The organism is Paenisporosarcina quisquiliarum (genome assembly GCF_043641925.1).
Lineage (GTDB): Bacteria > Bacillota > Bacilli > Bacillales_A > Planococcaceae > Paenisporosarcina > Paenisporosarcina quisquiliarum_A.
Genome location: NZ_JBHZRU010000006.1, coordinates 57,672 through 159,288, shown reverse-complemented (window position 1 = coordinate 159,288; position 101,617 = coordinate 57,672). Strand labels below are relative to the sequence as shown.

The 101,617-nt window shown below is 35.2% G+C and carries 72 protein-coding genes, 6 pseudogenes and 1 riboswitch (1 of these 79 running past the window's edge); of the genes and pseudogenes, 65 read left to right on the top strand and 13 right to left on the bottom strand.

Features of this window, described 5'->3' with window-relative positions; translation table 11 throughout:
- Nucleotides 1-202 precede the first annotated feature (202 nt).
- Nucleotides 203-1,444 carry a YflT domain-containing protein gene (locus ACHUE4_RS06670; RefSeq protein WP_394188595.1) on the top strand — a complete coding sequence of 414 codons (1,242 nt, stop codon included), beginning with the start codon at nt 203-205 and terminating at the stop codon, nt 1,442-1,444.
- Nucleotides 1,445-2,016: 572 nt separating this feature from the next.
- Nucleotides 2,017-2,961 (top strand): sensor domain-containing diguanylate cyclase, encoded by a 945-nt coding sequence (locus tag ACHUE4_RS06665; protein WP_394188594.1) that lies wholly within the window; start codon nt 2,017-2,019, stop codon nt 2,959-2,961.
- Nucleotides 2,962-3,025: 64 nt separating this feature from the next.
- Here the strand turns inward: ACHUE4_RS06665 and brnQ are convergent, their stop codons facing one another.
- The gene (gene brnQ, locus ACHUE4_RS06660) at nt 3,026-4,357 is read right to left on the bottom strand and encodes a branched-chain amino acid transport system II carrier protein (RefSeq protein ID WP_394188593.1); all 1,332 of its coding nucleotides are present in this window, start codon (nt 4,355-4,357) and stop codon (nt 3,026-3,028) included.
- Nucleotides 4,358-4,732: 375 nt separating this feature from the next.
- On the opposite strand from brnQ, the gene ACHUE4_RS06655 reads away from it, so the two are divergent.
- The 4 genes from ACHUE4_RS06655 (at nt 4,733) to ACHUE4_RS06640 (ending at nt 7,948) form a co-directional block, all read left to right on the top strand.
- Nucleotides 4,733-5,311, top strand: a complete 579-nt coding sequence (locus ACHUE4_RS06655; protein WP_394188592.1) for a C40 family peptidase — start codon at nt 4,733-4,735, stop codon at nt 5,309-5,311.
- Between the two features lie 186 nt (nt 5,312-5,497).
- Nucleotides 5,498-6,109, top strand: coding sequence for a 3'-5' exonuclease (locus tag ACHUE4_RS06650; RefSeq protein WP_394188591.1), 612 nt, complete (start codon nt 5,498-5,500; stop codon nt 6,107-6,109).
- Nucleotides 6,110-6,823: 714 nt separating this feature from the next.
- Entirely contained in the window at nt 6,824-7,048 is a 225-nt protein-coding gene (locus tag ACHUE4_RS06645; protein WP_394188590.1) for a WGxxGxxG family protein, read from the top strand.
- A gap of 60 nt (nt 7,049-7,108) precedes the next feature.
- On the top strand, nt 7,109-7,948 hold the full coding sequence (locus ACHUE4_RS06640; protein ID WP_394188589.1) for an MBL fold metallo-hydrolase: 840 nt from the start codon (nt 7,109-7,111) through the stop codon (nt 7,946-7,948).
- A gap of 21 nt (nt 7,949-7,969) precedes the next feature.
- On the opposite strand, the pseudogene ACHUE4_RS06635 reads toward ACHUE4_RS06640, so the two are convergent.
- Nucleotides 7,970-8,879: pseudogene (locus ACHUE4_RS06635) on the bottom strand (manganese catalase).
- Between the two features lie 161 nt (nt 8,880-9,040).
- Nucleotides 9,041-9,892, bottom strand: a complete 852-nt coding sequence (locus ACHUE4_RS06630) for a hypothetical protein (protein ID WP_394188588.1) — start codon at nt 9,890-9,892, stop codon at nt 9,041-9,043.
- 142 nt (nt 9,893-10,034) lie between these two features.
- Between ACHUE4_RS06630 and pxpB the strand changes: the two genes are divergently transcribed.
- The 8 genes and pseudogenes from pxpB to ACHUE4_RS06590 all read left to right on the top strand — a co-directional run.
- Nucleotides 10,035-10,724 (top strand): 5-oxoprolinase subunit PxpB, encoded by a 690-nt coding sequence (gene pxpB / locus ACHUE4_RS06625; protein WP_394188587.1) that lies wholly within the window; start codon nt 10,035-10,037, stop codon nt 10,722-10,724.
- A complete protein-coding gene (locus tag ACHUE4_RS06620) occupies nt 10,711-11,478 on the top strand; it encodes a 5-oxoprolinase subunit PxpA (RefSeq protein WP_394188586.1) in 768 nt (255 codons plus the stop codon). The genes pxpB and ACHUE4_RS06620 overlap by 14 nt, the downstream gene beginning before the upstream one ends.
- Nucleotides 11,475-12,317, top strand: coding sequence for a 5-oxoprolinase subunit C family protein (locus ACHUE4_RS06615; protein ID WP_394188585.1), 843 nt, complete (start codon nt 11,475-11,477; stop codon nt 12,315-12,317). The genes ACHUE4_RS06620 and ACHUE4_RS06615 overlap by 4 nt, the downstream gene beginning before the upstream one ends.
- A gap of 81 nt (nt 12,318-12,398) precedes the next feature.
- Nucleotides 12,399-13,325, top strand: a complete 927-nt coding sequence (locus ACHUE4_RS06610; protein ID WP_394188584.1) for a DMT family transporter — start codon at nt 12,399-12,401, stop codon at nt 13,323-13,325.
- A gap of 44 nt (nt 13,326-13,369) precedes the next feature.
- Nucleotides 13,370-13,795, top strand: a complete 426-nt coding sequence (locus tag ACHUE4_RS06605; RefSeq protein WP_394188583.1) for a hypothetical protein — start codon at nt 13,370-13,372, stop codon at nt 13,793-13,795.
- Nucleotides 13,796-13,977: 182 nt separating this feature from the next.
- Nucleotides 13,978-14,496, top strand: a complete 519-nt coding sequence (locus ACHUE4_RS06600; RefSeq protein WP_394188582.1) for a hypothetical protein — start codon at nt 13,978-13,980, stop codon at nt 14,494-14,496.
- Nucleotides 14,497-14,558: 62 nt separating this feature from the next.
- Entirely contained in the window at nt 14,559-14,792 is a 234-nt protein-coding gene (locus ACHUE4_RS06595; protein ID WP_394188581.1) for an ankyrin repeat domain-containing protein, read from the top strand.
- Between the two features lie 10 nt (nt 14,793-14,802).
- Nucleotides 14,803-15,069 (top strand): annotated as a pseudogene (locus tag ACHUE4_RS06590) (ankyrin repeat domain-containing protein); the annotation flags it as partial.
- Between the two features lie 448 nt (nt 15,070-15,517).
- On the opposite strand, the gene ACHUE4_RS06585 reads toward ACHUE4_RS06590, so the two are convergent.
- Entirely contained in the window at nt 15,518-15,736 is a 219-nt protein-coding gene (locus tag ACHUE4_RS06585; protein ID WP_394188580.1) for a hypothetical protein, read from the bottom strand.
- A gap of 198 nt (nt 15,737-15,934) precedes the next feature.
- Here ACHUE4_RS06585 and ACHUE4_RS06580 point away from each other — a divergent pair, with 198 nt between their 5' ends.
- From ACHUE4_RS06580 to ACHUE4_RS06570, 3 genes are all read left to right on the top strand, one after another.
- Nucleotides 15,935-17,098: an aminotransferase class I/II-fold pyridoxal phosphate-dependent enzyme gene (locus tag ACHUE4_RS06580; protein WP_394188579.1), complete on the top strand. Its 1,164-nt coding sequence runs from the start codon at nt 15,935-15,937 to the stop codon at nt 17,096-17,098.
- Between the two features lie 95 nt (nt 17,099-17,193).
- On the top strand, nt 17,194-18,825 hold the full coding sequence (locus ACHUE4_RS06575) for a M20/M25/M40 family metallo-hydrolase (RefSeq protein ID WP_394188578.1): 1,632 nt from the start codon (nt 17,194-17,196) through the stop codon (nt 18,823-18,825).
- 193 nt (nt 18,826-19,018) lie between these two features.
- A riboswitch (cyclic di-GMP riboswitch) is annotated at nt 19,019-19,104 on the top strand.
- 83 nt (nt 19,105-19,187) lie between these two features.
- Nucleotides 19,188-20,573: a DUF5667 domain-containing protein gene (locus tag ACHUE4_RS06570; RefSeq protein ID WP_394188577.1), complete on the top strand. Its 1,386-nt coding sequence runs from the start codon at nt 19,188-19,190 to the stop codon at nt 20,571-20,573.
- Nucleotides 20,574-20,655: 82 nt separating this feature from the next.
- Here ACHUE4_RS06570 and ACHUE4_RS06565 read toward each other — a convergent pair whose 3' ends face one another.
- The gene (locus tag ACHUE4_RS06565; protein ID WP_394188576.1) at nt 20,656-21,237 is read right to left on the bottom strand and encodes a hypothetical protein; all 582 of its coding nucleotides are present in this window, start codon (nt 21,235-21,237) and stop codon (nt 20,656-20,658) included.
- A gap of 560 nt (nt 21,238-21,797) precedes the next feature.
- On the opposite strand from ACHUE4_RS06565, the gene ACHUE4_RS06560 reads away from it, so the two are divergent.
- The 4 genes from ACHUE4_RS06560 to ACHUE4_RS06545 all read left to right on the top strand — a co-directional run bounded on the left by ACHUE4_RS06560 (nt 21,798) and on the right by ACHUE4_RS06545 (nt 26,208).
- The gene (locus tag ACHUE4_RS06560) at nt 21,798-23,486 is read left to right on the top strand and encodes an S-layer homology domain-containing protein (RefSeq protein WP_394188575.1); all 1,689 of its coding nucleotides are present in this window, start codon (nt 21,798-21,800) and stop codon (nt 23,484-23,486) included.
- A gap of 152 nt (nt 23,487-23,638) precedes the next feature.
- Entirely contained in the window at nt 23,639-24,100 is a 462-nt protein-coding gene (locus ACHUE4_RS06555) for a VanZ family protein (RefSeq protein ID WP_394188574.1), read from the top strand.
- A 97-nt stretch (nt 24,101-24,197) separates the two neighbouring features.
- Complete coding sequence (locus ACHUE4_RS06550; RefSeq protein ID WP_394188573.1) at nt 24,198-25,484, top strand: nucleotide sugar dehydrogenase; 1,287 nt, start codon at nt 24,198-24,200, stop codon at nt 25,482-25,484.
- A gap of 16 nt (nt 25,485-25,500) precedes the next feature.
- Nucleotides 25,501-26,208: a WecB/TagA/CpsF family glycosyltransferase gene (locus ACHUE4_RS06545; RefSeq protein WP_394188572.1), complete on the top strand. Its 708-nt coding sequence runs from the start codon at nt 25,501-25,503 to the stop codon at nt 26,206-26,208.
- Nucleotides 26,209-26,380: 172 nt separating this feature from the next.
- On the opposite strand, the gene ACHUE4_RS06540 is transcribed toward ACHUE4_RS06545, so the two are convergent.
- Together ACHUE4_RS06540 and secA2 are read right to left on the bottom strand one after the other, a co-directional pair.
- On the bottom strand, nt 26,381-27,274 hold the full coding sequence (locus tag ACHUE4_RS06540; RefSeq protein WP_394188571.1) for an accessory Sec system S-layer assembly protein: 894 nt from the start codon (nt 27,272-27,274) through the stop codon (nt 26,381-26,383).
- Entirely contained in the window at nt 27,274-29,643 is a 2,370-nt protein-coding gene (gene secA2, locus ACHUE4_RS06535; RefSeq protein ID WP_394188570.1) for an accessory Sec system translocase SecA2, read from the bottom strand. The genes ACHUE4_RS06540 and secA2 overlap by 1 nt, the downstream gene beginning before the upstream one ends.
- A 356-nt stretch (nt 29,644-29,999) precedes the next feature.
- On the opposite strand from secA2, the gene ACHUE4_RS06530 reads away from it, so the two are divergent.
- The 21 genes and pseudogenes from ACHUE4_RS06530 to ACHUE4_RS06430 all read left to right on the top strand — a co-directional run bounded on the left by ACHUE4_RS06530 (nt 30,000) and on the right by ACHUE4_RS06430 (nt 54,243).
- A complete protein-coding gene (locus tag ACHUE4_RS06530; protein WP_394188569.1) occupies nt 30,000-32,906 on the top strand; it encodes an S-layer homology domain-containing protein in 2,907 nt (968 codons plus the stop codon).
- Nucleotides 32,907-33,458: 552 nt separating this feature from the next.
- A complete protein-coding gene (locus ACHUE4_RS06525; protein WP_394188568.1) occupies nt 33,459-33,953 on the top strand; it encodes a tetratricopeptide repeat protein in 495 nt (164 codons plus the stop codon).
- A gap of 18 nt (nt 33,954-33,971) precedes the next feature.
- Nucleotides 33,972-35,552, top strand: a complete 1,581-nt coding sequence (locus tag ACHUE4_RS06520; protein ID WP_394188567.1) for an O-antigen ligase family protein — start codon at nt 33,972-33,974, stop codon at nt 35,550-35,552.
- On the top strand, nt 35,536-36,459 hold the full coding sequence (locus tag ACHUE4_RS06515; protein WP_394188566.1) for a Wzz/FepE/Etk N-terminal domain-containing protein: 924 nt from the start codon (nt 35,536-35,538) through the stop codon (nt 36,457-36,459). The genes ACHUE4_RS06520 and ACHUE4_RS06515 overlap by 17 nt, the downstream gene beginning before the upstream one ends.
- A gap of 15 nt (nt 36,460-36,474) precedes the next feature.
- Nucleotides 36,475-38,322 carry a polysaccharide biosynthesis protein gene (locus tag ACHUE4_RS06510; RefSeq protein ID WP_394188565.1) on the top strand — a complete coding sequence of 616 codons (1,848 nt, stop codon included), beginning with the start codon at nt 36,475-36,477 and terminating at the stop codon, nt 38,320-38,322.
- A 158-nt stretch (nt 38,323-38,480) separates the two neighbouring features.
- Nucleotides 38,481-38,779: pseudogene (locus ACHUE4_RS06505) on the top strand (sugar phosphate nucleotidyltransferase); the annotation flags it as partial.
- A 400-nt stretch (nt 38,780-39,179) separates the two neighbouring features.
- Entirely contained in the window at nt 39,180-39,809 is a 630-nt protein-coding gene (locus tag ACHUE4_RS06500) for a sugar transferase (protein ID WP_394188564.1), read from the top strand.
- Nucleotides 39,806-40,600 (top strand): NAD-dependent epimerase/dehydratase family protein, encoded by a 795-nt coding sequence (locus tag ACHUE4_RS06495; protein ID WP_394188563.1) that lies wholly within the window; start codon nt 39,806-39,808, stop codon nt 40,598-40,600. The genes ACHUE4_RS06500 and ACHUE4_RS06495 overlap by 4 nt, the downstream gene beginning before the upstream one ends.
- Before the next feature lie 20 nt (nt 40,601-40,620).
- Nucleotides 40,621-41,397, top strand: coding sequence for a glycosyltransferase (locus ACHUE4_RS06490; protein ID WP_394188562.1), 777 nt, complete (start codon nt 40,621-40,623; stop codon nt 41,395-41,397).
- Nucleotides 41,398-41,428: 31 nt separating this feature from the next.
- Nucleotides 41,429-42,766 (top strand): O-antigen polymerase, encoded by a 1,338-nt coding sequence (locus tag ACHUE4_RS06485; RefSeq protein WP_394188561.1) that lies wholly within the window; start codon nt 41,429-41,431, stop codon nt 42,764-42,766.
- 87 nt (nt 42,767-42,853) lie between these two features.
- Entirely contained in the window at nt 42,854-43,669 is an 816-nt protein-coding gene (locus ACHUE4_RS06480; RefSeq protein ID WP_394188560.1) for a glycosyltransferase, read from the top strand.
- Nucleotides 43,666-44,385, top strand: a complete 720-nt coding sequence (locus ACHUE4_RS06475) for a glycosyltransferase (RefSeq protein WP_394188559.1) — start codon at nt 43,666-43,668, stop codon at nt 44,383-44,385. The genes ACHUE4_RS06480 and ACHUE4_RS06475 overlap by 4 nt, the downstream gene beginning before the upstream one ends.
- Complete coding sequence (gene rfbA, locus ACHUE4_RS06470) at nt 44,386-45,270, top strand: glucose-1-phosphate thymidylyltransferase RfbA (protein WP_394188558.1); 885 nt, start codon at nt 44,386-44,388, stop codon at nt 45,268-45,270.
- A 15-nt stretch (nt 45,271-45,285) separates the two neighbouring features.
- Nucleotides 45,286-45,837, top strand: coding sequence for a dTDP-4-dehydrorhamnose 3,5-epimerase (gene rfbC, locus ACHUE4_RS06465; RefSeq protein ID WP_394188557.1), 552 nt, complete (start codon nt 45,286-45,288; stop codon nt 45,835-45,837).
- Between the two features lie 18 nt (nt 45,838-45,855).
- Nucleotides 45,856-46,887 (top strand): dTDP-glucose 4,6-dehydratase, encoded by a 1,032-nt coding sequence (rfbB, locus tag ACHUE4_RS06460; protein ID WP_394188556.1) that lies wholly within the window; start codon nt 45,856-45,858, stop codon nt 46,885-46,887.
- Nucleotides 46,887-47,732 carry a dTDP-4-dehydrorhamnose reductase gene (gene rfbD / locus ACHUE4_RS06455; protein ID WP_394188555.1) on the top strand — a complete coding sequence of 282 codons (846 nt, stop codon included), beginning with the start codon at nt 46,887-46,889 and terminating at the stop codon, nt 47,730-47,732. The genes rfbB and rfbD overlap by 1 nt, the downstream gene beginning before the upstream one ends.
- The gene (locus ACHUE4_RS06450; RefSeq protein WP_394188554.1) at nt 47,719-48,705 is read left to right on the top strand and encodes a glycosyltransferase family 2 protein; all 987 of its coding nucleotides are present in this window, start codon (nt 47,719-47,721) and stop codon (nt 48,703-48,705) included. Before rfbD ends, ACHUE4_RS06450 begins: the two co-directional genes overlap by 14 nt.
- Nucleotides 48,706-49,796: 1,091 nt before the next feature.
- Nucleotides 49,797-51,461, top strand: a complete 1,665-nt coding sequence (locus ACHUE4_RS06445) for a glycosyltransferase (RefSeq protein ID WP_394188553.1) — start codon at nt 49,797-49,799, stop codon at nt 51,459-51,461.
- Nucleotides 51,462-51,470: 9 nt separating this feature from the next.
- Nucleotides 51,471-52,982, top strand: coding sequence for an oligosaccharide flippase family protein (locus ACHUE4_RS06440; RefSeq protein WP_394188552.1), 1,512 nt, complete (start codon nt 51,471-51,473; stop codon nt 52,980-52,982).
- A gap of 116 nt (nt 52,983-53,098) precedes the next feature.
- Nucleotides 53,099-53,450 (top strand): annotated as a pseudogene (locus tag ACHUE4_RS06435) (IS4 family transposase); the annotation flags it as partial.
- A 541-nt stretch (nt 53,451-53,991) separates the two neighbouring features.
- The gene (locus ACHUE4_RS06430) at nt 53,992-54,243 is read left to right on the top strand and encodes a transposase (protein ID WP_394188551.1); all 252 of its coding nucleotides are present in this window, start codon (nt 53,992-53,994) and stop codon (nt 54,241-54,243) included.
- 150 nt (nt 54,244-54,393) lie between these two features.
- On the opposite strand, the pseudogene ACHUE4_RS06425 reads toward ACHUE4_RS06430, so the two are convergent.
- The 5 genes and pseudogenes from ACHUE4_RS06425 to ACHUE4_RS06405 all read right to left on the bottom strand — a co-directional run.
- Nucleotides 54,394-55,065: pseudogene (locus ACHUE4_RS06425) on the bottom strand (LCP family glycopolymer transferase); the annotation flags it as partial.
- Between the two features lie 546 nt (nt 55,066-55,611).
- Nucleotides 55,612-56,710 (bottom strand): annotated as a pseudogene (locus ACHUE4_RS06420) (IS256 family transposase).
- Between the two features lie 199 nt (nt 56,711-56,909).
- Nucleotides 56,910-58,358, bottom strand: coding sequence for an S-layer homology domain-containing protein (locus ACHUE4_RS06415; protein ID WP_394188550.1), 1,449 nt, complete (start codon nt 58,356-58,358; stop codon nt 56,910-56,912).
- Nucleotides 58,359-58,729: 371 nt separating this feature from the next.
- Complete coding sequence (locus ACHUE4_RS06410) at nt 58,730-59,656, bottom strand: S-layer homology domain-containing protein (protein WP_394188549.1); 927 nt, start codon at nt 59,654-59,656, stop codon at nt 58,730-58,732.
- Between the two features lie 630 nt (nt 59,657-60,286).
- On the bottom strand, nt 60,287-61,744 hold the full coding sequence (locus ACHUE4_RS06405; RefSeq protein ID WP_394188548.1) for an S-layer homology domain-containing protein: 1,458 nt from the start codon (nt 61,742-61,744) through the stop codon (nt 60,287-60,289).
- Between the two features lie 252 nt (nt 61,745-61,996).
- Between ACHUE4_RS06405 and ACHUE4_RS06400 the strand changes: the two genes are divergently transcribed.
- The 21 genes from ACHUE4_RS06400 (at nt 61,997) to ACHUE4_RS06300 (ending at nt 96,124) form a co-directional block, all read left to right on the top strand.
- Nucleotides 61,997-64,180 carry a S8 family peptidase gene (locus tag ACHUE4_RS06400; protein ID WP_394188547.1) on the top strand — a complete coding sequence of 728 codons (2,184 nt, stop codon included), beginning with the start codon at nt 61,997-61,999 and terminating at the stop codon, nt 64,178-64,180.
- Nucleotides 64,181-64,796: 616 nt separating this feature from the next.
- Nucleotides 64,797-65,879 (top strand): S-layer homology domain-containing protein, encoded by a 1,083-nt coding sequence (locus ACHUE4_RS06395; RefSeq protein ID WP_394188546.1) that lies wholly within the window; start codon nt 64,797-64,799, stop codon nt 65,877-65,879.
- A 574-nt stretch (nt 65,880-66,453) separates the two neighbouring features.
- Complete coding sequence (locus tag ACHUE4_RS06390) at nt 66,454-66,615, top strand: aspartyl-phosphate phosphatase Spo0E family protein (protein ID WP_394188545.1); 162 nt, start codon at nt 66,454-66,456, stop codon at nt 66,613-66,615.
- Nucleotides 66,616-66,684: 69 nt separating this feature from the next.
- The gene (locus tag ACHUE4_RS06385; RefSeq protein WP_394188544.1) at nt 66,685-66,837 is read left to right on the top strand and encodes a hypothetical protein; all 153 of its coding nucleotides are present in this window, start codon (nt 66,685-66,687) and stop codon (nt 66,835-66,837) included.
- A 565-nt stretch (nt 66,838-67,402) separates the two neighbouring features.
- Nucleotides 67,403-71,194 carry a S8 family serine peptidase gene (locus tag ACHUE4_RS06380; protein ID WP_394188543.1) on the top strand — a complete coding sequence of 1,264 codons (3,792 nt, stop codon included), beginning with the start codon at nt 67,403-67,405 and terminating at the stop codon, nt 71,192-71,194.
- Nucleotides 71,195-71,333: 139 nt separating this feature from the next.
- On the top strand, nt 71,334-76,964 hold the full coding sequence (locus ACHUE4_RS06375) for a pullulanase (RefSeq protein WP_394188542.1): 5,631 nt from the start codon (nt 71,334-71,336) through the stop codon (nt 76,962-76,964).
- 43 nt (nt 76,965-77,007) lie between these two features.
- Nucleotides 77,008-77,430, top strand: coding sequence for a VOC family protein (locus ACHUE4_RS06370; RefSeq protein ID WP_394188541.1), 423 nt, complete (start codon nt 77,008-77,010; stop codon nt 77,428-77,430).
- 183 nt (nt 77,431-77,613) lie between these two features.
- On the top strand, nt 77,614-78,270 hold the full coding sequence (locus tag ACHUE4_RS06365) for a reverse transcriptase-like protein (RefSeq protein WP_394188540.1): 657 nt from the start codon (nt 77,614-77,616) through the stop codon (nt 78,268-78,270).
- A 202-nt stretch (nt 78,271-78,472) separates the two neighbouring features.
- Nucleotides 78,473-78,826, top strand: coding sequence for a hydrolase (locus ACHUE4_RS06360; protein ID WP_394188539.1), 354 nt, complete (start codon nt 78,473-78,475; stop codon nt 78,824-78,826).
- Between the two features lie 233 nt (nt 78,827-79,059).
- Nucleotides 79,060-79,335, top strand: a complete 276-nt coding sequence (locus ACHUE4_RS06355; RefSeq protein ID WP_394188538.1) for an AbrB/MazE/SpoVT family DNA-binding domain-containing protein — start codon at nt 79,060-79,062, stop codon at nt 79,333-79,335.
- Nucleotides 79,336-79,495: 160 nt separating this feature from the next.
- The gene (locus ACHUE4_RS06350) at nt 79,496-80,011 is read left to right on the top strand and encodes a divergent PAP2 family protein (protein ID WP_394188537.1); all 516 of its coding nucleotides are present in this window, start codon (nt 79,496-79,498) and stop codon (nt 80,009-80,011) included.
- A 319-nt stretch (nt 80,012-80,330) separates the two neighbouring features.
- Nucleotides 80,331-82,178 (top strand): putative bifunctional diguanylate cyclase/phosphodiesterase, encoded by a 1,848-nt coding sequence (locus ACHUE4_RS06345; protein ID WP_394188536.1) that lies wholly within the window; start codon nt 80,331-80,333, stop codon nt 82,176-82,178.
- A 235-nt stretch (nt 82,179-82,413) separates the two neighbouring features.
- A complete protein-coding gene (locus tag ACHUE4_RS06340) occupies nt 82,414-84,432 on the top strand; it encodes an EAL domain-containing protein (RefSeq protein WP_394188535.1) in 2,019 nt (672 codons plus the stop codon).
- A 4-nt stretch (nt 84,433-84,436) separates the two neighbouring features.
- A complete protein-coding gene (locus tag ACHUE4_RS06335) occupies nt 84,437-86,503 on the top strand; it encodes a flagellar assembly protein A (protein ID WP_394188534.1) in 2,067 nt (688 codons plus the stop codon).
- A gap of 28 nt (nt 86,504-86,531) precedes the next feature.
- Entirely contained in the window at nt 86,532-87,332 is an 801-nt protein-coding gene (locus tag ACHUE4_RS06330; RefSeq protein ID WP_394188533.1) for an alpha/beta fold hydrolase, read from the top strand.
- 12 nt (nt 87,333-87,344) lie between these two features.
- Nucleotides 87,345-87,725, top strand: coding sequence for a PAS domain-containing protein (locus ACHUE4_RS06325; protein WP_394188532.1), 381 nt, complete (start codon nt 87,345-87,347; stop codon nt 87,723-87,725).
- 304 nt (nt 87,726-88,029) lie between these two features.
- Nucleotides 88,030-89,664, top strand: a complete 1,635-nt coding sequence (locus tag ACHUE4_RS06320; RefSeq protein ID WP_394188531.1) for a trypsin-like peptidase domain-containing protein — start codon at nt 88,030-88,032, stop codon at nt 89,662-89,664.
- A gap of 42 nt (nt 89,665-89,706) precedes the next feature.
- Nucleotides 89,707-90,735, top strand: coding sequence for an S-layer homology domain-containing protein (locus ACHUE4_RS06315; protein ID WP_394188530.1), 1,029 nt, complete (start codon nt 89,707-89,709; stop codon nt 90,733-90,735).
- Between the two features lie 152 nt (nt 90,736-90,887).
- Nucleotides 90,888-93,029, top strand: coding sequence for a 5'-nucleotidase C-terminal domain-containing protein (locus ACHUE4_RS06310; RefSeq protein ID WP_394188529.1), 2,142 nt, complete (start codon nt 90,888-90,890; stop codon nt 93,027-93,029).
- A gap of 123 nt (nt 93,030-93,152) precedes the next feature.
- A complete protein-coding gene (locus ACHUE4_RS06305) occupies nt 93,153-94,943 on the top strand; it encodes a M14 family zinc carboxypeptidase (RefSeq protein WP_394188528.1) in 1,791 nt (596 codons plus the stop codon).
- 125 nt (nt 94,944-95,068) lie between these two features.
- Complete coding sequence (locus tag ACHUE4_RS06300; RefSeq protein ID WP_394188527.1) at nt 95,069-96,124, top strand: CAP and S-layer homology domain-containing protein; 1,056 nt, start codon at nt 95,069-95,071, stop codon at nt 96,122-96,124.
- 172 nt (nt 96,125-96,296) lie between these two features.
- On the opposite strand, the gene ACHUE4_RS06295 is transcribed toward ACHUE4_RS06300, so the two are convergent.
- Nucleotides 96,297-98,564, bottom strand: coding sequence for an S-layer homology domain-containing protein (locus tag ACHUE4_RS06295; RefSeq protein ID WP_394188526.1), 2,268 nt, complete (start codon nt 98,562-98,564; stop codon nt 96,297-96,299).
- 192 nt (nt 98,565-98,756) lie between these two features.
- Here ACHUE4_RS06295 and ACHUE4_RS06290 point away from each other — a divergent pair, with 192 nt between their 5' ends.
- Both ACHUE4_RS06290 and ACHUE4_RS06285 read left to right on the top strand, forming a co-directional pair.
- On the top strand, nt 98,757-99,665 hold the full coding sequence (locus tag ACHUE4_RS06290; RefSeq protein WP_394188525.1) for a C40 family peptidase: 909 nt from the start codon (nt 98,757-98,759) through the stop codon (nt 99,663-99,665).
- 192 nt (nt 99,666-99,857) lie between these two features.
- Nucleotides 99,858-101,617 carry the 5' portion of an N-acetylmuramoyl-L-alanine amidase gene (locus ACHUE4_RS06285; protein ID WP_394188524.1) on the top strand. It continues 130 nt past the right edge of the window, so only the first 1,760 of its 1,890 coding nucleotides appear in the window; its start codon is at nt 99,858-99,860; its stop codon lies off the right edge, out of view.

Genomic DNA, 101,617 nt, shown 5'->3' with positions numbered 1-101,617 from the left:
AAGAGAAACCTCTGTTGACAAAGAAATACGTCAACAAGTACGCTCTGTTCCCAAGAATCTCCCACTTCAATCAGACCCTAAGGTCGATTATAAGTGGGGGTAGTTCAATACAAGAACATTAAATATTGGGAATCGTGTTTAAATTTAAATTCACTTGGGGTAGATAGAGTGTACAACAAAAAACACTTAGGAGGTTCCACCAATGAGTCATGAAATGAACCGAAGAATTGAAGTAGCTCGCACAGAAGAAGAATTATATAACAAACTTGAGACGTTAACATCACAAGGATATAAAGAAAGTGATATTCATGTTGTGTCGAAAGATCACGGACATATCCACACGTTAAATAAACACTCAGAAGTTTCGACACACGAAGCGGGAACAGTTATGGACAAATTCAAGTCTTGGTTCACAGGTGAAGATGCGATAACAGAAGGACTTCGTAAATTGAATTTAACCGAAGAAGAAAAAAATCGTTATTCTCACGATGTGGCAAGTGGTGGATTCGTACTTTACACAGACCATGTAGTAACGGATGCGAAGGACCATCAAAACGAATTCGAAGAAGGTTATGACACATTCGGTGCGACTGGTAATAGTTACGAGTCATATCATGGCGAAGAGCGCTCAGTTGTTACAAATGAGCCTGGTTTTGAAGAACGTATTCAAAGCGAAGACCCACAAATGTCATCAACGTCTGGTACAGCTTTTGTGGATACACGTTTCAATGAAACCGAACGAAACGAAACGCCAGTAAATGAAACAACCACATTTGGTGCAGAAGAACCACGTGGCGAATACAAATTTGAATCAAAATACGATGAGCCACAAAGTGAGTATGCAAAGGAACAAGGATTCACGCCGTCTAACAATGAGCTAGTGAATGAAACAGATGGTCGATTTGACGAACCAATGGACCGCTTCGAAAGAGGGGAAACGTTTGCAACTAGTCCTCACTTAGCGAGAGAAACGGATCATATCGGTCATTCGATGCAAGAAGACAAAGTGACGCGTGAACACCGACCAACGATTAATGAAGCAAATGATGGTGCAGAATTTAATTCGAATGAGCGAGCTGAATTTAATACAAACGAACCAATAACTGAAAATCATAAAACAGAAGGATTCCAATCACCAGGAACTGATCCGAATTTAGGACCAGCAGCTTTTGGAGATGTTGAAAACGAAATGCCATCTGGCGAAATGAAACATGATTTTGAAAAAGACCCACGTATCAATGACGAAAAATTTGAGTCTGGCTATGAAACAAATGGAGACGGCAATGCCTTCTCATTCGATACCGACTCAACGAACAATGAAGTCCTTACAGGCGGAGTTGATGACGACGAACAAGAATTGGCTAATGATCAATTTAAAGAAAAAATTGATAAAAACCAATACCGTTCAGATCACAATCCACCACCAACAACAAAACTATTTTAATCTAACTCATATAAGGTGACCCCCACCATATATATTTGAAACGCCCTACAGATGACAGAGTCTGCAGGGCGTTTTTTTCTGCTATTGATTTTAACTCGTTATGCTGACATTCTCCATTTCCCGGGTGGCATTCAAGAATTCACATGTCTCATTCTATATTTGACGAGCAACATTCAAGGATTCGCAAGGTATATTCAAGGATTCAAGGGTCACATTCTAGTATTCACGATTTCCACACAATTTGGACACGTAGAAATGGTGCCAGTTTGAGAATCAAACTGGCACTTTTACTATTGTTTGTCTGCCCGCCTCATAGTGTTCATTCTCCATTTAAGGGGGGGATTCAAGTAATTAAAATTTATACAGGAGTTGCTGATATTAATTAAATTAATTAATCGAAAAATATTATCATACAAATAGTAATCTAAAAGCCTCTTTAATTCGTTTATATTGGTGTACATCATTAGTCCTGCATGGAAGTTTTAAATTATAGGTTAAAGGGAACACATTGAGATAAGTAAGAGAAATACTAATTATAGTATAATTAGCAAAAATAAAAGGGGGTGTTCAGGATGATTACGCAAAAAAGCTCTCATTATTTTAATCAATTGGACAAGGTGGCTGAAGATGTCATCACTTTACTAAGTGAAACGATGGATGTTAACACAATATTTTTAGCAAGTAATGATCGGTATTCCAATTTTATCGTCAAAGCTTTTAACCGAAAAGCAGCCTTATTAAAAGAAGGAGAGAAAACTCCTTTTGAGGATGTTTTGTGTAAACTCGTTGTCGATAATGATTCAGAACCAATCGTTATTACCAATCTAGCTGAAAATGCCTTGACGATTAATCATCCTGTCACCTTGAACGTCGGAAATGGTTGTTTTTTAGGAGCACCTATTTACAAAGGTGATGGAGAAATTTACGGCACAATTTGTGCTTTCGATACAAAACCTTATGATTTTACCGCTTACGATGTTCGCTTAATAAAAACTTTGAGCTCTTTATTAAGCCAAACGATCATTCTTGAAGATCTAATGTTACATGACCATTTAACAGTACTGTACAATAGCTTTTATTTAAAAGAATTCTTTAAACAAGAAAAAGAAGCAGGAAAACAGTACAGTCTACTTTATGTCGATTTAGACCGGTTTAAAGAAGTAAATGATGAGTATGGACATGATATTGGCGATGAATTGCTGAAGAAAGTCGCATCTTTATTCAAAAAGACTGCTCCTAAAGATAGTGTAGTAGCTCGAATTGGCGGCGACGAATTTGTCTTCCTCATTCCTGTTACTTCAGTTGAAATGATAGAAGCAAAAAAAGTCGCAGCGGACCTATTTGATTTATTGACTACACAAACGATTGAAATAGAAGGAAAACAATTGTCGATTTCCGCAAGTATCGGAATGACATACGCATATCCAGGCAAACAATTAAAAGAAATCATGAAAGAGGCTGACATGGCGATGTATACGGCCAAGGGAAATGGTAGAAGTCAGTTGCAAATTCACTAAATTATTGTAGGGATTTTTAAGTGATTATTTGATATTCAAATTTTAAAAAAACTCAGATCCCCGTTTAATGGGAATCTGAGTTTTTAGTTTTATAAATGATAAACCCGATCAAAGCACCTATAATCCCAGGAATTAACCACCCAATCCCTTCATTATAAAGCGGTAAATGTCCTAAAACATTCTCAACAGCTGGGAAGATAATATTTGCTGCTTTTAACCCATCAAAAATACTAATGAAACTTGTGAATATTAAAGCCAATGCATAAACAATTGGTGCACGATTAAAAAATCGATCCACAAAAGACAATAACATCAAAACAATCGCCAATGGATAAATCGCTAACAATACAGGTACAGAGAAATTAATGAGCTGAGTTAATCCCACATTTGCAAATAAAGCACTGAAACCTGAGAAAATGAAAACGAATGAACGATACGAAAGTGATGGAACAAGCTTCTCAAAGAATTGAGATGCAGCAGCAACCAGTCCAATCGAAGTGGTTAAACATGCGGATGCAATCGTCAACGCTAAAATAATGCTACCGAAGCTTCCAAATAATATATTTGAAGATAGAGCTAATATAGAGCCACCATTATCTTGAATACCAATAGCGTCAACGCTTGTTGCGCCAATAAAGCTTAATGAAATATATACAATCGATAACCCAATAGCTGCAATGACGCCCGCTATGATCGTTGCTCGAACCAATAATTTCGAATCCGAAACACCTTTATCTTTAAGTGCATGGATGACGACAATCCCAAATACAAGTGCCGCAAGGACGTCCATTGTTAGATAACCTTGTAAAAAGCTTTCGAAAAATGGTGCTTCTTTATATGCATCAATTGGTGAACCAATTTCACCCATCGGAGTGATAAAACTCTTTATTGCCAATAAACCAATGACTGTTATTAAAATTGGTGTCAAAATTTTACCTATTCGATCAACTAATTTCGTTGGATTCAAGGCGAATAATACGGTGACTGTGAAGAAAAGGATGCTAAATAGTACCAATGGCCATTTTTCAGATGAGATAGAGTCTGTTAAAAATGGCAAAACGCCAATTTCATAAGAAACAGTGGCCGTTCTTGGAATCGCGAACAACGGACCAATTACCAAGTAAATAACAACCGTAAAGATGATTCCAAATAGCGGATGTACACGACTAGCGATTGATTGAAGGTCTCCGCCAGATTTCGCGATGGCAATCACGGCAACCAAAGGCAGTCCGACACCAGTTATCAAGAAGCCAATGATGGAGATGACTAATTGATCTCCGGAAAGTTGACCTAATAATGGAGGGAAGATGATATTTCCTGCTCCCAAGAATAAAGCAAATAGCATTAAACCGACGACAATGTTCTCACCTATCGTCAGAGAATTTTGTGATTTCATTTAATAAAAACTCCTTTGTTGTAGAAGGTGTATCAGTCGCCTATTATACAGTACTGATATAGGTAGAATGCAAGGAATTGTGACAAAAGCGAGAAAATTCACAACTTAAAACACCAAAAATGCACAAGAAGTTCCATCTATGGAACTTGCTGAGGTGAAATACGAGTTGTGATGAGTCTTCCAATAAATTCGGTTAATTATTTCGACAGATTAAGTGGATTTATTTCCCGGGGAATACTTTTGGCCATCTTGACGATATCTGTCCGATATCTTCAACAGAAAATAGCGAAAATTATTATTGACTGAATATTCTTCGTAATCTATGATGAGATTACTAATCATCGAACGGACTTTATTGAATGGGGGAGTCAGAACGTGTTGAAAAAATTCGCTATTATATGTCTCATTGTGTCATTCATTGGGTTAATCGTTACGCCAACAGTAGAAGCAGCAGGTTGGAAAAAAACACATATTTCGTCCATGGCTCAATTGAAAAAGTCAGCGATTTTCTTGAAGAGATCACAGGCTCCAGTGACTGTAACTGAACCGATAGCTCCTCCAGTTTCTGCAAATGGACAAGTTGTCTATGCAGCACTAGCATCCATAGCACCTAATTATATAGGTGTTCCTTATGTTCCTGCTGGTAAACTACCAACTGGATTTGATTGTAGTGGTTTCATTCATTATGTACATAATGAAGCGGGATTAAATATCATCCGAAAAAGTAGTGCAGATTATTACAAAGATTCGATGAAGGTCAATGTACCTCAAATTGGGGATCTAGTATTCTTTAAAGATACGTATATAACGGGAATCTCACATATGGGTGTATACGTTGGCGACAATCAATTCATCCACGCTGCTTCAAGGGGTGTCGAAATTACAAACCTTGACAATAGCTATTGGAAATCCCACTTCGTCGACTTCCGACGTTTTAATGCCGTAACAAATTAAAGGTGCCAGGTACTCAAACAGTCACGTTTGTTTAAACAAACACGATTGTTTCGGGACCTGGCACTTTTGCGTAAATCTACTAAAATAATAATATCTTTAATTTGAGAGTTTAGAGTAGGAAAATTTGGGTATACAGGGCATACTAAGGGAAAAGAAATGGCAACTTAGAGTTCGGAGGGAAGCAATATGGACGATTATAACTTAGATGCATCGGCACTAATAAGAGCGAAATCGCGACAACAGTATTGGTCATCAAACCGGTCCACTACCCCGAAAAAATATCAACCTTCTATGAAAAAAGCAGTTGATTATGTAGTACTTGACTTTGAAACTACCGGCCTTCGCGCAGGTGCAGATCAAATTATTCAAGTGGGAGCGATTAAATACAAGAATCATGAACAAGTAGCTATCATGAACCAATTGATTAATCCTCAACGGGATATCTCATCTCGAATTACATCATTAACTGGGATTTCTAATGATTCGGTAAGAAACAAACCAACCATCAGTACGGTGATTCACCAACTGATTGATTTTATTGGCGACTACCCAATCGTGGCGCACAATGCCTCATTCGATATGGGATTTTTATATGCACTCGAACAATACACAGAAATCCCACGATATGCTGTAATTGATACGCTAAAGCTCGCGCGAAAAGTCATACGTGAAACACCTAACCACAAATTGACGACGCTGGCTCAATTTTTGCGACTTGAACACAACGCACATGATGCAATCGGCGATTGCCTAGCCACAGCTCAAATTTATCAATATTGCCTACGTTACTCCACATAGTCTCATAGACTGAGTGGAGTTTTTTTATGCCAATAAATCGTGGAGTGCATCAGTCGATTTTTGATGCATTCTAGAATTCGCGTGGCATATTCAAGGATTCATCAAGTGTATTCTCCATCTCTTGTTCTACATTCTAGACTTCACCGACCCTATTCAAGGATTCGAACACCACATTCTAAAATTCACGTTTTACACACAATTCGCTTCGCTTGAAATGGTGCCAGTTGGCGCAACCAACAGGCACGTTTACTGTTATTGAAGCAATGTCATAGATTCTCCATTTCGCAGTGTCTATTCAAGGATTCATCGAGTCTATTTTTCATCTCGAGCCCTACATTCTAGACTTCACCGACCACATTCAAGGATTCGACCATTACATTCTAAAATTCACGTTTTCCAAACAATTCGACTTGCTCGTAATGGTGCAAGTTGGCGCATCCAATTGGCACGTTTACAGTGATAGAAGAAATGTCATAGATTCTCCATTTCACAAGGTGTATTCAAGGATTCATCAAGTGTATTCTCCATCTCTTGTACTACATTCTAGACTTCACCGACCCTATTCAAGGATTCGAACACCACATTCTAAAATTCATGTTTTCCATACAATTCGACTTGCTTGTAATGAAGTTCTAGTTAAATCATCTATACATAGTATGATTCCAAAATCTTCACTCATACTACATGTGATATGAAAAGAGGAGGAAGATTTAATTGTTAAAAAAAATCACAGCTTTTTTCTTGGTTATCGTATGTACATTTACCGTACTCGGAACTACAACTTTTGCTTCTCCTGATACAGGAAACGGTAATAATATCAATGAAAATGCCGCGGCAGGAACAGCAGCAGACGATGATGGAATGGACTGGGGATGGATTGGGTTAATTGGGTTGGCTGGACTAATGGGATTGAAGAGAAAAGACGATCGAAGAGATTAAATGATAATGCCTCCACTCTTATGAGAGGAGGCATTAATTTAATTAAAGGAGTGCGAGAACATGGATAAAAGTTCTTCTACAGAAAGATATATCCCTATGACGACCATCTCGAGTGGGAAAGGGATAGAAATTGCGCCAGATATTTATAGTTTCACGATTCAGTTTGTGAATGTTTGTTTTATTGGAACTGCTGAAAAGGGGTGGGTTTTAGTTGATGCAGGTACTCCAAAATCAGCTCGAAAAATTTTCGATGAAGCTGAAAAACGATTCGGTCATAATGCTAAGCCAGAAGCCATTATTTTAACACATGCCCATTTTGATCATATCGGGGCTATTTTTGAATTAATGGAAGAGTGGGACGTGCCGATTTATGGACATTCTCTAGAGCTGCCATATTTGACAGGTCAAAAAAATTATCCCATCCCCGACCGTTCAGTGGATAAAGGATTGATTGCTAAAATATCGCCATTATTCCCAATAGAAGCCATTGACTTAGGACATCGTGTACATGAATTGCCGAGTAATGGAACGGTACCACACATCGAAGGTTGGCGCTGGATCTATACTCCTGGTCATACGGAAGGACATGTGTCTTTATTTAGAGAAATAGATCGAGCATTAATAGTAGGTGATGCCTTTGTGACTGTAAATCAAGAGTCGTTATATGAAGTAATAACTCAAAAGTTAGAAATTCATGGGCCTCCCAAATACTTAACTCCAGATTGGGCAACTTCTTGGCAATCAGTGAAAACATTAGAAAATCTTCATCCCTTGTTAGCTGTTACAGGACATGGTCAACCTGTCTCTGGTGAATGGTTAAAAAATAACTTAGCTTACCTATCAAAAGAATTCGATAAAATAGCTATACCTAAGCAAGGTAATATGTTTAACAATTTATGAGGAAAACTAATTTATACGAATTTAACACAGATTTGGTGGAAGATTCGATGAAATATTTATTTGACCTGCTTTTAGAACCGATGGTGGAGTATCGAAGATATAGGGGGGTGCCGGTTTTAGTTTTGGTACACCGCCATAAGGAACGGGATATTCCACATAATTGAAAGTCCCTAAACAGTCCATACTTGGTCCATGTGCCCATCGCCCTTCTGCACTTTTATTGCCTTGTGAGTAATTGAACAAAGTATAGGCAACTTCTTGTTTTTCTAATTCTCGTGGGAATGTGCTTGGAACAACAACGTTTTCTTGAGCCTCTAGTTCTTTAATGGCTGCAATCCATTGATTCTGATGCATAGTGTCACGTGCAATTAGCCATGAGTGCATATCTTTAACGCTGCGATCATTGGTCATTTCGTATAAACGACAAACTTGTAGTCTTCCTTGTGATTCGGCAGTTAAATTCGACCTGAAATCAGCTAGTAAATATCCACTAGCTATGATAAAGCCAGAATTCCATTTATTTGCCCATACTATCAACTGGCATTGCACCAAGACCTGAAACAATCGCATGCTGGGGATTCATTCCGCCTAATATGGCTCCGATAATGGGGTCTTTTGCGGCTGTTTCCAAATCACCAACAGGTGAGCATTCTAAAAGTCTAGCAATCATAGTGGCCAACATTTCTATATTGGCCAACTCTTCAGCGCCTGTGTCCATTAATAAATCTTTGTATTTCCCATTTTCACGAACATTCCATCCTTGAAAAAGGTATTGAAGGGCAACAGTGATTTCGCCAAACTGTCCATCTAAAACTTCCTGAAGCTGTTTCGCAAATAAAGGATCGGGCCGTTCTGGTTTAGCATGGTATTGTAATTCTTTTACATGAAAAACACTGTATTTCCTCCGGACATTTAAAGTTGGTTTGCACAAATATTGTATTAATGAATCGTGTGGATTGTTACAATTTATTCATGCCTATATGGACACTGGACACTTAAACTATTTCATTTCCTATTCGTACAATGCTAACTTAATAATTTTCAAATTAAAACAGCCATTCCTGTTATGAAAATAGGAAAGCTGTTTGTCAATTATTTATATTTTTCAGGTATATCGTATGCAATTTCGCCAGTCTCAGTAAACCGAGCCAATAATCGACCATCTTTTACGATACGAACGATAATCGCATTAGCCGTTTTAGAAAGACTAAGATCTGATTCACTCGTAATGGTTTCTTCTGCAACAAACTCGATCTCCGAATCTTGTACCATCTGCTCATGAATGATAACTTCTTCTCGAGTTAATTGTAAGGGTTCTTTGTCCACATTTGTGCCTGCATATTCATCGATAACCCATTGACCATTTTCTTCTATCGCTGTGAGGTAAACATTATGGTTACTTTTATAGACAATTTCTTCTACAAGTTGAAAGGTTTTTATCTGTACTTTTTCAGGTGTGTTTTCGATTATTTCCATACGGGCATCCATATTGATATCAGGCAAGAATCCACCCTCGCCGCTAGCTTCATACATTGATTGAAGGAGTTGTGGCAATTGATTGTTCAACATGTTAGTCGATATAAGATCATGAATACTTTCAGGCAAGTTTTCCATCACTTTAGCTGTTTGTAATTCTGGACTATAAAACTCTTCTTCTGTAAATGTCAAAGTCCTGTGTGTATCAATAACCAATTGACGCATTTTCTCGAATTTATCCATAATTGTTCGAATTTCCGATACATCCAACGTTTCTTGAGGTTCTACAACTTCCACTTGTGTTTGATCGACCGTTTCAACATCTTCGATTTCTGTTTGATCCGTTTCAACAATTTCAACTTCTTGATTAACTGGTTCCTCAATTTTGGGCTGTTCTGACGCATTTTCTTCAGCACAGGCTGTTAAACATGCAATAGTAAGTAACAATAAACTAGTTTTCTTTAACATCCAATTCCTCCATATATTTGAAATTTACATTTATCGTAACCTATATACTTGATTAACTGCAATGAATGTCACGTAACTAAAGCGATAATGAAACTGAATGTTCAAATAATTTTCGGTATAATGGTTAAAAGGAGTGATGCGAGTGGAATCGTTTCATGTACATCAAACGGCTGAAAGAACTTTGCGCTATGCATTTGCTCCAAAGATTGATCCTGAAATTCACCGCCAAGTAATTCGTTTACAAAGTCTGGCGCTATTACGTCAAGATGTTCTCGAAGCGGTCCCTGGTTATCACACGCTGACTCTCTACATCAATCATGAACGAAACATTTCATCAGTTCAAAACCAAATCTTACAAGGCTGGAATAAAACCTTGAATCACATAGACTATGAAAGCAAGCTTCACTTAATACCAGTTTGCTATAACGGGGAAGATATAGAACAACTTGCTCACGCAAAAAAATTAACCGTACAACAAGTGATCGAAATTCATACGTCAGTCGAATACACCATCTATATGATTGGCTTTTTGCCTGGATTTCCGTATCTTGGCGGTCTCGATGAACGCTTGCATTTACCGAGACGAGAGGTACCGAGGAAGTCCGTGCCGAAAGGTTCTGTTGGAATCGGTGGTTCTCAAACTGGCATCTATCCGATTGAAAGTCCTGGTGGCTGGCACTTAATTGGACAAACTCCTATCGACATTTTCTCTGCAACATCATTAGAAAATCCATTTTTATTCCAAGCGGGGGACCGTATTCAATTTACCGAAATAACTCAAGATGAATATCGAAATTATTCCGGAGGTGGCGTCATTGATGAAGCGAATTGATTTGAATGCTGATGCTGGAGAAAGTTTTGGTGCGTACAAAATAGGCAATGACGAGGCACTATTTCCATTAATCAGTTCTGTGAACATTGCTTGTGGGTTTCATGGTGGCGATTTCAGTGTGATGCGACGCTCCGTTTTATTGGCAAAAGAACATGGCGTTTCGATTGGTGCGCATCCAAGCTATCCGGATCAACAAGGATTCGGCAGACGAGAAATCGCTTTAACGCCTGACGAAATCTATGACAGTCTCATCTATCAAATCGGTGCGCTACAAGCATTTTGTCACGTGGAAGGTGTCGAATTGTCGCATGTAAAACCTCATGGAGCACTTTATAACCGCGCAACCAAAGACCGCGAAGTGGCGAATGCAATTGCGAACGCTGTAAAAGATTTAGTACCAAATGGCATTCTCTATGGGCTCTCCGGTGGTCAATTAATTGAAGCTGGCCAGGAAGCAGGAATCAGAGTTGCACGCGAAGCTTTTGCAGACCGTGGCTACCAAGTCGATGGCTCATTAATGCCTCGAAACGAGCATTGCTCCGTGTTAAGAGATTCTTCGGTTGTGCTGAATCAAGTCAAACAAATTATTCTAGAAGGCCATGTCAAAACGGTTTCGGGAGAACGAGTTGCGATGGAAGCAGACACAATTTGTTTTCATGGTGACGGAGCGGGTGTCATAGAACTGTTAGGCGCAGTCCGGAATTTATTAACACGAGAAGGTATCTCGGTACAAAAGTTGGATCCAACGATATGAAACTTTTTGAAATTGTGAAACCTGGGATACAGACGACCATTCAAGACCACGGTCGTTTTGGCTACCGGGCGAATGGCGTGCCCATTTCAGGACCGATGGATCGTTTTGCATATACCATGTTGAACGATCTTTTGGGCAATAAACCTTCGAGCGCTGTACTCGAAGTGTGGCTTGGAGGGATTGAACTGACATGTCTGTCCGACTGTGAAATAGCTATTACCGGTGCGAAGGTGAACATACATTTTGATGGAGCGATTCAAGAAATGTGGAAAGTGATTCGAGTAAAAGCTGGTCAGATGGTCAAACTAGGGCAAGCAGAGGAAGGAATTATCGCATATCTAGGTATTCGCGGAGAGCTGGAAGTCGAAAAGTGGCTAGGCTCTGCGAGTGTTTATTCAAAAGGAAGAATGGGACGACCCTTTAAAAAGGGAGATTTTATCGAAGGATTACCTACTAGCGGTACTAATCAAGAACTAATCCAATTGAAACGACCTGTTTATTCACAAAAGCTGACTATAGAAATTTGGCCGAGTGTGCATAGGTTTTTATTCAAAAACGAGAATTTCGAAGGTACTTATAAACTAAAATCCGGTGACCGAATGGGATATTTATTCGAAGGTCCACCAATCGAATTCCATTCATCTGGAGATATTTTGTCTGAAGCTGTAGAACCTGGGACCATTCAAGTAAACAATAAAGGACAACTCATTGTTCTCATGGCGGACGCTCAAACAACCGGGGGCTATGCGACGCTCGGTAAAATTGTCGAGACTGATTTATGGAAAGTTGTACAGCTGCGACCTGGAGGAGAAATTCTGCTGAGGGACAGGCAAAAATAATCATTTACTTTAGTCCGATAAAGGATTAAGATATTCCTATTGTTTTTCGTTTTCCGAAAGAATAGGTGAGGTGCAATCCGGATGAATCAGTGGAAAATTTATGGCATACTCGTTTTTGTCATGTTCATATGGGGGTTCAACTTACCCGCAGTTAAATACTTAGTAGGTGAAGTTCAACCGGTCACGATGACCGCGTTTCGTATATTTGTCGCAAGCTTAACGGTGTTCGCGATTTTAGGCGTATTTAAACTCGTTCGAAAACCAACAACTCAAGAATGGAAATACATTGTGCTCGGAGCTATGCTGAATGTGGTCGGTCACCATTACTTCTTGTCGATTGGGTTAACACAAACAGCTGGATCGACAGCTGGCTTGATTTTAGGAACTGGGCCTGTATTAACGGCGGTCCTCGTTTCTTTATTATTACGTATCTATCCTTCGAAACTTCAGTGGCTCGGATTCGTCCTGGGTCTTGGTGGCGTGAGTGCGACCATTTTAGCAGGTGGAGAAGGGGCGGGTGGATTTTCACTTGGCGACATTTTCGTGTTTTTAGCAATTTTAACGCAAGTGTTCAGTTTTATTGTCATCAGTAAAGCTGCTAAAACGTTAGATCCACGCTTATTAACGGCGTATATGTTCCTGGTTGGATCGGTTGTGTTATTTTTAATCAGCCTTGTGCAGGAACCTGGTGAAATCGTCGAATTCTTTGACGTGCCACCGCTGTTTTGGTTAGCTTTCTTTGGGAGCGGAATGATCGGGACAGCCGTTGGGCACATGTTGTATAACTATTCTGTCGGTCAAGCAGGTCCATCAAAAGCGGCTATCTTTATCAACTTAAACACGCTATTTACACTAGTCGGATCTTCGGTTTTCTTAGGGGAAGACATCACGACACGACATATCTTCGGTTTAGTCCTTATTGTTGCAGGCGTAATTTTCGGATCCGGTGCAGCAGAAGACATGTGGAGAAAACGTAGAAATCGGTCGAAGAAACTCACGGAAGAATAACTTTTTTGAATAAACAGGATTGAAACTGAAAGGAAGGTTTCTAAATGAAGAAGTTTCTAATCGGAACAATCATTACTTTGATGATTTTAGCAGGACTCGGTTATGGTCTTTATATTTTTGGAACGAATACCGCTTCTGAAAAAATCGTCGATGACTACACTGCAAATTTAGAAGACAGCGGGCAAATGAATGAAGTAAGAACTATGATTGAAAGCGACCCAGAACTGTTAGCGATGATGGAGGAAGCAAAAGCCGCTGACCCAAGCACATTGCCATTCACCACAAAAGGTGAAGCCACTCGCGTATTGGTAAACAAACTTGGTGTATCTAAATTAAAAAATCTTCAAACCAAAGCCCAGTCAGGCGAAGCATCGAAGGAAGAAATTCTCCAAGTCTTGCAAGAAAATCTGACTGAAGAAGAAATGCTTGCGCTGCAAAAAATAGCCTATGAAGAAATATATAATCAGTAGCCACTCTTTTGTATAGTGGTTATTTTTTTATATTAAAGTAGGGGTTGGGGTTCAATGTTGTAAAATTTAAGAAAGCTTTTACATTTCTATCAAACTAAAAATAAGATTAGTGGAAGAACTGCTTACAGAACTTTATTTAACTGGGGTCTAATGGATGATTATTAGCGGGAGGAAATAAAAAAGTGGAAATCGAAATTTTAAATATAAGCAAGGACAATGAAGAAGTGAGATTAGGTATTAAAACAAATGAAATTCCTATTAATGTTATAGAGATAAATTTTGAGGATATTGAGGAGTACCGTGACATTTTTAAAGGAGTTATAAACATTCTCAGTGAATATTCAACGAGGTTAATTACAATCATATCTGAACCCGTTCCTTTGAAAATTCCCTTTCATTTTAAACAAACTGTTCTGAAGGGGAAAAAAATGATTCAAACTGATTGTATAGAACCCTCATTCAGTGATTTTCTTGCAAGCTATTTTTCCGAAAATGAGTATCGATTATCTAAAGACTTTCTTTGTATAGGTGAAGTCCAATCATGGGAATCAAGATCCATTTTTGAATTTACACATTTATCTTTTACTGAATTAAAGGGGTTATTTTCCTTTTCTGAAGACCAGAAAATTATTCAAGGCATTATATTTGAAGCTGAATTTAAAGCTAAATTTTTAACGAAATTAAAAGAGCTCAGCTCCTAACTGTCATTGTAAGTATTTTCACTTATGGCAAGAAATTTTATATTAATTAAGGGGACGATAAAATGAAAAAAAGAATAAGAATGAAACTCGCAAAGAGGTATAGAGGGGAATTGGTTTGGGCGATTTATTATGGTCAATTCGAAAAGGTGAAAAGAATAATCCGGTCTGGAATTGACGTAAATGAATCAGATGAAAATGGTGTTACAGCACTTAGATGGGCTACCCAGGAAGGACACCTTAATATCATTCAATTACTACTGTCCTCAGGAGCAAATATAAAATACAACAGACGATGATGGAACTTCGCCGCTATATCAAGCTGCCGCTGATGGAAATAAACAAATCGTGGACTATCTTCTAGATAACGGAGCGAATATTAATATAAAGAATACTGACGGAACCACTCCTTTGATGATTGCGAGTACTTACAACCAATTTGAAATCGTAAAGTTACTTGTTCAGAGATCGGCGGATATTAATGCAAAGGACAACGATGGTAATACTGCGATTTTCTATGCAGAGGAATATGGAAATGAAGAGGTTGTGACTTTTTTAAGAGATCAAGGTGCATAATATTAGTGTTGAGTAAAATAGACTGTTTATTATTTGGGATATTAAAAGATTTAAAATTTAAAACTAGCATACAATCAGTAAATTAATAATTTCGCTATGAGCTATATAAAGAATTTCCTCTGCTGATTGTAATGGAGGCGGCGTAAAAATACTGCTCCTGTATCGCTTCGCTAGCTTCGTCGCAAAGATTAAAGCCAAATTACATTTGGTTCTAATCTTTCCTGGGGGATTAGCAAGAACTTTAGACCCTGGACTGAGCAAAGCGAATGTTTTTGTATTTGCGACGAGTAAACGCAGGAGCAAGGGAAGCGGCTAAAGCTCTTGCCCCCCGGAAAGCGTCCGCAGCAATGAAAATCAGACGATTGTTAGCTTGAATTATTATTGAAATATTCTCCATTCTTGAACCATATAAAAAACCACTCCCCTAAGGAAGTGGCTAATCAACAATCTATCGATTCATACGTTCGGCGACCTTGTATGCATCATACATGCCCCAAATCCATACGATAGGGTAAGTGATGAATCCGATTAATACGAACATCAACGCTGCATTCACCATTTGAACCAGGATTAAAATAATACCTTTCACGATTTCACCATTATATATTTGCCCAACACCTGTCCAGAAAAAGCTTAAGACAGCTGCAATACCAGGGTTTCTTAACATCATAAATTCCTCCTTAAATCTCTCATACTTAGTATACGGATATCTTCAATAAAAGTTTCAATTAAATGATTTCCATATATCAAATTCCACTTAGCAAAACTCTTTATTTCAAATCAAAGACAACACTATACAAACAGTGCGGAAATGTTAACATAGAGTCAAAAGATTTCTTCATTTTATGAGAAGGGCTGAAGCCAGATGCCGATTACGATTAATGAGCGTGTGAAACAGATCTCCGTGTCGGGGATTCGTCAATTTTCCAACCAACTTGTGCATTACCCGGATGCTGTCAATTTAACGATTGGTCAACCCGATTTCCCAACACCAGAAAGTGTCAAGACTGCAGGAATGGCGGCCATTGCAAATGATATGACAGGCTACTCGCATAATGCGGGACTGATTGATTTACGAAATGCCGTCAGTCAATTTTTTTACGATAAATATAACTTTCATTACAATGCGGAAAACGAAATCATTATCACGATTGGTGCGAGTGAAGCAATCGACGCAACGTTCAGAGCCATATTGACTGAAGGCGATGAAGTGATTTTGCCAGCACCTATGTATACAGGGTACGAGCCGATTATTACATTGCTTGGAGCGAAAGTGGTTTATCTCGACACTTCTGACACAGATTTTCAGCCTTCTGCCGAGCGGTTAGCTTCATTAATTAATGAAAAAACGAAAGCGGTACTTTTTAACTTCCCGTCAAATCCAACGGGTGTAACGATTGAACCAGCACAAATGGATGCATTGGTAGACGTATTGAAACAACATGAAATCTTCATCTTAACGGATGAAATATATAGCGAAAACACATTCATTGGCGAACATCGTTCGTTTGCATCTTATAGCGAACTACGCGATCGACTATTTTTGATACACGGCTTGTCGAAATCCCATTCCATGACTGGATGGCGCATTGGTTTCTTACTCGGACCACAAGAATTTATGCAACACGTCATTAAAATTCACCAATACAACACAGTTTGCGCACCTTTGCCAAGTCAATACGGGGCAATTGAAGCTTTAACAAACGGACGCGATGTGCCAGCTGCTATGAATAAAGAATATATCGAACGACGAGAATATTTGTACGGTCGATTAATCGACATGGGCATTGAAGTCGTAAAACCAAATGGCGCCTTTTACATGTTTCCTTCTATTAAAAAGTTCGGCATGAGCTCATTTGACTTTGCCACGAAACTATTAAAAGAAGGCGGTCTAGCGTGCGTTCCTGGAAGTGCCTTCAGCAAATATGGAGAAGGTTATATGCGAATTTCCTACGCCTATTCGATGCCTGTCCTAATCGAAGGAATGAATAGACTCGAAGCGTTCATACAGAATCTGGATAATCAGTAAAATCAATAGATCGGTACCAGGTACACAAACAATCATGAATGTTTAAACAAACACGTTTGTTTGTGTACCTGGCACCAAAAAAAGGAGTCCTAGAAATGACAGAACTACTATGGTCGACACCGGAAGCCTTACGCTCGTTGCTTTGTGAAGTTGTGAGTTGGAAAAGTATGACGCATTCGGATGGAGAGCGGGAATTCCCACTTAAAGTTCAAGCGAAATTACATGGTGTGCCGTATTTTGCAGAAAATCCAGGAAATATCGAACTAACCGAAGCGGATCACGGACGTAAATTATTGACCGCTCTTTATAAACACCCGGATGCAAAAGAAACCGTCGTCTTGATTAGCCATTTCGACACGGTTAATACAGAAGAGTATGGTGACTTAGAAGCTCTTGCTTTTGAACCGGAAATGTTAACAAAAGCACTTCTTGATATTAAGGACGAGCTACCTGACGAGGCACGAGTAGACCTTGAGTCTGGCGATTATTTATTCGGTCGTGGAACGATGGACATGAAAATGGGACTAGTTATGCACATGGGGTTAATTGAAAAGGCAGCTGCAGAAAACTGGCCAATCAACTTAATTTTATTGACGGTACCAGATGAAGAAGTAAACAGTTCAGGTATGCGTGCAGCAGTGTTGAAACTAATCGATTTACGCAATGAACATGATCTAACATACAAATTGTTTTTAAATGGCGAACCTGTTTTCTCTCAAGAACCGGGTGATCCAAATTTCTATATTTACTCGGGAACAATCGGCAAAATCATGCCTTCAGCCCTGTTTTATGGCATGCAAACGCACGTCGGTGAACCTTTAAGTGGCATCACGGCGAACTATATTGCATCTTATTTAACACAACGTATGGAGTTCAATTCTTTATTCCAAGAAACGGTTCTTGGTGAAAAAACACCTTTGCCCGTTTCATTGCAACAACAAGACTTGAAAATGGAATACTCGACCCAAACGCCATATCGTGCGAAAGCACTTTACAATGTTTTTTTAATGAAGCGTAATGCAGCGGAAATCATGGATTTATTCCAGCAAGTAGCACAGGAATCCGCGGATGCTTGTAATAAAGATTATCAACGCATTTGCGAACGTGAAGGCGTTGAACCGGTTGGTGATATCCAAGTACTTCGCTACGAACAATTGATGGATCACGCAGAAAAGAAATTCGGTATGGATTATATCGACAGCGTCAAAGCGTTAGTCGGAGAAAACACAGAGTGGGACGACCGCGAAAAATCATTCCGCATCGTTGACACTCTGATGATCCAGTGCCAAGAACTCGCTCCAGCGATCGTGTTAATGTACACACCGCCATACTACCCAGCAGTGAACACGAGCGAAGATGAAGTAGTCGAAGCATGTGTGAAGTATGTAAAAGAAAAAGGCGACGCTGACTTCAATCTGCCGGTCGAACGCATGCACTATTTCAACGGAATTTCGGATCTTAGCTATGTAAACTACGAAGACATAACAGGCGGCTGGCAAGTGTTTGAAGCCAATACACCAGTATGGGGAGATTCCTATTCAATCCCGTTTGATGGAATGGCTGAACTACAAGCACCAATCCTAAATGTAGGACCGTTTGGCAAAGACGCTCACAAACGAACAGAGCGATTGCATATTCAAAGTGCCTTTGTCGAAGTGCCTGCACTCGTTGAAGGTATGGTTAAAGAAGTACTGGTTAATAGTGTGAAAGTAAAGAGCGATTATTAAATGAGAGTCACATGTCAGTTGGCTAAGCCTACTGACATGTTTTTTATTAATCTATAGAATTAGATTCTATTACCTCTATAAATGAAACTATTCACCTAATCTATTAATAGTCCAATTCACATGTGCAATATGATATCTAAAGTTGTATAATATTGCTAGATAAGAACTAACTTAGTAAAAGTAATTAGTTCTCATTTGAAAAAGGCAAATTCATCGAAAGGTGAAGACGCAAAGTTCCAGACCTAATACCGAAATGGTGATGGTGGCTGAACCGCTGAAGAATGATGAGTGTAAACTTGAATAAGTTTAATTCACAATTCTTCCTTGTTTTTCTATCACAATTAGAAAAGGGGAGTTTTTTTATGTCAATTTTTACTGGTAAAAGTTACAAATCACTACTAAGCGCCATGTTACTTGGAGGATTCGTTGTAAGTGCAGGAGTCAATCCGGCTTATGCAAATACAGACGAAAGCGTAGTTGAAAGCGAAACTGAAGACGTAATCGAAACTGAGGAGCCGTCATTGGTACCTGGAGATTTCTTTTATTTCCTTAAAACAATTCAAGAAAATTTACAATTAGCTTTTACTTTCAGTGATGAAAAAGAAGCTGAATTGTTAAACGCGTTTGTTGAAGAACGTATTTTAGAAGCGACTGCTTTATTTGAAAATGGTGAAGAAGAGTTGGCGAATGAAATTCTTCAACTTGCGATTGATCAACAAGAAGAAGCTATCGCTAAATTTAATGAATTAACAGAAGATGAAGCAACAGAAGATAGTACGACAGAACCAACTCCTAATGAAGAAGAGGGAACAACTGAAGAAGTTCCTACTGAAGAAGAAGGAACTACCGAAGAAGAAAATGCCGAAACCGATGAAACACCGGTGGATGAAGAATCTCCTGAATCTGATGAAGTCATAGTAGATGAACCTGCAACTGAAGAAACAGAAGAAGATTTAGCGCGTGCTGCATTGATCGAAAAATTCTCATCAAATTTATTAGCCCTACAAGCAGCATTAGAAAAAGTAGAAAATCCTAAAGCAAAAGAAGCATTAGCAAAAAATGTGCTAAAAGCGATTGAACGTCTAAACAAAAAAGTGGAGAAAAAATTAGCGAAATTAGCTAAAAAAGCAGCTGAAGAAGCTGAAGAAACTCCAGAAGAACCAGTAGAAGAACCTGCAACGGAAGATGAAGTTGTTAATGAAGAACCAGCTGAAACAGAAGAAGAGGTAGAAACAGAAACTGCTAATGAAGAATTAACAGACACGATAGAAGAAGACTCTGAATCTACCGTAGTACCAACTGTTGCCGCTGTTACTGCAGTTGCAAAAACAGTTGAACAAAAAACAACTGCGACTAAAGCAGAAACTAAAAAAGTAGATGCCGCTAAAAAAGCGGAAGAAGCAAAAGTGAAGGCTGAAGATAAGCGTCAAGAAGCTGCAAAGAAAGCTGAAGTAAAAGCTGCTGAAGCGAAAGAAAAAGCTGCACAAAAAGCAGAACAAGCAAAAGCAAAAGCTGAAGAAAAGCGTCAAAATGAAGCTAAAAAAGCGGAAGAAGCAAAAGCAATGGCTGAAGCGAAACGTCAAGAGACTATAAAGAAAGCTGAAGAGGCGAAAGAAAAAGCAAACCAGAAAGCTGCTGAAGCAAAAGAAAAAGAAGCTAAATCAAAACAAGAAGAAAAATCCGATTCACAAAAAGGCAAGAAAAATGAAGACAAATCTAATAAAGGCAAAAAGGATAAAGATGAGTAAGTTTTAATTTCAGTCTTCACTTATTTAGTTTGGCACCGCAGCAATATCGCGGTGCCAAATTTTTTTGTTTTCTTAAAATTTTTTAGGTTTTTAATTCACAATGATACACACTATTCCGCGTATTCCCCGTCTTAACATATCCAGATCTCTTCATAAAATATCGGATAATACTCGAAGTCGTTATGTTTGTAAATGCTTTTAACTCTCCATTAGTAATACTTGGACCCACAAGAAAGAACCAATCCGTCATAGCATCAGCAAATGGGTTGTCCGGGATATTCATACAATTAGGGCAATAATACATCCGTGAGGATTTTTCTAGTAAATGAAAGTGGCAATCTGAGCAAAACAAGCCCTTTTTTAAATCTTTTGTGCGTATAGAATATTGCTGACATAAGGGTTTGAGAGTAGAGGGGGGATTTTGTGACTGTAGAGTTGAAATTATTTCTTGCATTAAATCATTAGATAAAACCTGAGGTGGCTCTTCGTGTTTTCTCAATAAAATATTTTGAAACACTGCATTTGGATTAGTAAAACAAACACTACGTATTCCTTGATCAACACGTTCTTCTGCTCCAAGACGCATTGAATAGTTGTAAAGATCCTGACATACTTCCACGTATTTTGGATGGTTCTCTGGCAGTCGCTTTTTCAATCGACTCAAAGCATCAATACTGATTGGCCTGTGCCGTCTATAAAATATACAAAACATCTCCTTTTCATGAATCTACCAAATGGTTCACAAGTTTTCAAGCCTCTAAAAATTTTGATATTTACTGATAATCGTAATATATCATCCAGTTAATGGTAGGAAATAACTTTCTTCTAATATATTTTAGTAATAAAGCCATACAAATCAAATATTTAAAAGACATAAAAATACCATAGAGGTATATTGTTCAGTATCTTTAGAACCTATATTTACCCTAAAGAACTAGTTCTTTTAATTCATTGTTATTAATTGGTGTTAAAGATAGCTAAATACACTTTCATTAATTTTATTTCATATTTACCAAGTGTTTGACATCATTAAAACTACTTAATTGATAACGTGGCCTTGATGTTTTATGAATAAATTCATAAAATTCCAACACTATCATTTTCTCGGCTAGTTGGTTACCTATCCATATATTGGCTCATTTATTTCTATTGTAAAAATGTGCTACTATCAGAAAGCAAGATTAATAGGCTAATAAATAGCCGATATACAACGGAGGTTACATGATGACAAGATTTGCGAGTACATATCAAAAAACAATTAAAGCTGCTTTGGCAACAACAGTAGCATTAGGTGCTATGGGTTCAGTTGCACCACTATATACAAAGGCAGAGGCTGTCTCAACGCCATCATTCACAGATGTTAAAAACATTCCTAGTCACCATTTCTATGATGGTGTAATGAATTTAGCTTCTAGAGATGTTATTAAAGGATATGAAGATGGAACATTTAGACCTGGTCAAAACATTAGTCGTGAACATGCGGCAAAAATTATGGCACTTGCTTTAGGATTAGACACTGAAAATGTAGTAGATCCAGGGTTTAAAGATGTAGACGTAAATCATAAGTATTATAAATACATCGCTGCTCTTGTTGAAGCTGAAGTAATTAAAGGATACGAAGACCAAACATTTAGACCAACTGGAAATGTTTCACGTGCACACATGTCTCAAATGATCGTTCTTGGATTTGGATTTGATGAAATTGAACTGTCTAATCTACCATTCTCGGATGTAAATGATAAGCAATGGTTTGCTGATTTCATTCAAACTTTATATTCAAATGAAATTACAACTGGTACAACAACAACTACATTCAATCCTCAACAATTAGTTACTCGTGGCCAATTAGCTTCTTTCATTCACAGAAGTGAAATGGAAATTGGGGGAATTACAGCTGAAGATTTCGCAGCTCAAAGTAAAACGACTTTTACAGCTGGCGCTGCATTAACTGAAGGGAAAACACTTAGTGATGTGGATTCTCTAACAGCTGAGTGGTTTGATAAAGAAGGTAAAGTTATTGGTAAAGGAACGTTGACAGAAAAATTAGCAACTGAATTCCCAGATGCTACACAATTATCAATGCCTTTCAATGCTGAATTTAACTATGTAACAGACGGATATTGGACTGTTGTTGGATCATTTACTGGTGAGCCTACGAAAGTGAAATTCACTGTAACTTATAACAACGGTGAAGTAACTTCAGTTGAAAACACTAGAGCTTTATCTGGCGGGATTGAAGCACAAGATTTTGGACCACTTAACGAAACGGGTTACACAGCTGGAGCAAAATTCACTGAGTACCAAGCATTCAGTGACATAGCTGAGTTAACAGTTGAATGGTTTGACTTAAAGGGGAATTTAATCGGTAAAGGGTCTGCGAAAGATAAACTAATGCAAGACTTCCCGACTGCAACACTAGTGTCAATGCCATTCGATGTGAATTTTAATTATCTTTCTGATGGTTACTGGGCAGTTGAAGGAGATTTCACTGGCGAACCTACAAAAGTTGTGTTTACGACAACATTTGAAAATGGTAAACAAGTATCTGTAGAAAACACGAGAACAGCATCAGGTAATCTTATTGCTCAAGATTTCGGAGTTCAAAGTGAAAATGTATATTCAGCAGGAGCAGAATTAACTGAGGGTAAAACATTCGCTGATTTAGAAGTATTATCTGCAGAGTGGTTTGACAAAGATGGTATTTCTTTAGGTAAAGGTACAGCTACCGATAAATTATTTGAAGACTACCCAGAGGCTACTCAAGTATCAATGCCATTTGACGCTGCATTCGATTACGAAGCAGATGGTTACTGGGCTGTTGAAGGTGAATTTACCGGTGAACCAACTAAAGTGATCTTCTCAGCAACTTTCAAAAACTATAAAGAAGTGTCAGTAGAAAATACAAGAAACTAAATAGTAGCGGGAACAAAATAGAATCCAATTGCCAAGTACTTTATAGGTGGCAATTGGATTCTTTGCTTTTTGAATAAATAAAATGAACTTAAATAATTAAAGAATTGCCTTTCTACTCGAGCATCTCTCAATTTAATGGTAAGGTAAGCTATATGAAAAAATATTATTTATTTATTCTTATTGTAGTGATTCTTTTTATCTCTTCTAGTCAAACATCCGAACAGCAATCCTTAATATTTACTCTAAAAGAATGGTTTCCTGAAGAGCCTTTTAAGAGTTTGCTATCCAAATTATCCATTCCCTACTGGGGAACAACCGTATCGGTTGAAGAAAGAGGATACTATTCATTTGTCGAGTTTTTGATCCGAAAAGCGACTCATGTCATAACTTTTGAAATTCTAGCAGTAGCGACTTATATAATGACCAAAAAATACATTTCAGCATTCCTAATTACATTGCTAATTGCAGTGGTGGATGAGTATCATCAATCGATGACTGCAGGACGTACGGCTACAATACAAGATGTTTTTTTAGATGCATTCGGAGCATTTGTAGCCATCACCTTAATATTTTTAATCAATTATAGAAAGTCTAAAATCAGTCAAGAAAAATAGTCGAATACTAGAAATATTCTGTCATTTATTAAATCTAGGTGTCGAACCGTGCTTTATGCTATAATAAGCAAATGTTAAATTGAAAGGAAGTATCCGAATGGAAAAGAAAATATGTATAGTAGGACTTGGCTACATTGGGCTTCCAACAGCAGTTATGTTCGCTAATCACAATGTGCGTGTACATGGAGTAGACGTAAATGAAAAAGCAATTTCAATGATTCAACAAAAGCAACTACATATAGAAGAGAATGGCCTGCAAGAGCGATTAGAAAATGCGATTGATCAAGGTCTTTTAACAGTTTCTACTGAACCAGTAGAAGCTGACGTATTTATTATTGCTGTTCCTTCTCCGATTAACCCGGATAAAACGGCAAATCTTGAATATGTAAGAAAAGCGACTGCTAGTGTTGTTCCTTACCTACAAGAAGGCAATCTAGTTATTTTAGAATCAACAGTACCTCCAAAAACGGTTGAAGATGTTATGTTACCTGAAATCGTGAAATCAGGATTAATCATTGGAGAACAAGTATATGTCTCTCATTCCCCTGAACGCGTAATTCCAGGACGTATTTTTGAAGAACTGGTAAACAATGATCGTATTGTTGGTGGAGTTAATGAAATCTCAGCAATTAAAACGAAGGAGTTATACGAAGTGTTTGTTAAAGGTGAAATCCATTTAACAGATGCTACAACGGCTGAACTTGTAAAAGTAATGGAGAATACGTATCGCGATGTCAATATTGCCTTTGCAAATGAATTAGCAAAACTTGCTGAAAAAATCGATGTGAACATTTGGGAAGCGATTAAATTTGCGAATTTCCATCCTCGTGTGAATATTCATAGCCCAGGGCCAGGAGTGGGCGGACACTGTATAGCGGTAGACCCTTGGTTCTTAGTTGAATTAAGCCCAGAACATGCAGAGATCATTCACAAGTCACGTATGACGAATGATGGAATGCCAGCTTATACTGCGAAAAAAGCATGGTCTATTCTGGAAGCAAAAGGACAAACCAATGCCAAAGTGGCCGTTTTAGGTTTAGCGTTTAAAGGAAATGTCGATGATATGAGAGAAAGCCCTTCAACAGAAGTAATTCATGAACTTGAAGCCTTGGGATTACATGTAGTTTCTTATGATCCACACATTAAAGAAAATCAACACCCAACGCAAACTCAATATCTACATGAAGCGGCTAGTGAAGCTGATTTATTATTAGTATTAACAGATCATAATGAGTTTAAAGAAATGAATCCAACAAGTGTAATGGATGTAATGCATACAAAACACATTTTAGATACTAAAAACTGTATGAACCGAGAAGAGTGGTCAAAAGCTGGCTTTGCATTTTATGCACTAGGAGACTCGAAAAACAAACCAATGGAATAAGTGGTGATTAGAGATAATGAAAGAAAATATTTTAGGCATACATGTAAACACTGAAGGATACGCGGAATTACTTCCGCGTATTTTCTCGTATATTGAAAATAAAGAAAAAGCAATGATTGTTGCCATTAATCCAGAAAAAGTGATGAAAGCTTCACAGGATCAAGAGCTACACAATTTATTAAATCGTGCAGAATTCCAAATACCTGATGGAGTAGGAATATTAATTGCCTCAAAACTTCAAAAAGGGAAGATTAAACAAAGAGTAACTGGGATCGATTTAATGCTAAAGATTTGCGAGGAAGCGGCAGCACAAAAGAAATCAATCTTTTTATATGGAGCAAAACCTGGCGTTGCGCAAGAATCGAAAGAGGAACTTGAAAAACGTTATCCAAATATTAATATTTCCGGAATCATAGATGGTTATGAAAAAGATCAAATACTTATTCATCAAACCATCAATTCAGCTCAACCTGATATTCTATTTGTTGCAATGGGGTCACCTAGACAAGAGAAATGGATTGAAGCTAATCGAAATGATCTATACCCCTCTGTATATCAAGGGGTGGGGGGATCTTTTGATGTGTTGGCAGGTAATATCGAAAGAGCACCAGAGGCATTTCAAAAGGCAGGTCTTGAGTGGTTTTATCGACTTTTAAAGGAACCATCACGCATAAAGAGACAGATAGAATTACCTAAATTTTTGTGGAAAATTCTTAAAAAATAATTTTTTAACAATAGCATTTAACCGGTTGTTCTTTTAAATTATAAATGGTAAAATATTCTCGAATACATGAATTTCTCTAATTTCTATAGAAGAAACCGGTTGGTAGCCAAAAAAGTCCGAAGCATACGCTTCGGACTTTTTCCGTTGGTCGGAAGTTATCCGCCTACTCAATTTATTGTTGAATTTGTACTTTCCACTTACTTAAATCGATATTTTCTGATACGACCATTTCTCTAGGGAAGATGAAAGTCCAAGGTTTACTCGTGTTCGCTTTTACTGTTAATGGGGGTAATGTGAATCCTCCTCGCGCAACCTCTACTTTACTTGCATCAGTCACAACCAACGGAAGTTGTGATATTTCAATATTTTTCTCTTGTCCGTTACGTATCAAAATTGAAATAATCAGTTTCCCTTCTTCGTCTTGTTTTGCTTCTAGACCCATTAAGTTAATTTCATTTACTTTTGGTGGCGTTAATCCAGCAACCAATTGATGAAGTCGTTCTTTTTGATCCTCTGCTAATGAAGTTTCCCATTCCTCAGAGAGTTCTAATCGGTGAGGTGATGCTAATTTAAAGGCAACCGTCCAATCCGTTGTTTTAATTTGTTCAATAGGGACTTTAAAGGATTGTTGATTAAATGTCACGATCCATGGTCGTGCACTTTCCGCTGGTAATTGACCAACTTCAGCTAAATCAAAAGTTTGAGAAGCTTGTACTTGTCCTGCGCCATTCATAAGCAATAGCTCAGCCGAACCGAGTTGTACTTCTTTTTTAAGGGACTGTCTAAAGAAAACCTGAGCATGAACTTCACTTTCTTCAATTTTCAATTCAATTGGTGAGATGGATATTTGGTTTCTCTTTAATGGCGACAATTCATTTAATAGAAACTGAAAATAGTAACGATCTTCTGGTTGAATGGTTGCTTCAGGGTGAAAGGAAAGAGATGTACTAATAAGAACATCTTCCACCATTTCTGATTCTAAATCGAACTGTTCGACCGAAGCATTCGATTCCTTAGCAGTAGAATTTTGGATTGAATCTTTCTTTTTGAAAAAAGGAATCTTCATTATAAGTCCTCACCTTTCGTTTGATGATTGTAATGTGAAACGAGTTTTCCAATTTCAATTGCAATATCTCGTTCTATTAAATAACTCATTTGTTGAAAGAGAATAAGAGCTTCTCTTTCATATTGACGCATTGGATCTTCTTGAGCATAGCTACGCATGCCAATACCTTCTTTTAATCGTTCCATCGATTCCATGTGACGTAACCAATGAGTATCGACAACTTGAATTAAATACAACCGTAATTGATCTTTTTCCACGGCTTTTGCAAGTAATTCATTCACTTTAGGGAGGTATTCATTAAATATCGGTTGAATTTCTTCAATGATTTGAGCTTCTTCAGTTACGAATTCCCATGTTGGAATCGTCTCAGTAGGCATATATTTTTGTAAATTAATAGATAATAAAGCTAAATCAGTTAGTTGAACTTCAGCGTCTTGGTCAAACAATCTTTCAATTTCATGATAAGGTAAATCTCGTAAGAATCGAATAAATGTCTCTTCTATCTGTTCTCCGAACAATAGTTGATCACGGATCCCATAAATCGTTTGTCTTTGTTCATTGAGAATATTATCAAGTTTTAAATTATATTCACGCATTCCATACATAGACCCTTCACAAATTCGTTGTGTTCGAGAGACAAATTCAGACGCAGATTTTTGAGTAATAATTCCCTTTTTATCAGCTTTAATTTTTTTCTTCAACTTGTCTAATTCTTCTTCGGCAAAACGTTGTAACATATCATCTTCGATGGAAATGTAAAACTGGGTGATACCAGGATCACCTTGACGCCCAGAACGACCTTTTAATTGGTTATCAATTCGTCTAGATTCATGACGTTCCGTTCCTAATACAAATAGTCCGCCTAATTCAGCAACACCCTCACCTAGTAAGATATCCGTTCCACGACCAGCCATATTCGTAGCAACCGTAATCGCGTTCTTTTGGCCGGCTAATGAGATGAGAGAAATTTCTTGTTGAATTGTTTTCGCGTTCAATAATTCGAATTGCAATTTTTCTTTTGAAAGGAAGTCCGCTACTTTTTCAGATTGCAATATAGACGTAGTTCCAATCAATACAGGTTGTCCTGTTGCATGAATCTCTTTTACTTTTTCGGCCACAGCAAAATATTTAGCGTCTACCGTATCAAATATGACATCATCTAAGTCTTTCCGTATAACAGGTTTATTGGTTGGGATCTGTGTTACTTCCATAGAGTACAATTCATTAAATTCTTTTTCTTCGTTTTTAGCAGTTCCTGTCATCCCGCCAATTTTCGGATACATGCGGAAATAATTTTGAATCGTAATTGATGCTTGTGTTTTGTTTTCTTCTGTAACGACTAAGCCTTCTTTCGCTTCGATTGCTTGATGTAATCCGTTACTTAACGTTCTTCCTTCCATCGGTCGACCAGTAAACATGTCAATCAACATCACTTTACCTTCTTTGACGATGTAATCGACATCTTTTATGAACATGACTCTTGCACGTAAGGATTGAATCATATAATGATAAAGTGTTTGATGTTCCAGGTCGTACAGGTTGTCCACAGAGAAGTAACGCTCAATTTTTTCGATTCCTTCTTCTGTATAACTAACGGATTTCGTATGCAAGTCAAACGTATAATCATGATTGCCTTTAAATGATTTAGAAAGTTTTGCACACAAATGACTTAAGTTCGGGTGAACATCCGTTTTACCAGCAATGATTAAAGGGGTTTTTGCTTCATCGATCAATACACTGTCCACTTCATCAACTAAAGCAAAATAAAATGGTCGTTGAACACGCATCGAAGCTTCAAATGCCATGTTATCTCGTAAATAATCAAATCCGAATTCAGCACCTAATCCATACGTTATATCAGCAGCATAAGCAGCTTTTTTATCATTAGGATCCATCATAGGTAAATTCAAACCTACAGACAAACCAAGAAATTCATGAATTTGACCGATTTGTTCTTTATCTCGCTTTGCTAAGTACTCATTAACCGTAATAACATGAACGCCTTTTCCGGTTAAGCCATGTAAATAAGAAGGAAGGGACGCTACTAATGTTTTACCTTCACCAGTAGGCATCTCGGAAATATTTCCTTCAGAGAGAACAAGACCTCCGATTAGTTGAACATCAAAGTGACGCATACCTAGAATTCTTTTAGAAGCCTCTCGTACGAGAGCGAATGCTTCAGTACGAATATTCATTAAGTCTTCGCCTAGTAATAAACGTTCTTTAAATATTGTCGTTTGGTTTTTAAGTTCTTCATTTGAAAGAGATTCATATGAGGATTCTAATTTGTTTATAGCCGAAACTTCTTTATAGAAGTTTCGTAATTTACGAGAGTCAGCAGAAAATATTTTTTTTATAGGAATAGACATCGATTTTTAGCTCCTTAGTAATTACTTATACAACTTAACATTATACCATATATATAAAAGAGGTAATATTAACCTGTTTTATATCAGTGGAAACTTCAAAACGTAAAGCAAATGACATATTTATTATGTAATTGACTAAAAAATGTTGAAATTATTACAATTAGAGTTACAATAGAATAATAATATGGAGAACTAGGTGGAATTAGGATCTATTCACTAATCCCTTCCATTTCCCGTTTGACATATTTTCACAAACAATTTATACTATTCAGTGTAATTGTTTTATCTACATACGTATTTAGAAATATGTTTGTAGTATTACTAAATTTATTCAAATTAGAGGAGGAATTTATTCGATGGCTCACCAACCAACGAAATCTCGCAAGTTTTTAGCGGGAACAGTAACAGCTGCTTTAGTAGCTACAGCAATCGTACCAACAGCAAGTGCAGCGGAGTTTTCAGACACTGCTGGTAATACACATGAAGATGCAATTAATGCATTAGTAGACTTAGGCGTAATTCAAGGTTATGAGGATGGAACTTTCCAACCGAACAAAACGTTATCACGTTCTGACGTAGTTAAAATGATGGGTAAATGGCTTGTATCTTTAGGATATGAAGTTCCAGCTGATTATGCATCAGTTCAACGTTTTGATGATGTTTCATTAACTGGTAACCAAGAGTTACTTAAATATGCTGCACTTGTAAAAGATCAAGGCGTATTTAATGGTAGCGGTGGTAAATTAGATCCAACAGGAGCTATCACACGTGAAAACATGGCATTAGTATTGGTTCGTGCTTATGACGCAATCAATGGTACTGATCTTGTTGCACACGTTGAAGGTCAAGAATTCGATAAAGAAGTAACTGACTTAAATTCAGCTAAAGCTGAAGCTCGTCCGTTTATCGATGTTTTAGATTTCTATGACATCACTTCTGTAGCTAATTTCGATCCAAAATCAACAACAACTCGTGGACAATTCGCAACGTTCTTGTTCAAGACTTCTAAAGTAGAAGCTCCAGTTGATGCTGTTGTAGAATTATCAACTGTTAACCCAACAGGAGTTAAAACCTTACAAGTTACTTTTAACAAACCAGTTGATTCTACTAAAGCAGTATTAGAAGTGAAAAAAGGTTCGGTTAAACAAAATGTTACTGGAATAACTTTCAATGAAGCTAAAACAGTTGCTACTATTGCATTAACTTCTAAAATGACAAAAGGTGACTATACTGTAAACGTTACTGGACTAACTGATGCAGTTCTTTCTAAGACAGTTGCTGTAGAAGATGAGAAAATCACTAAAATTTTATTCCCATCTGATTATGCAGTTATTGAAAATCATGTAGCTTCAGGTGATGTTGCTGGTGTTTCTCCAGAAAAAGATGGATTAAAAGCTTCATTGAAATTTGAAAACCAATATGGAGAAAATGTTACTGATTCTATCACTGGATCTGATGTAACTATTAGCGCATCTAAAGGAACAGTTGCTAGTTTAAACAAAGGTTCATTATCTTTGAAAAACTCTTCTGACTATACTGTAGGGGAAAAAGTTGTAGTTACAGTTGTTCATAATTCAACAGCTACGGTATCAACAGCGACATTGACTGTTGTCCAATCTGCAAATATTGCTAGCATTGCTGCAGGAACAATTACTACTGATGATGCTAAATTAAAAGATAAAACAATTTACGTTTCAACAATGTCTAACAATGCTTCGAAATACTATATTCCACTAACTGTGAAAGATCAGTATGGTAATGATCTTTCAGCATCAGACTTAGCAGGAATTACAGTAATTAGTTCGAATACAAAAATTGTAAAAACAGGTGCTTTTGTTACTAAAAACAACAAACCAGCTCTTGCTCTTGTTACACCTGATGCTACAGCTACTTATGGTACAGCTGTAATTACATTGGTTTCACCTTCTGGAGTTTCTACTAGTCTTCAAGTAGAAGTAAAAGAAAATGGTAAAATTGATGTTCTGACATTAGAACAACCTTCAAAAGAATTAAAACAAGGCGTTAAAGTTGCTGTACCTTTCACTGCTGCTGACCAGTATGGAAATGTATTAGCTTCAAGTTCTGATCTGCCTATCGCATCAGTTGCAGCAAACAAAATCACTTTCGTTGATGGAAGTTCAATCTCTGCAACAAATGGTACTTTATCTACAAAAGTTGACTATGTAAATGACAATAAACTTGTAGTAGAATTGACACCTGCTGGTAATGCAGAAACAGTTATATTAACAACTGTTACAGCAACAGGGAAAGTTCAAAATTTAACTTGGTCAGTATCAAAAGCACCAGTTTCAGTTGGTATATCTGGTCTTGATTCTACATTCTACACGGCTTTACAAGTAGGACAATCATCTGATGTTACTGGACTTGTTGATTTTGTGGATCAGTATGGAGAAGCAGTTAGCAAAACTGCTGGTTACAACTATACAATTACACCTGTTGATGGCGTTGCTGATACAGTAACTTATTCTAATGGAGTATTCACTGCAGCTTCTAAAGGTACAGAAGAATTCAAAGTTACTTTAACAGATGCTTCTAATAAAGTTCTTGATGAATATAACTTCACAATGGAATCTTTGGCACTTAGTGACTTAACAGGATTTGGTGTTGAGGACTTAGAGAAACATTATACTGGTGATAATGCAGGCGCTTCACATGATCAAACTATTGCAATTTTCGGTTTGAAAGGTGAGCAAGAAGTTAAAGTAAACCAGTCATTGATTGCTAATGTATCTATTACAAATGGCTTAACAGTTACAACTTCTGGAGATACTGTAACATTGGAATCTGTAACTAAAAATACTGACGGAGCAGATAAAACTGCAACTTTGACAGTATTAATTGAGGGTGCTAACGCTCCAGTAGCAGTTACTAAAGAAGTAGTTTATAGCAGTGCTGCACCAGTTGCCGCATCTGTTGATATCAAAAAAGGAACTACTAAGATTACTACGCCGGTAGTTGCGCTAAATAAAGCGGATATTACAGATATCTTAACAACAGGTAAAGGTACATTCTATTATGACTTAAAAGATCAATATGCTGTTACATCTGAGGATGTGCATTTCACAGTTACTAATATTGTAGATGCAGACGACCTAGGAACTTTATCAGTTGGAATTAACAATACAACTGGTGCTGTTACAATCGCCGATTCTCAAGGTGGTACTGCAGGAGATTCATTTGTAATTACAGCTACTACTAGCACTGGAATTACAAAAACAATCAAAGTTATCATTAACGATTAATTAATTCAGTAAAATTCAATATATATCCATTTACTGGATAAGTATACTCTGGTTCTTGATATCTTTGAAAAAAGACTCAAGAACCAGAGTTTTTTTAATATCTAGCTAAATTTTTAGGTTCAATAATAAATATTGGAATCAAATTAATGCATAAAAAAATGCACGACTTCATCCATTTTTTTTGCGCTCGAAATGAAGAGAAACAAATAGAGAATGGAGATGCATGCAAATGAATTTTTCATGTTTTTGCCAGATCTTGAAGAAGTTCAAATAACTAAAATGGAAAAGACTGATTTTGGGTTTGCTCTCTCTGTTGTTTTGTAACAATAAAAAAAGAGGGAAAGTATGACCCAGTATTCAAAATGCTTAATATAATTCAATGTTATAAAAATAAATCAATAGTATAAAAGTAAGTATTTAGAATAAAAATAGAATACGTAGTAAAGGTGAGTATTATATAAATCCATTATCACAAAGACTTTTGATAGAAATTGCTGTACAATAACAAGATATGGAAAATTATTAATTGGAAATTGAGAGGTTATAGAAGTTATGATTTTAAAAGATTCTACTAGGCGCAAAATCACATTTGGAATTGGTTTATTTATTTTAATTGGTCTATTCACTGCAAATATTATGGGGAAGAGACAGGACGAAGCTTTTATTAATGATCACCATACTTACAATCAAGCAGTTCAAAAATTGGAAGAAGGAGAATTTGAAGAAGCACTAAAAACAACTAAAGTTTTAGAGGTTAGTCAATCTTCTTCAGAAGCAGTGAACTACATTATTGGGCTTTCTGCAGCAAATTCTGGACAATATAATACAGCTCTACTACATATGCAACGTTTACTAGAAATTAATCCCCATAGAGTGGAAGATCCAATATTTATGATTCAATATGCAGAAATACTCTTAACTTTAGGTAATCAGGTTGCTGCTGAAAAGGTTTTGAATAAATGCTTGGAATTACCTAAACCGACAAATTATCCACAGTACGAAGAAAAAATTATTCAATTACAAGAGCAACTTGCTACTCAGTCATAAATAGGAGGATTAGAATTAATGGCTTCATATTATACTAGAAATACTGAATTTTATAAAGATGAAGAGGAAGATCGTCTATCCCGTAAGCAAGTGGACCGATGGATTTTTGTACTTCTAATGCTTGTAATATCTTTTGTACCGATTCTTATTGTAGGTAGTGTAAGAGACGTTATGAGTCCACATATTACAACAATCGAACAAATTTCATCAGGTGAAAAGGGTGATATTTTCACTCACTATAAATCAATAGCACTTATTGTAATAACAATCGGTGCAGTAATCCTTTTGTTTGCAAAAATATTTTTCATGAGTGGAGAGATTCGGAAGACTAAATTAAATATATTCCTAGGGGTTTTTATTGTTGCAGTAATAATTTCAACATTACTTTCTCCATCCATCTCAATTGCTCTTTGGGGTCAGTACAATCGCTCTGATGGAGCAATATCGTACATATGCTACATGATACTTTTTTTTGTTGCCATGAATATTGAATACTCAACTAGAAGGTTTCATTATGTTAAATACGGATTATATCCTTTTGTTTTTATTAACTTTATATTAATTACGATGAATTTTACTGGACACGATGCTATGACATATCCATTTTTTCAAAAGATGATAAGTATCTTCCTTCCTAAAGGAGCATCATTAAATGAAGGATCTATCATGTTGGGCACACTAAACCAGTGGAATTACATGAGCGGTATGTTCGCCATCATGACAGTCATGTATTTAGCTTGGGCAATTGTTGATTCGAATAAAATTAGAAGTAGTATAAATGTAGTCATGTCTGTTATTTCACTTTCGGTTATGCTAATGGCACTATCGACAAGTGGTTTTTTGACACTTGTGATTATTACACCGTTATTAATAGTCCTTGCAATTAAATCACTAAGTTTGAAAAAAGCGTTAATAGGACTCGCAATTTTCTTAATTCTTGGTGTATCGGCTTTTCATGTACTTGCAGAGAAGAATCCACGTGTATGGGATGAATCATTCGGATTTGTTATTAAAAAAAATCCATATACCGATACCGTAGTACAGACACCAACTATTGATTCCGGTGATTTAGATTTTACATTTGGACGTCATGTATATGCTGCTGAAAATACTTTTGAACTTCCTGTTTTACCTGAAAGAGGATATTCTGCATTATCAAACAGAGAATATATATGGAACAAAACTATTAATTTAACATTAGAAAGACCGTTGTTCGGGTTCGGACTGGATACGCTAATGTACCAATTTCCCCATTATAATATCGATGCACGTAAAGGGATATTGTCTGAAGATTTTATAGTAGACAAACCACATAATATGTATATCGGAGTTCTATATGGAACAGGTATAGTAGGGTTTATTGGCTTCGCAGGACTAGCCATAATAACTATAATTTCTGCACTAAAAGCTATCATTGTCAGGGAATATAGGATAGCAGCAATATTTGGTTTAGCATGGCTAGCATTCCTTACCCAAGCACTTGTCAACGATTCTCTACCTGCAACATCAGGTCCAATGTGGACAATTGCGGGTATGATGATGGCGATATTATTAACAAATAAAGATGTCGAGGAGAATACCGATGGAAGAAACGATTGAATTAAGAGAACTAATTGAAATAGTATGGAAAGGTAAATGGATAATTGCAGGACTAACAGCATTATTTATGTTTGCTGCTGCCATTTTCAGTTGGTTTGTCATTCCTGAAAAATTTGAATCTAAAGCGACTGTCCAAGTTAATAGTGGGGTTCAAGATACTGGGATTTTAACAAGCTTTGTAGCTGTGGAATTCACACCAGAAATTTTTTCGCAACGAATAAAAAATAGCAATCTCTTGAACGAGGCATTATCTGCATCTGGTGTAGAAAGTGAAATGTTCATAGAAGATTTGACCGTTATTGTTCAGGAAAATACAAATCTAATTGATTTAACGTATAAGAGTAATAGTGCTGAAACAGCACACGATCATCTGGAACTCTTTATCAACAAAACGAAAGATCGTATGAATACATCTGTTAAAAAGACGTTAACAGAACTTGAGAAGACATATACTACTGAAGCAAAACATTTATCAACTGAAATAGAAGTACTAATAGAGCAATATAATCAATTAATTGTTTCGAATAATTTACCTGAAATACTAACAATGCAAACGTTAGTCAATTCACAAATTATTATGTCAATTACTGATGAACAAACTCAAGCCCTTAGTAATATTGACGGAGCAATTCATAACGAATTAATGCAAATGCAAGCGCGAATTGAATCGAAATCCACAGAATATGGAAATGTTCTTAACAAGTATCAGTCTGTTAAAACTGGACTTGATAGTTTCAGACCAGATCCTTTTATTCGATTAATTGTTGAACCAACCCTTTCAGAGAAACCTGCTGCACCAAATAAACTATTAAATGTTGTTATTGCAATGATAATTGGGTTATTACTTGGAGTTGGTATTGTATTCTTTAGAAATTATTGGATTGAATCATCATCCAAAGCAAGTTAAGTGAGGTGGAAGATTATGACAATAGGTAAGCGTTATATATTTTTCACTCTTATGGATTCTATAATTGTCTTAACAGGAATTTATATGAGTTATTATTTACTCAATCCGAATTTAAATGTTTTTACTGTGCCAACATTGTTTATTAGTTCTATAACATTACTTTTCTCTCACCATATTGCTGCATCTTATTTTAAGCTATATCAAAAGTTGTGGAGAGCGGCTTCTGTCCAAGAGTTATTATCTATCGTAAATGCTGTTACGATATCAGTAGCTTCTGCAAGTGCTGTTCAATACGTTATTCAAAAAGATATTTACTTTCGGGTGCTAATAGTAACATGGATGTTTCATATTATAGCGATTGGGGGATCACGTTTTTTGTTAAGGATTTACCACTCGCATAATCAAAAGAAAGATCAGTATGAGTATAAACGTACCCTTATTGTGGGAGCTGGAGCTGCAGGAACGATGGTTGCTAGGCAATTATTAAACAATCAAAGTGCGGAGTTAAAGCCAGTAGCTTTTGTTGATGATGATAATTCCAAATACCACCTTGAAGTGTATGGCGTTAAAGTGGTAGGAAAGTTAAAAGAAATACCCAAAATAGTAAAGTCGGATAATATTGAAGTAATTGTCATAGCCATACCGTCAATGTCGAAAAAAGAAATGGCAGAGGTAACAAAACTTTGTGTTGATACAGGAATGAAAACTCAAATCATCCCTCTCATTGAAGATTTAATTACTGGTAAAGTTTCGGTTAATGAAATACGTGATGTGAAAATAGAAGATTTGCTTGGTCGAGAAGAAGTCAAATTAGATATGAAAGTAATATCGGAGAACATTTCAGGTAAAACAATTATGGTTACCGGAGCGGGTGGTTCAATAGGTTCCGAAATTTGCCGACAGGTAATGAGATTCTCGCCTAAGCAATTAATTTTGCTTGGACATGGAGAAAATTCCATTTATTTAATTGATATGGAGTTACATGCTAATTATGTAAATGAAGTAGAAATTATTCCTAAAATAGCTGATGTGCAGGATCGTGCAAGGATTTTTGACATTGTGGAGGAGTATAGACCAGATGTGATTTATCATGCGGCTGCTCATAAGCATGTTCCCTTAATGGAAGGCAATCCGATGGAAGCAGTTAAGAATAACATTTTTGGAACAAAGAATGTGGCTGAAGCTGCGGATACTTTTAGTGTTGGGAATTTTGTGCTTGTATCGACGGATAAGGCTGTTAACCCTCCGAACGTAATGGGAGCTACGAAACGTTTTGCGGAGATGGTTGTGCAAAACTTAGCTATGACTAGTAAAACTAAATTTGCGGCAGTACGATTTGGGAATGTACTAGGATCTCGTGGAAGTGTTGTTCCATTGTTTAAGAACCAGATTGCTTATGGTGGACCTGTAACAATTACTGATATGCGCATGACAAGATATTTTATGACGATTCCTGAAGCTTCGCGGCTTGTGATACAAGCTGGGACTTTAGCTAATGGTGGGGAAGTTTTTGTTCTGGATATGGGTGAACCGGTTAAAATCGTGGATTTGGCGAAGAATTTGATTAGGCTGTCAGGGTATGCAGATGGTGAGATTGAGATTAAAGAGTCAGGGATTCGTCCTGGTGAGAAGTTGTTTGAAGAGTTGATGAATGAGAGCGAAAGACAAAATGAGGTAGTTTTTCCAAAGATTTATATAGGGAAGGCTGTGCCGATAACGAAGCTTGAGCTTGCGTATTTGTTAGAGAAGATACCGTCCCTTTCCGGCATTGAGTTAAAAGAGACTTTAGTTGGGGTTGCTAATCAAAGGAATGTAGAGGTTAAGAGAGAAGGAGTTATGGAATTGGTGACTGGCAGCTTGTGAGTTAAGCTATTGCGAGCTCATTATCTTTAGGCGAAGGCGTCCCTTGCTGGCCGACAATTGGGATAAATTCTTTGTATTTACGGGCGTGTAATACGCCCTATTAATTTGATTATTATCGGTAAAAAATAGATAAACAGATTCTGTGAGGAGGAAATAAAATGAAAAAAGTTAGAAAAGCGATCATTCCTGCTTCAGGTCTTGGAAAAACGTTTCTTGCCTGCTACAAAAGCTATGCCGAAAGAAATATTGCCAATTGTTGATAAACAGACAATTAGAAGCAATTGCTTCAGGTATTGAATATATTATTATTGTAACAGGTAAAGAGAAACCTGCTATTTAAGATCATTTTGATCATGCATTTGACTTGAAAGAAAACTTGATTACAAAAGAAAACTTCGATTTGCTAGAAAAAGTGAGAGAAAGCTCGAAGGTTGAGATCCATTTTATACGTAAAAAATAACCACTTTGGTTGGGACATGCTGTACTTTTTGGAAAGATTTAGAAACTTTGATTTGACGGGCTTTTCAGGGGGAATATTCATAAAAACGTTTAAAACCATTTGAAGAACTGAGTATCGTAATTAGATTGAACGATAGAAACCTTGCGGGATAAAGGTTTGCGGCGTTTCTAGTGAGAATTATAGATTGATTGAATTGTATATATAGTAGGAAGAATCTCGGTTTGCAGTGCTAAAACAGTAAATATCTATTTTGTATTTGTTAAGTAGAATGAATAGATATTACGAGGTGGCTATCAGAAGTAGAAACGTTTTAGTATTTTAGTAGTTTGTTGGAAAGGTGAATGATTTTCAATTAAGTCCTAACTTACTAAATAACTTTTCAAGGAGTGTTATAGGCATGTATTTGGAAATTAAAAGATTGATAGATATTATTTTTTCTTTAATAGGACTTATCGTATTTTCACCCATTTATTTAATTCTAATTATTGCTATTAAGATTGACTCAAGAGGTCCTGTTCTGTTTAAGCAGAAACGTGTTGGAATAAACAAAACACATTTCAACATATTGAAATTCCGTACAATGCGCATAGATACGCCTAAGAATACTCCAACTCATTTATTAGAGAAACCGGAACAATACATTACTAAAATGGGGAAGTTTTTAAGAAAAACATCTCTTGATGAGCTACCTCAGATTTGGAATATCTTTGTTGGGGAGATGAGTATTATTGGTCCGAGACCAGCATTGTGGAACCAGTATAATTTGATTAAAGAAAGAGATAAGTATGGTGCTAATAATATTCTGCCAGGGTTGACTGGTTGGGCCCAGATTAATGGTAGGGATGAACTTCCTATTAAGGTAAAAGCTCAGTTAGATGGAGAGTACGTTGAGAGAATTAGTCTTTGGATGGATATCAAATGTTTTTTCTTGACTATTGTAAGTGTTATAAAGAGTGATGGGGTTGTTGAAGGCTGCACTCGTCATAAGAAGGAAGTTGCTAGTAGCAAGGAGAGCATTTTTAAATGAAAAAAATATTGATAACAGGAAAAAATAGTTATGTAGGGAACAGTCTAGCAAAGTGGCTTGACAGATATCCTGATAGCTATTCAATAGCTTTGATAAGTTTAAGAGATAATTCATGGAAGGAAAAGGATTTTTCTTTTTATGATGTTGTGTTTCATGTGTCTGCTGTCGTTCACCAAAAAGAAAAGCCTGTAATGAAAGAATTGTACTTTAAAGTGAATAGTGATTTGCCAGTTGAAGTAGCTAGCAAGGCAAAAGAAGCTGGCGTCTCACAATTCATCTTTATGAGTACGATGGCTGTTTATGGAGAAGAAGGCAAACTCGGACAAGAAGTGGTTATTAATCGTGATACACTAGTTGATCCAAAAACCTTTTATGGTGTCAGCAAGTTAGAAGCTGAGGCAGAACTTAACAAGTTAAATGATGCTAGTTTTAGAGTTGTTGTATTAAGACCACCAATGGTATACGGTCCAAATTGTCCCGGGAATTATGCTAGGTTAGAAAAGCTGGCAATCAATTTACCGGTATTTCCTTTAATAGATAATAAGCGAAGCATGCTACATATAGACAAGCTTTGTCAGTTTGTTAAGGAGTACATTGATGAAGATGCTGAAGGGTTATATTTCCCACAGGACGATGAGTACGTAAATACGAGCTTAAGGGTAAAAGAGCTGGCGGAGGCGAATGGAAAGACATTACACTTATCAAAAACTATAGGTATAGTCATAAAGCTAATTGGCAAAAGAGTTAATCTTATCAATAAGGTTTTTGGTAATTTGATTTATGAAAAATAGTGAAGATAGGGGTATCAATTATGGGTCAGGTAGATTTAAGTTTAGCAATTGTTACATATAACAATTCAAAGATAATAGAAAATACAGTAAAAAGCGTTGTGAGAAACATACCTAGTGAGTATTTGTATAAATTGTATATTATCGATAATGATTCAAAAGATAATACACTTGATTTAGTTAGAAGAATCAATGGAAATATTGAAATTGTTGAAGTTGGAGTTAATAAAGGATTTGGTTATGGACATAATACAATTCTGAATATCATAAATTCGAAATATCACTTTGTAGTAAACCCTGATATTGAAATAGAAAATTCAGATCAAATAAGAAAAATGGTGGATTATCTTGATAATAATCAAGATGTGGGGATGCTAACACCTCTAATTTTAAGTCCAGATCAATCAATTCAATACTTATGTAAAACTAACCCAACAGTTTTTGATATGTTGATTAGAAGATTATCGCCAAACCTTTTTAAAAAAAGGCAGGACAAATATGTTATGAAAGAAACTGGCTATAACAACATTATGAGACTTGATTACGCAACTGGTTCATTTTTGGTTTTTAGAACTGATGTTTATAAAAAACTAAAAGGTTTTGATGACACTTTTTTTATGTACCTAGAAGATGCTGATATAACAAGAAGAGTAAATCAGATATCAAAAGCAATATTTTATCCTGAAGCAAGAGTCATTCATGCGTGGGAGAGAAGTGGTCATAAGAGTTTTAAGTTTGCTAAAATAACAGTGCAATCCATGATTATTTATTTTAATAAATGGGGATGGAAGCTTTTGTGAATTACTACAAGATAAACTGTGGGAGGAATAAATGAAAACCTCGATCATAAACAAAAATCTTAGTTTTTTACTATTATTTCTTGTGTTCTTTTTAATAATGATTATATTGGCCGTATTATATTCAATAACTAATGATGTCAAATACATAGCTTTTTTTATTTGCAGTTTTGGTTCTTTCGCATATCTTTATGAGTATATAAGAACTGACTTTGATTGCTTTAATTCTGATGGCTTATTTTTTGGAGTATGGATTTTTACAATAGGTTTAGGTCAATTGAAATTAACATATACACAATCAACTTGGAATTATGAAATGTGGTTAATTGTGATAACAAGTTTATTTTCGTTTGCCTTTGGAAGTAAAATAATTGGTTTGTTTAGTAAAACCGTTGAATTAGTCATTATATCACCCACAGACAGAATGCAAGCAATTAAAAAGAACGTATCGCATAAGAAGATGAAAGTAGTTTTGATAATTTCATATATAATTTCTTTTTGTGCGTATTTTACTGAAGTGCTTCACGCAGGCACTATTCCTTTGTTTGGTGATAATATTGGAGATTATGCTAATTTTGGAATATCATATGTTCACTATTTAGTTATATCTATTGGAGCCATCTTAGTACTGACGTATCTTTATTTTGTTGTTTATTCGAAAGATGGACTTTTGAAAATTATGTTTGTAATGGGATTTGTGATGTTAATATCTATTTTAAATAGACACGTTATCATTTTCAGTGTAATTGGAATTCTCATGGTTAGAAATTATTTTGTAAAAAAGATTAAATTGAAAAACATTCTTTTACTAATATTTTTGAGTTTGATAGCATTTACCATTTTGGGAAGTTTGAGAAATGTTTCATCAGATTATTTAGTGGCTGCCATTGGTTATAAGGAAAAATATAACTTAGTATTTATGTGGACATACCATTACTTAACAGTTGGTTTTACAAACTTACAGAATGCGATTGAATTGCATCCTTCATTAACATATGGACTCCAAACATTCACCCCATTCTGGACTTTTACTGGTCTTAAGGCTCTATTTTCACAATCAGTTAATCCATATTTTTCTGGGGTAGGGACATTCCTTGAGGGGTATTATTTGGATTTTGGAGTAATTGGTATAATTATATTTCCATTTTTGTTAGGATTTTTTTCGAAGTTTATTTACTTGAAAATTACTACAACTAGAATCGGCATTATCAGCTTCACAATTTATTTCACTGTGGTAAATCAATTGGTATTTTTATTTTTTACCGATTATTTTTCGTATACTCATATTCCACTTCAGGTAATAGTCGCAGCCATAATTTATGTTTTCTCAAAAAGAAAAGTCAAATTAGTATCCTCTGATAGACAAATTTAAGAATAAATGTTTTCATCGTAATTTGAATTAGCAAACGTTATATCTAATATTAGTTTGTATATAAATTATTAAGTGGGAGATAGACACATGCTAAAAATTAATTGTGTTATAGTTGCGTACAACAACGAAATAGATAACCTAGATAATATTCGACCATTAATCACTAACAAGATTAATGCAAAGATTATTATTTGCGATAATAGTGAAAAAAAAGAGTTAAAAATTGCTAATTATAAATTCTGTGAAGAAAACTATATTAAGTATATTGATATGCACGGAAACAAGGGGCTTAGCAAAGCATATAACGAAGCAATTAAGGAATTAGATAACGATAGTTGGATGGTTATTTTTGATCAAGATACTGATATTTCCCAAGATTATTTTGTAGAATTAGGGAAATCATTAAATAGTTACCCTAACGTAAATATTCATGTTCCAATTGTGAAATCAAAAAGATGCCAGATATCACCAAGTCAACTAAAAAAATATAGAGTTAAGAGCATTGAACTTAGTACCCCTGGTATTTACACTGGCATTACTGCAATAAATTCGGGGATGGCTATAAAAAAAGAAGTATTCAACTTAGTAGGGAATTATAATGAAAAAATTTTCTTAGACTATTTGGATCATTTCTTCATTAAAGAATATCGCAAGCATTTTAAAGAAATTGCAGTATTTAATAGCATACTTAATCAAGATTTTTCTGATGATGATCATAGTAACTTTTTAAGAGATTTAAATAGGTTTCGAATATATTCAAATGATTTCTATGAGTTTTGTAAAGATAGTTTAGAAGGTAGAATTTATTGTTTGATGAAACTTTCATTTCGAGCGTCAAAGCTTTCAATGATGCATAAGAAACTTGATTTCTTTAAAATAGCTCTTGAAAGGAGAAAAGAATGAACGTTTCAGTAGCCATGGCGACATATAATGGGCAAGACTTTTTAATAGAACAAATTGATAGCATTATTAATCAGTTAGGTGCCCAAGATGAGTTGGTAATTAGTGATGATGGATCAACTGATAATACAATTGAAATCATCAATCACTATTTAAAAGACGATCGTGTAAAACTATATAAAAACCCAGATAGAGGCGTTATCAAAAATTTTGAAAATGCGATTAATAAAACACAAAATGAAATCATAATTTTATCAGACCAAGATGATGTATGGTTACCTAATAAGGTCAAGTATATAAAGAATGAGTTTAATGATAATAAATCTAAATTGATAGTAACTTCTGCGAAACGTGTGAATTCTGATCTTGAAGAGTTTGAGATAGATTCAATATACAACAGAAGTTGGCAAAAGGGGGTAATAAGAAATTTTGTTAAAAACACTTACATTGGTTGCTGTATGGCGTTTGATAGAACCCTGTTGGATAAAATTTTACCGTTTCCTTCAAATATTCCTATGCATGATGTTTGGATAGGATTATTGGCTGAATTAAATGAGATCGAAATCAAATATATTGAAGAACCTTTGATTTTATATAGAAGACATGGGAACACTGCTACAAATAATCACAGGAGCAAATTTAAGAAAATTGTATACTGGAGAGTGAATCTCTTCATTAATTTATTTCGAAGAATTAGAAAATTACAAGGAGGAAGTTAAATGAAAGGGATTATTTTAGCTGGAGGCTCAGGAACAAGGTTGTACCCATTAACTTTGGTTACAAGTAAACAGTTGTTACCAGTATATGACAAACCGATGATTTATTATCCGTTATCAATTCTTATGTTAGCTGGTATAAAAGATATTCTAATAATATCAACACCTCGTGATTTACCTAATTTTGAAAAACTTTTAGGTGATGGAAGCCAATTTGGTATTAATCTTAAATATACAGAACAGCCGTCTCCAGATGGGTTGGCCCAAGCGTTTATCATCGGTGAAGAGTTTATAGGTGATGACAATGTAGCAATGATTTTAGGAGATAATATTTACTATGGAAACGGGTTTACACCTATTTTAAAAGAAGCTGCTGAGAATGCTAAAGATGGCAAAGCTACTATCTTTGGATATTATGTTCATGATCCAGAACGATTTGGAGTTGTCGAATTTGATAGAAATGGTAGGGTCCTCTCATTGGAGGAAAAACCTAAAAATCCTAAATCAAATTATTGTATTACGGGTCTTTATTTCTATGATAATAGAGTTGTAGACTTTGCGAAAAAAGTAAAGACTTCTCATAGAGGAGAACTCGAAATTACTGATTTAAATAGAATGTACTTAGATGATGAAACGCTTACTGTCAAGCTCTTAGGTAGAGGTTTTGCTTGGCTTGATACTGGGACAATGGATAGTTTAGTTGAAGCTGCTGAGTTTGTCCAGATGATTGAAAAAAGACAGAGCATTAAAATTTCCGCACTTGAAGAAATTGCATACCATAATGAATGGATCGATAGAGAAACTCTATTAGCATCTGCTGTAAAATACGGAAAGTCACCTTACGGTGAACATTTAAAAAAGGTTGCTGAAGGTAAAATCCATTATTAGAAAAGAGGTAGATTAATGAATATTATAAAAACCGACATTGAAGATGTTTTAATAATTGAGCCAAAAATATTTGGAGATCATAGAGGATGGTTTACAGAAACATATTCCAAAGAAAAGTTTAGAGAGCTATGGAAAGATGTTGACTTCATTCAAGATAATCATTCTTTTTCTGCACAGAAAGGAACATTAAGGGGATTACATTTTCAGCTAAATCCTAAGGCGCAGGCTAAACTTGTTAGATGTACGAAAGGTAAAATACTGGATGTAGCCGTAGACATTAGAGAAGGATCTCCTACCTATAAAAAATGGTTTGCAGTGGAATTAACAGAAGATAATAAAAAGCAGCTATTAATCCCTAAAGGTTTTGCTCATGGGTTCCTAACACTTACAGATGATGTTGAAGTGCAATATAAAGTAGATGAATACTATTCACCTGAAAATGACAGAAGTATTCGATTTGATGATCCTGAAATTGGAGTAGTATGGGATGTAGATAGTCCAATTCTATCAGACAAAGATCTAAATGCGCCTTTGTTGAAAGATAGCGATATAAATTTCAAGTATTAGTGAAGTGAGGGAAATGGAATGAATGTATTAGTGACGGGTGGAGCAGGATTTATAGGGAGTAATTTTGTCTTACAAATACTGAAAGAGCATCCAACATATAGAGTTGTATGTTTAGATGCATTAACGTACGCAGGGAATTTATCTACATTAAAACCAGTTATGGAGAACGATAATTTTAAATTTGTAAAAGGTGATATTACAGATCGAGAATTAGTAAATAAGCTATTTGAAGAAGAAAAACTTGATTTTGTAGTTAATTTTGCTGCAGAGTCTCATGTAGACAGATCAATTGAAGATCCAGGAATATTTTTAAGAACAAATATCTTAGGTACACAAGTTTTAATGGATGCTTCTAGAAAATATGGAGTAAAGAGATTTCATCAAGTTTCAACAGACGAAGTATATGGCGACTTACCCTTAGATAGACCTGACTTGTTCTTTACTGAAGAAACTCCGATCCATGCATCTTCACCATATTCAGCATCTAAAGCCTCAGCAGATTTATTGGTACAGGCTTATCATAGGACATTTGGTTTGCCAATTACAATTTCGAGGTGTTCTAATAACTATGGACCATATCACTTCCCCGAAAAGTTGATTCCCCTTATTATAATCAGAGCGCTAAATGATGAACCATTGCCAATATATGGTACAGGCGAGAATGTTCGTGATTGGCTATTTGTTGGTGATCACTGCACTGCAATAGACCTTATACTCCATAAAGGGAGAGAGGGAGAAGTATATAATATTGGCGGTCACAATGAAAAAACTAATTTAGAAGTAGTAAAGGCAATTCTTAAAGAATTAGAGAAGCCAGAATCACTAATCACTTATGTAAAAGACAGATCTGGACATGATTTGCGGTATGCAATCGACCCATCAAAGACAAGAAGTGAGTTAGGATGGGAACCTACAACCTTATTTGATGAAGGTATAAAAATGACAATTAATTGGTATCTGGACAATCGTTCATGGTGGAATAACATTACTTCTGGTGATTATAAAGATTACTATGTTAATATGTACGGCGATAGAAAAGGTGAAGAGTAATGAAAGTTTTGGTAACAGGTGCTAATGGACAATTAGGATATGATGTGATAAAACGTCTAGATTCGGAAGGTATTGAGTACTTAGGTACTGACAGAAAATCCTTAGACATTACAAGTAAAGAACATGTGAGAAGATTTATAAGTGATTATTACCCTGAAGTTGTCATTCATTGTGCTGCTTACACCGCAGTAGATAAAGCTGAAGATGAAAAAGATTTATGCTATTCAGTGAATGTACTCGGAACAAAGTATGTAGCTGAAGCATGTAAAGAAATTAATGCAAAATTGGTATATATAAGTACCGATTATGTGTTTAATGGTGAAGGAGATCAACCGTTTGATGTTACAGACAAACCTAATCCAGTCAACTACTACGGTCAAACAAAATATGAAGGTGAATTAGAAGTCCGAAATAACGTGGTTAAATATTTTATTGTAAGAATATCCTGGGTTTTTGGTAGACACGGGAATAATTTTGTGAAGACTATGCTAAGATTAGGTAAAGATCGAGATGAGTTATCTGTAGTTGCAGATCAAATTGGGTCTCCTACTTATACTTACGACCTAGCGCAGCTTTTAGTTGAAATAATTCAATCAGATAAGTTTGGAACCTACCATGCCGCTAATGAAGGTTATTGTAGCTGGTATGATTTTGCATGTGAGATATTCAAGCAGGCTGGGATTAATGTTAAAGTAAAGCCTATAAAGAGTGGAGAATATCCAACAAAAGCTAGAAGACCAAAGAACTCAAGATTGTGTAAAGACAAAACATGGAGTGCGTTTGCTTATAAACTAGAAGATTGGGATGATTCATTGAGAGGTTTTTTGGATTATGAAGAAGATTAGTATAGTTGTACCAATCTTCAATACAGAAAAGTATTTAGAAAAATGTATTAAGTCAATTTTACAGCAATCATACGAGAATATTGAGTTGATCCTAATAAATGATGGTTCAACAGATTCAAGTGGAAAAATCTGTGATGATTATTCAAAAAAAGATTGCAGAATCAAGGTTAGGCATAAAACTAATGGAGGGCAATCCTCTGCTAGAAATTTGGGAATTGATCTAGCAACCGGTAGTTATATTGGATTTGTTGATAGTGATGATTGGATTAAGACTGATATGTACGAGAAACTCTTAAAGACTGCTTTGGAAACAAAATCCGAGATTGTTGCTTGCAATCTTTCTTTAATGACTAAAAAAGGTAAATTTAGAAATTACACTGAATCTGATAGAAATATAGAATTTGATAAGATTTCTGCTATGAGTGAAATATTTAGAAATAAAATTTTGACTTTTAGCCCTTGCAATAAGTTGTATAAAAAACATCTTTTTGAAAATTTGAGATTTGACGAAAAAATTATTTTAGAAGATAAAGATATATCATATCAGTTGATAGACAAATGCTCTAGAGTTTATTACATTATAGAACCTTTGTATTATTATAGATACAATCCTGTAAGTACTCTAAGAGGTAAATTTACAATCAAAAGAATTGATGAGTACTTAGTTCAGAAAAGGATGTATGGATATTATTCTGTAAACTACCCTTCATTTTCAAATAGGGTTTACTTCAATGTTTTCGAGGTAGGTTTATTCTTATTTTCAACTATGAAGGCTGAAAACAACGTTAATTTTAAAGAGTACTTATATTTGATTGATTTTGATAAAAATAAATTAAGACAAATCCTAGTTGAAAACGATATCAATACAAGAGATAAGATTAAAATTCAAATTTATTTAATAGCGCCTGAATTAATTATCTTAATATTAGGACTTAAGCACAAAATGAGAAAGATTAAAACATTTATAGTTTAAAATCTTGAGAAGATTTCCATAATACATATTTCGGGCTATCTAAAGAATAAAGTTAAAATACATTTTTAAGTCTCATTTAATGTAATTTATCTCATTATACAAGTTGGAAATATGTTTTTATATGAATCTTCCAGAATGATTATGTACAACATATGATCTATATATATCATCTTTTAGATTCATATTAATAATCTAAAATAGGGTGCTGAAGTTGAGCTAAGCTATAATAATGTGATTCCCTTTTTGTTCGTTATTCCTAGGAAAGAGAGCTCCCTAACCAAATTGTAACTCTAGTGAGGTAAAACAGAAGTAGATTGATGATGGAAGTCTCTATTAAAATCCGACGAAGCCCCATAGTGTAGAATCAATCAATACTGTGCATGCAAAAATACTCTCAAGTTCGATACTAAGTAAACTTGGCTTTCATAACAGAAAGTCAAAATATTTTTGTAACATTATGAATTTAGGAAAACTGAATAATTTCAAAATGTTTGTCTTATAAAAATAGAATCAGGTCCTACTGGCTTCCATGTTATAAACTTTGACAAGAATATTACTTCTCTCCAAGCTATAAGTAGTTAAGATTGATAGGGTGAACACATATTCCCACCTTAAAACCTAACAGCAGAAGTTGAGACCACTGGTTTTTATGAAAATATAAATCCGTCATTCTTCCGAGAACACTAATGCTATGATAGATATACATGAGAATATGAGTTATAAAAGTAAACAGAGCTAGCAGAGAATTTACATGCTGTCACCTCGGAGTTAGTTGCCCCATACTAAACAACTCTTTTAATCGAGAAAGGGTTTATTTTAGACATAAATAATTATTGCAAGAGAAAACTTAAGGTGATCTATCTCGAGCTGTTATAGTATGGAGTCGACGCATATTTAAAAAATTGCTAAATTTAACTATGTAGATTTACCATATAGGAATAAAACATATATCCATTTCTTCTATCACCACTTACCTATATTATTTTTACATTGCTAATAATTGCCCGAAGAGACATCAGTGCATATATATTTATTGAAATCAGAAATAACTGCTAAGAGAGAGATATATATAAACGAAAGGACGAGAATATATGTTTGCAAAGGTGTTAGTAGCGAGTCCCATAAGACAACATCCGGATATATTAAACGAATTTCTAATTTCTTTAGAAGAGCTTGATAAAGAAGATTTAATTGTTCATTATTGTTTTGTAGACGATAATGTAGATTTTAAATCAAAACAAATACTTGAAAATTTTTGCTCTCGGAATAAAGTTTATTTACTAGAAAATGATTTAAACTTAACAGAAGAATATGTATGTGATCATGAAACTCACCACTGGAAAGATAGCATAATCGAGAAAGTAGCAAGATATAAAAATCGAATGCTTGATTTTGCAAGAATAAATAATTTCAATTATATTTTTTTTGTGGATTCAGATATTGTTATGCATCCCAAAACGTTAAAACAACTACTCAACTCAAATAGAGATATAATTTCAAATATATTTTGGACCCAATGGATAGAGGGAGGAGTCCTCGAGCCTCAAGTATGGCTTCAAGATGTTGGGAAGTTGTACATAAAAAATCCTGATGAAAAATTATCAAAATTCGAAATTAGACAAAAGTCTAATGAATTTAGAAATATGCTAAAAATTCCTGGAATTTATAAAGTCGGTGGTTTGGGTGCATGTACATTAATTAGTGGAAAAGTATTACAAACTAATATAAGTTTTAGTAGATTAGAAAATATTTCGTTTTGGGGTGAAGATCGTCATTTCTGTATAAGAGCAGTGGCTCATGGATTTGATTTATTCGTGGATACACATTACCCTTCCTACCATATATACACACTTAAACATTTATCTGGTATAAATGAATATAAAGAAAGTGGTTATTTTTTCTCTGAAAATAATACTCTAAAAATGAATCTAAAGCGCAAGGTTAAAAGTACATTAATAAAAGTACCAGATATACCTACCCAGATTCGTGTTTTGTTAAAAAGCTACTATAAAATACTATTAACTGAAATAAAATCTTATAAAAGAGTAGTAAAAAATGACAATAAAATAACACTATCAATGGTGGTGAAAAATGAAGAAGGCAGATATATCGAAGAGGTATTAAAACATGCTATAAAATATGTTGATAATGTAGTAATAATTAATGATGGAAGTACAGACCGTACTGAAGAAATTTGCGAAAATATATTGAAAGATATTCCACATAAGATAATCACAAACAAAATTAGTTTATTTAGTAAGGAGTATAAACTTAGAAAACAACAGTGGGATGAAACATTAAAAATGGATCCAGACTGGATTTTAGCTCTTGATGCAGACGAAGTCTTTGAAGATGAAATGATACTGCAGGCTAGAGAATTAATAAGAAACAATAACGTGGATGCATATTCGTTTAAATTATTTGACATGTGGAATGATAATTATTATAGAGAAGATATATACTGGAATGCCCATAAAAGATACACTACATTTTTGATTAGATATCAACCACATTTTAAGTATCGTTTTAATAAGACAAATCAACATTGTGGTAGACTGCCAAAAAATATTAACAATTTACAAACAGAAAAATCAGATATTAGACTCAAACATTTCGGGTGGGCTAGAAAAGAAGACCGTCATAAAAAGTTTGAAAGATATATGAAACTAGACGGCAAAGGAAGATACGGTATTATTGAACAATATGAATCCATTCTTGATAAAAATCCAAATCTTGTATTATTTGATGAAAAGTAGGTAATATTAATGAAGGAGAAGAAAAATGGTATATTAATAACATATCTAACCCTATTTTTAACCAATATTACAGGAATATTATTAATCCCCATTATCATTTCATTTGTAGGGAATAGTCAATTTGGATTATATTCTTTAATAGGTGCTTTAGTAAGTTATTTAACTATTATGGATTTTGGCCTTGGAAATACAGTTATTAGATATGTTGCAAAATATCGAGAAGAGAAAAATAAAACAGCAGAAGAAAATTTTATTGCAATCTCTTTGTTATTGTATTCGGTAATTATTGTTTTAGTTGCAATTTTGAGCATGATTTTTTATATGAATATTGACAATGTTTTTAATAATTTTAATGATTCTCAATTAGTTCAAGCTAAACAGATGTTTTTCATTCTGGCATTAAACATAATGGTGACTATGCCCAATCATACTTTTAATGGTATATTATTTGCGTATGAAAAGTTTGTTTTTCCAAAGTTAATTAGTTTGATTAGAGTGGTCATAAGGTTCGTGGTAATTATAATCTGTCTTAATATAGGGTTTGGAATAATCGCAATTGTAATTATTGATACCATACTGAATATATTAATAATGGTAACTAATATTTATTATGTTTTTAGATATTTAAAAGTAAAGATTAAAATAAACAATTTTGATAAAATGTATATCTTTCAAATTTTCTCATTTTCATTTTTTGTGTTTATTAATGTGGTAATAGATCAACTTTATTGGAAAATAGATCAAACTATTTTGGGGATAATGGTCAATACGAGTGCGGTTGCCTTATATGCAATTTCAATGACGATTGTTGCTGGATATATAAGTTTATCTACATCAATAAGTAGTATCTTTTATAGCAAGTTGACCCGATTGGTCGTTAATGAAGCTAGTAATGAGGAATTAAATAATTTTATGATAACCATAGGAAGATTACAATTAATAGTATTAGGATTTTTTCTATCAGGATTTATAATTTTCGGAAAATCATTTGTTTATCTGTGGTTAGGGGTGGAATATGAGTTAGTTTATTATGTAGTATTAATGATAATAGTACCATTCACGATACCTTTAGTTCAGAATGTTGTAGGTAATTTAGTTCAGATAAAAAATAAACATTCTATAATGGCAATTATTAATCTATGTGTTTCTTTAGTAAATATAGTTTTATCAATAGTATTAGTCAAAAAAGTTGGGGTCTTGGGTTCGGCTATAGGCACTATGATTTCAATTATAGTAGGTAATATAATAATTACAAATTATTTTTATAGTAAAAAGATGATGATTAATATCAAAAGTTTTTTTAGTTCGCTATTTACAAATTTAATTCCAGCGATATTAATATGTTTAATAATAAGTAACTTAGTTATAGAATTATCTTTTGGGAGTACAACAACGTCCTGGTTTTATTTTTTTATATCATCGTTTATTTTTATACTTTTTTACTTTACTTTAATTTACATTATTGGTTTAAATGATAATGAAAGAAGTTTAATAAAGAGATTCCTATTGAGAAAATTATAATCCACGAGAATGCTCAATAGTAAAGAATGATTAAAATTCTTTGTCTAACGTCACTGGTGTTGAAATAATAGACAAGATTACGACGAAAAACGTCATTTGGACAATGTTTTTCATCAATTAATCTTCAATTTTTTGAAGAAAATGTGATGAGATTAGACCATTATACTAAAAAACCAACGACCTAATTTTTTAAATTACTCCTATATGCACAGCTGCACGAAAAAGAAAGCTTGCACGCTCTCAACGATTGTTTTTATTGATGATCACCTTCAAAAAACTGCAAACCTGGATTCTACTAGCGTTTCTCAGCTGTCAGGAAAATCAACGGCATGAATCCTGACATCTTACAACAACTATTTATTTAGTCCTCCAAATTCAGAAGAAAACGAATTACTCTAAAACACGATGCCGTTAAAAATCGTTGATTCGAGTACGTTTCCACTGAATTTGACAAATCATAAAGGGGCTGACTGCGCACTATTATGAAGACCTGGTGAGAATTTGTATGGATGATGAGTATATAGTTCGTATTTTGAATCCGGCGATAACTGCGAGAGAAAGAGAAACCGTGTTAAATTATATGAAAACGGACCGTGTGGATTTTATGGCGATTGTCCAGTCGTAACTTCATGGACGAGATGGAACGAGCGTAGTTTCATTACTTGAGCTAGAATCGTTAAAAATTGACTAGAGCAGAAAGAACACTAGTGAACGCTCAAATAAGGACAATCAATCATCTTCGTTTGTATATGGATCACATCTTCCGAGAGTTTCAAGTAAAAAATGTAAAGGTCGATGATGAAAACAAGGTGATCAAGATTCTGGATCAGTTCGATTCAAAAACATCCCTATTCTTGATGAGACACTATCCTCACCCTTCAGACATTCTAACACTTGGCTTAGCAGGACTTAGGAAGATTTTTTAATCGAAAATAATTTAAAGCTCCGTGATAGTGTAATCAATAAGCTCATAGATTACGCAAAGGATGCGATCCGCAAACCAAAGACTATGCTTGAAAGTGAATTGATTTTACTTCAACAGAAGTTGAATGAATATGAGTTAATTCACAGTCAAATCAAGCAGTTAGAGGAACTAATTGAAGAAAAACTACTGGAGACTGATGAGGGTTTCCTCTTGAGCATTCCGGGGATTGGCCCCACCACTGCAGTGGAAATGTCGGCCGAAATAGGGAATGTTCAATGGAATAGTAATATGGACATCAGCCTCAAATGCACACTTTACTTGGGAGGATTAAATTGAATCCCTAATTCATTAATGACCTGTTAAAAATAATTGGAATATTTGTAAGAAAAAGAATATGTAAGAATTTCCTTCATTAAACTATTCTTAACAACAATAAAGCCAATAAAATTAGTCAATAAAGAAGACTGATTGTATTGGCTCTTATTTTTATTTCAAATCCAAATGCTTCTTCAATCTATCCTGGACTTTCTTTAACTCAATTTCATCCATGTAATAATACCAAACGCCATTCTGTTTTCCGCCTGTTCCTTTTTCAAAGTACAGTTGTTCTAATTCTCCTACTGCATCACGATAATTGGCTTGGACATCTACCATTTCTTTAAACTCCATATTGGATTTCACATTAGCACCCAGTGCATTAAAAATACTACGATAATTGAGTAAACTGTTAACTGAAGCACCTTCTTTTAATATCGCTTGGGTGACTTGTTTTTGTCGGTTCTGTCTACCGAAATCACCTTCTGGATCGTCATATCTCATACGTACAAATGACAATGCTGCTTTACCATTCAAGTTTACATTTCCTTTGGGGTAATCATGAGGTCCAGCAGAAAAAGCGAAAGTATTATCTATTGTGACACCACCAACAGCATCCACAATATCTTCAAATCCTTCCATATTAACTTTAACAATGTAGTCAATAGGAATATCAAATAACTTTTCAACTGTATCCATAGACATTCCTAGGCCGCCGAACGCGTAGGCATGATTTATTTTATCCTTTATTCCACGTCCAATTATTTCAGTGTATGTATCACGAGGAACACTCACCATTTTAGTCGACTTTTCTGTAGGATTGACCACCATGACAATAATGGTATCAGAACGTCCTACATCATCTTCACGCTCGTCAACTCCAAGTAGGAAAACTGAGAATGGCTCTTTTTATTCTAGTTTTATTTCACCGACCCGCAAATCAGATACTTCACGTTTAAGTGGACTATGAATTTCTTTTATTGCAGAAGAGAAACTTAGGTAAACACTTAATAGGAAAACGGTTGTCATTAGTAAAAGGATGCCTACAATCCATGGCCACTTTTTCTTTTTTTTTTATAACATGTTTTCGTCATTAAAATTCCTCCGGTGTTAACTCATTTCTACAATGGGAATAATATCAACACTATTAACAACTGTTCCTCACATTCAAACACACAGTTCAATGTGTATATAATATGAAGGGATTATTAATAGCTGATGAGCATGGTAGATGTTGTAACAACAATCATACTATTTTTATTCAGTTTAATAAAAAATTTGTAGTAAGCAAATAGAGGTCTTAGTGTTATTTACATAAATGAAACCGGGAGCGTCAAGAAGTTTGTGTAAATAATGAAAAACTTTTCTTGTAGGTGCATGCACCCATTCTTAATATTCTTTGAACATGGCTGCCAGTTCTGCTCGAGCTTGATCAAAACCTAAATGACATCGAGTAGAAAACTTTTGATTGTATATGTCAAATTGAGAAACAAGAAACCTCTCAAGGGATTCTTGATTTGGAAATTGCTCTTTACGTTTACCATATTTCTTGATTTGTTTGTTAAACGACTCAATTAAATTCGTTGAATAAATGCTTATCCAGATCGATTTTGGAAAGCTGTAGAATGTGAATATATATGGGTTTTCCATTAATGATTTTGTCCTTTTGGATAGGTTGATTTCCACTTTTTCACGAAATCTTCAAGTGCTTTCTCACCCATTTCACGATTCTCAGAGCGATAGAACGATTTGAAATCTTCACAGATTTCTAAACGATCTGTTACACGGACTTTATGAGCGATGTTACGTGAGAGGTGAACGCAACAAGATTGGTACTGAGCATCAGGGGAAACTTCAAAAATGCGATCAGTAATGCCTTTCAGACGTCTGAAATAAACAAAAGGATTTCTTCCGCACCACGAGCCTTAATATCTTCCAACAGCTCTTTCCAAAAGAAAGCAGATTCAGTTAGAGCAATCGTATATGTAAGTACTTCTTTAGAGCCATCCTCACGGATTCCAACCACAATATAGACAGCTTCTTTTGAACCAGTGTCACGCTTAAGGGCAATATATGTAGCATCTAAATAGACACACACATACCGAGAATATAGTGGTCTTGTTTTAAAAGCTTCCACTTGTTCACTCATAGTCACTCCTTTTTGAAACATATGAATCACATAAGACTTTAGGGTGTCGTTTGATCGTTTATATGGAGCTACAGTCTGTTGTTTAAATTCACCGTTTCGATCACGAGGAATGGTCACTTCTAAGTCCCGATACTCCGTATGGAGTGTACGAGAGTAAGCGCCATTTCGAGAATTACCTGAATTAAAGCCGATTCGGTCGTATTTTTCATAATCCAGGAAAGCCGTAAGCTCTGTTTTAAGTAATGTATTTACGGCTGCTTCTAAGTGAAAACGGAATACTGCAGTGATGTCTTCTTTTTTCACTAGAGCTTGCTTGGTATCTGATGTAAAATGGTTCATAGGGAAGGCCTCTTTTCTGTAAATTGGTTGTGGTGACTTAATTCTACAAGAAAAGGTCTTCTTTTTTCTATTTATTCATTTACACAAGATATTTTACGCCTCTATACAATAAAAGAGCGTTACACTTCTTATCTATATTGAAGTGTAACGCTCTTTTCGTAATATTAATTTATCTTTATTAACTGATGGCTCGATTCTATTATTCTATGCTTTGTGAAGGAGCATATAGATAATCTTTTTTCCCATTAATCATGATTTCAACTGGATACCAAATAAAGTTATTTGCGGCAGTTGATGAGAAGTCATATAAGGGTCCACCAACTATTTTAATTGGTGTACCAACTGGGACTTCAACTTTTTCAGAATTAGTACTTGGCTTTTCACGTAGACGCGTATTTACCATTTTTGATTGATCACCTGTTTTGAAACGATCATTCGAACGTGTTCCTTCAGAACTCATCATAAATTTAAGTTTATTAAAAACAATTGTTTCATTAGTTTCTGCACCATAAGTAAAGTCTTTTAAAGACATTTGTATCGCTGGAATATTTGTTGCTCGTTGGCTAGATGTATTAATAGCTAAGAATACTTTCTCTTGATAAGCAGTTGGATTAGGTTCACCAGTCGCTTTATAAAAAGGGCTATTTACCGATTTAGTCCCATTATAAGCCATAACCGCAAAATACCAACTTTCCAATTGGTTCGGATCATGAGCACCTATTTTAGGTAGGTCTGACCGATTAAAGTGATAAAGAAGCATATCAATTGCAACTTCAATATTATATTCAATGCTGTATTTTAATTTCTCTACATCATAATCTTGTATGTTAGTAATTTGCATTAACCCAATTCCATCATCAAAAGATATAATAGGTTCACCATTAGGTTCGTAATGTTTCCATTCACCATTTTCAACATTAACAATTCCTTTAACAATTTCAGGCGGAATGATTCCATCAGCATTACGTGCAGCATTAGTAATCATACAATTTAGTGTTTGGCGACTAGGGTTAGTTCGTAAATCTTCATCATACCCACAACTTGATGAATCAAGTCTCAGGTCTTCGTTCAATCCACGTGCAAGAAACGCTGAAAAATGTTTACGTGTTACAAACCCTCCTGGATTAAAGTGGGTATCATTCACACCTTCTGTTATACCAAATGCATGTATTTTACGAATTGCTGAGTAAGATTCCTTTTGCAAACCAACATCACTAAATTCTTTCGCAGACTCTTCTTCGAGCTTAAATGCTCTTGCCAATAACATGGCCATTTGCTGGCGAGTAATTTTGTCGTTTGGTGCAAATGAAGTTGGGCTTTTCCCATTAATAATTCCAGCTTCATATGCGGATTGAACAGCTCCAGAAATCGTTTTATTTACATCTTTGAAAACTGTCTCTCGAGGAGTTAAATCTAAATCGAATGCACGGGCTAACATTACTGCTGCATGTCCCCTAGAAAGTTCTTCATCAGGTTTAAATTGATTATTTTCATAACCAGTAATAATGGTTTCATCGTAAAGGTAATGGATGTGATCATAAAACTGATGTGTCGTAGGTACATCTGTAAATTCTTTCGCTGCAGCAAAAGTAGAAGTAGTAAGTGCAAAGGTTAAAGCTAATAAGCCACTAATTAATAATTTTTTCATTTTGAATTCCCCCTAATATTAGATTAACTGGATTAATAGGGAATTAATACCTTTTAAGTCGATATTACTAAAATTGGTTCTAAATTACTACAATCAGTGCTGATTAGAGTTATGAATTCTTTATTTAAAATTTCACGGAAATCAACTCAATATGGACAGCATTTTATACGTTGGTACTCGACCAATATTACTGGCGTATCTTTCTATCGGTTAAACCACATAGAATCTTACTTATTGTCTAATATTGTTGGAAAATAAAAGAACGAACTTATTGACTGCGTCAACTTGTTCGTTCTTTTAGCTTTTGGTTTCAATAGATAGATAATCTTGGCTATGTTTTGATTCATATGGGCGAGCTATAAAAACCGAAGTTAAGGTGCTTTTTTAATGGCAACATTCAATTTATCATTCTCTTCGGTTACTACAACATCAATTATTGTTGTAATTCGTCCGTTTTTTGTAGGTTCAGAAATATGAGAGAGTTGGGTTGTTCCTGCTTTATGTGGTTTAAGTATTGCGTACTCATTATCATTTCTTATTATCATTTGATCTGCAACTGGCGGTTGAAAAGTTTTTTGGAGTCCAAAAGATGTATCATCAATTGTATCAATTATTGAAATTATAGATGAATCAAGAGAAACAAATCGTGTTTCCCCATGTTCTCCTACTATAGTATCATAGGTCTCTTTACTTTCTAAGCCGAAATCTTTGAAAAAGAAGTAATCAAAGTCCTCTCTTTTTCTTTGGATTTTTTCAATCATTAATGCAAGTTGTAAGCGATTAAGATAGGCATTCATTCTAAAAGTATTATCTTTGAAGCCTGAAATATATCCATAATAATCCATTGTATAAATATATTTTCCGAAAGGAGCTTTAAAAGCTATATAATTATAACCATCATTTGTATCAACATAGGCTCTATATACATCAGAGTAATTTTCTAAATTCGCATCGTATATTCCAATCAATGGTATATTGAAACCATCCACTAATATTTTTGTCATTTGCCCACGTTTTAGCGGATCGTTGACTCCATATCGCTTATCCGAATAGCCACCAATAATTCCTTCATTTTGTAGGGCAGCAATGTATGGATAGAATTGATGTGTTGGAGGAACATCTGTGAAGTGTGGATCCTTAACATTTGTAATATCTAGACCTAATACTTTTACAATAATACTAGCAGCTTGACCTCGAGTAATAGGTTTGTATGGATAAAATTCCGGTAAAGTACTACTAATTGCATCTTGGTTTAAAAGATTCTCAACAGCATAATAGAAATTGTCTGTTGTTTTCACATCATTGTAATGTACTGTTGCAGCTTGTACTTCGAAAAATTCCGTAAATAATAAAATGAACGTTAAACCAACTAATAGTAATGTTTTTTCATAATTTCGCCTCGATATCTTTAAGATAGTCATTTATTTTTGTAGTTTATGATTTTATCGGGTGAGCTAAATAAATAGTCTGGACTAAGAACAAATTTGGTATGTCTTTGTATATCTCATCATATATTTGTAATGACATTTGGGGATGAATTAGAAATGAGTATCTCCCAAGTCATACTTTGTATATATTGAACGGTTATAACAAATCTTATTTAAAAGTTTGTATATTTAATAAAGCATGTCTTTAGTACAATTAATTTAAATTTCATCATTCACCAAAAGTAAGTACATTTCATTAATAGGCTGAAATATCTCAATATTTTATTGGAATAAATTTCATGGTTAATGTCTACACTAGCGGGTAATAGTAGTGAGTGAAGGGATTTTTATGGTTGGTGAGCCATCGATCCTTTCTTCTCTAAAGTGTCTAAGATTCTTCTTAGGCATTTTTTTTATTGTGTAAAAACACAATTTATATTAATGGAAAATTGAGAACGTCATGAAAAATTCATGACGTTCTCCTTTATCTTTCATTTGAAATTATTTTTTTATTTTTCTCTTGTTACCATTGAAATCAGTAATATATACAAAATTAATATCTGTACTAATTTCTGATGCAACGATTTTAGAGATTTTTATTGTATTTAGGGTGCTTAAATCCAATTCAAAAACCCCGTTTTCATTAGCAAAGTAAATACTTGAATGATCTATTGCGACTGTATCGTAATAAGGTTGGTTCTCTACGTTTGAATAAGTAAAAATATTAAGTGTTTTTAACGGTCGAACATTCGTCCCGTTTAAGTCTGATATATATAAGGACACATTTTCCCCTTTTTTTGAAAGGTTCTCCTGAGATACAATATCTAGCCCAGTATGTTTTTCTACGGATTTTATGAAATAAATTTTATCATTCCATATTGTATAGTTACGAACCTTTTTAGTAGCAATCGGTCCTAAACCATCCAACCGACGTTTCCCATCAAGTGATTTATAGCCTTCACTTCCATATGCAAAGACCTTTTTAAAGACTGGTTCCGATTTTCCACCATTAAGTGAAACCTTCATCAAAGTGCTTTGTTTAACTTGAGTTATGTTAAAATTCATCTCTGGAAAAATTAAATAATATAGCTCGTTCCCATATATCATCATTTCTCGTTCGAATAATGCTCCTTCAGAACCTCCAAAGTCGTCTTCCATTAAATAAGGATATCCTTCTGAATCAACTAATTTAGATGCATCTACTAGGACTGAATCAGTTTTACTAGATAAATTTCGTTTAACAATATAGTCTTTTTCCACCGAATTAGGAAATTGAGAGGTAAATGAATATCGATATCCATCATACGTAATGCTTTTGCCAGTCAGCGCAACTTTTTGTTTTGCTGAACCTAATTTCAAGTTGTCATCCATTGCTCTTGCTAAAAATACAGAATATTGAGCACGTGTCACGGCATTTGATGGTTTAAAAGAGCCATCTGGATAACCACCTGCAATTCTTTCTTCTGTCAATGAGTTTATATCAAAAAATGCCCAATGATTGGGTTCAACATCTATAAAAAATGGTCTTTCGGTATGAGGGAGTTCATATGCTCGTCGTAATATTACCGCCATTTGAGCACGGGATAGGGATTCCCCAGGTCGGAAATATCCGTTTGAACCTCTCATAATACCAAGTTCATTCATTGTGGCTGCAATGCCATACATAGGAGACTCTTTGGAAATATCTTTAAAAATAGAATTTAGTGAATCATTAGTAGGAATATTCAAAGCCTTCTTCAGCATAGCAGCAGCTTGAAATCTCGTGATTTCTTTATTCGGTCTAAAAAGGCCATCCGGATAGCCGCTAATCACACCTTCACCAGAAAGATAGTTTATTTCCATCTCAGCCCATAATCCTACTACATCGTGGTATTGTTTACCTTTAGCAAAAACTTCATTAGGTAAAGAAAAAGTTAATAATATGGAAAAAATCATAGTTACATAGAAAAAGTACTTCATAACAATTCCTCCTTTTGTAAAAATATACAAGAAAAACATTGGGAATTGAATAGGGCAATGTGTTCTATATTTTAAATTCATTAAATAATAGATAGAAAGGGATAACTATTGAGTAATTTAGACTATCTAGCACAATTATCGTAGTTTCAGAAGAACGCATTTAAAACAAATGACTTATGTATAGAATCGGAAGATGTCCGATATAAACGAGAGATTATATTTTTAATAAACAGTTTTAAAGGAGATAGTGAAATGAGTCATTTTCAAAAAGTGTTTTTAACACTTATTTTTCTTATATTAATAGCCAACGTTTCTGTTGTTTCCGCAGAAGATTCGCAAGATCAAAGAGTACTCATCACATTCAATGATCAAATAAGTGAAGAGGTTATTGAGCAAGTGGATGGTGAGATTAACATAGAGTTTGATGATATTGCGGTTGCAGCTGTATCGGTTTCAGAAAAAGGCATTCAAGAATTAAAAAAAGATCCTTCGATTAAACGAATAGAGAAAGATCTTGTAATTAAATCTAATTCACAAGTTTTGGATTGGGGTATCCAATCTATAAATATTACTAAAACTTGGCAAACGGGTTATACAGGAAAAGGGGTAAAGGTTGCAGTTATTGATTCAGGTATTTCAAGTCATGAGGATTTAGTGATTGCGGGTGGAGTGTCGTTCGTGGATTACACCAATTCCTATCAAGATGATAATGGTCATGGTACGCATGTTGCCGGTATTATCAGTGCAAGTGACAATGGATACGGTGTTAAAGGTGTAGCTTCGGGCGTTGAATTATATGCCGTTAAAACAATGGATGAAAAAGGTAGTGCTTATTTGTCGAATGTGATTGCAGGAGTCAATTGGGCAATTCAAAACCAAATGGATATTATCAATTTAAGCTTGAGTACTCAATCAGAGTCACCTGCTTTTAAAGACATAGTGGATAAAGCATATGACGAGGGTATTTTGCTTGTTGCTGCCGCGGGTAACGATGGGACAAAATCAGGTGACACTGTGGACTTTCCGGCAAGATACCCGTCTGTTATTGCAGTAGGAGCAATTGATCAAAATAATAGGTTTGCTTCTTTTTCTTCCACTGGTCCAGATGTTGAAGTGGTAGCTCCTGGCGTTGCAGTATTAAGTACATACCTTAATAACTCATATGCTCGACTTAATGGGACTTCAATGGCGACACCTTTTGTATCAGGTTATTTAGCTTTATTAAAACAAGCATATCCATCATTATCTAATTATCAATTAAGATCTTTATTAATAAATCATACGTTGGATTTAGGATTACCAGGCTTTGACCAGTTTTTTGGAAATGGATTAGTGATCGCTTCAGATCTAAAACTACCTCTTTTTGGAGTACCGTCAACAGGTAATCCAGCAATTGATTTAAAGATTTCAAATGAAAACATCAAATTATTTCCTGGGGAATCTGTAGAATTAGATGCAGTCGTTGTTCTTAAAGATGGCACAGAAATTAATATTTCCAATGAAGCAGTATGGAATTCTAGTGAAAATGCAATTGCAACTGTTCTAGAAGGCAAAGTAGACGCACTTCGGATTGGTGAAGGGAATATTTCAGTTTCATATGGCGGTCTATCCACAAAAATACCAATTGAAGTCGTGGAAGCAAACCCTGTATCGTTTGTAACTCCAAGTATTAGTGTCATTGACGGACAAATCGGAGATTTTATACAAGTGGAAATGGAAGCGACAAGGGAAGATGGTTCAGTTGAAAATGTCACAAAGGAGTCGACTTGGATATCTGAAGACAACATCATCGCTGAAGTAATTCAAGGGAATATCCAGCTAAAAAGTGCTGGCGAAACATATGTTAAGGCTACGTACGATAATAAAACTATTGAGATAAAAATAAATGTTATTGAAGAAATTCATTTGCCTGATTTTAGCGATGTACCATCGGAATTTTGGGCATATAAAGATATTAATCAATTAAGAGATCGACACATTATATTAGGTTATGAAGACAATACTTTCAAACCTCACTCTTCTATACGTCGTGACCATGTAACGGTTTTACTTTCAAAAGCTATTGATTTACCATCAGTTTTAGAGGCAGCTGACTTTGTTGATGTACAAGTAACCTATCGATATTATCCAGAGATTAAAAAAGCCCAGTTAGCAGGATTGGTTTCTGGTGATCTTGGTAAGTTTAATCCTCAAGAAAATTTAACTCGCGCACAAATGGCCAAAGTGTTGGTACTGGCTTTTGATTTAAAGAAAAAAGGTGAACATTCTTTTGTAGATGTTTCAAAAAATCATTGGGCAAGTGATTATATAAGTATTCTTTATTCAAATGGTATTACCATTGGAGACAATGGTAAATACTCACCAGAAAGTCCAGTGACACGTGCTCATTTTGCAGCATTTTTAGCAAGAAGTTTTGAAGTACAAGTGGAAATGTGAGGAGTAAATTTGTTCACTAAAATGAAGGCATTAATTATATGACTTGATCAAAAAAAGTAGTGATCCTGGCCAAGATTGGCTTGAATCACTACTTTTTTGTGTATTGATTACTTACTTAGTGTATGAATTATTCCATTTATACTTGCCACAACTAATTCCGTATCGGTAACATGTATCCTTTGCAAGGACATTCGAGAGTTTGCTCGTCTTTTTATCAAGCAAACTATACTTAAAGACACCATTTTTATTGAAGTAATACATCGTGGTTAAAGTTTATTAGCAATGAGCTAATATCTTGTTTGAATTAAGGGGGAGACAACATCCGTTAAAAAATACAGTGATAGATTAGGTGATTGTAGAGAAAGCTAGTATCAGTGCACCTAGGAAGATAATATATAATAATTATTAATACTGTTTTATTGATGTCTCCTCTGACTGCCAGTAGATAATCATAACAATAATGTAGTATAGAGTTTATCAGCATTTTATAGGTGAAAACATAACTTGACCTATTTCGGGGATATAATGACAAAAAACTACTTTGTATAATAAAAATTAATGTAAATATTCATTCATTTCATAAAAATGGTATAATAAGAAAAAAAGGGGTTTTTGTATGAAGATAAAAATAATACTGTCTTTCAGTGCAGCACTATTTATAATTTCGCATGCGAATACATCTTATGCATTTCATGATGACCTATCACTGAAAGACGTAAAACCTGAATTATTAGATGAAGTAGACTATTTAGCACACCGAGGAATTATACAGGGCTATCCGAACGGAGAATTTGGTGCAACGAATGGAATTACACGTGCTCAAGCTGTCACGATGATTATGCGAGAACGAAGAGACCTTCTGATTAATCCGGTTAATCCCGGTTTCACAGATATGACGATAAATAATTCCCATTATAAAACTGTGGCACAAGCAGTTCATTTGGGTATTATACAAGGAAAAGTTGCACAAAATGGTTCTAAATATTTCGATCCTAATGCTATACTCACTAGATCGCAAATGGCATTAATTTTAACACGTTCTTATCAAATTCCATTAGATCGTAGTGACGTGGGTTATAAAGATGTCTTAAAAACTTTTCATTCTCAAAAACAAATTAGTGCATTAAGTCATGCAGCGGGTAGTATTGGTCCAAATGATGGAAATTTTTTGCCAAATGAGAAGGTAACTCGTCAAGAATACGCTGCATTCCTAGCTCGCCTGCTTGAAAGAAACTTGAATCCGATGGGACATCAATTTATTCCAGATGATGAGTATGAACTAAATCGACCACCCACTAAATGGTTAACTCCTAAAGAGCTTGCTATTGAAAAAGCTCAAATGATTTTATTAATAAATAAAATAAGAAAAGAAAAAGGTCTTTCACCATTAACAATTGATGAAAAGCTAAATCATTTAACACATATTAAAGCCCGAGGATTTGCAAAATATCCAAATACAGATCACGCATTTAATTTTGTTGAAGAATTTTATGAAGAAGAGTTTAACAAGAAATTAAAAGGGACGATCGATGAAGTAACAGCAAGTAATGATGTCGAATTTGCTATCGATCATCTTATAGGTAATCCAATGAACGGAGAGCACATTTTATCTTCAAAATATGAAAAACTTGGAGTGGGATTAGCTCAAGATATTGATGGAACATTCGACTGGGTATTGTTCTTACACGATGAAGAGTAGGAACAGGAAATTGCATAAAACAATCCGGAATAATGAAAAATGAATGTTTTAATTTGAATCCAACAGATAAGTTGCTGTTGGATTCTTTTTGTTTAAAATGATTTTAAATAGTAAGTAAACTACAGAATATTTAGGCTCTTTCATTAAAGAGAAAATTCTAGAGGCTTAATGTACGAAGCGTTAATCCATATGGTGGAATGCTTTTGAAGATGAGCTATATAGCTTATTTGCTCTTACAACTGGACAACCTGAAATGGGACATGAAATTATTCTAAACGATTTAAAGAAAGAAAGATTTGCGACCTCTTTTTGGTAAATACAATAAATTATTATAGGTCCTGACGAATTTCGACAATGTTTGCATTTTGAAAGTAATATAATGGTTATAATTACATAAATTTCTTAGCTTTTTGATGATTAAGGAGTTAATTTCACCTTATAACAAGTAAAGTTTAAATTCCCAAAAAGAAGTTTAATTTATTTTACATATCGCAGCGGCTCTAAAAATATTTATTAAAACAAATTTTAAAGTACTTAAAATAAATCAAACGATGTTATAGGAGATAGTGAAACAATGAAAAGATGGATCCTCCAAACGATCTTACTCAGAAAAATAAAATTGAAAAGACTAGATTTGTATGCAAAAGCAAAATCTTTAGGAAGGAAAGATCATCGAGTAATAACGTGCAGTCAAGAACTTGATGCATTACTTAATAAATATCAAAGTTTACTATGATAAAGACTATTATATGTCGTTTAGATTCAAAATATTGAAATAGAAGAACATGAAAAATGGGGGTACAGTATGCTAAAACACAATATTTGTTGGTCTACATCTGAAACAAAGAAAATTTATCAGGCAACGAAAAATTCCGAAATATTAATAGAGTATTTAGAAGATCGATTAATTCAATCAAATATTGCAGCTTTAATCAGTGAATATTCATCAACATCTTGAGGTTATGTCGTCTTGGTCTATTACTATTCTTTAAAACCTAAAAAGCGTTTATTGTCCGCAGCTCCACGTCGTAAAAACAATTACATACATGTCGTTGTTTTTAATCATATTTTGAGCAGTGACTATCTAAAAGAGATGGGATTCAAAATGGGCAGAGAATATCAGTAATAAAGAAGATATCGATAAACTAGTTCATGCGTTAAAAAAGAAGTTACATAAAGCTTAATTTTGTGAAGGATTATTTTCACTTTATTATAAGATTTTAAAAATTAATTTTTAATTTCATAATTATCAAATCTGCACGTAGTCTATTGAACTACGTGTTTTTTTGCCGTATAAACGCATATTCCTAAGATTTTGTCGAAAGGATAATTCTATTTATCTAGATTTCCAACCTTACTAAAATTTGTAATGAAAATGTAATATTAGGAAGTCTAAAAAGTATTTTAAATAGTCGGAATATATGTTAAATTTCAATTTGTCACATACTTTAGACAGAAATTTAATATAGTTGTAAAGTTCGTCTAATACGTGAAAAACGACTAGGGAGGAAAGTAGATTGGGAATGAAGAGAAAAAATATGATTCTCGCAATTGCTACAACACTTGCACTTAGTACGGCGTCATTTGGGGTACCTGCACCTTTAGCAGCAACTCAATTGGCTAAACAAATACCAGCTATTCAAATGCAGAAACCTGCTTTGAAATTGCCGGAAAGATTAATTGCACCAGAGAATGCGAATGAGATCGTTCGTATTATCGTGGAGCTTGAGAAAGCTCCTGCGATTGAAGCGGCAACAAAAAAAGGGAAACTCTATAAGGATCTTCCGAAATCAGAGCGTAAGGGTTTAGAAGCATCAATTAAGTCTGATCAAAAGAATGTAAAAGATAAAGTAAAAGGCAAATCTAAAAATATTAAATTTAAAGAAGAGTTTACAACTGTATTCAATGGATTCTCTGCAGAAGTAGTTGCTGGAGATGTTGCTAGTATTGCTCAAACTGAGGGTGTAAAAGCGGTATATGAAACAAATGAATATACACGTCCAACGGAAGAACCAAACATGGTTCATTCAAAAGAATTGGTACAAGCCCAATTAGCTTGGGAAAAATATTCATTTAAAGGTGAAGGAATGGTAGTGGGGGTAATTGATACAGGTATCGACCCAAGTCACCGGGATATGATCTTGTCGGCTGAAACTGATGAAGAAATTACTTCTGATGAAGTATCTGCGTTAGTTGATGCTGGTGAAATTGAGCCAGGAAAATACTACACAGATAAAGTCCCTTATGGTTATAACTATATGGATGGAAACCAAGAAGTTCGTGATTTAGGTCCAGGTGCTTCCATGCATGGGATGCACGTATCAGGTACTGTTGGCGCGAATGGTGTTGAGGAAAATGGCGGTATTAAAGGTGTAGCACCAGAAGCTCAACTTTTAGCGCTAAAAGTTTTTGGAAATGATCCACTTTTCCCGTCTACATTTGGTGATATCTATGTGAAAGCAATTGATGATGCAATTAAACTTGGTGCAGACGTTATTAATATGTCGCTAGGTGCTACAGCAGGTTATGTAGATAACTCGAACCCTGAACAAATGGCTGTTACAAGAGCCCAAGATAATGGTGTTTTAGTTGCTATTTCTGCTGGTAATTCGGATATGTTTGGATCAGGTACTTTTTATCCTATGGCAAATAATCAGGACTATGGTTTAACGGGGTCACCTTCTGTATCAGAAGATTCATTTGGTGTTGCATCTTTTGAAAATAGTACAATAACAGCTTCAAGTTTCACATATGAATTTGATGGAGTAGAAGCTGGTCGAGCACTATTCCTACTTGCAAATGATGCTGAACCAAATGATTTACCATTAGAAGAATACCCTATTGAATTTGCAGGATTTGGAACGTCAGCTGATTTTGCAGGTAAGGACTTAACTGGTAAATTTGCGTTGGTATCACGTGGAAGTATTGCGTTTGTTGAAAAAGGCTTAAATGCTCAAGCTGCAGGGGCTGAAGGTGTTATTATTTATAACAATGCAGCCGGTACTATTAGTATGGCTTCTAGTTCTGAAATCAAAATTCCTTACATGTCTGCACTTCAAGTGGATGGATTAGCACTTAAGACTGCACTAGAACAGGGACAAGAAGTAACAGTTGGATTTGACGGTCAATACCTCGAAACAGCAAGTCCATCAGCGGGGAAAATGAGTACATTTACGTCGTGGGGACCAACACCTAACTTAGATTTCAAACCTGAAATCACAGCTCCTGGTGGTAACATTTTCTCTACATTAAACAATGATTCTTATGGTTTAATGAGTGGAACTTCGATGGCTGCACCGCATGTAGCAGGTGGTACTGCACTTGTTATGGAACGTGTGAATGAAGAGTTTGGATTGACTGGTGCAGAACGAGTACAGTTCGCGAAGAACTTGATGATGAACACAGCAAAACCAGTAGTTTTGGCTGAATATGGTGGAATGAAAGAGTACGTTTCTCCAAGACGGCAAGGGGCAGGAATCATGCAACTTGCTAACGCTTTAGAAACAGATGTCATGGTTACAAACACTGCAACAGGTGAAGCGAAAGTAGCATTAAAAGAAATCAAAGAAGGCAAGTTCACATTTACTTTAAAAGCGAAAAACTACTCGGATGAAGTGAAAAACTTCAATGTGGATGTTCAACTTCAAACAGACTATGCAGGTAAAATTTCTGGATATGACGTAGTTGTACCTAATATTTATGGATCTAACATTGTAACTGATTTGGTTGATGTAAATGCTCCTGAAACTATTGAAATAGCTGCAAATGGTGAAACTGAAATTCAAGTATCTGTTGATGCTTCTCTATTGAAAGACGAGGTAGGTTACGAAGCATTCATTAATGGCTTCTTCATTGACGGTTTTGTTATGTTGAATGATCCAACTGAAGAAACGTCAGGGAATGTACCATTAACTGTGCCGTTCTTCGGTTTCAACGGTTCATGGGACGACGCGTCCATCTTTGATGGTAGTGCTTGGGAATCCTCGACTTATTGGGGCTACCAAGGTTTGGTAGATGAAAACGGAAGTTACATCGCTGGTCCATCACTAGGGACGAACTTCGATCCATCGAAATTTGCATTCTCTCCAAATGGGGATGGCAATATCGATTCAGCAACTCCAGTGTACTCATTGCTACGTAATGCGAAAAACCTGGAAATCAACGTGTTGGATGCTGAAGGTAACAAAGTCCGTACGATTCGTACTGAAATGAACATGACGAAAAACTATATTAATTCAGCAACAAATCCTGCTTATAAATATAGTTCAGCAAATGCTTGGGACGGTATGATTAATGGTAAGCCGGCTGCAGATGGTCAGTACTACATTCAATTGCGTGGAGTTATTGACTTTGAAGGTGCAGAATGGCAATCAGTTGAATTCCCAATCTATGTGGATACGAAAGCACCAGAAGCTAAATACAAATTCGATCATAAGAAAAACATCATTTCGACGAACACACTTCAAGATGCTGGCATTGGACTTGATCGAGTAGAAGTATATGTAAACGGTGTTGAACGTGAAGAATTTGCAGAGCTTGCATCACAATATGAAGTCACAAACGTGAAAAAAGGCGACAAAGTTACACTTAAAGTATGGGATATTGCTGGAAACGTGACGGAACAAACATTTGCAATTAAAACAACGAGTGCGGATTATGAAGAAGTTGAAGGGGAAGAGCCAGATACAGGTTCAGGAACTACTCCTGGAGATGGTGGATCAGATGACGATTCTTCAACGCCAAACGAGCCAGAAACAGTAGAACCAGTTATCTATATCGACTCTCCAAGTTTCTTCGGATACAACACTTCTTCACAAGTGGAAGTAAGTGGAGCGGTTGAAGACGCTTCAAACATTGTTTCATTAAAAGTGAATGGTGAGAGTGTAACTTCATTTGATGGCGTGAACTTCTCGCATACTTTAACACTTGCTGATGGTGTACAAGTTGTAAATGTAGAAGCGATTGATGAATTTGGTAACACGATGGCGATTTCGCGCAGAATTTTTGTGGATACAACAAAACCAACTATTGAAGCGGTAAAATCAACAGTGCCGAAAACAGTTAAAGCAAATGCTGATAACCCAGTCATTAAAGTAAAAGTCGGCGACAATTTTGATGAAGTCCGTGTTTATTTAAATGGTAGCGAAGTATTCTACAAACCAATTTCTGAGCCTTACGCAATGTTAGGTTACGAACAAACAATTGAAATCGAATTGCCTTTAGTAAAAGGTAAAAATTCATTTGAATTAAAAGTGGTTGATTTGGTAGGTCACGAGGCAACTCAAAAGTTCTCGGTTTCTAAACAAGGTAAATAATAAATACGAGAGTCAGCAATTTGCTGGCTCTTTTATCATAATAAAAGTGCAAACGATTGCATTAGTCCATCTATTTAAGTAGATTACCTTTTCGAGACTTGTGTAAGCGATTGCAAAATCAAGAGGAGGAAACAAAGCAGTGATAATATCAAAAAATACGAAGCGCAAGTTCTCTATTTTTATGGTTATGATGATGACTCTAAGTATGTGGCTACCATTTGTTCCAGCAAAACAGGCATTTGCGGTAGATACGGTAAAGACCAATGAGGTTGAATCAACTGAATCGGCAGACCGTCAAGTCCGTTTTACGTATATTCGTGAGGATGAAAACTTTGGCGAATGGAACATTTGGGCTTGGAACACCGGTGTTAAAGATGATCAAATTGATTTCGAAACGAAAGAAGGTAGTGAAGCAACTGTTCATATTGCGGTTGCACCTGAAACGGAACAATTTGGCTTTGTTCTTCGAAGCACTTATGACTGGAACACAGCGCAAAAAGAGTTTAGTGATCGTTTTATTCAAGTAAATAAAAACGACTCATTGACGAAAGCGTACATCACAAGTGGGGTCGAGCAAATTCGAATTGTCCCTGATGGGTCAGCTCCTGTTATCGATCAAGGTGATGCGACGTTTTATTACCGTGATAAAGACCTTTTTACAAACGATGCGATGCATACGATTGAAAAAGTGGAGTTAAAGTTTAATGGAGAAATAAAGGAAATGACGTACGAACCTGAGAATGAGAGATTCGTCCTTTCTTACAACGACATTCCAAATGGGGAAACCCCATATTCATTTCTTGTAACAAAAGATGGGGATACATCGGAAGTAAGTGATCCTTACAATACAGTAGATGGTATTTCAACGATTGATTTCCGTCAGGCAGATTTAACGGTGACAGGTTTAGTTGAACCTGCAGCTATTGACTACAATCAAAACGCTGTTTTAACTGTAGGTATCGAAGGATTGACAGATGATGTAACGATTACAAAAATCTTTGCGGATGCATCTTCTATTGGGGGATCAGATAAGCTAGAGATCGATCCTTCATTAAAAGGAATTGCGATTGCAGTAGATGAAGATACAACAGCAGGAATGAAAACAATTCCATTAACTGCAGTAGATTCATATGGAAACAACTACGAAGGTTCGACTCAAGTTGAAGTGAAAACGAGACAATCAACAGGAGATGCTGATTTTGATTGGGACGAGTCCGTTATTTACTTTATGTTAACGGATCGATTCTTTGATGGCGATTCTACTAATAATGACCCTTACGACCTTACCTATGATTCGTCTAAACGTGGGACTTATCAAGGTGGGGATTTAAAAGGGATTACGACGAAGCTCGATTATCTTGATAATCTTGGTGTCAATACGATTTGGATTAGTCCAATCGTCGAAAACGTTAAATATGATGTTCGTTCTGGCGAAAACGGTGAACCCTACTATGCTTATCATGGCTATTGGGCTAACAATTTCGGGGAATTAAATCCGCATTTTGGAACAATGGAAGATTTCCACGAATTAATTGATGCTGCTCATGAGCGAGACATGAAAATCATGGTCGATGTGGTATTAAATCATACAGGTTACGGCTTAAAAGAAATTGACGGGGACATGGTGAATCCACCTGCAGGTTTCCCAACAGATGAAGATCGTTCGAGATTTAGCAATATTGTCCGTCAAGGGGCTGATATTGGAACGGATGAAGTGGTTGGTGAATTAGCAGGTCTACCTGACATTAAGACAGAAGACCCTGTAGTTCGTCAGCAAATCATTGATTGGCAAACAAGCTGGATTGAACAAGCTACTACGGATAAAGGAAATACGATTGACTACTTCCGCGTAGATACAGTGAAACATGTTGAAGATACAACATGGATGAAGTTCAAAACTGCGTTAACAGAAAAGAAACCTGAGTTTAAAATGATTGGTGAAGCTTGGGGTGCCAATGTTAACAATAATCTCGGTTACCTTGAAACAGGGATGATGGATTCATTACTAGATTTTGAGTTTAAAAATACAGCTCGTAATTTCGTGAATGGTCAATTAAAAGCTTCCAATGAAGCGTTAGTTTCGCGTAACGGGAAACTCGATAATACCGCTACATTGGGCCAATTCCTTGGTAGTCACGATGAAGATGGGTTTTTGCATTCTTTGGGAGGAGATGAAGGCAAGTTAAAAGTGGCTGCCTCTCTACAAGCGACTGCAAAAGGACAACCTGTTATTTATTACGGCGAAGAGCTTGGTTTAACGGGAGCCAATAACTACCCACAATACGATAATCGGTATGACTTTGCGTGGGATCAAGTTGAAAATAATGATATTTTAGATCACTATACGAAAGTTCTTAATTTCCGAAGTGACCATTCAAAAGTGTTTGCTAAAGGAGAACGAACATTTGTAGGTGGTTCGGATAAAGATCAGTTCTTGTTATTCTCTCGAGCGTATAACGATGAATCTGTGTACGTTGGTTTAAATGTTGCGGAAGAAGCAAAAAAGGTAACATTAACGGTTGATTCAATAGATGCTGTGGTAACTAACCATTATTCGGGTGAGATTTATGAAACGAATGAAGCTGGAGAAGTTCTTTTAACACTTCCAAGTAGAGCTGAAGGTGGTACAGTTTTATTAACAACTGAAGGTGGCAGTATTACTGGTGCGGTTGCTACTGAAGAAGGCGGTGTAGAAGTTGAGCCGATTCCAGCTAACAGCATTCGCATTCACTATAACCGCGAAGATAATGTTTATGAAAACTATGGAGCATGGCTTTGGAATGATGTCGCTTCACCATCTGCAAACTGGCCGGTAGGTGCGACTATGTTTGAAAAAACCGACAGCTATGGAGCTTACATTGATGTTCCACTAACTGAAGGTGCAAAAAATATTGGCTTCCTTGTTATGGACATAACAAAAGGGGATGCTGGTAAAGATGGTGGCGATAAAGGCTTTACGATTGCTTTACCAGAAATGAACGAAATTTGGATTAAGCAAGGTTCGGATAAAGTGTATACGTACGAACCGGTTGATTTACCAGAGAACACGGTTCGTATTCACTACACACGTGATAACGGAGATTACGAAAACTTTGGCGTATGGAACTGGGGAGATACAGCAACACCTTCAGTTACTTGGCCAACAGATGCAGTTGATTTAGGTGGGGTAGATCGTTATGGTGCTTACGCGGATATCGAGCTTAAAGAAGATGCGAAAGATCTTGGGTTCCTAATTGTGAATCAAGAAACACACGAAAAAGATGCAGGAGATAAATCATTTAACTTACTCGATAAGTATAATCACTTATGGATTAAGCAAGGTGATGATACGGTTTATATTTCTCCTTATGAAGAAGTAGCATCAGGAATTGTATCGGGTGAAGTCATTTCTGAAAATACCATTCTATTAGGATTTACGATGACTGACGGGTTAACAGCTGAAAAGTTGAAAACGGATTTAGTCATTAAAGATATCGATGGAACAGAAGTTGTTGTAGAAAGTGTTGAAATAACAGGCGACACATCAGTTGAAGTAAAAGCAACATTCGCTTTAGACAAACTTCCATTGTCGATTACGTATGCAGGCAGAACTGTTTCAGCTTCGACAGGATGGAGATTGCTAGATGAAATGTATGCGTATGATGGGGATGATTTAGGTGCGACATACAAAGATGGTAATGCCACATTAAAATTATGGGCACCTAAAGCTAGCAAAGTTGTTGCCAATTTCTTTGATAAAGATGACGCGGCAATGCCAATTGGCAGTATAGATTTAACACTAGAAGAACAAGGTGTTTGGTCAAAAGAAATACTTTCTAGCGATTTAGAAGTAGCTGATTTGAATGGATATTATTATCAGTACGAAGTCACAAATGATGGCGTAACAAAAACAGTTTTAGATCCTTATGCAAAATCAATGGCGGCATTCACTGTGAATACAGAAGGAAATGCGGGCCTGGACGGCGATACGGTTGGTAAAGCTGCTATTGTTGATTTAAGTGATACGAATCCTTCAGGTTTCGGTCATGCCCAAATTGACGGTTACGAGAAGCGGGAAGATGCGGTCATTTACGAAGTTCATGTTCGTGACTTTACATCTGACCCTACTATTGAAAAGGACTTAAAATCGAGATGGGGATCTTACAAAGGTTTTATTGACAAACTCGACTATATTAAGTCATTAGGTGTTACTCATGTTCAGCTCCTTCCGGTCATGGCTTGGTATTATGGCGATGAAACGAAAATGGATGAGCGGGAACTAGAATATTCAGCTGGTGGCAATGAATACAACTGGGGCTATGACCCACATAATTACTTCTCACCAGATGGTGCGTATTCAGAGGATGCAACGGATCCTGAATTGCGCGTAAAAGAGCTGAAAGAATTAATTGATGCAATTCATGATGCTGAGATGGGTGTCGTGTTTGATGTGGTCTACACGCATATGGCGAAAGCTAGCCAATTAAATGATATAGTGCCGAATTATTATGCGTTCCAAGATTCGAAAGGTAATTTCTTAGGCGGTTTTGGTAACAACTTGGCTACGAATCATACAATGGCTGAGAAATTGATGGTCGATTCGGTGAAGTATTGGTTCGAAGAATACAAGATTGATGGCATGCGATTTGATATGATGGGTGACGCGACGTATCCTTCCATTCAAAATACATATGATGCAGCTGCTTCTGTAAATCCAGATGCATTATTTATTGGTGAAGGATGGAGAACGTTTGCTGGTCAAATTTCTGACCCATCACTTGCAGGAATGGGAGCAGATCAGGACTGGATGGACAAAACGGACGATGTTGGCGTATTCTCTGACGAAATCCGTAACGAATTGAAATCTGGATTCGGTTCAGAAGGTGAGCCTAGATTTATTACAGGTGGCGCACGAAATATCACGACCATTTTCAATAACATCAAAGGTCAGCCATCGAATACAGCTGACGACGATCCAGGTGATATGGTTCAGTACATTGCTGCACATGATAACTTACCGCTATACGATGTGATTGCGCAATCCATTAAAAAGGATCCAAAAATTGCTGAAAATAATTTAGAAATTCATAAACGGATTCGTATTGGGAACTCAATGATTTTAACGTCTCAAGGTACAGCATTTATTCACGCTGGGCAAGAATATGGAAGAACAAAGCAATGGTTAGGTGAAGGTGTTCCTGAACAGAAATATCATGAACTAAGTGATACAGACGGGAATTCGTTTGGATACTTCATTCATGATTCGTATGATTCTTCTGATGCAATTAATAAATTCGATTGGGAAAAAGCGACGAACAAAAAAGAATATAAAGTGAATACAACTACACGAGAATACACAGAAGGTCTAATTAAATTACGTAGATCTACTAATGCTTTCAGGTTAGGAGATAAGGAGTTAGTAGATACAAATGTAACTTTATTGGAATTCCCTGAGATAAATGAGTCTGATTTAGTCATTGCTTACGAAAGTAAGTCGACGGACAATACAGGGGATTACAATGTATTTGTAAATGCAGATACAGAAGCTAGAACCTTAACTTTGGGAGATTTGGATTTATCCAAAGGGGATGTCTTAGTCGATAGTGAGGAAGCGGGAACGAAGAAAGTTCATAAGAAATCAGGATTTACATTAACGAAAGACACGTTAACGATCGATGCTTTAACAACTATTGTGATTAAAGTGGATCATAAGGATAAAAAGAAATCTAATAATGGACAAAAAGGTGCTTCACGGAAACATCCAGTAGCTGATATTTCAAGGAAGAAGTAAAGATGTTATGATTACTAGAATATAAAGGTGAGGAGATGTTGAGGTGCCAGTAAACGTGTACTTTAATTTCAATGGAAACTGTAAAGAAGCTGTCGAGTATTATGCAGAAGTTTTTGGACAAGAAAAACCTGAAATTTCTAAGTTTGGTGATATGCCTGCAGATCCTAATTTTGTTCTACCTGAAGAGATGAAGGAATTGATGATGCATGCTCGACTTAACGTTCATGGCAGTACGGTCATGTTCTCAGATTCCATGCCAAATGCTCCTGTGACCTTCGGTAAAAACATTACTTTGGCGATTGTTACTGGAGACAAAGAAAAGTTAGAGGCAGAATTTAATGCTCTTGCTGAAGATGGCAAAGTATCCATGCCACTTCAAGAAACATTTTGGAGTCCTTCGTATGGTGCTCTAGAGGATAAATTCGGTGTGGTATGGCAGTTTAGTTTTGAAGAGGGTGCGGAGTAACTACTTTACGAAATATTATTTATCTTAAATATACCTTCGACAAATTGACTTAGTCATTTTGTCGAAGGTTTTTAAATTTTGCTTAATCAATGATATGAGTTAATCGTCGGACACAATTTAGACTATCAAAAAAGGGAAATGGGAATGATGAATAGAACTATGAATTATGAGGGATGATTCGCCATGAAAATTAGAATTGACTGGATCTATAAAACTCCAAAAGGGACAGAAGCAGAATTTCACTCTGAAGAATTGCCAGTCGCACATGCTCTCCTGATTGCTGAAGATTTGGAGCGCACAGGTCGCATCAAGAGAATTACTTTTACTGACCAATATGATAGTAATTGGACTATAAAAGAAATGAAAATTTATTTAAAGAGTCTTGAAACAGAACCGTATAAGGTGAGTGTATATTTTGATGGAGGATTTGACCACGAAACGAATAAATCAGGTTTAGGTTGTGTGATTTATTATGAACAAAATGGCAAAACATATAGACTGAGAAGCAATGCCCCTTCAGGTGAATTGACTTCAAATAACGAAGCCGAATATGCTGCACTTTATTTAGCAGTTCAAGAACTAGAACATTTAAATGTCCACCATCAACCTGTAAAAATTATTGGCGACTCACAAGTCGTTATTAATCAGATGAAAGAAGAATGGCCGACTCTTGAAAAGAACTTTTTAGAATGGGCTGACCGGATTGAAGAGAAGATGAAGAATCTAGGAATTCAACCCGAATATGAACTTATTTCAAGGAAAGTAAATAATGAATCGGATCGATTGGCAACACAAGCGTTGAGTGGAATTGCCGTATCTGCAAATGTTGAGATTTTATAATATGGATGAGATAGAAAAACAGTATTAAATGATTCGATTCACTTACTTGAATGGAGAGGCACAGTTCATTTTATTATCATTCATATTTTCATCTCTACCATGCCTTCAAAAGGTGTGAATTATGAGTTGACTGCATGTCATAAGGTTTTATTTACATCTTAAGGGGTAGAAGTAAAACAAGTGAATGGAGGAGATGAAAATAATGGATCAAACAAAAGAGACGTATTATGTCGATTTGGTAAGTGAGAGTATTTTACCTGAGCCTCTTGAAAGTACGAGTTTTGTGGTTCAAGCAAATAGACAAGAAATTCATGCGTTAGAGACGGTGTTAGAGAAAAAACATGAAGCGGATATGGAAACCTATGTACGTTCTCATATTCCGTTTTTGGAGTATCATCATGACCCGGAAAATGACCGATATGATGCCCAGCAGAAAATGCTGTATGCCATTATTTATCAATTAGGTGATGATGCAGCGAGAGCACATATAGAACAAATGGGGATTTTGACTGATCGTAAAGAGGATGACCCAGAGGATATACGACATTTGAGATAATCGGTATTTAAAGATTTAATTTCATATTTGAATGATTAGTTGCCATCTCTAACTGTATGAGATGGTTTTTTCGTGATTAAATTTCGTTTTATTGGGAAACCGAATGATAAAATACATGAGAAAATGAGCTTTTTCGCAAAAGATTTCCCAACCTAATTGTCTATCTACTCAGTGCTGAATCCATTACTATTTGATTATAAGGTTTTTACATAAATAGTGACGGAGGGATTAGCATGGGCAATAAATTGATGAGATCAATGGACAAATTGGGTCGAATGGTGATTCCAAGAGATGTGAGAAATGAATTGAAAATTAAACAAGATGATCGAATTGAGTTTTTCATAGATGGCGAAAATCTTGTATTGAAAAAATATTCTCCACACCAAACATGTTTTATCACTGGTGAAAAATTATCGAGTAATTCTGAACTTGCACCTGGATTGATTTTAAGTCCAAAAGGTGCCGAATTATTGATGATGAAATTAAAGCAGTGGTCAGTAAGATTTTAAACTAAATAATTGAAGGAAATGATCAAGAAATTATCTTGGTCATTTTTTTGTGTGAAATTTGGATGCTTTTCGAATAATTATGGGTGAATTGGGGTAATGAAAGAAGATAAAAGAAAATCGATGAAATTATCGGTTTAATCGTGAAGTGGAGGTTGAAATAATGAGAAGCATGAATCGCGGTATGGTAACAGCATTATCGGCAATTGCATTAGCTCAAGGACTTAAAATAGTAACACATAAAAAGGTGTCTGGTGTGTGGGATTGGCGCCAAGCTTTCACCACAGGGGGAATGCCGAGTTCCCACTCAGCTGGCGTTTCAGCGTTAGCATCGTATGTAGCTGCGAATAAAGGAACGCGTCATACGGAAACAGCACTTGCAACTGTATTTGGTGTAATTGTTATGTATGATGCACAAGGTATTCGTCGACATACCGGTGAGATTGCACAACTTGTAAATGATTTAGAAGATAATATTTCTAAATTCTCGGGGGAATTTCCAAGTTTTGAATATGTACAACGCGAAAAAGAATTAAAAGAGCTATTAGGTCACCAACCGATTGAAGTATTGGGTGGGGCAGCCTTAGGAGTGGTAATGGGACTGTTAGCAGCTAAGTTTGAGAACGATGGTCGTAAGGAAAGAAGACAACTAAATCGACACCGAGTGAATTGGGAATAAAGAAATCAAGAGTAACTGCATATGCAGTTACTCCTTTTTTTCGGAAACGAATTGTTTGTAAAAAAAAATTAGAATTGAAGTCTTGAAATTGATAGCTTATGAATCCTTGAATAGACCAGTAGATTCCTTGAAATTAAATAGACCTCTAATAACCTATTAAGAAGTGATTTTCTACCTAAAATTTTTAGGGTATTTTATACTATCGTGCCGAAAAATAATTCATTAGGTACATAGACCACTCAATTTCCATTTGCTAACATGATAGTATGTATAAATTGTGTGAAAATTCTACCTATAAAAATGAGAGTGTGGTGGTTGGATGAAGTGGAGATGGCAAATTGGTATCGCAGCAGTAGTTCTGATAGGAAATGTTTTTGGCCTTGTTCAAAATGAATTTTCATGGGAAAGGACAATCGTTTTTCCAATCAACATTTGGCTTGGCTGGTTAATCGGTTTACAGGTGGATAAGTATCTTCATTCCAAAAAGGAATTAGATTCAACTAGAAGTGTGCTTATGGATTATTCACTTGCTCTTGATTCTGCTATAGACGCAATCGGAATTACGAACTCAGAAGGCAATTATGAGTTTGTAAATGAGTCGTTTGCTCAGCTCCATGGCTATACGAAGGAAGAATTATCTTCCATGCATTGGCAAGAATTATATCCAACCGAATCACTTCAGGATATTAGAAAGGAAATGATTAAGCCTTTATTTGAAAATGGCTTTGCTCGTGGTGAAAGCATTGGATTAAGAAAAAACGGCTCAACTTTTCATCAATCTGCTTCGCTTTCATTAATGAAAGAACATCAAAAAACAATCGTCGTAATTCATGATATTACGCAACAAAAAGAAGAAGAAAGACGTTTAAAGCAAAAAGTCGAACTAAACGAATTAACGGGTCTAGCAAATCGAAGAAAACTTTTAATGGAATTAGAGAAGCGAAAAACGGCAGACAGTTCAACATGCATTCTATTTATTGATTTAGATCGATTCAAAATCGTAAATGACACGTTAGGACATGAAGTAGGAGATTATTTATTAAGAGATGTCGCAAACAGACTTCGTTTCTTCAATAAAAAAAATATTTCCACTTACCACTTAGGTGGAGATGAATTCATTGCGATGATATGTGATTCAGATTTGGATCATGTGAAGGTAGTTGCATACGACATCGTTGAATATTTAAGAGAGCCCTATTATATAGAAGGAAATGAAATTTTCTTAACGGCGAGTATTGGAATAAGTACCACACCTGACCACACAAATGATGTTTTTGAACTCATTGGTTTGGCAGACACGGCCATGTATTATGCGAAGCTAGATGGGAAGAACACGTATAAAATCTTTACCGAACAATTGAAATCTCAACTTGAAAGAAGAACTTTTATTGATTCAGAGCTTAGAAAAGCAGTTAAGAATAACGAATTATTTATGGTTTATCAACCAAAAATTAATTTGCTGACGAATGAATTATGGGGAATGGAAGCTTTGATTCGCTGGGATCATCCAACGCTAGGTTTAATATCTCCTTTGGAATTTATTCCGATTGCTGAGGATTCGGCCATCATTTTGGATATAACCAAATGGGTGGTGAATGATGTGTTAGAACAGATGAGAATTTGGCATTTAGCAGGTTATCCAAAATTTAACACATCCATCAATGTATCTCAAAGACAATTAAGAGACAGTAGCTTTGTTGATTTTCTTCATGATTCACTTCAAGTATATGAAATAGACCCTCCGCAACTTGAAATTGAAGTAACTGAAAGCGTAATGGAAAATGCAGAATTAGTTATTCCAATATTACGAGATATGAAAGAAATTGGCGTTTGCATTTCTATTGATGATTTTGGGACGGGCTATTCGTCATTAAATCTATTGAAGACTTTGCCAATAGATACATTAAAAATTGACCAATCATTTATGAATGATTTACATGGCAATGAAAAAGATATCGCCTTATTAAAGACGATTATTACAATTGGTCAAACCTTTAATTTGAATATTGTAGCTGAAGGTACTGAAACAGAAGATCAATTATGTTTACTTCAAAGCTTAGGATGTACAATTGCACAAGGCTATTATTTTAGTAAACCAATAAAAGCAATTGAGTTTGAAAAACAATATTTGAATAACTTTCTTGTATTAAATGAATCCAGCAATTAATGTTGCTGGATTTCTTTATATTAACCACGATGATTATTAATTGATAATTTACACTAATTTTTCTATTTAAAATCACATAATTTGTAGAATACATATGTCAAAAGAAATGGTATATTGGGATAAATAGGTACTTTATACTTTTTATAAATTTATCTAAAAATTCAGTTTTCTTTGATTTATTCCTTTTATAAGGATAGAATGGAAATAATAGTTGTTGTCGTGAGGAGGCATGAGTATGCTTGAAAATTATCATTATCTTCAGTCTTTTTTTGAAGTATTAGAAGATCATACGATTTTATTGGATGAAGCGGGAAATGTTATATGTACAAATGGAGCACACAGTTCAATTGAAGAGAGTAGAAAAAATAGTGGAATAGCTGAAGAAATTGGATTAAATTATTTTGATGCCTTAAAAAAATTGAATAAAACGGTCGAAGTCCAAGCTTTTCAAAAAGTATTGGAAGGTGATATTAAAGAATTTTCATTTCATTTCTCCATGCCGAGTGAAACTGCTCCTCGTTGGTATCATCTAAAGGCTAAAAGATTTGTCATTTCTGAAAAAAAACACGGATTAGTCATTACAACAAGAGATATTACTGAACAGTATATTCTAAAAATGAATGTGGATGATGTGTTAGAAAGTATGTCTGATGCGTTTTACTCTCTTGATGAAAAGTGGAATTTCACTCATATAAATACGGCAGCTAGTAAACTACTTGAGAGAGAGCCAGGTTACTTAGTCGGCAAAAATAAATGGCTTGAGTTCCCTGACACGATTGGTAGCGATTTTTATCACTATTACTTGAAGACTGTCGAATCTCAAAAGTCACAAACGTTTGAAGCATATTATGCTCCCTATGATCGTTGGTTTGAAATGCATGTGTATCCACAACGTGAGGGAGGTATATCGGTTTATTTCAAAAATATTAGTGATCGCAAAAAATCAGAGTCTGATTTAAAACAGTTCGCTTATTTCGATGATTTAACGTCACTTCCGAATAGACGATGGATGATTGAACGAATTGATGAAGCCATTAAAAAAGATACCGATAGTTCCGTTTTATACTTAGATATTGATGGATTTAAAAATATTAATGACTTATATGGACATGTCAAAGGTGATATTTTATTAAAAAAGGTAGCTAGAAAATTATATAAAGCAGTATCTCCACATGGTCATATAGGACGTATTGGTGGAGATGAATTTCTAATTTTCGTTCGTGAGAAAAGTAGATTTGAGCTGGAAGTTTTAGCTCGAGAAATTGCAGCTATTTTTGCAAAACCGATTGTTATTGATGCTCACTTATCTTTCTCAATCAGCATCAGTATCGGAATTAGTCGCTACCCAGCAGACTCTCAAGATGTAACTGAATTGCTCAGTTATGCAGACACGTCTATGTATCGTGCAAAGAAAATGCGAGGCAATCAGTATCAGTTTTACCATGCGAATATGACGCGTGAATTATCTCGCCGAGTTAATATTGAAGATTCATTGTCGGAGGATCTACAGAAAAACGGAGTGTACTTTCAATACCAACCACAAATTGACTATGTAACTGGTGAATTAAAAGGATTTGAAGTGCTATCTAGATGGAATCATCCCGTTTTAGGTGCCATTTCTCCTCTTGAATTTATTGAAATTGCCGAAGAGAGCGGAAATATTCTAAAGCTCACTTATTATTTGATGGCCGATGTATTTTCGATTGTGACAAGCTGGCGAAAGAAATTTGGCTATGATTTAACGATATCCATTAATGTCACACCTTATTTAATTTCCCAAAGATCTTTCTTTGATGACTTTTTTGAATTGTTGGAGCGCTATGATTTACCAGCTGAAATGATTGAGCTGGAAATTACAGAGGATTCACAAATTGAAGCGTCAGAAACAACTTTAGACAATATGAAGAACTGTCAAGAACGCGGTGTACGTATCGCCATTGACGATTTTGGAACAGGGTATTCGCTCTTTAAATCACTTACACATTTTCCTGTCAATAAAATCAAAATCGATCGATATTTTATAAACCGAATTGGGAACGATGCACAGTCGGAAGCAATCATACGCTCTTTTGTTGATTTTGCCGAAAATTTAAATTGTGAATTAGTAGCAGAAGGAGTAGAAACGAAAGAAGAAGCTGAATTTTTGAAGTCTATTGGATGTACCGTATTCCAAGGTTATTATTTAGAAAAACCGATGGATATCGATGCTTTTGAAACAAAATACATCGCAAAAAGCTTAGCGGGGAAGGAGTAAGATGATGCAACCTTCCATTACCATTAAGTCAGAAACAGTTGAAGAAGCAGTGAAAACGGCATTATCCATCCTAGGTGCCCAAATGGATGAAGTATCTATAGCCGTGCTTTCCACACCTAGTAAAGGCATTTTCGGTCGTACAAAACAATTTGCCGAAGTAACCATTACAAAATTAGAAGTTACCGAAGAAGTTCAACCAAATTTAAATGTAACTCGTCTGGTTGATGAGATGAGCAGTGACGAACAACTTTTTCCAGTTAATGTTGAGAATACTACGATGATTGAGAATAAAAAAGAGAGTCTAAATGCTTCTGACTCTGTCACTGAACCATTTGGTCTTTGGATTGAAAATGGCGAAATTAAAGTAAAATCTGCTCGCAATAAATACCCGATTTTAATTATTGGGAAAGGTGTTCGAGTTTCTATTAATGGGTTACATGTGACCAATCGACAAATCGTTTCAGAACAGGATCGAATCGAAGTTGATATAGAGAATGAGATACACGAAGCAGAGTTTCATATTTTATTGGAAAACCAAAACATGGAAGCATATTTACAGGTTATCCCTGGTCAACGAATTCAGCGGTTTTTAGAAGATACATCACCTGAAGATACGATGGTGCTTTCAGCGACTGAAACGATTCTTCCGTATAACGAATTAACAATATCCGATGTAATGCAAGAGCTGGCTTTAATTCCAGCTATGCGAAATTTAGATCATCAAGCAATAGCAGTAGCGATTAACTCATTTGAGGAACAAAAAGTTCTTATTGCCAAAGGAACTTATCCGATTGATGGGAAAGATGGTTCTCTGCAAGTTATATTCGACAACTCTATTTTTCAATCCGTTCGAGATCAAAAGAAAAAAGTCGATTTTCGTGAGAAGAATCCAATTTTAACTGTCGAAGAAGGGGAAATTATTGCAAAGATTATTCCTCCAACGAAAGGGATACCGGGCATTGATTTATATGGAAATGTTGTTTTGCCAAAAGCAATTTATGAGGTTGATGTGCGACTAACGAAACACTTGGTAAGAAAAGGTGATGAGATTATTGCGGTAGCTTCCGGCAGACCCGTAATCGAAAAACGGGGACGTCTTGTGAAAGTGGATATTGTAAAAGAGTTAGTCCATCACGGGGATGTGTCGGTAGATAGCGGCCACATTCGTTTCCAAGGGGATGTAACCATTAAGGGAGACATCGACGATTCTATGATTGTTGAGGCAGCAGGAAGAATAGTTGTAGAAGGTAATATCACAAAAGCTTCTATACTATCTGGGCAATCTGTGACGGTAAAGAAAAATGTGTTTTCGTCGTGTATTGATGTTGGAAAATCTACTATCATTCTTAATGAATTGACGGATATGTTGAAATTATTATTAGTCCAACTTGATCAAATGAGTATGAGCATTTCGCAGTTCATCAGTGTAAATCACTCCAGTCAACAGGAAATGAACGTCATACAATTGAAACAGTTAATACGACTTTTAATGGAGCGGAAATTTATTCATTTAAAAACGTTAGTCCATGAATTAAATCAAAAAGTTCGAATTTCTGAAGGCGTATTAGATGCCGAGTGGATTACATTGGCAAACCGCTTAAATAATCAATTTATGACGGCAAGAACGGATTCGACGATGGATTTAAAGAGTTTCTATGGATTGATTGAACAAGTAAGAGAGATCTATGAAATCTATTGTATTCCACCTGAACCTAAGTCGAATTTATCGTTAAGCTACGCTATTAATAGTTCACTTTATTGTAGTGGGAACATATTTATTACCGGGCAAGGTGCTTACCACTGCAATGTACAAGCGGGAAATAATGTGCGAATTTCGAATGTGTGCCGAGGTGGCGTCATTGTTGCTGGGCGACAAGTGATTCTAGATGAATTAGGTTCAGAAGTTGGCGTGAAAACAATCGTTCGTGTACCTAGTGACGGTATTATTCAAGTGGATCATGTGTATCAAGGTACGCATTTTCAAATTGGTAACCGAATTCATACATTTGCGGTCGAGGAATACCAAGTTAGAGCGCATATTGGTACGGATGGTATGATTGCAATTCGCTAGTATTCGTGTCGCGAAATGGGGAGTAACAATGAAGGTTGAAGAACGAAATTATGTAAAGATTATTGGCGAAGGTGAAAAGACGATTGTTTTTAGCCATGGATTTGGTTGTGATCACAAAATGTGGCGTTTTGTAACACCAGCATTCAAAGAAGAGTACAAGGTGGTAACGTTCGACCATGTGGGTTCAGGGCATTCGACTAAGGATGCTTATGATTTTAAGAAGTATGATTCATTGGTTGGTTACGCAGAAGATGTACTGGAAATGTTAGACGAATTACAATTAGAAAATGTTATCTTTGTGGGCCATTCCATTGGTGGAATGATTGGTATGCTTGCGTCGATCATGAAATCAGAAGCCTTTGAACAATTGATTTTAATCGGACCTTCAGCGAGATATTTAAACGATTACCCAGACTACGAAGGCGGATTCGATGAAAGAGATTTAAATGGACTCTTTGAGATGATGGAAAGCAATTTTGAAGATTGGTCAAAATTTTTAGCTCCTGTTGTTATGAAGAATGAAGATCGTCCTGTGTTAACGGAAGAACTTCAGCAAAGCTTTACTTCAACAAATGAAGAAATCGCCAAACATTTTGCAAAAGTTACATTCTACTGTGATCATCGCAGGGAGATGCCACTTATTTCAGTTCCAACCACCATCATGCAAACGTCCAGTGACAGCGTGGTCCCTATAGAAGCAGCACAATATTTAGAGCAACAGATTCCGAATTCCAATTTACAGTTGATGAAAGCAACGGGGCACTACCCGCATCTAAGCCATCCTGAGGAAACAATTCGCATAATCAAAAAAATAATACAAGCACAATAAAGGATGATTCAAATGGATGAACAACTGTACCATGCACCATGTGGTTATTTAGTATTTGATCAAGATGGTCAAGTTCTTGAAGTTAACGAAAAAATGTTAATGATGTTGGGATACAAAGAGGGCGAAGTAATTGACCAATCATTCCAACGGTTATTAACATTGCCATCGCGGCTTTACTATCAATCCTATGTATTGCCACAAATCAATTTAAATGATTCTGTTTCTGAAGTGTATATAGCATTGAAAGCAGCGAAGGAAGACTTGCCGGTTGTTATGACTGCTAAGGTTCGTGATGATAACGGAGTGTTGTTTGTTGACTGTGTATTTATATCTGTGAAGTTGAGAGATGGGTATGTGAAGAAATTGATAGAAGAAAAGAAGATGATTGAATAGATATAGAAACCGCTGGAGGGTAACATTTCCAGCTTTTTTTTATGAGTAATCATAAGTAGAAGACCATTTTTAAAAAATTCGGAAATACATTTGATTTTTTAGAAGATAGTCATTAAGAATTGATTGATAACAGTCAATACTATGCGAAAGATGAATATTAAATTAGCCGACTGGTTAAGAGTTTTACATAAATTATATTAAAAATCATTCCTCTAAAAATACAGGAAAATATCTGCATACATTTCCAAAATATTGATATATTATAAGTAATAAGGATTGAATCCATGTTAGAGGAGATGTTATGTTGAAGAAATTCGTTGCTTTATTTTTATTAATAATACTTGTTGCTTTACCGTTACAAACATTTGCAGCAAATAAATTTTCAGATGTAAAAACGTATATTAATGAGATTAATTTTTTAGTAAACGAAGAAATCATTAATGGTTATCCAGACGGAACTTTTCGTCCGACTGAATTTGTTACAAAAAAACAAATTGCTGTAATGATGAGTAGAACCTTAAAGTTAGACCTGAATAATGTGACAGATCCGGGATTTAAGGATGTTTCGAAATCAAATTCGGCATACAGAGAAATTGCTGCTGTAGTTAATGCAGGGATAATGCCTAAAGGTACCAATTTCAATCCTGGTTCTCCAGGAACTAGAGAAATGATGGCTCGAGCCATTGTTATCGGATTAAATCTTCAAGGTGATACCAGTATTAAGTTCAATGATGTCTATTTAAATAATCCTAACAAATCGTATATTTCCATATTAGCAGATAATAATATTACTACTGGGTACGAGGATGGAACGTTTAAACCATTTTCATCACTCACAAGAGCTCATTTTTCAGCGTTCTTAGCAAGAGCATTAAATGATTCGTTTAAACCAATAAATGATAAGACCTTAACAACTCAAGAGATTGTTAAAATGCATGATTCTAGAATATTTTTACTTGAAATAAATAACGTGACATTAGGTAGTGGAATACTAATAGGTAATGGTTTGATATTGACTAATCAACATGTGATTAATGATTTCCAATTTGGCACGGCTTTCTCAATAGATGATAAAAAATACGAGATAGCGGGGATTGTTGAATCAGATGAACTTAAGGATCTAGCTTTAATAAAATTAAAGGAAAATATCACTGCATCAAAAGTAACTTTTAAAAGATATGAAGATTTAAAAAAAGGGGAGAAAGTTGTAGCCATTGGAAATCCTTTAGGTCTTCAAAATACTGTTTCAGAAGGAATTATTAGCTCTTTTAGAGATATAGAAGGTATTTCTACAATTCAACACACTGCTCAAATGACATTTGGAAGTTCGGGCGGGGGGCTTTTTGATACGAAAGGAAATCTTATTGGTGTTACAACATCTGTAGAAGAAAATGAAACTGCAGATTTGAATTTTTCCGTTTCAATTAATGAATTAGATTCTTGGAAATCTTTTCTCAAACTGTCACATAGTCAATTGAAAGTTCAACCAATTTTCCCTCCAAAACCAGTTTTGGAAGTCATTTACCGCAATGTAGCTTTTGGAATGAGTCCGAAAGAAGTAATTGAAGCAGAAGGTAGTATTCCATCTGACTCTACGTCGGATTCAATCTATTATTATGGGGTATCTGATCATAGCATAGAAGCTGATGTCTACTATACATTTAAAGATAATAAGTTATATTCAATTTCCACTTATTATTTAGGTTTTGAAACTCTATCTCACTCAGATAAAGAGGAGTTTTTCTTTGATATGCTTGATGTATTGGAATATGAATATGGAGAAGCTGATTATTACGATTTTGATTGGAATAATGATATAAAGGACTATTCTATTGCTACGTATTGGAACTATCCATTGATGAGTTGGAATGCGATCATACCTGATAGTGACTTGGAAAATCCTTATGCTGTGTTAGTTATTGAGAATGACATGGAGTAATAGATTTATAGGTTTAAAAGAATCATTTATTTGGAGGTTATTATGAAGAAGACACTTGTACTATTACTCGCACTACTATTTTTGTCAAACACTGATGCACAAGCAGAGGTTACATTTAAAGATGTGTCGAAAACATCAGCAGCCAATGATATTTATTATTTAGTAAATAAAGGAATCATAAAAGGTTATGAGGACGGATCCTTTAGACCAAACCAAAATGTTACTAAGACACAAGGGGCTGTTTTAATTGCTCGAGCATTAAAAATTGATACCTCATTGGTTGAAAATCCTGAATTTAAAGATTTGAGTGTAAAAGCATCTGGATATAAGGAAATTGCAAAATTAGTAGAAATGGGTGTTATAGATAAAGAATCTTCATTTTATGGTGGTAATCCGCTAACAAGAATGGAAATGGCTAAATGGCTTACAAGAGCATTTAAGCTTGAGGGTGAATATCCATCATATATCCATGATGTTACTAAAGAAGAAAGGATATTTGTTGACCCTCTTGCAGCTTTAGGCATCACGAATATGGATAGTACGCAAAGTTTCTTTAATCCTAAAGAACCTTTAACAAGAGCTCAAATCTCATCTTTTCTATCAAGAACGCTAAATCCAAAAGTGCGAATTTATATACCAACCATAAAAATTTTAGTTCCTGAAATTGAGTTTCAGATGAGTATTGATGACGTTAAAAAGAATATGGCCAAATATGAAAAAGTAAGTGAAAGTGAATCCGGAAAAGATTTATATTCTATCTCTTATTTAAATTATCCAGGTTTTGATGGTCGCGAATATATTATAGGATTGCTATTTAGAGATGGTAAGTTAGTTACATTAGACTACTCGAACTATGATATGGGATTAGAACATGGGACAAAAGAATATAATGATGAAACATTAAACTTCGCAAAAAAATTCGAGGCTTATAGTAATGTTAAATTAAGTCGAGAAAGTCTAGAATATAATATATATGATTATCAATTTGCGAATCTAACTTATATTATTTCAAGTCCAGATACCATCAGTATCCAATATGGAACAGTAACATTTACTAAACTAATTCAATAATTGTTAGAATTATCAACTAATGATATTATAGTAGGGGAATGAAAACGGTTTCACCTTATTTACATAATTATCACAATACTTTCTACAAGTTTCATATATGATAAGTGTAGGATGATTGTTTTCATTCCAAATACTAAATAGGATGGTGTCTAATGAACAAAAAGTGGATTAATTCAGCAATTGCAACAGCAATGACTTTTGGTCTTTTGGGTTTACAATCACCCATTGCAGTTGCAGCGGAAGGCGATTTTGATTTAACAATTATGCATACGAACGATACACATGCAAATTTAGATGCTGTGGCAAAAAGAGCAGGTCTAATTAAATCAATTCGTGCAGAAGAAACGAATAGTTTATTATTAGATGCAGGAGATGTATTCTCAGGTACACTTTATTTTAACGAGTTTAATGGACAAGCTGATTTGGAATTAATGAATTACATGGGTTATGATGCAATGACATTTGGTAATCATGAGTTCGATCTTGGAGATGCAGAAGAAGGACATAAATCTCTTTCTGAATTTGTAAAGGGTGCAGAATTTCCATTTGTAAGTTCAAATGTCGATTTTTCAGCAGACCCATTTTTTGAAGGTCTTCAGAATGATACGTATGAAGCCAATTATGAAAACGGTCAAGTCTACAATGGAATTGTCAAAGATTTTAATGGTGAAAAAGTTGGAATTTTTGGTTTAACTACTGAAGAGACTGTAACAATATCAAGTCCCGTAGACGTAACTTTTGAAGACTATATTGCTTCAGCTGAAGCCGCAGTAGCTGCTTTTGAAGCGCAAGGAATTAATAAAATCATTGCTATTTCACATATTGGTTATGACGATTCTGCTGAGGTTGATAATGATTTATTATTAGCTGAAAATGTGGAAGGAATTGATGTAATTGTTGGTGGACATAGCCATTCAAAATTAACAGAAGCTAAAATAGCTAACAATTTTGATGCACCAACTATTATTGTTCAAGCAGGACAATATGGTGAAAACTTAGGTAAACTTGATGTGACTTTTGATGTAAATGGGGAAGTAACTTCACAGTTTGGAGAGTTATTACCAGTAGAAGATTTAGTGGCAGATGAAGAAGCGGCTGCTTTATTACAACCATATACTGATCAAATTGAAGAACGTAAGATGGAATCTACTGGAGTTTCTACAGATGTATTTTTAGATGGATCTCGTGGTCTATGGGGAGTACGTGCTGGTGAAACAAATCTAGGCAATTTAATTACGGATGGTATGTTAGCAACTGCTCAAAAAATTGATCCTGATACGGTAATAGCTATTCAAAATGGTGGAGGTATTCGTGGTTCAATTGAACCTGGCGATATTACGTATGGTGAAGTTTTAACAGTTATGCCGTTTGGTAATAGCCTTGGGATTTTGAATTTAAAAGGTTCTGAAATTCTTGCTGCATTAGAACATAGTTTAAAGGAATTTCCTAAAGAAAATGGTGGATTCTTGCATATGTCAGGAATGAGTGTTGCATTTGATGGAACTGCTGAAGTGGGAAGTCGCGTATTAGACGTATATGTTGGAGAAGAACCACTTGAACTTGACAAAATGTATAAGGTTGCAGCAAATACCTTTACTGCTAAAGGTGGCGACGGTTATACAATGTTTGCAACTGCATATGCAGAAGGTCGTCTTTCTGAACCAGGAAATATTGATTACGAAATGTTTATTGATTACATGAAATCTTTAGACAAAGTTGAACCTATGGTAGAAGAACGTATATTTGCAGTAATTCCTTTCGAGGATGTTGCATATGAATCTTGGTACTTCGACTATGTTCAAGATCTATTCTACCAAGGATTAATCAATGGGACATCAGAGACAACTTTTGAACCGAAATCAAACTTAACTCGTGCACAAGCTGTTTCATTAATTGTCCGTGGTCTTGGTTTGGAGACAGAAGAAAAATCACCGTTCACTGATATATCTGGATATGATGCAACAACTCAAGCTGAAATCGATGCAGCTTATGCTGCTGAAATTGTTTTTGGCATAGAAGGTAAATTTATGCCAGGATCAAAAGTAACTCGTGCTCAATTTGCATTAATGTTAAGTCGTGCATTCAATGCTGTTTCTGAGGAGCCGTATGTAAATGAATCTGAATCAACTTATACGGATTTAGGTAACTATAATGAAGAAACTAAATATGCTATTCAAATGTTGAATGAGTTAGAAATTGCACAAGGTGAGAATGGCAAGTTTATGCCTTTAAACTATGCTTCACGTGCACATGCTTCTAAAATGATTTCTAATTTCTTGTCATATATGGAATAGGAGAAAAAGACCTTAGCTTTTTAAAGCTAAGGTTTTTTTTCTGTTGAAAACAGGACATTCGCAATATAGGTTAAACCATCTATTTCCAAGTATACTTAATGTAAATGAATGGAGGAGTTCTATGTGAGAAAGATTGTTCTACTATTATTTTTATTTTTAAATATCGGTGTAGTATCAGCACATGCTGAAGCAACTCAATATAAAGGAATGGTTACTGGTGATCAAACATTCTTAAAAGATGAAAAAGGTTCGACTATTGGAACTATTTCTAAAGGAACAGAAGTAATTATTGAAGTTTATAATGATACTCTTGTTAAACTAGTACACCCGGAATCTGATTTATTTATAGATGCAGTTGCTATTGAAATAGTAGAAGAGACAATAACTCCAGAGAATGTTGCAACAATTGGGCAAGTAAAAACTAATTCAATGTATAAGCTATATCAAGAACCATCTCCTGAAAGTTTGATTGTTTTCACAGGAGGGGTGGAATACATATTTCAAGTTGGAAACATTGTAAATGGATATTATGAAATACAATTCGGAGGAACAAACGTATATTTATCTGTTGAAAATGCAAAAGCTTTATTTGAGGACACATATGCATTTGATATAATCGGAAACGATTTACCGATATATGAATGGAAAAACGGTGAACTCGTTCATAAGGGAACTCTAGCCAAAAATACAGCATGGAAAATAGAAAGAGATATTGCGAAATATCACATTATCCGAATAGGTTCTAAAGAGTATTATGTTCCGATAATAGGAACTTTCCCTTCAAATAAAAAACCTTCGGTGTCAGTTCCAAAGTCTGCAAAATATCCACTATCACTAGTAACAGAAAGACTAACTCCGGTTTTCACTAAGGATGGTAGGGCTTTGGGGACATTAAATAAAGGATCCCTCTTACATATTAAAGGCATTGATGGTAGACAAGCCATCATTAATTTTTATGGAAAAGATGCAAGAATATTTTTCAATCATTTAGTTCATACAAATGCGATTCAACCCAAACAAGCATTTTCTCATCCTGAAACTGGATTCTATCTTCAAGTATTTGCAGCTATGTATCCAGAATTCACTGAGTTAAAAACTATAGGTAAGTCTGTCGAAGGTAGAGATATCTATGCTCTAAAGTTAGGTAAAGGTAAAAAAGAAATCTTAATGGATGGCTCGTTACATGCAAGAGAACATATGACCACAAATGTAATTTTAGAAATGCTAGATACGTATAGTGCCAATTATTTAAAAAACTCCATTTACGAGGGATACTCACCTCGAAGTTTATTAAACAATGTTTCCATTTGGTTTATTCCCATGCTTAATCCAGACGGTGTTACTTTAGTACAATCTGGTGCGAATGGAGTGAAAAATGGAGAATTATCGACGAAAATCAACAAGGGAAGTACTAATTTCCAAGCATGGAAGGCGAATGTCCGTGGAGTTGATTTGAATGATAATTTCGATTCAAATTGGGATAAGATTAATTCTACTGTTAAATCACCAAGTCCAAGTGGATATCGTGGACCTCGAGTATTCTCTGAACCTGAGTCAAGAGCCTTACGTGACTTTGTGTTAAGTCGTGATTTTAAAGGATATTATTCCTATCATTCTTCAGGACAAATTATTTACTGGTTTAATTTCCAAAAGGATGGACAAGCGACACGTGATATTACGATTGCTCGCAATGTTTCATCGCTAACCGGATATAGAGTCGTACCTCCAATGTTTGTCGTTGGTTCTGGGGCATCTACGGATTGGTTTATTAAACAAACAAAAATGCCTGGTTTAGTTATTGAAATTTCGCCTTACGTGGGTAATAAACCAGTGCCACTAGCTAATTGGGATTCAGTGTGGAAATTAAATCGCAAGGTAGGCTTATACTTAGCAAGAGAAGCAAATTCAAGATAATATCTAAAATCTTTTTTTGAATAATTAACCAAATAAGCTACGATGTTATTTATTGTGGACATCGTAGCTTATTAATGTATTTATTATTTGATTTTTGATAATGTAGTAGGAAGGGGTGAGTTTAATTGAAAAGGATAGTCATGTATTTAACAACTATTATTTTTATATTTTCGTTAAGCAATAGTAATGCAAGTGCTGAAACGCGATTTTCAGATGTACCCACTAGTTATTGGGCACACACTTCTATTGATTATGTTGCCAACTTGAAGATCGTAAATGGGTACGAGGATGGAACATATCGACCAAAAGATCCTATTACCAGATCTCAAGCCGCTAAATTATTAGCGAGTGCTTTAAAATTAGATTTATCAACACTATACTCACCTAAATTTCAAGATGTATCCAAAAACCACTCTGCTTATAATGAAATTGCAAAACTTACTGAGCTAGGTATCTTTCAAAATAAAACCTATTTTAATCCGAACGAGTATTTAACTCGAGGACAAATGTCAAAAATAGTTTCAGAAGGTTTTAATATCGTAGTAGATGATATAAACAAGCATAAATTCCGTGATGTTTCCAAAGATTACTGGGCTTATGATTATATTCATACAATAGCTGAAGTGAAAATTGCCTCTGGTGTAGATCAATTTCATTTTGATCCAACTGGTTATGTGACCAGAGCTCACATGGCAGCTTTTATACACGGTGCTTTGGAATTCAAAAAAATTGAATTACGATATCAAGCTGTTTACGATTACGTAACTAGTAAATATATTTTTAGTGAAAATGAATTTCCTAGTTATTCTAATAAGACCATTGAATTGATTAATGTTGAACGAAAAAATCAAGGATTAATGCCTTTAGTAATGGATAAAGAATTATCACAAGTAGCTCTTATAAAGGCTAATGATTTAGCTGAAAACGGATACTGGGAGCATTATTCTCCAATCTATGGGCCACCTTGGGAAATGGCAGCTAATTTTGATTACTCATATAAGAGTTTTGGAGAAAATATTGCAAGAACTTATCGTACCCCAGAAGATGTAGTTGTGGCATGGATGGATTCTGAAGGTCATCGAGCCAATATTTTAAAGGATAATTACACACGAGTCGGTGTAGGCGTTACCAAAGATAACAATGGAAATTTCTATTGGGTTCATATGTTTGCTAGTAAATAATTGTGGGATTGTTTAAAAGCTATAAAAAAACAGAAAGACTAAAACGTCTCGTTTTTGTCTTTCTGTTTTTTTCGTGTGAATTTCTTTTATGGTTATATGTCTGATTTCAACATAAAAAGGAACTGCCCTAAGTCATTTTATATGACTTATAGGACAGTTCCCTTTTTTCTAATTATAAGGCATCCGTATATTCAGGTCCTCGAGGTAAGAGTTCAGACATGCCTATCTCTTCTAACCCGATCTTTATTTTTGTTGTATAACCTAACTGGTTCCTATCAAGATAGCCAGCTTTAGAACGTATATAAGCTTCAATTGTATCTAGTTGAGCAGGACTGATATTCTCCCACAGTTTATAAGAATTTATTAAGTCTTCAAGTGTAAGGTGAGTGTAATCGCGTCCTGCAAATTCACCTTGTTTATTGACTCTATACCAAATATCGCCGTCAGTTCTAATCCATTTGCTTTTTTCTTTTCTAATTGCATTTTGAATTGAGAGTGCAGTATTTAAATATTTTTGATCTCCAAATTCTTGATATGCAGTTAATAATACATTCATTCCACCCAAAACGTGGTTCATTGAAGCATGTGTGACGGTTGATTGCACAATTGGGAAGTAATCAGAAATATAGTACGAATAACTGTCTACAGCTATGATGTTACCTTTACTTTTTTGACTTACAAGTAAATCCGCATAATTTTTTAATGCAGAATTATAATTAGGATCATTCATTTCTTTGCCACTTGTGTATAAGAAAAGGGCAATTTGCTCATTAAATCGAGTATCAATAAAAGGAGCTGTTATTCCATATAAATTTTTCAAATATGTGCTTGTTACTTCTGTTTCCCAGTATGTCTTGTCTCCTTTGAAATTCTGTAAATTTACAAAGGAATTAATTATTAAGTTTTCAAAATATGGCTCTTTTGTTTCAAGGAATAAAGTTAGTGCACGGTCCTCTTTCATTAATAACAAAATTCTTCCGTAGCCTTTATAGGATGCAGGCATTGGCTCGATGGTAATAGCCATTTTATTATATGGACCACTTGCTGTATACCAAGCATTACGCTTACGATAATTAACCGCTGATTCTATCATCCATTCTTCCAAATTCTCATTACTTTTAAATAATAGGGACTCGGAATCCATAAACCATTGATCAACTGTATCATTTCCTAATGATTTAACTGAATGAAAACTATACATTGTTTTATCTAATTGAATTGATGAAAATGCCTCTTTTTCTTGTAATAACTCTCTAGTTTTACTAACAGCACCAGTAGAATAAGTAAGTTTAAGATCTTTTGAGCGATAAGCTTGTCCAATCATTTCTTGCTCAACTTTTCCATTTAAATCTACTTTTTCAATTAATCCAGTAGGATAGGTGGTAGGATCGTATCCAAATATATCATCTTCATTCTTTTTAATAGGATAACGATCATATCTACTCATTTTTGAGGAACTTATATTTTTTTCTTCTCTTATGATATCAATCTGAACTGTTTGTGTAGAAGGGTTTATTAATTCAGTGAATAAAAAGAAATCACCGTTTGGAAGAGTTCTTTTCGTAATTTCCAATAATGCAGAACTACCACTAACACGATAATTATAAATAGTATCTTCAGCATAAGGATATTCATTAATTTCTTTGTTTATAAACCTTAAGGGTGACTTGGATCTAATAAATGTCCGAACATCCTCTTCTATAGGAAGTAAAGTGAAATTCTGTTCCTCTCTCTGTTCGACAAAATCCCCAGTTAATGGAGCTTCTTCAAATACGATATTTTCAATCGGAGTGATTTGTCCGCTACTAACTAAAGCACGATGTAATAAAACGACAAAAGTTCCCCGATTAACAGCAGTTTTTGGATCGAATGTGCCATCTTCTTTTCCTGTCGTAATTCCATGCTGCGCTAAAACTTTTACTCCATATCTATGGGATTCGCTAATACGATTCCAGTCTTTAAATGTTATTTCTTCTCCCGTATCTTTAAGTTCAAACGCTCTAACAAGTACCGAAGCCATTTGTTCGCGAGTCAATACATCACCAACACCAAAGGTACCATTCGGCTTTCCTTGGAAAATATCAGCTTCATATGTGGCCATTACACCTGTTAAATGACTTGATTGAGGGGATACATCAGAAAATATTGCTTTATATGGAGCTTCGGGTAATTTTAGAGCACCAGTTAATAGATTTGCTGACTGACCTCGACTCACATTCACTGAAGGCCGAAACTGTCCATCAGGGTAACCATTGATGACTTTAAGATCAACCAGTTGTGTTACTTCATTTTTTGCCCAAAAATTATTATGTACATCTGAAAAATTCATTAATCTTAGATTTTCTTCAGCGTTTACCTTATTTGAATGTGATACCCAAGAAAGTGTTAATACAGTGGCTATGAAACAGATAGTAAGTAATCGTAAAATTTTTTTTGACAACATATTTCCTCCTATAGTTTGTTAACCTAAATAGTTTAACAAACTTAAGAGCAAAGAAATAGTAGTAATATCAATTTAGTATTGTAATGAAACTGTTACATACTTGTAACGTTAAATAATATTTCTATGTGATAAACTGCAATTAGTTGATTTTCAGAAAATTTCCATCTTGGAAGGGGTATATTAAATTTTATGAAGAAATGGTTATTACCAGTATTTGCATCATTTATGTTATTGACAACAAATACTCAAACTGCTGACGCTGCTTCGTTTTCGGAAATAAAGGATCAAGCATATACATATTTAGGAACACCATACAAATATGGTGGAACCACATCAAGTGGTTTTGATTGTTCAGGATATACACAAAAAGTATTTGCAAATCTAGGTTACACTTTAAATAGAACTTCTTCAGGACAGTATTCACAAGGCACTTCGGTTTCAAAATCTAATTTACAAATTGGAGATTTGGTTTTCTTTAATACAAGTGGATCGGGAGTATCTCATTTAGGGATTTATGTTGGAAGTGGGAACTTTATTCATTCTTCATCTAGTAAAGGGGTAAGCGTTTCAAGTATTAATGATCCTTACTACTGGGGAAGTCGATATATCGGAGCAAAAAGAGTTGTGAACTTTACTTCAGAAACAGAAGTTAAAGAAGCAGTAAAAGAAGCATCGATTGATTTCACTGTTTATGCTTCACGTGGGCAAGTAGCACAAGAAATTGCTGAAAAATTAAATTTGGATACATCTAATACTAAAAGTTCGTTTGTAGATGTAAAATCTACATCTAAATATGCAGGAGCGATTGCCGCTGTTGAAAGAGCAGGTATTTTTACTGGCGATGAAAACGGTAAATTCAACCCAAATAGCCCTTTGACAAGAGCACATATGTCAAAAGTATTAGTCGAAGCATTTAATTTAAATAACATTGGGTCAGCAGAAAAATTCAGTGATGTTCCAACAAAGCATTGGGCACATAATTATGTAGGTACAATATCATCACTTGGTATTACAAACGGTAAGGGCGATGGTACCTTTGGAATTAATGATCATACAATGAACAAACATTTAGATGTCTTTATTAACCGCGTTCAGTAAAGAATTTTTGAAGGGGGAGACAACTGTCTCTCCTTTTTTTATACCCTTGTTCCTAAAGTTCAAACCTTTTATCCTGCAAAAAAATTAAAAAACATAAAAATTAAATAATTTTGAGTAAATATGTAGGATGTTTATACTTGGATTATTTTGCTAAAATAAATAGAAATCTGTTGATATGGGGGAAATAATAAAGTGAAATTAAAGCAAGTATTTTTTGTCTTGTTGTCATTAATCATGTTGTCTACGGTATATACGGCTAAGGTAAATGCTCATCATATTTTTCAAGATATTAAGAGTACAGATGAAGCTCACGATGAGATTGAATACATATTTAATAAAGGGATAATTAAAGGTTACGATTCTACAAACGGCAGTTTATATAAGCCAAGTAATAATGTAACTCGTTCACAAGCAGCAAAAATGCTTGTAATTGCAACAGGGTTTCAACCAGTTAAAGTGAATTCAAGTTTTCCTGATGTTAAGACAGGAACAGAAGCATCTGGATATATCGAAAAAGCAGTACAGCTAGGTTATTTTGGCGGTTATGCTGATGGTACATTTGGTGTCAATGATCCACTAACAAGAGGGCAAATGTCTGCGATTTTAGTTAATGCCTTTAAGTTAGATGTTCAAAAATGGGCTGCATATCCAAATGTTTTTAAAGATGTTACTTCTAAGAATGCCAATATATCTAATATAAAAGCTATTTATTATAACGGTATTACAAGAGGGGATGGTGACATGTTCCTATCCGGAAACTCTGTCACTCGTTCTCACTTCGCTTTATTCCTTGCAAGAGCAATGGATGATCGATTTAAAGTAGATGGTGATGTAAACGGAATTAATTTACCAGACCTGTCATTAGCAATTGGAATGGTAAAAGTAACAGATGATGAATTGAATGTACGAACATCACCAACAATGGGAGATAACAAAATTGGAGAAGTTAACACTACAGACAAACTGTATGTTTTTGATGTCCAAGGTGATTGGCTGCAAATTGGTTATAAGAATGAATTAGCTTATATTCATAAAGGATTTACAAAATTCTTAGACGCAGATGGCAATGTCATAGGTAATGAAATTAAAAAAGTTAAAGTAACTGCAACAGAGTTAAATGCGAGAAGATTACCTTCAGCTTCTTCTAAGGTTGTTGGTGTGTTGAAAAAAGATGAAATTATATCTGTTTATGGTTCTAAAGACAATTGGTATTTAACCACAATAAATGGTGTACCTGCTTATGTCAGTCAAACTTATACAACTGATTCATTAGTTACAACTCCGCCTCCAGTTACAACACCACCTGTAGTTAGCAATTTGACAGGTAAGGTAACTGTAGATGGTCTAAACATTCGTTCGGGCCCAAGTGCTTCTTATGCAACTATTGCAAAAGTAAATAGGGGCGCAATGGTTACCGTGAAAAGTATTAATGGATTCTGGGCTAAAGTGGTTTATAACGGAAAAGAAGGATATACCCACAAAACGTATTTAAAACTCTTAAATAATCCGTCTAGTGTAAAGAATCGTATTATTGTTATTGATGCAGGTCATGGTTATACAGATCCAGGAGCAGGTGTTAAAGAAGATGGTAATCTATACCGTGAAAAAGAAATCACATTAAACGTTGCATTGCTTGTTGAAAAGAAATTGAAAGCAGCTGGTGCAAAAGTTGTAATGACACGTTCTTCTGATACGTTCCCTAGTCTTCAAGATCGTGTAGACATTGCTATTAATAACTATGCTGAATTGTTTGTTAGTATTCATGCAAATGCAAATGACAATCCGGCTGCAAAAGGAACAGAAACATATTATAATGTGACGATGAATGATAATTCACTAGAAAGCTATTATTTAGCATCAAAAATTAATACTCAAATTGTAGTTAACGCAGATATGAATAATCGTGGGGTAAAAGAACAAGCGTTTTTCGTAAATCGTAATATGGACATCCC

What these genes read in the sequence shown, in the direction of transcription:
- ACHUE4_RS06480 (WP_394188560.1), top strand. Translation starts at nt 42,854, where the DNA reads ATGCTAAAAATTAATTGTGTTATAGTTGCGTACAACAACGAAATAGAT.
- rfbD (WP_394188555.1), top strand. Translation starts at nt 46,887, where the DNA reads ATGAAAGTTTTGGTAACAGGTGCTAATGGACAATTAGGATATGATGTG.
- ACHUE4_RS06395 (WP_394188546.1), top strand. Translation starts at nt 64,797, where the DNA reads ATGAAGATAAAAATAATACTGTCTTTCAGTGCAGCACTATTTATAATT.
- ACHUE4_RS06580 (WP_394188579.1), top strand. Translation starts at nt 15,935, where the DNA reads ATGCCGATTACGATTAATGAGCGTGTGAAACAGATCTCCGTGTCGGGG.
- ACHUE4_RS06595 (WP_394188581.1), top strand. Translation starts at nt 14,559, where the DNA reads ATGAAAAAAAGAATAAGAATGAAACTCGCAAAGAGGTATAGAGGGGAA.
- ACHUE4_RS06330 (WP_394188533.1), top strand. Translation starts at nt 86,532, where the DNA reads ATGAAGGTTGAAGAACGAAATTATGTAAAGATTATTGGCGAAGGTGAA.
- ACHUE4_RS06670 (WP_394188595.1), top strand. Translation starts at nt 203, where the DNA reads ATGAGTCATGAAATGAACCGAAGAATTGAAGTAGCTCGCACAGAAGAA.
- ACHUE4_RS06380 (WP_394188543.1), top strand. Translation starts at nt 67,403, where the DNA reads ATGAAGAGAAAAAATATGATTCTCGCAATTGCTACAACACTTGCACTT.
- brnQ (WP_394188593.1), bottom strand. Translation starts at nt 4,357, where the DNA reads ATGAAATCACAAAATTCTCTGACGATAGGTGAGAACATTGTCGTCGGT.
- ACHUE4_RS06485 (WP_394188561.1), top strand. Translation starts at nt 41,429, where the DNA reads ATGAAAACCTCGATCATAAACAAAAATCTTAGTTTTTTACTATTATTT.
- ACHUE4_RS06545 (WP_394188572.1), top strand. Translation starts at nt 25,501, where the DNA reads ATGAAAGAAAATATTTTAGGCATACATGTAAACACTGAAGGATACGCG.
- ACHUE4_RS06360 (WP_394188539.1), top strand. Translation starts at nt 78,473, where the DNA reads ATGGATCAAACAAAAGAGACGTATTATGTCGATTTGGTAAGTGAGAGT.
- ACHUE4_RS06365 (WP_394188540.1), top strand. Translation starts at nt 77,614, where the DNA reads ATGAAAATTAGAATTGACTGGATCTATAAAACTCCAAAAGGGACAGAA.
- ACHUE4_RS06490 (WP_394188562.1), top strand. Translation starts at nt 40,621, where the DNA reads ATGGGTCAGGTAGATTTAAGTTTAGCAATTGTTACATATAACAATTCA.
- ACHUE4_RS06430 (WP_394188551.1), top strand. Translation starts at nt 53,992, where the DNA reads ATGCTTGAAAGTGAATTGATTTTACTTCAACAGAAGTTGAATGAATAT.
- ACHUE4_RS06610 (WP_394188584.1), top strand. Translation starts at nt 12,399, where the DNA reads ATGAATCAGTGGAAAATTTATGGCATACTCGTTTTTGTCATGTTCATA.
- ACHUE4_RS06650 (WP_394188591.1), top strand. Translation starts at nt 5,498, where the DNA reads ATGGACGATTATAACTTAGATGCATCGGCACTAATAAGAGCGAAATCG.
- ACHUE4_RS06550 (WP_394188573.1), top strand. Translation starts at nt 24,198, where the DNA reads ATGGAAAAGAAAATATGTATAGTAGGACTTGGCTACATTGGGCTTCCA.
- ACHUE4_RS06325 (WP_394188532.1), top strand. Translation starts at nt 87,345, where the DNA reads ATGGATGAACAACTGTACCATGCACCATGTGGTTATTTAGTATTTGAT.
- ACHUE4_RS06350 (WP_394188537.1), top strand. Translation starts at nt 79,496, where the DNA reads ATGAGAAGCATGAATCGCGGTATGGTAACAGCATTATCGGCAATTGCA.
- ACHUE4_RS06495 (WP_394188563.1), top strand. Translation starts at nt 39,806, where the DNA reads ATGAAAAAAATATTGATAACAGGAAAAAATAGTTATGTAGGGAACAGT.
- ACHUE4_RS06520 (WP_394188567.1), top strand. Translation starts at nt 33,972, where the DNA reads ATGGCTTCATATTATACTAGAAATACTGAATTTTATAAAGATGAAGAG.
- ACHUE4_RS06310 (WP_394188529.1), top strand. Translation starts at nt 90,888, where the DNA reads ATGAACAAAAAGTGGATTAATTCAGCAATTGCAACAGCAATGACTTTT.
- ACHUE4_RS06510 (WP_394188565.1), top strand. Translation starts at nt 36,475, where the DNA reads ATGACAATAGGTAAGCGTTATATATTTTTCACTCTTATGGATTCTATA.
- ACHUE4_RS06445 (WP_394188553.1), top strand. Translation starts at nt 49,797, where the DNA reads ATGTTTGCAAAGGTGTTAGTAGCGAGTCCCATAAGACAACATCCGGAT.
- ACHUE4_RS06355 (WP_394188538.1), top strand. Translation starts at nt 79,060, where the DNA reads ATGGGCAATAAATTGATGAGATCAATGGACAAATTGGGTCGAATGGTG.
- ACHUE4_RS06345 (WP_394188536.1), top strand. Translation starts at nt 80,331, where the DNA reads ATGAAGTGGAGATGGCAAATTGGTATCGCAGCAGTAGTTCTGATAGGA.
- ACHUE4_RS06290 (WP_394188525.1), top strand. Translation starts at nt 98,757, where the DNA reads ATGAAGAAATGGTTATTACCAGTATTTGCATCATTTATGTTATTGACA.
- ACHUE4_RS06640 (WP_394188589.1), top strand. Translation starts at nt 7,109, where the DNA reads ATGGATAAAAGTTCTTCTACAGAAAGATATATCCCTATGACGACCATC.
- ACHUE4_RS06400 (WP_394188547.1), top strand. Translation starts at nt 61,997, where the DNA reads ATGAGTCATTTTCAAAAAGTGTTTTTAACACTTATTTTTCTTATATTA.
- ACHUE4_RS06605 (WP_394188583.1), top strand. Translation starts at nt 13,370, where the DNA reads ATGAAGAAGTTTCTAATCGGAACAATCATTACTTTGATGATTTTAGCA.
- ACHUE4_RS06620 (WP_394188586.1), top strand. Translation starts at nt 10,711, where the DNA reads ATGAAGCGAATTGATTTGAATGCTGATGCTGGAGAAAGTTTTGGTGCG.
- ACHUE4_RS06340 (WP_394188535.1), top strand. Translation starts at nt 82,414, where the DNA reads ATGCTTGAAAATTATCATTATCTTCAGTCTTTTTTTGAAGTATTAGAA.
- ACHUE4_RS06385 (WP_394188544.1), top strand. Translation starts at nt 66,685, where the DNA reads ATGCTAAAACACAATATTTGTTGGTCTACATCTGAAACAAAGAAAATT.
- ACHUE4_RS06665 (WP_394188594.1), top strand. Translation starts at nt 2,017, where the DNA reads ATGATTACGCAAAAAAGCTCTCATTATTTTAATCAATTGGACAAGGTG.
- ACHUE4_RS06540 (WP_394188571.1), bottom strand. Translation starts at nt 27,274, where the DNA reads ATGAAGATTCCTTTTTTCAAAAAGAAAGATTCAATCCAAAATTCTACT.
- ACHUE4_RS06335 (WP_394188534.1), top strand. Translation starts at nt 84,437, where the DNA reads ATGCAACCTTCCATTACCATTAAGTCAGAAACAGTTGAAGAAGCAGTG.
- ACHUE4_RS06390 (WP_394188545.1), top strand. Translation starts at nt 66,454, where the DNA reads ATGAAAAGATGGATCCTCCAAACGATCTTACTCAGAAAAATAAAATTG.
- ACHUE4_RS06570 (WP_394188577.1), top strand. Translation starts at nt 19,188, where the DNA reads ATGTCAATTTTTACTGGTAAAAGTTACAAATCACTACTAAGCGCCATG.
- ACHUE4_RS06615 (WP_394188585.1), top strand. Translation starts at nt 11,475, where the DNA reads ATGAAACTTTTTGAAATTGTGAAACCTGGGATACAGACGACCATTCAA.
- ACHUE4_RS06560 (WP_394188575.1), top strand. Translation starts at nt 21,798, where the DNA reads ATGACAAGATTTGCGAGTACATATCAAAAAACAATTAAAGCTGCTTTG.
- ACHUE4_RS06440 (WP_394188552.1), top strand. Translation starts at nt 51,471, where the DNA reads ATGAAGGAGAAGAAAAATGGTATATTAATAACATATCTAACCCTATTT.
- ACHUE4_RS06515 (WP_394188566.1), top strand. Translation starts at nt 35,536, where the DNA reads ATGGAAGAAACGATTGAATTAAGAGAACTAATTGAAATAGTATGGAAA.
- ACHUE4_RS06500 (WP_394188564.1), top strand. Translation starts at nt 39,180, where the DNA reads ATGTATTTGGAAATTAAAAGATTGATAGATATTATTTTTTCTTTAATA.
- ACHUE4_RS06450 (WP_394188554.1), top strand. Translation starts at nt 47,719, where the DNA reads ATGAAGAAGATTAGTATAGTTGTACCAATCTTCAATACAGAAAAGTAT.
- secA2 (WP_394188570.1), bottom strand. Translation starts at nt 29,643, where the DNA reads ATGTCTATTCCTATAAAAAAAATATTTTCTGCTGACTCTCGTAAATTA.
- ACHUE4_RS06555 (WP_394188574.1), top strand. Translation starts at nt 23,639, where the DNA reads ATGAAAAAATATTATTTATTTATTCTTATTGTAGTGATTCTTTTTATC.
- ACHUE4_RS06315 (WP_394188530.1), top strand. Translation starts at nt 89,707, where the DNA reads ATGAAGAAGACACTTGTACTATTACTCGCACTACTATTTTTGTCAAAC.
- rfbC (WP_394188557.1), top strand. Translation starts at nt 45,286, where the DNA reads ATGAATATTATAAAAACCGACATTGAAGATGTTTTAATAATTGAGCCA.
- ACHUE4_RS06415 (WP_394188550.1), bottom strand. Translation starts at nt 58,358, where the DNA reads ATGAAAAAATTATTAATTAGTGGCTTATTAGCTTTAACCTTTGCACTT.
- rfbA (WP_394188558.1), top strand. Translation starts at nt 44,386, where the DNA reads ATGAAAGGGATTATTTTAGCTGGAGGCTCAGGAACAAGGTTGTACCCA.
- ACHUE4_RS06630 (WP_394188588.1), bottom strand. Translation starts at nt 9,892, where the DNA reads ATGTTAAAGAAAACTAGTTTATTGTTACTTACTATTGCATGTTTAACA.
- ACHUE4_RS06475 (WP_394188559.1), top strand. Translation starts at nt 43,666, where the DNA reads ATGAACGTTTCAGTAGCCATGGCGACATATAATGGGCAAGACTTTTTA.
- ACHUE4_RS06405 (WP_394188548.1), bottom strand. Translation starts at nt 61,744, where the DNA reads ATGAAGTACTTTTTCTATGTAACTATGATTTTTTCCATATTATTAACT.
- ACHUE4_RS06575 (WP_394188578.1), top strand. Translation starts at nt 17,194, where the DNA reads ATGACAGAACTACTATGGTCGACACCGGAAGCCTTACGCTCGTTGCTT.
- rfbB (WP_394188556.1), top strand. Translation starts at nt 45,856, where the DNA reads ATGAATGTATTAGTGACGGGTGGAGCAGGATTTATAGGGAGTAATTTT.
- ACHUE4_RS06530 (WP_394188569.1), top strand. Translation starts at nt 30,000, where the DNA reads ATGGCTCACCAACCAACGAAATCTCGCAAGTTTTTAGCGGGAACAGTA.
- ACHUE4_RS06525 (WP_394188568.1), top strand. Translation starts at nt 33,459, where the DNA reads ATGATTTTAAAAGATTCTACTAGGCGCAAAATCACATTTGGAATTGGT.
- ACHUE4_RS06585 (WP_394188580.1), bottom strand. Translation starts at nt 15,736, where the DNA reads ATGTTAAGAAACCCTGGTATTGCAGCTGTCTTAAGCTTTTTCTGGACA.